Here is a 115,343-nt window from a genome sequence, read left to right on the forward strand (position 1 = left end):
GAACGCGCTCCCAGCGGCGCATAACTACGCCATGAGCTCGCCGGGATCGTTAGGCGTCTTCACCGCGGGCGGCTGCGTGGTGCTGGCGAACGATCCGAGCGCCACGCTCTGCTTCCCGCTGATTGAACGGCATCAGATTAACGTCACCTCGCTGGTTCCTCCGGCTGTGAGCCTCTGGCTACAGGCGATTGCCGACGGCGCAGGAAACGCGCAGCTCAAATCCCTGAAGCTGCTCCAGGTGGGGGGCGCACGCCTCTCCGCCACGCTCGCGGCGCGCATTCCAGCGGAAATCGGCTGCCAGCTTCAGCAGGTGTTCGGCATGGCGGAAGGGCTGGTGAACTACACCGCGCTCGACGACGCGCAGGAACGCATCATCAACACCCAGGGCCGCCCGATGTGCCCGGACGACGAAGTGTGGGTGGCGGACGAATACGGCAACCCGCTGCCGCGCGGGGAGGTCGGGCGTCTGATGACGCGCGGGCCGTATACCTTCCGCGGCTATTTCAACAGCCCGGAACACAACGCCAGCGCCTTTGACGCCGACGGCTTTTACTGCTCTGGCGATCTGATCGCCATCGACGAGCAGGGCTACATCACCGTGCAGGGGCGCGAAAAGGATCAGATCAACCGCGGCGGGGAGAAGATCGCCGCCGAAGAGATTGAAAACCTGCTGCTGCGCCATGAGGCGGTGATCCACGCCGCGCTGGTGAGCATGGAGGACAGCCTGCTGGGCGAAAAAAGCTGCGCGTATCTGGTGGTGAAACAGCCCCTGCGCGCGGTTGAAGTGCGCCGCTTCCTGCGCGAGCAGGGCGTTGCCGAATTCAAGCTGCCGGACCGCGTGGAGAGCGTGGATGCGCTCCCGCTGACGCCGGTCGGCAAAGTCGATAAGAAACAGTTGCGCCTGTGGCTTGCTGAACGCGCCCGGGGCTGAGGAACAGAGAATGGCCATTCCAAAATTAACCGCTTACGCGCTGCCGACCGCCGCAGAGCTGCCGACCAACAAGGTGAACTGGGCGTTTGAGCCTGAACGTGCCGCGCTGTTGATTCATGATATGCAGGAGTATTTCCTGAACTTCTGGGGCGAAAACAGCGCGATGATGCAGCAGGTGGTGGCGAATATCGCCAGACTGCGCGCTTACTGCAAAGCGCACAATATTCCCGTCTACTACACCGCTCAGCCGAAAGAGCAGAGCGACGAAGACCGCGCCCTGCTGAACGACATGTGGGGGCCGGGCCTGACCCGCTCGCCGGAGCAGCAGCGCATTGTCCGCGAACTGACCCCGGACGAAGCGGACACGGTGCTGGTGAAGTGGCGCTACAGCGCGTTTCACCGCTCGCCGCTGGAGCAGATGCTGAAAGAAACCGGCCGCAACCAGCTGCTGATTACCGGCGTTTACGCCCACATCGGCTGTATGACCACTGCCACCGATGCCTTTATGCGCGACATCAAGCCGTTCTTTATCGCCGACGCGCTGGCGGATTTTACCCGCGACGAGCACCTGATGTCGCTGAACTACGTGGCCGGACGCTCGGGCCGCGTGGTGATGACCGACGAGCTGCTGCCGTCCGTTCCGGCGACCAAAGCCGCGCTGCGTGAGCTGATCCTGCCGATGCTGGACGAGTCCGACGAGCCGATGGATGACGAAAACCTGATCGACTACGGTCTGGACTCGGTGCGCATGATGGCGATGGCCGCCCGCTGGCGCAAAGTGCACGGCGATATTGACTTCGTGATGCTGGCCAAAAATCCAACCATCGACGCCTGGTGGGCGCTGCTGTCCCGCGAGGTGAAGTGATGGTGCTGGATTTCACCGGTAAAACCGTCTGGGTGACGGGCGCGGGTAAGGGGATTGGCTACGCGACGGCGCTGGCGTTTGTGGAGGCGGGCGCGCAGGTGACCGGCTTCGATCTGGCGTTTCCGCTGGGTGATTATCCGTTCGCCACTGAAACCCTGGACGTGGCGGATGCCGCGCAGGTGCATGAGGTGTGCGGGCGCGCGCTGGCGTCGCTTGAACGGCTGGACGTGCTGGTCAACGCGGCGGGCATTCTGCGCATGGGGGCGACGGACCAGCTTTCGCAGGAGGACTGGCAGCAGACCTTCGCGGTCAACGTCGGCGGCGCGTTCAACCTGTTCCAGCAGACGATGGGCCAGTTCCGCCGTCAGCAGGGCGGGGCGATAGTCACCGTGGCGTCCGACGCGGCGCACACGCCGCGCATCGGCATGAGCGCCTACGGCGCGTCGAAAGCGGCGCTGAAAAGCCTGGCCCTGACCGTCGGGCTGGAGCTGGCGAGCAGCGGCGTGCGCTGTAACCTGGTGTCGCCGGGCTCAACGGACACCGACATGCAGCGCACCCTGTGGAAAAGCGACGACGCGGAGCAGCAGCGTATTCGCGGCTTCGGCGAGCAGTTCAAGCTCGGCATTCCGCTGGGCAAAATCGCACGTCCGCAGGAGATTGCCAGCACGGTACTGTTCCTTGCTTCCGATGCCGCCAGTCATATTACCCTGCAGGATATCGTGGTGGACGGCGGCTCCACGCTGGGGGCGTAAGATGATCTGGAAACGTCATTTACCGCTCGAGGAGCTGAACGCGACCAGCCTGAATACGCTGGTAGCGCATCTCGGTATCGTCTATACCCGTATCGGCGACGACACGCTGGAAGCTGAGATGCCGGTGGATGCGCGCACCCATCAGCCGTTTGGCCTGCTGCACGGCGGCGCGTCGGCGGCGCTGGCGGAAACCCTGGGGTCGATGGCCGGTTTTCTGATGACACGCGACGGTCAGAACGTGGTGGGGACGGAGCTTAACGCCACGCACCATCGTGCGGTCTCTCACGGCAAAGTGCGCGGGGTATGCCAGCCGCTGCATCTTGGGCGTTCAAGCCAGAGCTGGGAGATTGTGGTATTCGACGAGCAGGGGCGGCGGTGCTGCACCTGTCGGTTGAGTACGATGATGTTGGGCTAAGCCAGGCAGATCAAAGTGATCGGCTTAACACTGTGGTGTAAATCTCTGGTTTGACCACGCATTATTGCGTTTCAAAGTTGTTAAATTTTTCCGGTTGTTCTAGAAACAAAATGTAACATCTCACTGTTTCACAACAACGGACAACAACTATGAACAACTCAGGGAAATACCTTATATGGGCAGGGCTCTCCGTTGTGGGAGCCTTTGCCCTGGGCTATATCGCCCTCAACCGGGGGGAACAGATCAATGCGCTCTGGATCGTCGTCGCCTCCGTCTGCATTTATCTGATCGCGTACCGTTTTTATGGCCGCTATATCGCGAAGAACGTTCTGGCCGTTGACGCTACGCGCATGACGCCTGCCGTCCGCCATAACGACGGGCTGGACTACGTGCCGACCGACAAAAAAGTTCTGTTCGGTCACCATTTTGCGGCGATTGCAGGGGCGGGCCCGCTGGTGGGACCGGTGCTGGCGGCGCAGATGGGCTACCTGCCGGGGATGATCTGGATCCTCGCGGGCGTGGTGCTGGCGGGCGCGGTGCAGGACTTTATGGTGCTGTTCGTCTCGACCCGCCGCGACGGGCGTTCGCTGGGTGAGCTGGTGAAAGAGGAGATGGGGGCAACCGCCGGGGTGATTGCGCTGGTGGCGACCTTTATGATCATGGTGATCATCCTCGCGGTGCTGGCGATGATCGTGGTGAAAGCGCTGACCCACAGCCCGTGGGGGACTTATACCGTTGCCTTTACCATTCCGCTGGCGCTGTTCATGGGGATCTATATCCGCTACCTGCGTCCGGGCCGCATTGGTGAGGTGTCGGTAATTGGCCTGGTATTCCTGGTGTTCGCCATTATCTCCGGCGGCTGGGTGGCGGAAAGCCCGACCTGGGCACCGTTCTTCGACTTTACCGGCGTTCAGCTGACCTGGATGCTGGTGGGCTACGGCTTTGTGGCGGCGGTGCTGCCGGTATGGCTGCTGCTGGCTCCGCGTGACTATATCTCAACGTTCCTGAAAATCGGCACCATCGTCGGGCTGGCGATCGGCATTCTGATTATGCGTCCGACCCTGACCATGCCTGCGTTAACCAAATTCATCGACGGTACCGGCCCGGTCTGGACCGGTAATCTGTTCCCGTTCCTGTTTATCACCATCGCCTGCGGTGCGGTGTCGGGCTTCCACGCGCTGATCGCCTCCGGGACCACGCCGAAGATGCTGGCGAATGAAAATCAGGCCTGCCTGATCGGCTACGGCGGCATGCTGATGGAATCCTTTGTCGCCATCATGGCGCTGGTCTCTGCCTGTATCATTGACCCGGGCGTGTATTTCGCGATGAACAGCCCGATGGCGGTACTGGCACCTGCTGGCACCGTTGACGTGGTGGCGTCAGCCGCGCAGGTGGTGAGCGGCTGGGGCTTTGCGATTACCCCTGATACGTTGACGAGCATCGCCAGTGAAGTTGGCGAGCAGTCGATTATCTCCCGTGCGGGCGGGGCGCCGACGCTGGCGGTCGGCATGGCGTATATTCTTCACGGCGCGCTGGGCGGGCTGATGGACGTGTCGTTCTGGTATCACTTCGCCATCCTGTTTGAAGCGCTGTTTATCCTGACGGCGGTCGATGCGGGAACCCGTGCGGCGCGCTTTATGCTGCAGGACCTGCTGGGGGTGATCTCACCGAACCTAAAGCGTACCGATTCGCTCCCGGCTAACCTGCTGGCGACGGCGCTGTGCGTGCTGGCGTGGGGCTATTTCCTGCACCAGGGCGTGGTCGATCCGCTGGGCGGAATTAACACCCTGTGGCCGCTGTTTGGTATCGCCAACCAGATGCTGGCGGGCATGGCGCTGATGCTCTGCGCGGTGGTGCTGTTCAAGATGAAGCGCCAGCGTTACGCCTGGGTGGCACTGTTGCCAACCGCGTGGCTGCTGATCTGTACCCTGACGGCGGGCTGGCAGAAAGCCTTCAGCCCGGACAACAAGGTGGGCTTCCTGGCGATCGCCAACAAGTTCCAGGCGATGATCGACAGCGGTAAGATCCCGGCGCAGTACACCGAGTCGCAGCTGTCGCAGCTGGTGTTTAACAACCGTCTGGATGCCGGGCTGACCATCTTCTTTATGGTGGTGGTCGTGGTGCTGGCGTTGTATTCTCTCAAGACCGCGCTGGCGGCGTTGAAAAACGATAAGCCAACGGCGAAAGAGACGCCGTACGAGCCGATGCCTGAAAACCTGGAAGAGATTGTGACCCAGGCGAAAGGGGCACATTAACCTGTGTGCCGGGTGGCGGCTTCGCCTTACCCGGCCTGCATTTCTTCTCGGCCCTCTCCCTCCGGGAGAGGGCCGGAAACAAAAGAGAAACTGATTATGTTCGACACCCTTTCCAAAGCAGGTAAGTACCTGGGCCAGGCCGCCAAAATGATGATTGGCGTGCCGGACTACGACAACTACGTCGAGCATATGCGCGTCAATCATCCGGACCAGACGCCCATGACCTACGAAGAATTTTTCCGTGACCGCCAGGATGCCCGCTACGGCGGCAAGGGCGGAGCGAAGTGCTGTTAACCCTCTTTCGGTAAATAGAGGCTGATCTGCTCCTGCTTGCAGCCGTAGATAGCCGCCAGCTTTTCACGGGTGCGCTTTTGCGGACGGGAGTCCAGCGCTTCCAGCTGTGACACGGCGGACTGGGTGATGCCGAGTTTTTCAGCTACCTCCTGCTGGGATAATCCGCGCAGGATACGCCACGCGGCCTGCAGGCTGACGTTCTGCCATGTCATGATGCTGCATACTTCTCCCGGCAATTCCACGTCATCCAGACTATCGTGTTCGACTTCAATATCCTCCAGATCGTCGTCGGTTTCGTCGTCAATTTCTGCCATCTGTAAGAGCATACGAAAATATTCGTGATAGGGAATAACGACGTACTGCGTTTTCCCGTTATCGTCCTTGATTAGCTGTACAGCCATAGTTGGCACTCTCCTCATGCAGGTAAGTCGTTGAAGTTCTGCGCTTGACGGCCAAAACATAACAATGGTCATCGGGATCGTCCCGAAGCGTATAGACGATGCGGTAATCGCCTACGCGAAGCCGGAAATGATTTTCTGTCGTCGATATTTTTTTGATATCGGGCCGGGGAGCCGAGCGGTCATCCAGCTCAGCAAGCTTTACCTCAATGCGACGCTGATACCGCTCGTCAATCTTTGAAAACGCCTTCTTTGCACCATTTGACCAGACAATCTTCATCCGTACCTCCACTGTACGCCCACACAAAGTATAAGGAAATAATAAGGCTATTAGATAAATTCCGAATTTCTAATGAGTTACTGTAGAGCGGAGAAAAAACAGGAGAAAGCGGCAAAACGCGAACCGTCGAGGGCGCTCGGAAACGCCTCTGCCGGGCGACAGAGGCTTGCAGTGAGATTGCGATCAGGCGTTCAAACCGCCGTCCACGTCCAGACCGGTACCGGAGATCTGCCCGGCCGCCGGGCTGGCAAGGAAGGTTACCGCCGCCGCGACGTCTTCCGGCTGACCGTAATGACCCAACGCAATAAGCTGACGCTGAGAGTCAGCCTGTTCCCCGTCTTCCGGGTTCATATCGCTGTTGGTGGGCCCGGGATGTACCAGGTTAACGGTAATGCCGCGCGGCCCTAAATCACGGGCCAGCCCGCGGGTGAGGGAGTTCAGCGCCGATTTGGTCATCGAGTAAACGGCAATGCCCGGCTGCGCCACGCGGTTTGCCAGGCAGCTGCCTATATTGATGATGCGCCCGCCGTCGGACATGTGGACCAGCGCTTCCTGAATGGCGATCACCACGCCGCGGATGTTGACGTTGATAAGGGCGTCAATATCCGCCAGCGTCATGGACTCCAGCGGGCCGCCGCGCGCGATCCCGGCGTTGTTGACCAGAATGTCCAAGCCGCCAAGGGAACGCGCCGCATGGGTAACGGCATCCTGAATCGCCTGCGCGCTGGCGCTGTCGGCCTGCACGGCTTCGCCGTGTCGCCCCAGCGCCTTAATCTCATCGGCGACCGCCTGGGCCTTATCGGCAGATTTTTCATACGTAATAATCACATCCGCACCGGCGCGCGCCAGCGACAGGGCAATCGCACGACCCAACCCGCGGCTGGCACCGGTAACCAGCGCCTTTTTACCTGTTAAATCGATCTGCATGATGACCTCGTTACGAGAGTGGTAAGAATCATCATTAGGTATAGTCGGTCAGGGCAATTAACGGCTGAAGGATTCCACCTTCTCAAACGCGGCGCGCAGAACGTCAGGCGTTAACGTAACAGGTAAATAGTGAATCGACTCCACCGGGCGCAGGGTGTGGGCGATGACCCGATCCAGCTCGTCGCGGTTATTGATGTCGACGTCCAGCTCGCGAAGCGTGGTCGGCAGGTTAAAACGCTGGTACGCCGCGACCAGCTGTGCCAGCACGTCGTCCTGGCCGAGCAGGGCGCTTTGCACCAGAATGCCGTAGGCCACCTTGGTGCCGTGCAGGTATTTTTCCGTCTGCGGCAGCACGGTTAAGCCGTTGTGCACCGCATGCGCCGCCGCCACGCGGGTATAGCGTTCGCCCAGACCACCGACCATCCCGCCGCCGGCGACGATAGCATCCACCACGTCCCGGAACGCCTGCGTCTGTTCGCCGCGCTGCTGGTCGGCCAGCGCCTCTTCGCTGCGCGCCAGCAGCACGTCGCGGATCGCCAGCGCGCCGTTGATGCCCAGCCGCACGGTCAGCGGCAGGTTCTCCGGCTCAGGAGCCAATACCACGGCTTCGTACCACTTCGCCAGCGTATCGCCGATGCCCGCCAGCAGATATTCCGCCGGGGCGTTAAGGACGATCTGCGGCTCCACCAGCACCAGGAAGTTGGCGTCGTCGAAGATCTCAAAATGCAGCGCCTGACCGGCATCGTTGTACCAGACGGAGAGCGGGGTCCACGCCGCACAGGTGGCGGCAATAGTGGGGATGCCCACGAACGGCACCCCTAAGCGGCGCGCCACGGCCTTGACGGTATCCATCACCGCGCCGCCGCCGACGCCAATCACCAGGCTGGCGTCGCTGCCGGATTCATTCACCAGATGGGTGACGTCGCGTTCGCTGCAGTGGCCTTTAAACAGCAGGCGTTTCGCCCCCGGCGCGTTAAAACTCTCGGGCAGGAAAGGGCGCGCGCCTTCGATAGCGCGCTCGCCGTAAATCCACACCGCGCGGGAAAGCTGCTCCGGGGTAAAGAAGTTATCCAGCAGCGCAAGGCTTCCGGGATGAGAGAAGTAGTTCGCCGGGCCAGGCACGACGCGGATATCGGTGTTGCTCATGATGGTGTCCTTTTTGCGGAAGCGCTAACCCGATGTTATGTCTGGACATCCGGATGGCTAATAATATTTCGCTTTAACTTATGCCTTTTCCGTCGTTGTCAGTCAACCGGAGCTGTGAAAAATTCGATAAATCAGAAGAGTAATGAAGGATTTACGCGGATGGTTTCCAGTCGCCTTGAGATGCGCGGTATCAGCCTGGCCTTTTCCGGCTTTCAGGCGCTGTCGCGCGTGAATTTCACCTTAACCGGCGGGTCCGTACACGCGCTGACCGGCGCCAACGGCGCGGGGAAATCGACCCTGATGGCGGTGCTGTGCGGCACGCACGACCACTATGAGGGCGAGATCAGCATTAACAACCAGCCGGTGAGCATCCGTGAACCGCTCGATGCCAAACGGCTGGGGATCCACCTCGTGCAGCAGGAAGTGGACGTAGCGCTGATCCCGGGGTTAAGCATTGCCGAAAACATCATGCTCGACCAGCTGGCGCTGCCGGGGCATCGCTTCAGCTGGCGCGCGATCCGCCAGCAGGCGAGACAGGCGCTGGCGCAGCTCGACGTGACGCTGGACGTTCGCCGTTCCATCGACGGCTGTTCGCTGGCCGAAAAGCAGCAGATTTTGCTGGCACGCGCCTTGTCCCACCACTGCCGTTTTTTGATTCTTGATGAGCCCACCGCGCCGCTGGACGCGCACGAGAGCGAGCGCCTGTTTGCGGTAGTGAGACGTTTAAAGCAGCAGGGCATCGGCGTGGTGTTTATCTCCCACCGCATTCACGAGCTGAAGGCCATCTGCGACACCCTGACGGTGCTGCGCGACGGCAAGCTGATCGAGTCCGGCCCGATGGCCGATCTCAGCGGCGAAGCGATCGTCGAGAAGATGCTCGGACACGTGCTGAGCGATATCTATCCGCCCGCGCGGCCGCCGCACGGCGACGAGACGCTGCTGCGGGTGGAAGGTCTGCACGATGACGCGCTGCTGAAAGATATTTCCCTGCACCTGCGCAAAGGCGAAATCCTCGGGATTGCCGGGCTGGCGGGCGCGGGAAAAACCGAACTCTGCAAGGCGCTTTTTGGCGCCACAAAAAGCCGCGTGGCGCGCGGTGAGCTGAATCTTCAATCCTGGCAGCCGCGCGATCCGGTGGATTCCGTGCTGCGCGGTCTGGCGCTGGTGCCGGAGGAGCGGCGCAAAGAGGGCATTTTTATCGACGAGCCGGTGAGCATGAACCTGGCGGTCACGGCAGATAACAGCTTTTCGCGCTGGAGCCTGTTCGGCCATCGTCAGGCGTGGCGCTGGGCGGAAGAGGTGATTGCCCGCGTCGGCGTGCGTACGCGCGGGCCAGGGCAGGTGCTGCGCCGTCTTTCTGGCGGCAACCAGCAGAAGGTCGCCATCGGCAAATGGCTGCGCAATGACGCCAGCGTGCTGATATTCGACGAGCCGACCAAAGGCGTGGACGTGAAGGCCAAAACCGATCTGTTCCAGCTGATTGACGGCCTGGCGCGTGAGGGCAAAGGGGTGATTTACGCCTCGGGCGAGTTTGCCGAGCTGGTCGGGCTGTGCGACCGCATCTGCGTGCTGTGGGACGGGCGCATCGTGGCGGAAATCGCCGGGGCCGAGGCCCGCGAAGAGACACTACTTTATTATTCAACCGGAGGAACGGCGTCGTGAGCAAGGCCCTTTCAGTGAACGCGGCGGCGTCTGGCCGCCAGCAGATTTTCGATTTTCTCTACAGGTGGGGCATGCTGTTGACCGTCGTCGCGCTGGTGGCCGTCTTTGGCCTGGCGTCGGACAGCTTCCTCGATCCGAACAACATCATCAATATTCTGCGCTCGATTGCCATCGTGACGGTGATTGCCATTGGCGTGTCGATATCGTTGACCATCGGCGGGTTCGATCTGTCGGTCGGATCGACCGCCTCGCTGGCGAACGCGCTGGTGATTTCGCTTTTCGTCTGGCACGGCTTTGGTACCACCGAGTCGATTCTGATCACCCTCGCGCTCTGCACCCTGGTGGGGCTGTTTAACGCTTTTCTGATCGTCATCCTGCGTATTCCGGACATGCTCGCGACGCTTGCCAGCCTGTTCGTCATTCAGGGCGTGGCGATGACCTACAGCTACGGCGGGTCGATTACCGAGAACATGGTGCTGCCGAGCGGCGACATGGCGGAAGGGACCATTCCGGCGGCGTTCAGCCTGCTGGGGCAGGTGCCGACCATCGTGATCGTCATGCTGGTGGTGACCGTTCTGGCGCAGCTGGGCCTCTCGTTGACCACTCACGGGCGCCGGATGTACGCCATCGGCGGCAACCCCGAAGCCGCGCGTCTCTCCGGCATTCGCACCACGCGCTACAAAGTGGCGGCCTACGTGATTGCCTCGCTGCTGGCGGGCCTGGGCGGGATTTTGCTGGCCTCGCGCATCGGTTCGTCGCAGGTGAATGCGGGCGGCGGCTACCTGATGGATGCGGTGGCGGCGGCGTGGATTGGCTTCTCGCTGGCCGGATCCGGCAAGCCGAACGCGCTGGGAACCCTGGTCGGGGCGGTCATTCTCGGCGTGCTGTCGAACGGGCTGGTGATGCTCTCCGTGCCGTATTACGCCATGGACATTATAAAAGGGCTGGTGCTCGCGGTAGCGCTGGCGATTACCTACATACAAAAACGCTGACAACACAACGGGATAAAAAATGAAAAAGATTGCACTCTCTTTGGTGGCATTAGGGTTATTCACTGCTCTGCCTGGCTTCGCGGCTATGCCCGCACCGCTTCCGGCGGCCATTGCGAACCATGACGGCCCGATCCGCATCGCGGTGATCCGTAACCTCGGCTCAGACGACAACACCACGCAGTTTATTGCCGGGGCAATTCAGGAAGGGAAAAAGCTCGGCTTTAAGGTCAGCACCTTTTTAAGCAACGGGGACGACGCCAAATTCCAGGACTTTGTGAACCAGGCGATCAGCCAGAAGTATGACGGGATTATCCTGTCCCAGGGGCGCGATCCTTACTCTACCGCGCTGGTAAAGAAAGCGGTGGATGCCGGCATCAAAGTTTCAGTATTCGATACCGCGGTTAACGGCGAGATCCCGGGCGTGACCGTCACGCAGCAGGACGATGCCTCCCTGACGAACCTCTCCTTCGGCCAGCTGGCGAAAGATTTCAACGGCAAGGCCAATATCGTCAAGCTGTGGGTGGCGGGCTTCCCGCCGATGGAGCGTCGCCAGGCGGCGTATAAAGTGCTGCAAAAGCAGTATCCGGACATCAAAGAGCTGGAGTCTATCGGTGCCGTCTCCTCTGACGTGCAGGGCGATACCGCCAACAAGGTGGGTGCGATCCTGGCGAAATACCCGAAAGGCAAAATCGACGCCATCTGGGGCACGTGGGACGCCTTCAGCCAGGGCGCGTATAAGGCGCTGAAAGAGAACGGCCGCACCGAGATCAAGCTCTACAGCATCGATATCTCCAACCAGGATCTGCAGCTGATGCGCGAGCCGGGCAGTTCGTGGAAGGTGAGCGTGGCGGTGGATCCGAAGCTGATTGGCGCGACCAACGTGCGTCTGGTGGCGAACAAGATTGCCGGGGAAGCGACGCCTGCGACCTACGATTTTAAGGCGGCGGCTATTCCTCAGGCGCTGCTGACCGCCCAGCCGGGCCCGGTGAACGTGGCGTCACTGGGGAAAATCATTCCGGGCTGGGGCCAGACGGAAGATTTTATCGCGCCGTGGTTTGCGACGCTGGAAGCGAAAAATAAATGAGCGTGCTCCCTACGCCTGAATACAGCCGCAATATGCGGCTGATTGGCCATAGCGATCAGGGCGGTCGTCCGGACGGCGTGCAGCTGATGGTCCATCGCGGTTTCGCCTGGATCGGCCATATGGTGTCGCAGGGCTTTTCGATTGTCGACGTGCGCGACCCGAAAAACCCGAAAGCGGCGGGCTACGTGCCCGCGCCGCCCGGCACCTGGAACGTGCACCTGCAGGCGCATGACGACCTGCTGCTGGTAATTAACGCCCGGGATCTGTTTGCCGATGCCCGCTTTGCCGACGAGAAGGTCTATTACACCCGCCAGGTGGGGGAGACCGTCAGCGACGTGCAGGACAAAGGCTGGAGCGCCGGACTTCGCGTGTTTGATATTTCCACGCCCGACAGGCCGCGCGAAATCGGCTTTCTGTCGCTGAGCGGAATCGGAATTCACCGCATCTGGTACGTCGGCGGACGCTGGGCCTACGTTTCAGCGCTGATTGACGGCTTTACCGACTACATCTTCCTGACCATCGATCTGGCCGATCCGCGTAAGCCCGAAGTGGCGGGGCGCTGGTGGCTGCCGGGGATGAACCAGGCCGAAGGGGAGAAGCCGAACTGGCCGGAAGGGAAACGCTACGCGCTGCACCACGCGATTATCGCGGGCGATACCGCCTACGGCAGCTGGCGCGACGGCGGCCTGACGCTGCTGGACGTGAAGGACCGCACCCGGCCGAAGCTGATTAGCCACCGCAACTGGAGCCCGCCGTTTGGCGGCGGGACGCACACCGCGCTGCCGCTGCCGGACCGCGATCTGCTGGTGGTGCTGGACGAAGCGGTGCTGGATAACCAGGAGGACGGCGAAAAGCTGATCTGGCTGTTTGATATCCGCGAGCCGTCGAACCCGGTCAGCATCTCGACCTTCCCGCAGCCGGATGAAACCGACTACGTGGCGAAAGGGGCGCATTTTGGCCCGCATAACCTGCACGAGAACCGGCCGGGGAGCTTTGTCAGCTCGACGCTGATTTTTGCCACGTATCAGAATGCGGGCGTGCGCGCGTATGACATTTCCAATCCGTATCGACCGGTGGAAACGGGCGCGCTGGTGCCCGCCGCACCGGAGAGAATGATGGACACGCGGCCAAATCGTCCGCAGGTGATCCAGTCGTGCGACGTGTTTGTGGATGCGCAGGGGATTATTTACAGCACGGACTATAACGGCGGGCTGTCGGTGATTGAGTATCTGGGGTGAGTGCGGTTTTCTCCCTCTCCCACGGGGAGAGGGAGAAAACCAAATGCACTCAGCTGTACTGACGCACCCGTGCCACCAGATCTTCGGCGCTGTCGATGCGGTCGGCAATGACAATCAGCGCTTTGCCGAGCGTTATCGCGTGGCGCAGGCACTCGTGGCGCATCGCCTCGTCCTGAATGGTGTCGATATCCGCCACGTGGGAAAGCCCGACGCTGCGGCGAATGAGCTCGGTGCCGCAGAAACCGATGGCGTCATGCCAGACCTTTTTCAGGAACGCGGAGGCATAGCCCGGCGCGCCGAGCGCGGCGTCGCGCGTTTTCTCGTTTGCCAGCGCCTGGAAGCGTTCCGCGAAGGTGTTCCACAGCTCCTGGATATCGCTCAGGCGCTGCTCGCGCGCGGCGGCGGCATCGCGAATGCCCAGGTGCCCCGGCAGGCCGCAGAAGTTCAGCAGCAGGTTGCCGATGGCGGTGCCGACGTCAAAGCCAATCGGGCCAAAGTAGCCGAACTCGGCGTCGATGGCCTTCAGGCTGCCGTCGGCCACAAAAATCGAGCCGCTGTGAATATCGCCGTGCAGGAGCGCTTCGGCGTGCGAGAAGAAGCGGTGCTTCAGGGAGGCCACGGCAATTTTAAGCTGAGCGTCGTCGCGAAGGGCCGCGACGTCATTTTCCAGCTCGGCCGGGTAGCTGTTGCGCTCGTGGATCTGGTACGGATCGTTGAAGAACAGATCTTCGGTGATCTCGCACATCTCCGGGTTGATGAATTTCGCCACCTGCGCTTTTTTCGCGTGCGGATGCAGGAAGAAATCGCTGGTGTGGAACAGCGCGTGCGCGAGGTATTCGCCCAGCTGACGGGCCGCCTGCGGGTAGTAGATATTGTTGATCAGCTCGCCGCGCCAGATGCGATGGCTGGAGAGATCTTCCATCACCATCACCGCCAGGTCCGGGTCAAAGTGGTGGATTTTCACGGTGTGCTGCGGGCTGTGCTGGTAGTGCTCGACCAGCGTTTGCGCTTCAAGACGGGCGCGGTCCAGCGTCAGCGGCCAGGACTCGCCGACGCAGCGCACGTAGGGCAGCGCCTGCTTTACGACGATGCGGCTCACGCCCGCACCGTCGAAAATTTTAAATACCAGATTGAGGTTGCCGTCGCCTACTTCCTGCGCCTCTACCAGCGATGAAGGATCGTCAAGTCCGCCAAACTGCCTGGCATACTCCACGGCGTCCTGAGCGGTAAAGGTACGGTATTGCGACATGGCCTGCTCCTCACGAGTTTTCTAATTAAGACATGTAGACGTCTATACATCTGGATTTCATCCTGACACAATGTGCTACAACAACGCAACAGGGAATTAACGACATGCAGACATTACAGACGACCAGCCTGCGGGTGGCGGATAATCAGCTCTTTATTCTCGATCAGCAGGCGCTTCCGCAGGAGAAATGCTGGCTGGATGCCTCGACGGTCGAGGCGCTGGTAGGGCACATCCACGCCCTGCGCGTGCGCGGCGCGCCGCTGATTGGTCTCTCTGCAAGCCTGCTGCTGGCGCTGCTGGCGGAAAACGGCAAAAGCCGCGACGAGCTGGCGGCGGCGCTGGAAACCCTGCGCGCCTCCCGCCCGACGGCGGTGAACCTGATGAACAATCTCGACCGCATGAAGATTGCGCTGTGGCAGGAAGAGTATGTTCCGGCGCTGGTGGCCGAAGCGCTGCGCCTGATTGACGAAGACAAACGGCTTTGCGACGCGATTGCCAAAGCCGGCAGCGCGCTGGTGAAGCCCGGCAGCCGCCTGCTGACCCACTGCAATACCGGCGGGCTGGCAACGGCGGGCGTCGGCACCGCATTGGGCGTGATTGCCCGCGCGCATCAGGAGGGTAACGTCAGCAACGTCTGGGTGGATGAAACCCGTCCGCTGCTGCAGGGCGGCAGATTGACCGCGTGGGAGCTTGGCGAGCTGGGCGTGCCGTATCAGCTGATTACCGATTCCATGGCCGCCAGCCTGATGGCGAAAGGGCTGGTAGACGCCGTGTGGGTGGGTGCAGACCGTATTGCCGCCAACGGCGACGTGGCGAACAAAATAGGCACCTATTCCCTGGCGGTGCTGGCGAAATTCCACGGCATTCCGTTCTACGTGGCCGCGCCGCAAACGACCCTCGATCCGGACTGTCCGAACGGGGACGCGATACCGATTGAGCAGCGCGCCGCCAGCGAGGTGACGGGCGTAGCCGGAAGCTTTGGCGCGGTGCAGTGGGCGCCGGAAAACGCGCAGGTTTATAACCCGGCGTTTGACGTTACGCCTGCCTCACTCATTAGCGGCTGGGTGCTGGACAGCGGTGTGGTCACGCCGGAAGCGGTGGCAAACGGGAAATTCGCCTGAGTCCGGCTATCCTTTAAGGGGTTCCCTTAAGAGGACACTATCGTGACGCTCGATCCTGAAACTGACTTAAAACTGGAGCGCGTGGTGGATGCCCCGCGCGACCTGCTGTGGCTGTGCTGGACCACGCCGGAACACATCAAAAACTTCTTCATTCCTGCTCCCCACAAGGTGACCGAATGCGACCTCGACCTGCGCGTGGGCGGGCGGTTCAACACCGTGTTTGAGGTGGACGGTCAGCGGATGGATAATCGGGGCGTATTTCTTGAAATCGATCCGGGTCAAAAGCTGGTCTTTACCGACGGCTATACCGAAGGCTGGAAACCGGCCGAGAAGCCGTTTATGACGGCGATCCTGCTGCTGGAAGATGTGGGTGAGGGCAAGACCCGCTACACGGCGATTGCGCGTCATCCGACGAAGGAAATCCGCGAGCAGCATGAGCAGATGGGCTTCCACGAAGGGTGGGGGATTGTGCTGGATCAACTGGTGGGGTACGTGAAGGGACTGGCGCGTTGAATCTCGAACGGCCTGAGGCCCTCATCCCGACCCTCTCCCACAGGGAGAGGGAGACAAGATTATGCTAACCGTGGATACGCATCCGCAATGGCATCGCCCGTAAACTGCGCCACCCAGCCTTCCGGGTTATCGAAAATACGGATCGCCGTAAAGTTCGGTTCCGAGCCCATATCAAACCAGTGCGGCGTGCCCGCGGGAACGGAAATCAGGTCGTTTTTCTCGCACAGCACCTGATACACCTCATCGCCAATGTGCAGGCAGAACAGCCCCGCGCCTTCCACGAAGAAGCGCACTTCGTCTTCGCCGTGGGTGTGTTCGTTCAGGAACTTCGCGCGCAGCGCCTCTTTCTGCGGGTTGTCGGCGCGCAGGCTGATCACGTCCCAGCTCTGATAGCCTTTCTCTGCCACCAGCTTGTCGATCGCATGCTGATATACCTCGATCACGGCTTCAGGTGCGGGATCGTGTCCTAAATCGCGATCCGCAGCCCAGCGTTCAAACCGCACGCCTTTAGCGTTGAGCTGCTGGGCGATCTCGGCGGCATCGGTGCTGTGCCACTGGTGTTGACTGGCGTCTTTATCGGAATAAATGGTCAATGCGCTCATGAAGGGATCTGCTCCGGATTAATCTCGTCAAACTGGTGGACCTGATGGTGATGGCTTGCGCCGTCATCATCACCGCGAATCAGCTGCAGGGTGCGAAAACCTGCCTGTTCAGCCGCGTCCAGCTCCTGATGAATATCGGACAGGAACAGGATCTGCGACGGGGCAATGCCCGTTTGTGCCGCAATGTTCTGATAGGACTGCACCTCGCGCTTGGCGCCGATGTGGGTATCAAAATAGCCGCTGAACAGATGAGTAATATCACCTTCGTCGCTGTAGCCAAATAACAGTTTCTGCGCGGCGACGGAGCCAGAGGAATAAACATAGAGATCAATCCCTTGCGCTTTCCACTTTTCCAGCGCAGGCAGTACGTCCGGATAGAGGTGGCCGGTAAAGTCGCCGTTCACGTAGCCGTCATGCCAGATGATCCCCTGCAGGGCTTTGAGCGCCGTGGATTTGCGGTCTTCATCCATAAAGGCAAACAGGGCGTCGATAAGCTCGCTAACGCTGGCGTGCGGGTGACCGATTTCATCACGCAGGTTGTCCAGAATGGATTTGACCGGCTCGGCGTACTGCTGCGCGGTCACGAAGGCCGCCAGCCGCTCACGCGCGTAGGGGAACAAAACGTCATGGACAAAACGGATATCGCTGGTGGTCCCTTCAATATCCGTCACAATCGCGCGAATCATACTCTCTCCAGTTGTCGTAAACGCATTTCGCATTCAAATAAGAATTCTAATCCTTCCAGATGACGGCGGGCCTCGGCCACGTCGCGTCCCCAGCAGGTTAAGCCATGACCGCGCAGAAGAAAACCATAATTAAGCGGGCGTTCCTGTGCGTAATGGGCGATTCGGGAGGCGAGGGCGTCGATATCCTGGTCGTTATCAAAGACCGGGATAGCCACCGTATCCAGATGCGTGGTCTGCCCGGTGAGGGATTTTTGCATCTCAAAACCGCTGATGTTGAGCTCGGCTTCTTTGACCAGACGCGACAGCACCGTGGCGTTGACGGTATGAACGTGCAGGACGGCGTTGGCTTCCGGGAACAGGCGATAAATCAGCGTGTGAAGACCGGTTTCCGCCGACGGCCTGCGGCCAGACGGCGCGCGGTTGGTGGCAATTTCAACCTGCAGAAAGTCCGCCGTTGTCAGGCTGCCTTTGTCTTTGCCGGATTCGCTGAGCCAGCAGAGGCGTTCGTCCTGACGCACCGACATATTGCCGCCGGTGGCGGGCGCCCAGCCTTTGGCGCCAATCCAGCGGCAGGCGTCGACAAGATGTGTGAGTTGCAGGTTGTCTGTCATTTCCTTTTACCCTCGCGGCCAGGAATATTCATATGGTTTAGACGTCTAAGCGTCTTGATTGCCAAAGACTAACATCGTGTTATAGTGGCAGCAACATAAGTATTACAAGCAGGCACAACACAATGAGCAATAACGCATTGATTCCGAAGAGTAAACTTCCCAATCTTGGTACTACCATCTTTACGCAGATGAGCGCTCTGGCGCAGCAGCACAACGCCATTAACCTTTCTCAGGGCTTTCCGGATTTCGACGGCCCGACCTATCTGCAGGAGCGCCTGGCGTACCACGTGGCGCAGGGAGCGAATCAGTATGCGCCGATGACGGGCGTGCAGGCGCTGCGGGAAGCCATTGCGGATAAAACGGCGGAGCTGTACGGCCATAAGCCCGATGCGAACAGCGACATTACGGTGACGGCAGGGGCGACCGAAGCGCTGTATGCGGCCATCACCGCGCTGGTGCGTACGGGCGATGAAGTTATCTGCTTTGATCCGAGCTACGACAGCTATGCGCCTGCGGTTGAACTCTCCGGCGGCGTGGTGAAGCGCGTGGCGCTTCAGCCGCCGCATTTTCGCCCCGACTGGCAGGCGTTTGCTGCGCTGCTGAGCGATAAAACCCGCCTTGTGATCCTGAATACCCCGCACAACCCGTCGGCGACGGTGTGGCAAAAGGCCGATTTCGCCGCGCTGTGGCAGGCGATTGCGGAACGTGAAATATACGTGTTAAGCGATGAAGTCTACGAGCACATCTGCTTTGCTGAAGAGGGACACGCCAGCGTGCTGGCCCACCCGCAGCTTCGCGAGCGCGCCGTCGCCGTCTCGTCATTCGGTAAGACCTACCATATGACCGGCTGGAAAGTGGGCTACTGCGTCGCACCGGCGGCTATCAGCGCCGAGCTGCGCAAGGTGCACCAGTACCTGACCTTTGCCGTGAACACGCCGGCTCAGCTGGCGCTGGCGGATATGCTGCGCGCCGAGCCGGAGCACTATCGCGAGCTGCCGCACTTCTATCGTGAACGTCGGGATCTGTTCGTGACGGCGCTAAGCAAAAGCCGTCTGGAAATTTTGCCCTCAGAAGGGACCTATTTCCTGCTCGCCGACTACAGCGCGGTATCGGATCTGGACGACGTGAGTTTCTGCCAGTGGCTGACGAAAGAGGTGGGCGTGGCCGCCATTCCACTGTCGGTATTCTGCGCCGATCCCTTCCCGCATAAGCTGATTCGTCTTTGCTTTGCGAAGCAGGAATCGACGCTGCTGGCGGCGGCAGAGCGTCTTAACACGCTCTGATTATTTCACCGTCCAGGCTTCTGAGTAACGGCGGTCTGCAAACAGCTCCAGCAGACCGTTGATTTGCTTGAGGCGCAAGACTTCATCGCCGTCCATTCCCAGCTCCTTGCTTATTCTCTCGTCATTCCAGCCAAGCTGCACCAGCTCGCGAACGATCTCCGACATGGCGTTAATCTGGTGTCGACCCCGCGCCCGGTTGTGACGAATAGTGGCAGCCATACGGTCATGTTTATCCTGTCGGTCCTGGCGCAGGAAGGTGACGGGGAGATACCCCTTGAGCTGATGCTTCAACGCCGCCCGATTTTTACCGATTTCATGGCGATGAAAACCATCCACAATTTCGTAGTGTTGCGGTTTACTTTCTGTCACAACGATAGGTTGAGTGAATCCATCGAGCTCCAGCGACTTACTGAGCAGCCGTTTTTCTGGTGGCGCAACGTTATTGGGGTTGTAGTCGTTAGCGGTAATAGCGTCCTGTTTGATCCAGAGGACGCAGTCTATCGGTTGCTCACGAAACGGACTGTGTTGATGGATCGCTTCACGAAAAGCATTTATGGCGTTAATGCGATCCTCTTCGGGAAGTGACTGAAGGTACGTTTCTATCTCGTTGATTAGTCTTTGTCGCATAATATGCCCCACTCCTTGCGTTTCGCCTTCACTCTGTCGCTGTAGCGCTGATAATGTTTGGGTTTGTTTGGGCTGAACGATAGCGCCCTGCACCAGTAGTCGTTATTGAGGAGAACCTTACAAATACGGCGCCATGAGGGAATATCTTTGGCACCGATATCACCGTCCTGGGTATCGGGAATATCCTCCAGGCCTCTCTTCTGATACCAGTGCAGATAAATGGCGATTTTATTGCGGTAATGCTCAGCCGTATGTTGCGGCATGCTGTCGAGGAGCAGCATGGCATATTCCCGCCAGCACAGATGTTCGGGTTTCAGAATTTTTCGATGACCATAAAAATGGTTATCGTGTCCGGCATACATCCCCCCGCTGCGCGCACCGCTCACGCGTTCACACATGGCCGCCCAGCGATCGGGTTCAACAACGTGGTAGAGCCATAATCCCTGGCGCTGCTCCGGGCCAAAAGGTTCACAAATACGCATGTAGCGTAGCGGCACGCCGGCCTGAAACATCAGGTCATAGAGCGGGTTATAGCAACATCCCGATTTGGCGAACCAGGTCCATATATCGGCGGTTTTCCAGTCGTAGAGAGGGTAGATATACCAGGCATGTCCTCCCGGAGCGACGGTGGTCCAGGGCTTATCGTCGGCAAACCGCTGCTTGCGCGCCGACGCGATAGCCAGAAAACGGTTGTAAGACTCATCGGCGCGGATGCCAATCAGAACTGCTGCCGGGCGATTGCGAGAGAACCAGTCGGAGAAACTGCGGACAAAGGTTTCAAACGTCATGCCTGGCTGGTAGAAGGGAAAAAAAGCGGGATCGGTTATCGCATCGTCAGGTGGCTGGCGGACCCATCGGTTGCCGGGTTCCCAGCATTGCCATTCCGGCTGGAATTGCGAAAGTGAATTTTGCGTTGTCAGGGGAAGCGCGATCCACCAGAAATGGTCGATGACATCGCTGTACAGCTCGCGCATATGTTCCACATGGGTAATGGTATGGGAAAACTGCGCTTCCCAGTCGATAAAGAGCACATCTATTTTAATGTTCATCAGTCGCGCCTGTCGGGCAACCAGATGCAGCATGACGGTGGAGTCTTTACCACCTGAAAAAGAGACACAGGTTCTGGGTAAATTTTCGAGAGTCCATTTTATTCGCTCCCGGGCAGCAGTAAGTACATCCTGATTTATAGGGTATTTATAAAGTGACATGCTTATTCTCATCCTGAGGGATAAATACCTGACTGTAGCGTCAATACTAGAGAGCGGATTATAACAGTCAATCATTAATTGGATATGTAACGGATATGTCGCGTAATTTTATAACGGTGGTGAATGTTTTAACGGTGTGGTTCCCATTTTTTGCGAGAACCACAGAAATATCTCACGGTAAGGATATTTCTTCAATAAAGCTCGCGAATGCCGAGCTATTGAGCGCGGAACGATTGTACATCATGTAAATATCAATACTGGGTAATTGAGTATCTGTTTCCACTTTGCGCAGGTTGAGGGCTGGCCCATATTGTTCGAAGGCCGGTGCGGGCACTAATCCTATGAGGTCGGACGAACCGATCGCCGACAGAAGGGATATAAAAGAGTCGCTACGATAGACGATATTTCTTTCGAATAACAGGTTATCGGCCTTTTCCTGATAGCCTTTGAAGCTGTTCTCATCGTTCAGCCAGGCGGTGAAGTTTTCATTCAGAATCTCTTCACGCGTAGGATTTTCGCTGAGACGGGGATGACCCTCCCGACAAACGAGAACGAAAGGAAGCTTATGGTAGAGGCTACAGGCGATAGAGTGACTGTTCGAAGAAGAAAACGAAAATATCAGGTCGGCTCTTCGGTAGGCTAAGAGATCTTCCGCAGAATCAGGAGAAAGAAAAACATCATGCAATTCAATTGAATAGTTATGGTTGTCCATGAGCAGTTTTATAGGGTCAAGCGTTGCTTTCGTACTCATAAAATGCGGGCAATAAATGACAAAGTTCTTCTTCAACCCGCTGCTGTGCATGATATTGATAGTCTGCTCCAGCTGGTTCAGGTTTTGTTCCAGATGATGATGCAAATTGACGCCGACGGTCGTGGGCGTGATCCCTTTACCGGAACGAATAAACAGAGGATCGTTAAGTTGTCCTCTCAGACGTTGCAGTGACTGGCTTACGGCAGAGGGGGTGATATACAGCGTCTCGGCGGCTTTACTGATACTAAGGTGTTGGTAAATGCACTCGAAAATGACTAACAGATTAAGATCGAATTTTTTAAGGTCATAGAGGTTTGCCATGTTTCGTCCTGAGGGTACTGCGTTTGCTGTGGTTATCATATAACTGATAACAATAGTTTGAGGCTAACCATTTATAACTCTTTTGGTTAGCTCTCTTAGTTTTAAATTAAAATCATCTTAATATATCACGGTGGCACATTATTGAAATGGCGCGTCAAAAGCGATTGAGATGATTTTATCTTAGAAAAAGGGTGCGATCATTTTAAATGACAATTGTCATTTATATATTGCGATGGTTTTATAATAAAAATCAATTGATAGCGCTCCGGAATGATGTTCGACACAACCTATCACAGCCATAGGCAGGAATGCCTCTCTTATGGATTGCTCAATCCCTGCGCGGGTGGTGTAATCAAACGGCTGTTACCGCCTTGATATAAAGGGTTGTAGAGCGCAACGCAACGCCAGTTTCGGCTGGCACTGAATGTACCTGCGGGGAATTCAGGTATCAGGGCCGCCCGTTGAGGCGGCCTTTTTACTTTCAGGCTTTCCTGTAAAAGGTTCACCTTGTTGTCTTGTCGACGTTGTAAGGTTTGGCTGATTGATTTGATAAAGCATACGCATTAGCCCCGATGAATAAAGTTGGTTACCTTACATCTCAACGAAAACACGGAGGAAGTACAGATGTCTTTGATTAATACCAAAATTAAACCTTTCAAAAACCAGGCGTTCAAAAACGGTGAGTTCATCGAAGTTACCGAGAAAGATACCGAAGGCCGCTGGAGCGTCTTCTTCTTCTATCCGGCTGACTTTACCTTCGTTTGCCCGACTGAACTGGGTGACGTTGCAGACCATTACGACGAACTGCAGAAGCTGGGCGTAGACGTTTACTCTGTCTCTACCGATACCCACTTCACCCACAAAGCATGGCACAGCAGCTCTGAAACCATCGCGAAAATCAAATACGCGATGATCGGCGACCCGACTGGCGCCCTGACCCGTAACTTCGACAACATGCGTGAAGATGAAGGCCTGGCTGACCGCGCCACCTTCGTTGTTGACCCGCAGGGCATTATCCAGGCTATCGAAGTTACCGCTGAAGGTATCGGCCGTGATGCTTCTGACCTGCTGCGTAAAGTGAAAGCCGCTCAGTACGTGGCTTCTCACCCAGGCGAAGTGTGCCCGGCGAAATGGAAAGAAGGCGAAGCAACGCTGGCTCCATCCTTAGATCTGGTTGGTAAAATCTAAGTTTTGCCCATCCGGCAATCAATGGGCGCACCCGCGCCCATTTCATTCCAGCACCATGATGCAAGTTGCATTCAGGCCGCCCGTATAAGGCAGCTTGCATGATGACGTCTTAAGAGAGGGAAGAACAATGCTCGACACTAACATGAAAACCCAGCTCAAGGCCTACCTTGAGAAACTGACCAAACCCGTTGAGCTGATTGCCACGCTGGACGACAGCGCAAAATCGGCAGAGATCAAGGAACTGCTGGCGGAGATCGCCGAGCTGTCGCCGAAAGTGACCTTCAAAGAAGACAACGCGCTGCCGGTCCGTAAGCCCTCTTTCCTGATTACCAATCCAGGCTCCGATCAGGGACCGCGATTTGCCGGTTCGCCGCTGGGCCACGAATTTACTTCACTGGTGCTGGCGCTGCTGTGGACCGGTGGTCATCCGTCAAAAGAAGCGCAGGCGCTGCTGGAGCAGATCCGCGATATCGACGGCGATTTTGAGTTTGAAACCTATTACTCGCTCTCCTGCCACAACTGCCCGGACGTGGTGCAGGCGCTGAACCTGATGTCGGTCCTGAACCCGCGCATCAAGCACACGGCAATTGACGGCGGTACCTTCCAGAATGAAATCACCGATCGCAACGTGATGGGCGTTCCGGCGGTCTACATGAACGGCAAAGAGTTCGGCCAGGGCCGTATGACGCTGACCGAAATCGTTGCCAAAGTGGATACCGGTGCTGAAAAACGTGCGGCGGAAGCGCTGAACAAACGCGATGCCTACGACGTGCTGATCGTCGGTTCCGGCCCTGCGGGTGCGGCGGCAGCGGTGTACTCCGCGCGTAAAGGTATTCGTACCGGCCTGATGGGCGAACGCTTTGGTGGCCAGGTGCTCGATACCGTGGACATCGAAAACTACATCTCCGTACCGAAGACCGAAGGCCAGAAGCTGGCGGGGGCGCTGAAGGCGCACGTCAGCGACTATGACGTAGACGTGATCGACAGCCAGAGCGCCAGCAAGCTGGTTCCGGCCGCAGTAGAGGGTGGTTTACACCAGATTGAAACCGCGTCCGGCGCGGTGCTGAAAGCGCGCAGCATTATCATTGCCACCGGTGCGAAATGGCGCAACATGAACGTCCCGGGCGAAGATCAGTACCGCACCAAAGGCGTGACCTACTGTCCGCACTGCGACGGCCCGCTGTTTAAAGGTAAACGCGTGGCGGTGATCGGCGGCGGTAACTCCGGCGTGGAAGCGGCTATCGACCTGGCGGGGATTGTTGAGCACGTTACCCTTCTGGAGTTCGCTCCAGAGATGAAGGCCGACCAGGTTCTGCAGGATAAAGTTCGCAGCCTGAAAAACGTCGATATCGTACTGAACGCGCAGACCACGGAAGTGAAGGGCGACGGCAGCAAAGTGACGGGCCTGGAATACCGCGACCGCGTGAGCGGCGACGTGCACAGCGTTCAGCTGTCAGGGATCTTCGTGCAGATTGGTCTGCTGCCAAATACCACCTGGCTGGAAGGGGCGATTGAGCGCAACCGCATGGGCGAAATCATCATCGATGCGAAGTGTGAAACCAGCGTGAAAGGCGTGTTTGCGGCGGGCGACTGCACCACCGTGCCGTACAAACAGATCATTATCGCCACGGGCGAAGGGGCGAAGGCGTCTCTGAGTTCCTTTGACTATCTGATTCGCACCAAAACCGCATAATAGAAGAAAGTAAGGCTACACCTGCAATAGCGAGAGGCCACCGAAAGGTGGCCTCTTTTTTTATCTTACGACCATCACCGGTATGTGGGTGTAGCGGATCACGCTGGAGGCGTTAGAGCCCAGCAGATGCGTGGTAATGGAAGGGTTGCGCGAACCGATGACCACCACGTCTGCTTTCAGTTCGTTCGCCAGTTCGTTTACCGCATCGCGTACGCTGCCGAATCTGACGTGCGTTTTGATGCGAGAAGGGTCGATGCTGAAGTGGCTGACCATGGTTTGCAGGCGCGTTTCCGCTTCATGCTGCAAATGCTCCTCGAAGCGGCGTACATCGGCGGCAAAGCGGTGCAGGCTCAGGCTGGCGGAGCCCGGCAGTACGTGCAAAAGATGGATAACACCGTCCTGCTGCGCCAGGAACTCCGCATGGCGAACGGCCTTGTCGCTCAGCTCCATCTCAAAAACATCAACCGGCATAATGATTCTCTGATACATACCCGTTTCTCCTTGTTTATAAACGCTGTACTCATTCAACCATAAAAAATAAATGGTTTCTGTAAGCGCTCCGTCAGTTTTCTTATCTCACCAGGATAAATCTCAAAAGCCCCGTATTCCGGGGCAGACCTTCAGGGATAGCTACCCTTATACACTTACCTGGAACCTTTCGGAGGTCGCATGAAAGCACTTACGTATCACGGTCCGCACCATGTTCGCGTCGAGAATGTACCCGATCCCATTATCGAACAGCCCGACGATATCATTCTGCGCGTCACGGCCACTGCTATCTGCGGCTCCGATTTGCATCTCTATCGCGGAAAGATCCCGAAGGTGCAGCACGGCGACATTTTTGGCCATGAGTTTATGGGGGAAATCGTCGAGTGCGGCGCAGAGGTGAAGAATTTGCAAAAAGGCGATCGTGTGGTGATCCCCTTTGTCATCGCCTGCGGAGACTGTTTCTTCTGTCGTCTGCAGCAATACGCAGCCTGTGAGAATACCAATGCCGGGCAGGGCGCCGCGCTTAACAAAAAGCAAATTCCCGCGCCGGCCGCGCTGTTTGGCTACAGCCATCTCTACGGCGGCGTGCCGGGGGGACAGGCGGAATATGTCCGCGTGCCAAAAGGCAACGTCGGGCCGTTTAAGGTACCGCAGCTTCTTTCCGATGATAAGGCGCTGTTCCTGTCCGATATTTTGCCCACGGCCTGGCAGGCGGCAAAAAATGCGCAGATTGAAAAAGGCTCAAGCGTTGCGGTTTTCGGCGCCGGGCCGGTGGGGCTACTGACCATTGCCTGCGCGCGGCTGTTAGGGGCTGAGCAGATTTTTGTTATCGATCACCACCCGTACCGTTTGCGATTTGCCGAGGCGCGTTACGGCGCAATTCCCATCAACTTTGATGCTGATAACGACGCGGCGGAAAAAGTCATCGAACAGACCGCTGGCCAGCGCGGCGTTGACGCCGTGATTGATGCGGTAGGGTTCGAAGCGAAAGGTAGCACCACCGAAACGATCCTCAGCAATCTTAAAATTGAAGGCAGTAGCGGCAAAGCGTTGCGGCAGTGCATTGCTGCCGTTCGACGCGGTGGCGTAGTTAGCGTACCCGGCGTGTACGCCGGGTTTATTCATGGCTTCCTGTTTGGCGATGCCTTTGATAAGGGGCTGACGTTCAAAATGGGCCAGACGCACGTCCATGCCTGGCTGGGTGAACTGCTGCCGCTGATCGAAAAAGGGCTGCTTACCCCGGAAGAGATCGTGACCCATTATCTCCCCCTGGCTGATGCGGAACGCGCCTATAAGGTATTCGAAAAACGGGAGGAGGAGTGCCGGAAGGTGATTCTGGTCCCTGGTGCAGAAACACCCGAGGCCGCAGAGCAGAAAGTTAAGGGCCTGGTAAATGCTTTCCCCGGTGGCGTTGCATGAATACTCGCCTAGCTGTGGCGTTCAAGATAAAGCACGGCCATGACGATAATCGCCGCAATAATCAGAAAAATAAGTGTGATAGCCAGTATCTCACTCATGACCGTCCCCACGGCACCAAAACAGATTAAGCGTGGATTAAGGGCTTTTTGCGCGATATAAGAAAATGGGGTGAATTTACGGAAAGAGGATGCGGCTGCATCCTCTGTGCAAAGCGGGGGCGCTTGTTCAGAAGTGGTTAACGCAGGTAATCGCCCGCGGCTTCTGGCTGGTAGAGCAACGCCAGCACTTCAAGATGAGCAGAGGCGCCGCCCGGCAATTCCCAGTGGATGGTATCGCCCGTGCGCAGGCCCAGCAGTGCGGCACCCACAGGCGCAAGAACAGAAAGCTGTGCGCTGCTGTCGGTCATCTGAGCCGGGTAAACCAGTGTGCGGGTCAGCTCTTCACCGGTGGTCAGGTTGCGGAATTTTACCTGGCTGTTCATGGTGACCACGTCATGCGGCATCGTCTCAGGCGTGCACATCTGCGCCCGGTCGAGCTCCTCATTCAGGGCGTCGGCCACGGGAAGTGAGGCAAACTCTGCTTTTTCCAGCAGCCTGTCGATACGTTCTGCGTCGAGCTCATTGATGATAATTGTAGGTCTGGACATTTTTACTCCATGTCGTTAATGCTGCGTGTAACGCAGAAACCAATCCAAAAGAAAACCCTCGCCGTCTGGCAGCGAGGGTTTAACTCTCCCGATGATACTGGCTGAGCGCGCAAGTTTGAAGTGATGAAGGTCACATTCATGGTCCATATGAATTTTCGCTGAAATTTATTCAGTCTTCATTCCGGGCGGAATACGTTACGCTGAGTGTCCTGAACCCGGGCGTTGCCCACCAACGAGAGAGAATTATGTACTTCTACCAACCGTCTCAGGGTCACGGCCTGCCGCACGATCCGCTGAACGCCATTATTGGTCCACGTCCGATCGGCTGGATCTCCTCATGCGATAAGGCCGGTCAGCTGAATCTCGCACCGTACAGCTTCTTTAACTGCTTTAACTATCGCCCGCCGATCATCGGTTTTTCCAGCAACGGCTGGAAGGACAGCGTGCGTAATATTAACGAAACAAAAGAGTTTGTCTGGAACCTCGCAACCCGCGATCTTGCCGAAGCCATGAACCAAACCTCTGCCATGCTTCCTCACGATCGGGATGAATTTAGCTTTGCCGGACTCACGCCGGCGGCGAGTCAGCTGGTTAGCACGCCGCGCGTCGCGGAAAGCCCTGTAAACTTTGAGTGCCGCCTGTCGCAGTGCATTCAACTGACCGGTGCCGACGGCACACCGGTTGATACCTGGCTGGTGCTGGGGGAGGTGGTCGGTATCCATATTGCCGAAACGCTGCTGGAAGAGGGGATTTACCAGACGGCGAAAGCGCAGCCCATCCTGCGTGCGGGTGGGCCGACGGCGTATTATGGCATCAGTGACGAAAACCGGTTTGATATGGTGCGCCCGGGCGCGGCTCAGTAGCCGGCTTTATCAATCACGAACTGTTTTCCGCAGTTACCTGGATGTGGCTGCGGGGCAAATGACGCCGCAGAAAGCGGGTTGTTAATGGTGTCCGCCTTAAGCGAAACCTGCATCTCGGTCAGATACGCCGGATTGCCGTTGCAGGTCAGCTTGATCGCTTTGATGTTTTCTTTGCCCCAGCTTTTGGCAACGGCAATGTCAAAGTCGCTGCGATTGACGGTTTTCCCGTAATTATCGGCGAGGAATTTACCAACCGCGCTGTTTTTAACTTCCTGATTCATCCGCACCATCGTGCCGAAATAGGCATCCGGATCGAAACCAAAGCAGACGCCATGTTTGGCATATTCATAACGTTCCAGGCAGGAATTACCGCCCGCGCCCGGCATCACGTCGTTGAGCTTTGCGGCCGCGGAAAGCGACAGTCCGGTTTCGGCTGCATTGCATTTGCGGCTGGCCTTCACTTCCGGCATGTTCGGGATAGGGCGCGTGGCGCAGCCAAAACGCATCCATCGACGCTCATCCACGCCGCGTGCGGCAATAGATTTCGGCAGGCCAGGCCATAGACCGTGAACGGTCAGAAAATCGGCTTTATTATCGCGCTCTTTTTGCAGGCGACATTCGTCAGGTTCATTGCGGTTGCGCTCGACCATGCTCTGGCAAAACCCGGTTTGCCAGGACAGCGCCAGCACATAGCGATCGAAATCGCCATACTGTGTTGCCTTCAGCGGTTCCGCCTGAGCGGAGAAGATACAGAGAGCAAGCGCCATTGCGCCAGACGGGATGACGATATCCTTCCTGAACATATGATTTCCTGATCGAATGAGCACGATTTATTTCTGGAAGTTATTAAAGCACAAAAAGCGCCCGCAGGCGCTTTTTGGATATCCATAATTTAGCTTAGGCCGCGCCGGGTACCAGCACTTCCGTGGCGATAATCACGATAATCAGACCAACTATAACGGGCACTGAGGTGCGTTTGACGACTTCGAATGGCGAGATTTTCGCCATCCCGGCAACGGCGACGACCACACCCGACACCGGCGAAATGGTACGACCCAGGTTTGACGCCTGCAGCATGGGAATGGAGAGGTAGGCCGGGTTTATACCGGAGGAGTGAGCCAGTTTCGGGATCATCTCAACGAAAGCGTAGAAAGGCGCATTACCGGAACCGGTGGTCATGGCTGCCAGCATGGTGAGCACCACCAGAACCAGCATCAGGATAATACTGGCCGAGCCGAACGAGGTGGCGATAGAAATCAGGCTCTGGATAAAGCCGATCGTGCTCAGACCCTGGGCAAAAACGCCCGCTGCAACCAGCAGGATCACCACGCCAGCGAAGGCATCCGCCATACCGCGATACGCAACTTCCAGACCCGAGAAGACTTTTTGCGTGTTAAAACCGCGTACAAACTCCAGCACGGCGGCCAGCAGCATACAGATGACCAGAATGGTGATGATGTGCAGCTGTGGACCCCATTTGCCGTCAAAAATCAGCACTCCGACGATCGGGGTGAACGGCAGAATGGCGTAGAACGCGGGAGCCGTCGTGGTGATCTCACTCACGTCCATCATTTCATGGCTGATGTTTTCTTTCTTATCGAGATAGCGCTGCCAGAAGAAATGCGCGATCCCCATGCCCACGATGGCAACAATCGAGATTGGTAACGTGGTTTTAAAGGCGAAGTCGATGAGTGACATCTCCGCCGCCTTTGCCGCCAGCACGACGTCGCCGGAGGTCGGGGAGAGAATAATCGCTGCCGGAGACGCGCAAATTGCCGCGGCGGCGCCACGGCTGATACCGACGTTCACCATAACCGGGAACAGCGTCGCCATGAGCAGTACGCCAAGTCCGGTAGCTGACGAAACGGCCAGCGACATGAGGCAGGCGAGGAAATAGGCGGCGACCATCAGCAGATACGGCGAGTTGATGTATTGCAGGGGTTTGGAGGCAAGCTTAACGACCATGTCGTTGGCGCCGATGTGGGTCATGTAGGCTGCAAAACCGCACAGCATCATGATCATCATACCCAGATCACCGCCGCGGCTCATGAGCAATATTTTAATGTATTCAACAATATCTGTAGCAGTGTAACCGGTACTGGTCGCGCTGGCAGGTAACACCTGGTGCCCCATTATTGCGCTGATAATCAGCAGCGTTAAACCGCCGACAAATAATACGCCCGTGGCCGAGTAGCCTTTAATGATGTAGCGTGCGACGCCGACAATGACGACGACTCCAATAAGGAGTTCGAATAACGTAAGCATGATTTCCCCTGTATCTCTGCTGCAATGGAGCACAAAAATCAATAAAAAAAGAAGGATGAAAATGTGCCGAATAAATGTTCTGTTCTTGCTGATTAAAATCAATAAACTGACGACTAAAGAACAGAACAACCGTGTTTTTGCCATGGTCCATACATTTATGTCATGAGGTCCTTGACCCTCAGAAACTGCGCAACATGTCATTAATAATGATAACAAATTGTTAATGCTTTGTGTGGTTTTACAAGTTACTGATTAACAATGCCAAATGGTAAAAGTCACACATCTTGTGGGCTTATTTGAACGTATCGTCGGCTTTCTTTAAGAATATTCCCGGGAAGTGGCCGAATAATTAGGAATAACGCCGATGCCGTTAAGCCTTTATTCAACTATGTTGTGGTAAACTTTGCCTCGAATACTAAGAATGGTAATTGCATTGTGATTGTACGTAATACATTTTTCTCTATTTTGTTGTTTATTTTTGGGCAGTTAACGTTTTCTTCTGTTGCACAGGCAGAAGAAACCGCGACGGATAAAGGCTGGTTTTCAACCTTTACGGATAATGTTTCCCAGACCTGGACGGCACCTGAACATTATGATCTCTATGTCCCGGCAATAACGTGGCATGCGCGTTTTGCTTATGACAAAGAGAAAACCGATAAATACAACGAGCGTCCGTGGGGCGCGGGTTTTGGCCAGTCCCGCTGGGATGAAAAGGGAAACTGGCATGGTATCTATCTGATGGCCTTCAAAGACTCGTTTAATAAATGGGAGCCGATTGGGGGATATGGTTGGGAAAAAACCTGGCGCCCGCTAGCGGACGAGAACTTTCACGTCGGTTTGGGCTATACCGCCGGGGTCACTGCACGTGACAACTGGAAATACATTCCAATCCCGGTGCTGCTGCCTTTGGCCTCTATTGGCTATGGCCCCGCAACGTTCCAGATGACCTACATTCCGGGTACGTACAACAACGGTAACGTTTACTTCGCCTGGATGCGTTTTCAGTTTTAACTGACAAAACGTTACATGCTGGTGATAAAACGCGCAGGTCTTGATTCATAAGCGATAAAAATCTGTCAGTGAAAATTAACGCGACTTTAGTCACTTTTTATCAAAGATCCGCTGGACAAAAGGTCCCACAATTGATGTACTGATATCCGACACAGCATTTGTGTCGTTTTTTAATGTAAAGGTAATTTTGATGTCTAAGATTAAAGGTAACGTTAAGTGGTTTAATGAGTCCAAAGGATTCGGTTTCATTACTCCTGAAGATGGCAGCAAAGACGTGTTCGTACACTTCTCTGCAATCCAGTCTAATGGTTTCAAAACTCTGGCTGAAGGTCAGCGTGTAGAGTTCGAAATCACTAACGGTGCCAAAGGCCCTTCTGCTGCTAACGTAATCGCTCTGTAATTCAGACGCGTCAGCAAGAATTTCAAAACCCGCTCACTGAGCGGGTTTTTTTCGTTTTGAATCAGCCAAGCAGATACGTTTTCAGGAAGCTGGCAACGATCAGCACGCTCAACAACACCATTCCTGCGTTCATCAGACTCTGTTTCATTCTGTCACCCTCGTTCAGTACTGTATCCAGAGTGACAGAGAAAAATTAAGCCAACATTAACGATTCGGTTGTTAATGCGCGCTTGCGGAAGAAAAGAGCCAAAATGCGATCCCCGTCATCGCAAACGAGCCGAACAAATTGATCGCCATATTCATCAGCGCCCACCCGATACGGCCTTCCTGAAACAGAAAAACCGTTTCCGCAGAAAAGGTTGAGAAGGTGGTCAAACCGCCGCAGAATCCGGTGGTAATCAATACCTTCCACATTGGGTCGATGTGCGTCATTCGATTAAACCAGGCCAGCCCCATACCAATGATGAAAGCACCAATCAGGTTTGCGGCAAGCGTCCCCATGGGAATCGCCTGATGCAGGGGATTAAACCGCATACTCAAAAACCATCGCGCAACGCTACCCGTTCCCCCACCAATAAAAACGGCTAAAAGTAGTTGTAACACGCTTAATACCTGCTATTTGATGTGTAAGAGTAGCGAGTTTAACGCCGTTTATGATGAGGGGACAAATATGTATGTAGCGGTAGGGCAGTTTGCCGTCACGCCTGACTGGCATGTGAATGCGAAAACATGCGTCAACCTGATGATGCAGGCCCGACAGAAAGGCGCGTCGCTGTTGGTTCTCCCCGAGGCGCTGCTGGCCAGAGCTGATAACGACCCGGATTTGTCCGTGAAGTCCGCGCAGCCGCTGGATGGCGAATTCTTACAGCAATTGCTCGCCCAAAGCGCAGGCAATACGATGACGACGATCTTAACGATCCATGTTCCCTCAACGCCGGGTCGCGCGGTGAATACGCTGGTGGCGATTCGTGACGGGGCCATCGTCGCACGCTACGCCAAGCTTCATCTCTATGATGCGTTCAGCATCCAGGAGTCGCGACGCGTTGACCCCGGAGACGATATCCCACCGCTGCTGGAGATTGACGGATTCAGGATCGGGCTGATGACCTGCTATGACCTGCGTTTTCCCGAGCTGGCGCTGCATCTGGCGCTGCAGGGGGCGGACGTACTGGTGCTGCCTGCCGCGTGGGTCAGAGGGCCGTTAAAAGAGCACCACTGGGCAACGCTGCTTGCGGCGCGCGCGCTGGATACCACCTGCTATGTCGTTGCCGCAGGAGAATGTGGCACGAAAAACATTGGGCAAAGCAGGGTAGTTGATCCGCTGGGGGTGACGATCGCCGCTGCCGCTGAAGCCCCGGATTTGCTGGTGGCGGAGATAAACTCAGAAAGAATTGCGCTTGCGCGTCAGCAATTACCCGTACTTCGCAATCGTCGGTTTGCGCCACCGCAATTATTGTGATGTTTTTTTCAACAATGCTTGATTCACCTTGTTACAGATTGCTATTGTGTGCACGCGCTAAATGACCGTTAATACATTCAGGTTTTGGCGCTGAATGCAGCCTGTTTTAAGTAAAGAAGGTATCTATGGGTGAGATTAGTATTACCAAACTGCTGGTGGTTGCCGCACTGGTCGTCCTGCTGTTTGGTACCAAGAAGTTACGCACGCTGGGTGGTGACCTGGGGGCTGCCATCAAAGGCTTTAAGAAAGCGATGAACGATGATGATGCAGCGGCGAAGAAAAGCGCCGAGGATGACGTCCCGGCAGACAAGCTTTCTCACAAAGAGTGACGGCAACGCCTGAAGGCTTGCGAAAAAAAACCGGCTCATTAGGCCGGTTTTTTTGTATTACTGTAAATGAATATTACAGCATTATTTAACTTCTTCGCCTTTAGCCTGCATATCGGCATGGTATGAGGAGCGAACGAATGGGCCGCAGGCTGCGTGGGTGAAGCCCATCGCCATCGCTTCGGCTTTCATTTCATCGAACTCGTCCGGACTCACGTAGCGCTGTACCGGTAGGTGGTGACGGCTTGGCTGCAGATACTGGCCCAGGGTCAACATGGTCACACCGTGGCGGCGAAGATCGCGCATCACCTCGATGATTTCATCATTGGTTTCACCCAGACCCACCATCAGACCAGACTTGGTCGGAATATGCGGATGCGCTTCTTTGAAACGCTCCAGCAGCTTCAGGGACCAGTTATAGTCAGCGCCCGGACGCACCTGACGGTAGATACGCGGCACGTTCTCCAGGTTGTGGTTAAACACATCTGGCGGCGTTGCGGTGAGGATATCCAGCGCGCGGTCCATACGGCCACGGAAGTCAGGCACCAGCGTCTCGATTTTGATGTTAGGGCTTTTCTCGCGAATGGCCGTAATGCAGTCGGCGAAGTGCTGAGCACCACCGTCACGCAGGTCGTCACGGTCAACGGATGTGATAACCACATAACGCAGCGCCATGTCGGCGATGGTCTGCGCCAGTTTTTGGGGTTCGTTAGCATCAGGCGCGACTGGACGGCCATGAGCAACATCGCAGAACGGGCAGCGGCGGGTACAGATAGCACCCAGAATCATAAACGTCGCGGTACCGTGATTGAAACATTCAGCAAGGTTCGGGCAAGAGGCTTCTTCACAGACGGAGTGAAGGCCATTCTTGCGCATCGCCGCTTTGATCCCCTGGATACGCGAAGAGTCGGCCGGAAGTTTGATTTTCATCCATTCCGGTTTTCTTAACAGCGCCTCGCGCTCTGTAGCCACGTTTTTAACCGGGATAAGGGCCATTTTATCGGCATCGCGGTATTTAACACCGCGTTCCATCACAATGGGTTTACTCATAGCGTGCGTGTTCCAGTTGCGAATATCGAAGGAAAGCGTTTCAATTCAAGGGAATGTTGTATTTATCAACTATTTTTGAACGAACGACAGGCAGTATATCATTGAAACGGTCGTTAAAGCAGCCTGCCAGATCGCCAATTTGTAAAATAGTTGTTGTTTTGTGCCTTTTGCCCTGCGGGTTGCAGGGACTTGTGCTGGCTAAACCTGTCAGAAGGCCTGACGGATAATGCGGATGACGTTTTCCAGGACCGGATCGCGCAAACTCAGCTTGTTGTAATGCAGTGAAATCTCGATGGATTCCGCATTAAGCTGACTGAGCGGGATGCTTTCCAGCGGCCAGCATTTTTGTAGCAGGCTGTACAGGCGTGATGGCATAACGCACAGCATGTCGCTGCTGCCGATCAGGGAAGCGGTGGTAAACATATTGTAACTGCTGAAGCTGATCTGACGTTCCGGGAAAATTTCATCAATGCGCTGACGAAGTGCATGATTAGATTGCCCTTCGGTCATGAAAGATGAGTGATCGTAGTTGCGCAGGTTTTCGATGGTTAACGGCTCGCTAAGAGCAGGATGCTGCTGGCGGCAAACCAGTACCAGGTTATCCGCATAAAGCACATTTTGCCCCAGCGCTCTGGCACTGAAGCTGCCGCTTTCAATAATCAGGTCCGTCTGGAACTGGGCAAGCTGAATGTCTGGTTCATTGAGAGGCACATTGCGTAGCAAAAGCTGCGGCGCATGCTCTTTCACGGCCTGAAAGATCGCAGGCATGACCAGCACCCCTACAGAAGGGGAACAGCCGATGGTGATGGTTCGCTGCTTATCATAGCTTCCGGTTAAATCAAGTGCGCCCAGAATCGACTCAAGCCCCTGGCTGATGTACTCATGAAGATGGGTAGCGTAAGCCGTCGGCGTTACCCCCTGGCCCTTACGGATAAATAACGGGTCAGGAAATATAGCGCGAAGCTTTTGGATTGACTGACTTATTGCTGATGGCGTGAGATTAAGAATTTTCGCAGCGTTAACGATACCCTTATGGACATATACTGCCTCAAAAATAGTCAGTAAATTGAGATCAATATTACGTAAAGTCCGAAAAATTTGCGGCTTGTCTTCGCCACCGGGTTCATTCAGTCGTTTGGCCGGTAAATTATTATACTCCACGCTTTCACTCCGTATACATTCACAATATGAATGATAGTTGAATTTATTTATTATGCTTGTAGAGATTCGTAAAGTGTTGGTTTTGTTTCACTTGTTTATCAAAAACAAACAGTTGTGTGATAATTGCTCACATTACTTATGCCGTGTTTGCCATGCTTGCTGGAGGCTAAATAATATGTAGCGATAATATTCGGGCGCTTCGAAAATATAGAATCCGCGGATTATTGTAAAGCGCAAAAGCGGTAAATAAACAGCGGCCCGTCAAATTAGCGAGCCCTGTAGTATGATATATTAAGCAGGGATATATTCGTGCGGGGGATTGTTAAGTAGTGCTAACATATGCTTTAAAAGCACGGGACGAATATGTTCTGGCGTAGCGGTTTCAACCCACTGACACATTTGCGTCATTTCCATGCCGGCGTAGCCGCAGGGGTTTATGCGCTGGAAAGGCGCGAGATCCATATTAATATTCAAGGCCAGGCCATGGAATGAGCAGCCTTTACGAATACGCAGCCCCAGAGAACAAATCTTCATTTCCCCAACGTAGACGCCCGGCGCATCGGCGCGCGGATGCGCGTCAATACCATATTCTGCCAGGGTGTTGACGACAGTGTTTTCAAGTAAGGTCACCAGTTCACGCACGCCCAGCTTTCTACGCTTCAGATTGAGCAGGACGTACATCACCTGCTGCCCGGGCCCATGATACGTGACCTGACCGCCGCGATCGCTCTGAATAACCGGGATATCTCCCGTCATTAGCAAATGCTCTGCTTTACCCGCCTGGCCCTGCGTAAATACCGGCAGGTGTTCGACCAGCCAGATTTCATCTGGGGTGCTGTCATCGCGTGAATCGGTGAAGTCATGCATGGCCTGGGAGACAGGCTCATAAGGTTGCAGCCCGAGGTGACGGACCAGAATTTTATCCTGATACAAAACTGCGTCTCCGAAGACGAGGGACAAAAGGTGTGGGGGAGTATATCACAGCGGGGGAGAGGGGTTACCCGGCAAACCGGGTAACCGCAAAGGGACTACAGCACCATACGAACAATTTCGATATTGCCGAGCTCTTCGTACAGCGTTTCCACCTGCTCAATGTGTGTCGCAGTGATGGTAATAGAAACCGAGTGGTAGTTGCCCTTGCTGCTTGGTTTTACTGACGGAGAGTAGTCACCCGGCGCATGGCGCTGTACCACTTCAACCACCTGATCAACCAGCTCAGGTTTCGCCAGACCCATTACTTTGTAGGTAAATGAGGTAGGGAATTCAAGCAGTTCGTTAAGTTTGGTTTTCATGTCAGCTCCGGCGTAACGTCAAAAAATAATAACTCCCACGTCAGGTGGGAGTTATCAGGATACTTAGTATATGGGGATCAAAATCACACTTTCAAGTGTTCAATTTTTAACCAAACCAGTGATGGAACATCAATTTAATGTAATCAATGATTTTGCCGAAGAAATTGCCTTCAGGAATTTCCTGCAGGACAACCAGCGGACGCTGATCGATCGTTTTTCCATCCAGCTGGAAGTTAATCGTGCCCACAACCTGGTTTTTCTGCAGCGGGGCGTGCAGTTCGGTGCTGTTCAGAACGTAGCTGGCTTTCAGATCCTTCATACGACCGCGTGGAATGGTCAGGTAGAGGTCTTTATCAACGCCGAGTGAAGCACGGTCGTTGTCGCCGAACCAGACGGGTTCAGACGCAAACTCTTTGCCTGCTTTCAGTGGGTTCACGGTTTCGAAGAAGCGGAAGCCCCAGGTCAGCAGTTTCTTGCTTTCGGTTTCACGACCTTTAAAGGTACGGCCGCCCATCACGGCAGAGATCAGACGCATCTGACCTTCAGTGGCAGAAGCCACCAGGTTGTAGCCTGCTTTGTCGGTGTGGCCAGTTTTGATGCCGTCAACGTTCAGGCTGTTATCCCACAGCAGGCCGTTACGGTTGGTCTGACGAATACCGTTGAAGGTGAACTCTTTCTCTTTATAAATAGAGTATTCATTAGGGACATCGCGGATCAGCGCCTGACCAATCAGGGCCATATCACGTGCGGAGCTGTACTGACCGTCTGCGTCCAGGCCGTGTACGGTCTGGAAATGGCTGTTTTTCAGACCCAGCGCATTCACGTAGCTGTTCATCAGGCCCACGAATGCGTCCTGGCTACCGGCTGCGAAATCGGCCATTGCCACGCAGGCATCGTTACCAGACTGCAGGTTGATACCGCGAATCAGCTGGGAAACAGGAACCTGCATACCCGGCTTCAGGAACATCAGAGAGGAACCTTTGAATACAGGGTTCCCGGTTGCCCACGCATCGTTACCGATGGTGACCAGATCCGATTCTTTGAATTTACCAGCCTTCATCGCCTGGCCGATAACGTAGCTGGTCATCATTTTGGTCAGGCTGGCCGGGTCACGGCGGGCATCGGCATTCTGTTCTGCCAGCACTTTGCCAGAGTTGTAATCGATCAGGATGTAGGATTCCGCGTCGATTTGCGGAACGCCAGGGATCATGGTCTTGATATTCAGGTCATCGGCGTGAGCTGCAGAGAGCGCAGCCGCGCAAAGGGCCGTGGTCAGCGCCATGCGCTGCACAAAACGAGCAGAAAAAGTGGTCTTCATGGTCAGAACTACGACATCCGTGATGGAATTAAAAAAAGTGCCTTACTATAGCAAATGCTATTCAGGCAGGCATCCGACTTTAAGCATGAGTTTGTGAATGTGTTTTACACAAACTGACAATTCGGATACCGCCGGTTAATTATTTCGCAACAGCGATAAATGACTGAAGTTGAGCTTCATTCTGCAGACGCTGCTGCAGGGACGCGGCCTGCGATTTGCTGGCAAACGGTCCCATCTGAATGCGCCAGACCGCGCCGTTCTGTTCAACGCGTCCCGGTACGCCAAACTGCTGGCTCAGACGCTGTTGATACTGTTTGGCCCGGGCCTGATCGCTCACTGCGCCTACCTGAACCATATAGCTGCCGCTGGCCGCTGTTGGAGCCGCCACCGCCGCACTTTGCATGGCCGCTGGCGCCGTTACGGGAGCCGGCTGGGTCGCTGGTGCCGCAACGGGAGCAGGGGCTGGAGTCGGCTCACTGCCTTCCAGCACGCCTGAGGCTAAGGTCGTCGGTGCGCCAAGAAAACCGCTACTCTTTACCGGCGCGCCGGTAGAATCCTCGCTTTGCAGGGTGTCATTGCTGATCGGGCGTATTTCTCCCCCCGGCTGAGCAGGCTCTGCAGGAGAAGAGACGCTTCCCATCCCGCCGTCAAGATTTGGGCGGTCAGGAAGGGCATAGGTCTGTTTTGCCACCGTCGTACAGGCGGTTCCTGGCCCAGAGAGCGAACCATCCTGCGCGACGATAATCGGGTCAATACGGACCTTGGTGTTGTTTGAGGTGTTCAGGCGATCGGCAGACGCGCGCGACAGGGAAATCACACGGTCATTCCCGTACGGGCCGCGGTCGTTGATACGCACGACGATCATGCGGCCATTCGCCAGGTTGGTGATACGGGCGTAGCTCGGGATCGGCAGCGTCGGATGTGCTGCCGTCAGTTGCATTGGGTCGAACGCTTCCCCGGAAGCCGTCAGGTTACTGCCTGGCTCGGCATCATAAATGGCGGCAAAGCCCGCCTGACTGAAACGGGAAGGATCCTGAACAATTTTATAGCTTTTGCCGTCGCGCTCGTAATCCTGATTGGCACTGGCATTCAGCGGTTCATAAACGGGATCGGCACCGCTGATTTCAACGATCGGGCCATTACACACCGCAGGCTGCGGCGGCGCGACGGTTGCCTGTTGCTGACCATCATCACTTGTGCAGGCCGCAAGTAAACTTGCCGCGATGCAGATCCCCAGCCACTGCTTACGCATTCCGATCCCCTTATTTTTATACGCTTTTTGACAACATTTTTCTGTGGGTATGGATCGACATCACGATACCAAACCCGGCCATCAACACGATCAGTGCCGAGCCTCCGTAACTCACCAGCGGCAGCGGTACGCCTACCACCGGCAGAATACCACTCACCATACCAATATTTACGAAGACATAAACGAATAAAATCAGCATCAACCCGCCGGCCATGACGCGACCAAAGGTGGTTTGCGCGCGCGCTGCAATCCACAATCCCCGCATGATCAGCAGGACGTACAGCGCCAGCAATATTAAGATGCCAACCAGCCCCAGCTCTTCCGCCAGTACGGCAAAGATAAAGTCGGTGTGGCGTTCCGGTAAAAACTCCAGCTGCGACTGCGTGCCGTGCAGCCAGCCTTTACCGCGCAGGCCGCCGGAGCCAATTGCAATCTTGGACTGAATAATATGATAGCCCGCGCCCAGCGGATCGGTTTCCGGATCGAGCAGCATCATGACGCGCTGGCGCTGGTAATCATGCATCAGGAAGAACCAGAGGATAGGAATGAACGCCGCAATCAGCACCACCGCGATACCAATCAGGCGCCAGCTCAGTCCCGACAGGAAAAGGACAAACAGGCCGGAAAGGGCGATAAGAATTGAGGTGCCAAGGTCAGGCTGCGCCGCAACCAGCAGCGTCGGCAGGAAAATAAGCACCAGTGCGATGGCGGTATTTTTCAGAGACGGTGGACAGACGTCGCGGTTGATAAAGCGTGCCACCATCAATGGAACGGCGATTTTGGCAATTTCCGAGGGCTGGAAGCGGACAACGCCCAGATCCAGCCAGCGCTGCGCGCCTTTTGAAATGGCGCCAAACGCATCTACCGCAACCAGCAAAATAATACAGAAGATGTAGAGATAGGGGGCCCAGCCTTCGTATACGCGCGGCGGGATTTGCGCCATCACTACCATAATGATCAGACCCATGGCGATCTGGCCGATTTTGCGCTCCATCATGCCGATGTCCTGGCCGCTGGCGCTCCAGATAACCAGGGCGCTGTAAACCAGCAGAGCCAGCAGGATCAGCAGCATGGCTGGGTCGATGTGGATTTTGTCCCACAGCGATTTTTTATTTGGATTATCCGTCATGATTATTGGTCCTCCGCCGCAGCGGCGGCCGGGTTTTCAGCCGGCAGTTCGGTGTTGTTATCACCCAGCATAATGTGGTCAAGGATCTGGCGCATGATGGTTCCTACTGCTGGTCCGGCACCGCCGTTCTCCAGAATCATCGCCACCGCGACCTGCGGGTTATCATAAGGGGCAAACGCCGTCATCAGCTTATGGTCACGCAGACGTTCAGCAATGCGGTGCGCGTTATAGGTTTCGTTGGCTTTCAGACCAAACACCTGCGCAGTACCCGATTTTGCGGCTACTTTATACGGCGTACCGGCGAAGTACTTATGCGCGGTACCGTTCGGGCGATTTGCCACGCCGTACATACCGTCTTTCGCAATTTCCCAGAAGCCGGAATGAATGTCTCCCACCGGGGCCTCGTGCGGCTGATTCCACGGCACTTTTTTGCCGTCTTCAACCGTGCTCTGCAGCAGATGAGGCACTTTTACCACGCCGTCATTGATGAGGATCATCATGGCTTTGTTCATCTGAATCGGCGTCGCTGTCCAGTAACCCTGGCCGATACCCACCGGAATGGTGTCACCCTGATACCACGGTTTTTTAAAGCGCTTCAGCTTCCATTCACGCGTTGGCATGTTGCCAGAACGTTCTTCTGAAAGGTCAACGCCGGTGTAATGCCCGTAGCCGAATTTGCTCATCCACTCAGACAGGCGGTCGATACCCATGTCATACGCCACCTGATAGAAGAAGGTATCCGCGGATTCCTCCAGCGATTTGGTGACATTCAGATGACCGTGGCCCCATTTTTTCCAGTCACGATAGCGCTTATCTGAACCCGGCAGCTGCCACCAGCCCGGATCAAACAGGCTGGTATTACGGTTGATGACGCCGGCACTCAGCGCAGAGACCGCCACGTACGGTTTAACCGTGGATGCCGGCGGATAAACCCCTTGCGTCGCGCGGTTCACCAGCGGCGTGTTCGGGTCATTCAGCAGACCGGAATAGTCTTTACTGGAAATACCGTCCACGAAGAGGTTCGGGTCATAGCTAGGCATGGAGACCATCGCCAGGATGCCGCCGGTACGAGGATCGGTGACCACAACGGCTGCACGGCTGCCCGCCAGCAGGGTTTCGATGTACTGCTGAAGTTTAAGATCGAGCGTCAGGTAGACGTCATGCCCCGCCTGAGGCGGCACTTCTTTCAGCTGGCGGATCACGCGGCCGCGGTTGTTAACTTCAACCTCTTCATAGCCGGTTTGCCCGTGCAGAACGTCTTCGTAGTAACGTTCGATCCCCAGCTTACCGATATCGTGCGTAGCAGCGTAGTTGGCCAGCTTGCCGTCTTTATCAAGGCGGTCGACGTCTTTGTCGTTAATCTTGGAAACGTAGCCAATCACATGCGTCAGCGCGGAGCCGTAGGGATAGTAGCGACGCTTATATCCCTTCACTTCCACGCCGGGGAAACGGTACTGATTCACCGCAAAGCGGGCCACCTGGACTTCCGTCAGATTGGTTTTAACCGGAATCGAGGTGAAGCGGTGAGAGCGGGCGCGCTCTTTTTTGAAGGCCGCAATATCGTCATCGTTAAGGTCGACAACGCTTTTCAGCGCTTCCAGCGTATCCTGAACATTATCGACTTTTTCCGGCATCATCTCGATTTGATAGATGGTGCGGTTCAACGCCAGCGGAGTGCCGTTACGATCGTAAATAATGCCGCGGCTGGGTGCGATAGGCACCAGCTTAATGCGGTTTTCGTTTGAACGCGTCTGGTAGTCGGTAAAGCGGACAATTTGCAGATTATAGAGGTTGGCGATCAGCACGCCGGTAAGCAGCAAAATCCCGGTAAAGGCGACCAGCGCCCGGCGCACAAACAGCGCGGACTCAGCCGTATAGTCGCGAAAAGAATTCTGTAGTTTCATCCGCTGCTTAATCTACCCTGGTCAGTCATTACTCGCGGTGATAGGGGTGGTTGGTAGTAATGCTCCACGCGCGATACAGGCTTTCTGCCACCAGTACCCGAACGAGCGGGTGGGGAAGCGTCAGCGCGGAGAGAGACCAACTTTGTTCAGCCGCCGCTTTGCAGGCAGGGGATAACCCTTCTGGTCCGCCAATCAACAGACTGACGTCACGACCATCCTGCTTCCAGCGCTCCAGTTCTTGCGCCAGATGCGGCGTATCCCAGGGTTTACCTGGAATATCGAGGGTGACGATGCGGTTTTTGCCTGCGGCAGCCAGCATCAGTTCGCCCTCTTTATCGAGAATACGTTTGATATCAGCGTTCTTGCCGCGCTTACCGGCGGGAATTTCCACCAGCTCGAACGGCATGTCTTTTGGAAAACGACGCAGATATTCAGTAAAACCGGTTTGTACCCAGTCCGGCATTTTGGTGCCGACGGCGACCAGCTGTAACTTCACGCATTAACCCCAGAGTTTTTCCAGCTCATACAGGCGACGGCTCTCGTCCTGCATGACGTGGACAATCACATCGCCGAGGTCGACTACCACCCAGTCAGCCGTCGCTTCACCTTCAACGCCCAGCGGTAACAGCCCTGCTGCACGCGATTCCTGAACCACGTGATCGGCAATTGAAACAACATGACGCGTCGATGTACCGGTGCAGATGATCATGCAGTCGGTAATACTGGATTTACCCTTAACGTCGATAGCGATGATGTCCTGACCTTTCAGGTCATCAATTTTGTCAATAACAAAATCCTGGAGTGCTTTACCCTGCAAGTTTTCCCCCTGGGGTGAATGAGATTGTAAAACTTTGAATTCGTAGCCAGACAGTATACCTGAACTCACGCCTGCGTCGGGACAAATGTCTCCGGCCGGGCTTTTGAAGGCGGGTATCATCCCACCCTCCGCCTGAGATTGCATTGCCATTTTTGTAAAACAATTTCTGTAAAGCAATGATCGGCGGGAAAGTCTGGCAGCGGAGAATAACAGTATGGCTTACCCTGTCAAGGCAGGATAAACAATAAGCCGCTTTTTATGCTCTCCGGCTATTCATCTGCGCTTTTCTGATACAAACCGTGCGCATGGATATAGGCCAGCACCGGGGTCGGCAGCAGATCGTCACACGCTAAACCCTGCTGTAAACGCTCGCGAATGAGGGTCGCAGAGATATCGAACCACGGCGTTTCCGCCAGATAGATCTTTCCGGCAGGCTGGTTGTGAAGATCTTCGACATTATCGGTGAGGTGATCTTCCAGCCACTGCTGGTACTGCTCTTCGCGCATGGTCAGCGGATAGCCAGGACGGCGGCAGACGAGCAGGTGGCTGTTCTGCAGAATGGTTTCATACTGATGCCACGTGGGGAAGTTCAGCAGGGAATCCTGGCCGATGATAAAAGCCAGCGGCTGGTCTGGTCCTTGTTCGGCGCGCCACTCCTGAAGCGTCTGCGAGGTCCAGGAGGGCGTGTCGCGACGCAGCTCACGCTCGTCAAGTCGGAACAGCGGTTTATCTGCGATGGCAAGGGCAAGCATCTCTTTTCGCTGCTCGCTGGTCGCCTCGGGCTGGGGACGATGGGGCGGGACATTGTTGGGCATGATGGTGACGCGCTGAAGCCCGATCAGATTCGCCAGAATTTCAACCGGCTTCAGGTGCCCGTAATGGACCGGGTCGAAGGTGCCGCCATATAAGGCCTGTAAAGAATGCATGCTATCCATCAATAAAAATGTCTGCCAGCGCCTTGTGGCAGAGCAGCAGAGAAAGGCTTTCCAGCTCCGCCCAGACCGACTGGCCATAATCTTGTTTTAACGTGAGCTCAGCGCGCATCAGAAGCTGCACAGCCTGACGAAGCTGTTCAAGACTCAGGCGGTTGACGGCCTCGGTGATCAAAGCCCGGCGATTTTGCCACACGCGGTGTTTATCAAAGAGCGAACGCAGCGGCGTATGGGCAGACTGACGCTTGAGCGTAATCAGCAGCAGCAATTCGCGCTGTAGCGTACGCAGCAGAATAACCGGTTCGCTCCCTTCGAGACGCAGCTGTTGCAGAATATGCAGGGCGCGTTTGCTCTTCGCCGACAGCAGCGCGTCCACCCAGTGGAACGGCGTGAAGTGCGCCGCGTCGTTAACGGCCTGCTCGACGCGCGGTAAGGTCAGCTTGCCATCCGGCCAGAGCAGGGAGAGTCTGTCCAGCGCCTGCGCCAGGGCCAGCAGGTTACCTTCATAGCAGTAGCAGAGCAGTTGGTTCGCCGCATCATCCAGCTGAAGGTTGTTCTGCTTCGCTCTCGCTGCCACCCATTTTGGCAGATGCGCCTGTTCAGGCGTCTGACAGGTGACCTGCACCGCGTGGGCTGCGAGTTGGGTGAACCACGCCGCATTTTCCTGCGCTTTGGTGAGCTTGTTGCCGCGCACTATCAGCAGCAGATCGCTGTGAAGCAGGCTGACCAGCGTGGCCAGCTGTTCATTGATGGCCGCGTTAGGACCGTTCTCCGGCAGCAGGATCTGAATAGTCTGGCGTGACGCAAAAAGGCTCATCGCCTGACAGAGTGAGAAGAGGGCATTCCAGTCGGTGTTGTTATCCAACTGGACGGTGTGGTGTTCATCGAAGCCCTGAGAGGTGGCCTCATGCCGCACGGCATCCAGGCTTTCCTGAAGTAATAACGGATCGTTTCCAAGAAGCAGATACGCCGCGCGCAGCCCTTCTTTGAGCTGCGCGCGGAGTTGTTCAGGATACAGCCTGATCATCATTTACCCAGAGAGTTAGCAGCAGGAAGCGTGCCAGCAACCGGTTTTTCAACAATGTCAGAGCCTTGTCGGGTAGACGCTGCAATACCTGGCAGTTTACGGATCAGCTGTTCCGCCGCCTTGTCGTACATTTCGTTGATGATAATCTGCTGTTCGGCATCTTTTGCCAGCGCCGTCTGCGGGTTATCGAAGAACGAACGGTACACTTTCGCGCTGATCGGGTAGATGTCTTTACCCGGGATCAGGACCGCTGCGTTGACCGTCAGCACCATCTGATATTCAGCTGTACGACCGTCCTGGAAGATAGAGGCCGTATCTCTCGACAGACCTCCTCCGATGATACGCAGAGACGGTACATCCTGGCGCAGCGTTTGTTTCTCAACAAGCTCAACGCCATTCAGACGCAGCTGATTACGAACTGCCCGGCTGAGTGGACCATTCGGATCTGATGAGTCGAAAATCATCGTTTTCATCTCAGCAGGCACCGCCGTGGTATTGCGCAGGTGCCAGCCACAGCCAGCGGTGACAAGCACCGCCAGTGATAAGAGTATTGTTGCCAGTTGTCGCACGTTTCCTCCCGCGCTTAGCCAACGACCAGATTGAGCAGTTTACCCGGTACGTAGATCACTTTACGTACGGCAACGCCCTCAAGATATTTTGCGACCAGAGGTTCCTGGCCCGCGCGCTCGCGAACCTGTTCTTCGGTTGCATCGACCGCCACGGTAATTTTACCGCGGACTTTGCCGTTTACCTGGACCACAACCAGCGTCGTGTTTTCCACCATCGCGGCTTCGTCAGCCTGCGGCCACGGCGCGTTGTCGATATCGCCTTCGCCTTTCAGCTCCTGCCACAGGGTAAAGCTGACGTGCGGAGTGAACGGGTTCAGCATGCGAACAACGGCCAGCAGCGCTTCACGCATGAGGGCACGATCCTGCTCACCGTCCTGCGGGGCTTTCGCCAGCTTGTTCATCAGTTCCATAATAGCCGCAATTGCGGTATTGAAGGTCTGACGACGACCAATATCATCGGTCACTTTTGCAATCGTTTTATGAACATCGCGACGCAGCGCCTGCTGATCTTCAGTCAGTGCGGCGGCGTTCAGCGCCGGGGCATCGCCCAGTGCAGTGTGTTCGTAAACCAGTTTCCAGACGCGTTTCAGGAAGCGGTTTGCTCCTTCCACGCCAGACTCCTGCCATTCCAGGGTCATGTCGGCCGGAGAGGCAAACATCATGAACAGACGCACGGTGTCCGCACCGTAACGCTCAACCATCACCTGCGGGTCGATACCGTTGTTTTTCGACTTGGACATCTTGCTCATGCCGGTATAGACCAGTTCATGACCTTCGGCGTCTTTCGCCTTAACGATACGGCCCTTCTCGTCGCGCTCGACGATCGCGTCAACCGGAGAAACCCAGTTACGCTCGCCGTTGGCACCGACGTAATAGAACGCATCCGCCAGTACCATGCCCTGACACAGCAGCTGTTTTGCTGGTTCGTCAGAGTTCACCATGCCTGCATCGCGCATCAATTTGTGGAAGAAGCGGAAGTAGAGCAGGTGCATGATGGCGTGTTCGATGCCGCCGATGTAGATGTCTACCGGCAGCCAGTAGTTCGCTGCTTTGGAATCCAGCATGCCGTCCTGATACTGCGGGCAGGTGTAGCGGGCATAGTACCAGGATGACTCCATAAAGGTGTCAAAAGTGTCGGTTTCACGCAGCGCAGGCTGACCGTTGACGGTGGTTTTTGCCCACTCAGGATCGGCTTTGATCGGGCTGGTGATACCGTCCATGACCACGTCTTCCGGCAGGATCACCGGGAGCTGATCTTCCGGCGTTGGCATCACGGTGCCATCTTCCAGCGTCACCATTGGAATTGGCGCACCCCAGTAACGCTGACGGGACACGCCCCAGTCGCGCAGACGGAAGTTAACTTTACGCTCGCCCACGCCCAGAGAGGCCAGCTTATCGGCGATGGCGTTGAAGCCCTCTTCGAAGCTCAGACCGCTGAATTCACCGGAGTTAAACAGGGTGCCTTTTTCAGTCAGCGCTTGTTCGGACAGATCGGGTTCTGAACCGTCAGCCGCCAGAATAACAGGCTTGATGGTCAGGCCATATTTCGTTGCAAATTCGTAGTCGCGCTGGTCGTGACCCGGAACAGCCATCACGGCGCCTGTGCCGTACTCCATCAGAACGAAGTTGGCGGCCCAGACAGGGATTGCTTCGCCAGTCAGTGGGTGAATGGCTTTAAAGCCGGTATCAACCCCTTTTTTCTCCATCGTCGCCATGTCGGCTTCGGCCACTTTGGTGTTGCGGCACTCGTCGATGAAGGTCGCCAGCTCCGGGTTGTTCTCTGCCGCTTTCTGCGCCAGCGGGTGACCTGCGGCCACGGCCAGGTAGGTCGCGCCCATGAAGGTGTCCGGACGGGTGGTGTAGACGGTCAGGGTCTGGTCGTAGTTCTCAACGTTGAAGGTAATCTCCACGCCTTCAGAACGGCCGATCCAGTTGCGCTGCATGGTCTTAACGGTATCTGGCCAGTGATCCAGGTTATCCAGATCGTTCAGCAGCTCATCAGCGTAAGCGGTGATTTTGATAAACCACTGTGGGATCTCTTTACGCTCAACTTTGGTGTCACAGCGCCAGCAGCAGCCGTCGATAACCTGTTCGTTCGCGAGAACGGTCTGGTCATTCGGACACCAGTTAACGGCAGAGGTCTTCTTATACACCAAGCCTTTTTTATACAGCTCGGTGAAGAACTTCTGCTCCCAGCGATAGTATTCCGGGGTACAGGTTGCCAGCTCGCGGCTCCAGTCATAGCCAAAGCCCAGCATCTTGAGCTGGTTTTTCATGTACGCGATGTTGTCGTACGTCCACGGTGCCGGCGCGGTATTGTTTTTGACCGCCGCGCCTTCCGCAGGCAGACCAAACGCATCCCAGCCGATAGGCTGCAGAACGTTTTTACCCAGCATGCGCTGGTAGCGTGCAATCACATCGCCGATGGTGTAGTTACGCACATGGCCCATGTGTAGTCGACCAGAAGGATAGGGAAGCATCGACAGGCAGTAATACTTCTCTTTGCTCTCGTCTTCGGTTACTTCAAAGGTGCGCTTCTCGTCCCAGTGTTGCTGGACTTTTGATTCTATCTCTTCCGGGCGGTATTGCTCTTGCATGGCAGCCAGTGGTCCTGTTTTCAATACAGCTACAAATGTAGCCAATGGATGTGGTAATTCAGATCCGCATAGCATAGCCCAAACGCCCGCGTCAAAACAGCCTTTCGCACAAATGCGCTTTGCAGGAATTTACCGGGTCTGTGCTTCACCTGACAAAGCGGCGCTGAAATAAGGTCTATTATTAGAAATAGTTACTTACCCGGGAGGCAAAATGATGAACAAGGTTGCTCAATTTTACCGCGAACTGGTGGCGACACTGACGGAACGGCTGCGTAACGGCGAGCGAGATATCGACGCGCTGGTGGAGCAAGCGCGTGCCCGCGTGACGCAAACGGGTGAGTTAACGCGAACCGAAGTGGAAGAGGTGACGCGCGCCGTGCGTCGCGATCTGGAAGAGTTCGCGCGCAGCTACCAGGAGAGTCAGGAGGAGGTCACGGACAGCGTTTTTATGCGGGTGATTAAAGAGAGCCTGTGGCAAGAGCTGGCCGACATCACGGACAAAACGCAGCTGGAGTGGCGCGAGGTCTTTCAGGATTTGAACCATCACGGTGTGTATCACAGTGGTGAGGTGGTCGGCTTGGGAAATCTGGTGTGCGAGAATTGCCACCACCATATTGCGGTATATACGCCGGATGTCCTGCCGCTGTGTCCGAAATGCGGCCACGATCAGTTCCAGCGTCGTCCGTTTGAGCCCTAAATAAAAGCGCAGGTTTGCTCCCTCTCCCCTTGGGAGAGGGCCGGGGTGAGGGCATCAGGCCGCACTATAGTAAGCAAGTCTCTCCGCCAGTAAATCCACAAACGCCTCCCGGTCGATGTCCACCATCACCGTGGTATTCGGCTTATTCCCCGTCAGCGAGTAGTAATCCACAACAGTCATTCCCTGGGTGTATTTTCCCTGCGTCTCAACACCAACCCATCTGTCCACCGTGGTGAACATCTCCGGCTTCAGTAGCCAGGCAATGGTGCACGGGTCGTGCAGCGGCGCGCCGTGGAAGCCCCACTTCTCGGCTTTGTGATACTCCATAAAGAAGTCGAGCAGTTCGGCCACGGTTGTCGCAACCGGGTTGCCCACCGAGCGGAAGCGCTCAATATCGTCCGCCATAATCTGCGCGCGGTGGGTAACGTCCAGTCCCGCCATTACAATCGGTAAGCCGGACTGGAAGACAATTTCCGCCGCTTCCGGGTCGACAAAGATGTTGAACTCCGCCGCAGGCGTCCAGTTCCCCAGCCCCATGGCCCCGCCCATAATCACAATACGGGCAATTTTATTATGCAGCTCAGGATGACTGTTCAGCAGCAGCGCAACGTTGGTTTGCGGTCCGGTTGCCACCAGCGTTACCGGTTCTGCACTCTCACGTAGAACCTTCGCCATCAGCTCCACGGCGGTACAGTTTTGCGGCGTGAAACCCGGCTCCGGCAGTGCCGGACCATCCAGCCCGCTTTCACCATGAACGTTGTCGGCAATAATTAGCTCGCGCATCAGCGGCTTCACGGCCCCGCCGGCGACAGGAATGTCGGTGCGTTTGAGCAGCGTGAGCATACGCAGCACGTTGCGCAGGGTTTTGTCAGGCGTCTGATTTCCGGCGGATGAGGTGACGGCTTTTACCTCGAGTTCAGGGGAGGCAAGAGCGAGGACGAGCGCGATCGCGTCGTCATGACCCGGATCGCAATCGAGAATAATAGGCTGTGCCATAGCGTTCTCCACAAGTAGCGTTATTTTGTGACAAGGTTAACGCTGCAATGTGACGCCGACGAGAGGAACTGAGTGAAAGCGTGAAGCAGTGCGCAATCCGCAGATTGCGCACCGGGAAGGTTAGTGCAGGATTTTCGCAAGGAAATCTTTCGCACGCTCGGATTTCGGGTTAGCGAAGAACTCTTCTTTCGGTGAGTCTTCGACAATTTTCCCTTCGTCCATAAAGATTACGCGGTTGGCCACTTTACGGGCAAAGCCCATTTCATGGGTCACCACCATCATGGTCATCCCTTCGTGCGCCAGTTCGACCATTACGTCCAGCACTTCATTGATCATCTCTGGATCGAGCGCCGACGTTGGCTCATCAAACAGCATCGCCACCGGATCCATGCACAGCGCGCGGGCGATCGCCACGCGCTGCTGTTGGCCGCCAGAAAGCTGTGCCGGGAACTTATCGGCATGCGCCGAAAGCCCAACGCGTTCCAGGAGTTTCAGGCCTTTCTCGCGCGACGCTTTTTTATCACGCTTAAGCACTTTTACCTGCGCCAGCGTCAGGTTCTCAATAATGGAGAGGTGAGGGAACAGCTCAAAATGCTGGAACACCATGCCAACGTGAGAGCGAAGCTGAGCGAGGTTGGTTTTCTTGTCGTTGACCTTTGTGCCGTTGACGACGATCTCACCCTGCTGCACCGGCTCCAGTCCGTTGACGGTTTTGATCAGCGTCGATTTACCGGAACCTGACGGCCCGCACACTACCACCACGTCGCCTTTTTTCACTTCGGTGGAGCAGTCGGTCAGCACCTGAAAGTGCCCATACCATTTAGAAACATTTTTCAGGGAAATCATTATACCGTCCTTTTCTTCAGCCAGCTGACCAACAGCGACGCGCTTAAACTAATCACAAAATAGACCGCACCCGCAAAGAGCACCATCTCGACCTGCGTACCATCACGTTCACCGATGGTTGACGCGGTACGGAAGAAGTCTGCCAGACTCAGAACGTAGACCAGAGAGGTATCCTGGAACAGCACGATGCCCTGGGTCAGCAGGAGCGGAACCATGGCGCGAAACGCCTGCGGCAGAATAATGAGCTGCATGGACTGCCAGTGCGTCATCCCCAGTGCCAGCGCGGCGCTGGATTGCCCGCGGGAGATACTCTGAATGCCCGCTCGGATAATCTCCGAGTAGTAAGCGGCCTCGAACATTGAGAACGCCACCATGGCGGAGATCAGACGGATATCGGTTTTCGGCGACAGCCCCAGCACGTTCTGCAGGAAGCCGGGCACAATCAGGTAAAACCACAGCAGCACCATCACCAGCGGGATGGAGCGGAACACGTTAACGTAGGCGGTCGCAAACCAGGCGAGCGGCTTAAAGCTCGACAGGCGCATGACGGCCAGCAGGGTGCCCCAGACGATACCGACGATGATGGCAATGACGGTGATTTTTAAGGTAATCACCAGGCCATCAAGCAGGTAAGGCATGGATGGAACGATAGAACTCCAGTCAAATTCGTACATTATTTGCCCCCCAGATTACCCGGCAGGCGGATTTTGCGTTCAACCAGGTTCATCACCAGCATGATGAAAGCGTTAATCAGAACATACGCGAGCGTGATCGCGGTGAAGGATTCCCACGCGTGAGCGGAGTAATCCAGCAGCTTGCCCGCCTGCGCGGCCATGTCGACCAGGCCGATAGTCGAGGCGATGGCCGAGTTTTTCACCAGGTTCATCATCTCGGAGGTCATCGGTGGAACGATAACGCGGTAGGCGTTAGGCAGCAGCACGTAGCGGTAAGTTTGGGGCAGCGTCAGGCCCATCGCCAGACCCGCGTTTTTTTGTCCGCGCGGCAATGACTGAATGGCGGCACGCACCTGCTCGCAAACGCGCGCAGCGGTAAACAGCCCCAGACACATCATGGAGGAGACAAAGAACTGCACGTTCGGATCCAGCTCCGACTTGAACCACATGCCAATATTTTCTGGCAGCAGTTCCGGGATAACCAGATACCAGGTAAAGAATTGCACGATCAGCGGAACGTTACGGAACAGTTCCACATACAGGGTGCCAAGCGTTGAAAGAAAACGGTTAGGGACGGTGCGCAGAATACCGAACAGAGAACCGACAAGAAACGCGATAATCCACGCCGTTATCGATAATGCCACGGTAACCTGAAAGCCGCTCCACAGCCAGCCAAGATAGGTGGTGTTGCCGAAAGGGGCTTGTTGCAGGAATATGCCCCAGTTCCAGTCTATTGACATAATAAACTCCAGAAAAAAAAGGGTAGCAGCGCTACCCTCGAAGATTGGTGAGAAGCTCATTTTTCGCGCTGAGTGGGGAACGACCACTCAACGTATAGTCTGTCCATGCTTCCCGACAATCGAGAGGGCAGGAGAACCCGCCCCTGTAGTTCTAATTAGTTAAGAGCCTTGTCATTTGGAGATTTGAACAGCGCTTTCATGTCGTCAGACAGTTCAAAATTCATGTTCAGGTTTTTTGGCGGAATCGGGTTCTTGAACCACTTGTCGAACCATTTCTCCGCTTCGCCGGAGGTCTGCACCTGAGCGATGGTGTCATCGATCAGCTTTTTGAACTGCGGATCGTCTTTACGCAGCATACAGCCGTAGGCTTCTTTGGACTGCGCGGTACCGACGATATCCCAGTTGTCTGGTTTTTTCGCTTTCGCACGCTCGCCCGCCAGCAGGGCATCATCCATCATAAACGCGACGGCACGACCGCTTTCCAGGGTACGGAAGGAGTCGCCATGGTCTTTCGCGCTGATGATGCGCATATCCATTTTCTTCTCGTCGTTCAGCTTGTGCAGCAGCACTTCAGACGTGGTACCGGAGGTGACAACGACTGCTTTGCCTTTCAGGTCAGCGAAGTCTTTGATCTCACCGCCTTTCTTCGTCAGCAGACGGGTGCCTACGACAAAGATGGTGTCCGAGAAGGCAGCCTGTTTCTGACGCTCGAGGTTGTTGGTGGTGGAGCCACACTCGAAGTCAAAGGTGCCGTTTTGCAGCAGTGGAATACGGTTCTGTGAAGTGATTGGGATCAGCTTCACCTGCAGGTCAGGTTTGTTCAGCTTTTTCTTCACAGCTTCAACGATGGCGTTGGAGTAATCCTGTGAATAGCCCACGACTTTTTGCGTGTTGTCGTAGTAAGAGAACGGGACTGAAGATTCACGGTGGCCGACCACGATCACGCCGTTTTTGGCAATCTTGTCGAGAGTGCTGCCTGCTGCCGGAGCATCTTCAGCGTGAACCACGCCTGCAGACATTCCCATTACCAGCATTGCTGTGGCCAGTTTACGTAATTGCATACCCAACTCCTTTTTTATCAGCGCCAGCGACGCATTGATACCCATTGTGATGTTGTTATATCTCGCGCAGTGCGAGTGCAGTGTTATGCAAGCTTGTTAACATTTAGTCTGGCTTAATGTAAAGATTTTGCTGCGTTATTGTTTATTTTTGCGAAGCGCGCCGCACCAATCAGAGGCAAATATCTCCCGTTGCACCGTTTCGGTGCTACCGATGATCTACGCTGGTGCGACACAGTTGCACGTTAAGCCAAACTGCGTTTACCTGAATAAACAAAGCAATAGGCGTGCCAGAATGGGAGTCTGGAGAAAATTGTCGGGTGGCGGCTACGCCACCCGACAATAGAAGGAAAGGTTACTTCCGACGCTGACGCAGGCTCATCAGCACCGCGCCAAAGCCGAACAGCACGGTCAGTATCCACAGCGGCCAGTTGCCGGTGCGCGCGTATGGCGTCAGCCCCGTGGTTGGTGTGACTTTAGTGGTCAGTACCTCACGGGTAAACTGCGGGATCATCGCCTGAATCTCGCCCTGCGGACCAATCACGGCGGTGATGCCGTTGTTGGTGCTGCGCAGCAGCGGACGCGCCAGCTCCAGGGAGCGCATACGTGCCATCTGGAAGTGCTGCCACGGCCCGATTGACTTACCAAACCAGGCATCGTTGGAAATGGTCAGCAGATAGTCGGTATCCGGACGGAAGTTATCGCGTACCTGTTCGCCGAGAATGATTTCGTAGCAGATGGCTGCCGTCAGGGCAACGCCGTGCGCGTGCAGCTGAGGCTGTACGTACGGGCCGCGGCTGAAAGAGGACATCGGCAGGTCAAAGAACGGGGCCAGCGGGCGCAGAATCGACTCCAGCGGGACAAATTCACCAAACGGTACCAGATGGTTCTTGTTGTACCGGTCAGTGGAGTGGTAGCTGTACTCGCTGTCTTTCCCGAGCGTAATGATGCTGTTGTAGGTGTCGTAGCGGTTGTGCTGATTCAGACGCGCATCGACAATCCCGGTGATCAGCGTGCTGCCGCGCGCCAGCAGCAGGTCGTTCATCATGTTGAGGAACGGCTGCTGATTGAGCTCCAGATCGGGAATGGCAGACTCCGGCCAGATAATCAGCTGTGATTTTCCCATCACCTCTTCGGTGGCGTTGGCGTAGATCTTCAGCGTATTCAGCAGCTCCTTCTCGTCCCACTTCATGGACTGCGGAATATTCCCCTGCACCATGGAAACCTGCATGGCGCGATCGGGCTCGGGTGTGAACCACTGGATATAGCGCAGCGGGAAGGGCAGGGCGAACAGCACCAGCGCCACGGCAAGCGGCTTCCAGCAGCGCGTGACCAGCGCCAGTACCAGCAGGCCGCTCACCACCATCAGAAGGAAGTTAATAGCCTCAACGCCCATGACCGGCGCCAGACCCTTCAGGGGGCCGTCAATCTGGCTGTAGCCGAACTGCAGCCACGGGAAGCCCGTCAGCACCCAGCCGCGCAGGAACTCGGTTATCTGCCAGGCTACCGGCGCGGCAATGGCGACACGCAGCCAGGTGGTTTTTGGCCACAGGCGAGAAAGGATGCCGGCGAACAGACCGGTATAGAGCGAGAGATACGCGGCGAGCAATACCACCAGGAAGACGTTAACCGGGCCTGGCATACCTCCAAACTGGGCGATGCTGACATAGACCCAGTTGATGCCTGAGCCAAACAGCCCCAGCCCCCAGAAGTAGCCGATAGCCGCAGCCTGTACCGGACGACGATTCAGGGTCAGGCCCTGAAGTCCCATCAGGGAGAGAATGGCAGCGGGCCAGATGTCGTAAGGAGAAAAAGCCAGCGTACCGCTGGCTCCAAGTAACAGCGCCAGCAGCAAACGGACGCGCTGGCGTTCAAGCAGTGGGGCAAATGCCATTTACATTAATCTTCCAGTTTTGGCACCGGTGAGTCGTCCGGCGTTCTGACGTGAACCTGTATAATACGTCGGCTGTCGGCCATGGCTACTTTGAACTGGTAACCGTCGATGTCAACGGTCTCACCGCGGGCCGGGAGGTGCCCAAAGGCCTGCATCACCAGCCCGCCAATGGTATCGACCTCTTCATCGCTGAAGTGGGTACCGAAGGCGTCGTTGAAGTCCTCAATCGAGGCCAGCGCCCGAACGGTCCAGGTGTGGCGGCTAAGCTGACGGAAGTCGATATCTTCTTCTTCGTCGTACTCATCTTCGATTTCGCCCACGATCAGCTCAAGAATATCCTCGATCGTGACCAGACCGGAAACGCCACCAAATTCATCAATAACAATCGCCATGTGGTAACGCTGAGAGCGAAACTCTTTCAGCATCCGATCCACACGTTTACTTTCCGGCACAACCACGGCCTGGCGTAACACTTTTTCCATGCTGAAGGCTTCGGCATCGCTGCGCATAAACGGCAGCAGATCTTTGGCCATCAAAATCCCTTCGATGTGATCTTTATCTTCGCTGATGACCGGGAAACGCGAGTGGGCGGATTCGATGATCACATCGAGGCACTCGTCCAGGGTCTGGTTACGTTTCAGGGTGATCATCTGCGAGCGGGGGATCATGATATCGCGAACGCGCTGGTCGGCGATGTCCATGACCCCTTCGAGCATTTCGCGCGTATCTTCGTCGATAAGGTCGTTCTGCCCGGAATCACGAATCAGCTCCAGCAGTTCATCACGGTTTTTGGGTTCGCCGTGGAAAAGCTGGTTCAGAATGAGGGAGAAAAATCCCTTTTTACTGGTTGTCGTGTCGCTACTGTGTGAATTGTCGTCGCTCATGGCGTTTGTTAAGGGTTCTCTTGTTAGTTCAACGTTTACCGCCACGCGATATCCTTTCGTGGCGGCATGTGAGTCAGTCAGATGACGGACTATTCTTTCTCGGCAATGTACGGATCCTCATAGCCCAGAGCAAGCATTATCTCTGTCTCGAGGGACTCCATCTCTTCCGCTTCGTCATCTTCAATGTGATCGTAGCCGAGCAGATGCAGGCTGCCGTGTACCACCATATGCGCCCAGTGGGCCTCAAGCGGCTTTTGCTGCTCTTTGGCTTCCTGCTCGACCACCTGACGGCAGATGATCAGATCGCCCAGCAGCGGCATCTCAATGCCCGGAGGCGCTTCAAACGGGAAAGAGAGCACGTTGGTCGGCTTATCTTTCCCGCGATAGGTCAGGTTAAGCTCATGGCTTTCTGCTTCATCCACCAGGCGAATCGTAACTTCTGATTCTTCCTGAAACTGAGGAATAACGGCATCCAGCCATTTCTGAAACTGTGCCTCATCTGGCATGCCGGAATTGTCTTCACAGGCCAGTTGTAAATCGAGGATCACCTGACTCATTTCTGTTCTTGCTCCTGCGCTTCGCGCTTACGTTCTGCGGCCAGTTCGGCCTTACGCTTCTGATCCGCCTCTTCCCAGGCTTCATAGGCGTTAACGATACGCGCGACCACCGGGTGGCGTACCACGTCTTCACTGTGGAAAAAGTTAAAGCTGATTTCGTCGACCTCGGCCAGCACCTCAATGGCGTGGCGCAGGCCGGATTTGGTGCTGCGCGGCAGGTCGATCTGGGTGACGTCACCGGTAATGACCGCTTTCGAGTTAAAGCCGATACGCGTCAGGAACATCTTCATCTGTTCGATGGTGGTGTTCTGGCTCTCATCAAGAATGATGAACGCGTCGTTCAGCGTACGACCGCGCATGTAGGCGAGCGGGGCAACTTCGATAACGTTACGCTCAATGAGCTTCTCAACTTTCTCAAAGCCGAGCATTTCGAACAGCGCATCGTATAAAGGGCGCAGATAAGGGTCGACCTTCTGGCTCAGATCGCCCGGCAGGAAGCCCAGTTTTTCACCGGCCTCAACGGCAGGACGGGTCAGCAGAATACGGCGGATCTCCTGGCGTTCCAGCGCATCGACCGCAGCGGCAACGGCCAGATAGGTTTTACCCGTACCCGCCGGACCCACCCCGAAGGTGATGTCGTGGTCGAGGATGTTGGCGATGTACTGCGCCTGGTTTGGCGTACGCGGCTTAATGACGCCACGTTTGGTCTTGATATTGATTGCCTTACCGTAGTCCGGCACGCTTTCCGCGCTCTGCTCAAGCACGCGCGCCTCTTTAATGGCGAGGTGAATTTGTTCCGGTTCGATATCCTGAATTTCGCCGCGCATCGGGGAGGTATCGACATACAGGCTACGCAGAATGTCCGCAGCGGCGTTGACGCAGATAGGGCGTCCGGTAAGTTTGAAATGATTATCGCGACGATTGATTTCGATACCCAGACGTCGCTCCAGTTGTTTGATGTTGTCATCAAACGGCCCGCACAGGCTCAGCAGGCGAGCGTTGTCTGCTGGCTCAAGGCTAATTTCACGCGTATCTATATTCAAACTGTTCCTCTTTAATTGGTTAACTGACCCATTGCGATAGAGCGTAATAAAACGGTCATTACCGAAATTATTCACGCCACAGAATAAAGGCGCAAGCGTTGCGGAAGATATTGGGGACGATGAGAGGAAATACAAGGCCTGCCGGAAAGGCAGGCCAGGAGGATTAAGGCTGGTAAATCCCCACGCCAGAATCGTTTTCTTTACGGGTACGAGAGATCACGGATTCCGGAGACTCGGCAATACGCAGGCCCATTTCGTCCTCGGTGCGTACCAGCTTCGCGCGCAGCGAGTTGGTCAGCACTTCGACAATCTCGACGTCCACGAATTTACCGATCATATCCGGGGTGCCTTCAAAGTTCACCACGCGGTTGTTTTCGGTACGACCGGAGAGTTCCATAATGCTCTTGCGGGAGGTGCCTTCCACCAGAATGCGCTGAACGGTGCCGAACATACGGCGGCTCCACGCGTTGGCCTGCTGGTTAATACGCTCCTGCAGAATATACAGACGCTGCTTTTTCTCTTCTTCCGGCACATCGTCAACCATATCGGCCGCCGGTGTTCCAGGACGCGCAGAGAAGATGAAGCTGTAGCTGACGTCAAAATTCACTTCACCGATGAGCTTCATGGTGCGTTCGAAGTCATCAGCGGTTTCGCCAGGGAAGCCGACGATAAAGTCGGAGCTGATCTGGATATCCGGACGCGCTTCACGCAGCTTGCGAATGGTGGACTTGTACTCCAGCACCGTATGCGGGCGGCCCATCAGGTTCAGCACGCGGTCAGAGCCGCACTGAATCGGCAGGTGCAGGAAGCTCACCAGCTCTGGCGTATCGCGATACACGTCAATGATGTCGTCGGTAAACTCCATCGGATGGCTGGTGGTAAAGCGAATGCGGTCGATGCCGTCAATCGCGGCCACCAGACGCAGCAGTTCGGCAAAGCTGCCGGTGGTGCCGTCGTAGTTTTCCCCGCGCCAGGCGTTTACGTTCTGGCCCAGCAGGTTTACTTCGCGAACACCCTGTGCGGCAAGCTGCGCGATTTCAAACAGAATATCGTCTGCCGGACGGCTGACTTCTTCACCGCGGGTGTAAGGCACCACGCAGTAAGTGCAGTATTTGTTGCAGCCTTCCATGATGGAGACGAAGGCAGTCGGGCCATCGGCGCGCGGCTCTGGCAAACGGTCAAACTTTTCGATCTCCGGGAAGCTCACGTCAACGACCGGACTACGGTTGCCGCGAACCTGATTGATCATCTCCGGCAGGCGGTGCAGGGTCTGAGGGCCAAAGACAATATCCACATACGGGGCTCTCTGGCGGATCAGCTTACCTTCCTGCGACGCGACGCAGCCACCCACCCCGATGATCAGGTCCGGATTTTTTCGTTTGAGAAGCTTCCAGCGGCCTAACACGTGAAAGACTTTTTCCTGCGCTTTTTCACGAATCGAACAGGTGTTCAGCAGCAGCACGTCCGCTTCTTTCACATTTTCTGTCAGCTGGTATCCGTGGGTTGAATCCAGCAGATCGGCCATCTTGGATGAATCGTATTCGTTCATCTGACAGCCCCAGGTTTTTATATGGAGTTTTTTAGTCATCGACTTGCTCAGCTCAGGATTGCAAGCCGCGTATTGTAATGCTTTGGTGGGGTTGTGACCAGTATGAAGGTTATGTGTCTCAGGACCGCAAAAATCCGGTAAACTTAAGGGATTCTCCAATAAGGAAAATTGACCATGACACTCCTACACACCGAAGTTGCCGTTGTCGGCGGCGGTATGGTCGGCGGCGCGCTGGCGCTGGGGCTGGCGCAGCAGGGATTTGAGGTAACGGTAATCGAACAGGCTGCTCCGCCGGCCTTCGATCCCGCCAGCAAACCGGACGTGCGCATTTCCGCGATCAGCGCGGCGTCCGTCGATCTGCTGCGCGGGCTGGGCGTCTGGGAGGCGGTGCTGGCGATGCGCGCCCATCCTTACAGCCGTCTTGAAACCTGGGAGTGGGAAAATGCCCACGTCGCGTTTGATGCCGCTGAGCTGAAGCTGCCGCGCCTGGGTTATATGGTGGAAAACAACGTGCTTCAGCAGGCGCTCTGGCAGGCGCTGGAGGCGCATCCGAGGGTGACGCTGCGTGTTCCTGCGTCGATTAAGGCTCTGCATCCTCACGAGAGCGGGTATTTGCTGACGCTCGACAGCGGCGATGAACTGGCCGTGAAGCTCGTCGTCGGAGCGGACGGCGCTAACTCGCAGGTCAGACAGATGGCGGGAATTGGCGTTCATGCCTGGCAGTATGAGCAGTCCTGCATGCTGATTACCGTCGAGTGCGAGAATGCGCCGGGAGAAAGCACGTGGCAGCACTTTACCCCGAATGGCCCGCATGCGTTTTTACCGCTGTTTGATAACTGGGCATCGCTGGTCTGGTACGACAAACCGGCGCGCATTCGCCAGCTGCAGGGGCTTTCAATGGAACAATTGCAGCGGGAAATCCGCCTGCATTTTCCGAGCCGTCTGGGCAACGTTACGCCGGTGGCTGCCGGGGCGTTTCCCCTCACGCGACGTCACGCTTTGCAGTATGTCCGTGCAGGGCTGGCGCTGGTGGGCGATGCGGCACACACCATTCATCCGCTGGCCGGGCAGGGTGTCAACCTGGGGTACCGTGATGTCGATGCGTTACTGGAAGTGCTGAGCAGCGCCCGCGGGCACGCGGAAAACTGGGCCAGCCATCAGGTCCTGAAGCGTTACCAGACGCGGCGCATGGCGGACAATTTCATCATGCAGTCGGGGATGGATCTGTTCTATGCCGGATTCAGCAATGACTTAGCCCCGGTGCGCATTCTGCGCAATATTGGATTAATGGCAGCGGAGCGTGCCGGTGGTCTGAAGCGTCAGGCGCTGAAGTACGCCCTTGGCCTGTAATCTTTTTTCCCTCTCCCTGTGGGAGAGGGGCAGGGTGAGGGCATCAGGCCGCAAAATGTCGAACAACAAAAACAAAAAAGCCCGCAGAGCGGGCTTTTTTGTTACTTAAGTGGCTGGGGTGCAGGGATTCGAACCCCGGAATGCTGGTATCAGAAACCAGAGCCTTACCGCTTGGCGACACCCCAATTGCGTTAAACAAACTGCTTAACGACTTTTTAAATTGGCTGGGGTACGAGGATTCGAACCTCGGAATGCCGGAATCAGAATCCGGTGCCTTACCGCTTGGCGATACCCCAACAATTTGTCTTGATTACCGAAAAATCGACAATCTTAATTTGGTGGCTACGACGGGATTCGAACCTGTGACCCCATCATTATGAGTGATGTGCTCTAACCAACTGAGCTACGTAGCCAGTACTGCAATCTTCGATGGCTGGGGTACCTGGATTCGAACCAGGGAATGCCGGTATCAAAAACCGGTGCCTTACCGCTTGGCGATACCCCAATACCGCGGAGAACCGCAAAATCGAAGAAATATGGCTGGGGTACCTGGATTCGAACCAGGGAATGCCGGTATCAAAAACCGGTGCCTTACCGCTTGGCGATACCCCATCCGTGCAACGCTTACCCGGGAATGGTGCGGGAGGCGAGACTTGAACTCGCACACCTTGCGGCGCCAGAACCTAAATCTGGTGCGTCTACCAATTTCGCCACTCCCGCAAAAAAGATGGTGGCTACGACGGGATTCGAACCTGTGACCCCATCATTATGAGTGATGTGCTCTAACCAACTGAGCTACGTAGCCATCTTTTTTCGCGTTACCTTATCGGCGTTGCGGGGCGCATTATGCGTATAGACCCTTGCAGCGTCAACACCTTTTTCAACGAAAATAGCCGGAATGTGACTGTTTGGTTAGGTTGCGAACAGCGTGGCCGAATATTCGGCAATTATTGGTTATTAATCAGATTTAGACGGTGAAATGTGAGGCAAAAAAATCAGGCCCCTGAGGGGCCTGATTGCGATCTGAGTGATTATTTGTAGGCTGACTGGTGAACGCCTACCGCACGTCCTGACGGATCGTTCATGGATTTGAACGATTCATCCCATTCAATCGCTTTGGCAGAAGAGCAGGCGACTGACGGGCCACCCGGTACGCACTCCGCGGCGCTCGGTACCGGGAACAATTCTTCAAAAATTTCACGGTACAGATAGGCCTCTTTCGAGCCCGGCGTGTTGTACGGGAAGCGGAAGCTCGCGGTTTCCAGCTGTTGGTCAGAAACCTGTTTTGCCGCGACCTCTTTCAGGGTGTCGATCCAGCTATAGCCTACGCCATCAGAGAACTGCTCTTTCTGACGCCATGCCACGCTCGCCGGCAGGTAGGATTCAAAACATTCGCGCAGGATATGTTTTTCCATTTTGCCGTTGCCGCACATCTTGTCCTGCGGGTTGATGCGCATCGCCACGTCGAGGAATTTCTTATCCAGGAACGGCACGCGCGCTTCCACGCCCCATGCGGACATCGCTTTGTTGGCACGCGCACAGTCAAACATATGCAGGGCCTGCAGCTTACGCACGGTCTCTTCGTGCAGCTCTTTGGCGTTCGGCGCTTTGTGGAAGTACAGGTAGCCGCCAAACACTTCGTCAGAACCTTCACCGGAGAGCACCATCTTGATGCCCATCGCTTTGATCTTACGCGACATCAGGTACATCGGGGTTGAGGCACGGATGGTGGTCACGTCATAGGTTTCAATGTGATAGATCACATCGCGGATCGCATCCAGACCTTCCTGCACGGTGAAGTGAATCTCATGGTGCACGGTGCCGAGGTGGTTCGCCACTTCCTGTGCGGCTTTCAGATCCGGTGCCCCTTCCAGGCCAACGGCAAAAGAGTGCAGCTGTGGCCACCAGGCTTCTGAGCGCTCCTGATCTTCCACGCGACGGGCCGCGAATTTCTTGGTGATCGCGGAGATCACTGAGGAGTCCAGACCGCCGGAGAGCAGCACGCCGTACGGCACATCTGACATCAGGTGGCTTTTCACGGAATCTTCAAGGGCCTGACGCAGCTCGGCTTTGTCCGTGACGTTGTTTTTTACCGCATCATAGTCGAACCAGTCACGCTGGTAATAGGAGCGGATCTCGCCGTCTTTGCTCCACAGATAGCTGCCTGCCGGGAACTCTTTAATGGTGCGGCAGACCGGCACCAGGGCTTTCATTTCAGAGGCAACGTAGAAGTTGCCGTGCTCATCGTGGCCCATGTACAGCGGGATAATGCCGATATGGTCGCGGCCAATCAGGTAAGCGTCTTTTTCGCTGTCGTACAGGGCGAAGGCAAACATGCCCTGCAGATCGTCCAGGAACTCGGGCCCTTTCTCCTGATACAGTGCCAGGATCACTTCACAGTCAGAACCGGTCTGGAACGCGTAGCGGTCGCCGTATTCAGCGCGCAGCGCCTGGTGGTTGTAGATCTCACCGTTGACAGCCAGTGCGTGCGTTTTTTTCTCGTTATACAGCGGCTGTGCACCGGCGTTGACGTCAACAATAGACAGACGTTCGTGAGCCAGAATCGCTTTATCGCTGGCGTAAACGCCTGACCAGTCCGGACCGCGGTGGCGCATCAGGCGGGACAGTTCGAGTGCCTTTTTACGCAGTTCGCCCGCGTCAGTTTTAATATCCAGTACGCCAAAAATTGAACACATAACCTTCTCCGTTAACCCTGTTGCTTTGTAATGTTGCTTGCTTATGAAAATGCCGCAAAGGGGCTGGGCGCGCAAGCGTTTTACGGGTGAAAACGGAAATAGTGCAATCGTGATTGCGGAATAGTGAAAAAAGAGTACGTCATGAATTATTTTATTGATGATTATGCAATGAAACGTGCTTTTTATTAGATGGGGTTTTGTTTGTGCAGGCTGTAAATGAAAAACCACGCCCTGAGGCGTGGTTCGGTATCAGATAATGTCGATTTCATCGACGGAGGGGTAAATCCAGCTTGGACGGAACGGCATTGAGTCAATGTCATCAAGCTGAGAGACGCCGGAGAGGACCAGAATCGTCTCCAGACCCGCCTGGAATCCGGCCAGAATATCGGTGCGCAGGTTGTCGCCGACAATAACCGTTTCTTCAGAGTGGGCCTGCATCTTGTTAAGCGCGGCACGAATAATCCACGGGCTCGGTTTACCGACCACAAACGGCTGACGACCAGAGATTTTCTCGATACCGGCGCACAGCGCGCCGCAGGCCGGATAAAAACCACGGCCGTGCGTATCCGGGTTGGTGGCGATAAAGCGTGCGCCGCTGGCGACAAAGTATGCTGCTTTATGCATCATCTCCCAGTTAAAGGAGCGCGTTTCGCCGACAATCACAAAGTCCGGGTTCACGTCAGTGATGGTGAAGCCAGCTTTGTACAGCTCGTGTATCAGCGCACCTTCACCCACCACGTAGGCTTTTTTCCCTTCCTGACGCTTCAGAAAATCCGCCGTGGCCATTGCCGAGGTATAAAACACGCTGTCCGGAACGTCGACGCCCGCCGTGGCAAAGCGGTTAGCCAGGTCCTGACCGGTTTGGGAAGGGTAGTTCGTGAGCAGAACCAGAGGCATTCCTTTGTCGATGATGCGGTGTAGAAACTCCGCAGCACCCGGCACGGCAACGTTGTCGTGCATCAGCACGCCGTCGATATCACAAATTACATTCTTAATGGTCATGGACAGTCCGACATCAAAAAAAGAAGGCGTTACTATAAGGTCCGATCAACTTTCCAGCAAATGCTGCAGCAGAATTCCGTTGAGCATGGCGCGTTTGACCAGCGCGAACGCGCCAATCGCCGAGCGATGATCAAGCTTTGAACGAACCACCGGGAGGTTCTGGCGGAATGCTTTCAGCGCCTGGGTGTTAATACAGCCTTCAATGGCGGGGAGCAGCACCTTTTCCGCCTCCACAATTTCACCGGCGATCACCACTTTTTGCGGATTAAACAGGTTAATGGCGATGGCGATGGTTTTCCCCAGATGGCGTCCTACCTGCTCAATCACTTCACAGGCCAGCGCGTCGCCCTTATTGGCGGCTTTGCAGATGGTGCCTATCTTGCAATCGTCCAGCGTGACGCGGCTTTGATAACCCTGCTCAAGGAGATGGCGAACGCGCTGCTCGATAGCGGTGTTAGCCGCGATGGTTTCAAGGCAGCCGAAGTTGCCGCAGTGGCAGCGCTCCCCGAGAGGCTCGACCTGAATGTGACCGATCTCGCCGACGTTACCGTTTCGACCAATAAAAATACGGCCGTTAGAGATAATACCGGCGCCCGTTCCTCGGTGAACGCGCACCAGAATAGAGTCTTCACAGTCCTGGCTCGCACCAAAGTAGTGCTCTGCCAGCGCCAGAGAGCGAATGTCGTGGCCCACGAAGCAGGTCACCTTAAAACGCTTTTCCAGCGCGTCAACCAGCCCCCAGTTTTCAACCTGAATATGCGGCATATAGCGGATCACGCCGCTTTCCGGGTCGACCAGGCCGGGCAGAATCACGGAGATGGCAATGAGTTCACGGATCTTGCGCTGACAGCTTTCAATAAACTGCGCGATGGTATTCAGCAGCGCATGCTCCAGCGTTTCCTGAGTGCGCTCCGGAAGAGGGTAGTGCTCTTCCGCAATCGCTTTACTGCTCAGATCGTACAGCGTGAGCGTGGTGTCATGACGGCCCAGACGGACGCCAATGGCCTGAAAATTGCGGGTTTCGGTAATAATGGAGATGGCGCGGCGGCCCCCGGTGGAGGCCTGCTGATCGACTTCTTTGATCAGACCGCGCTCAATGAGCTGGCGGGTAATTTTTGTCACGCTGGCGGGAGCAAGCTGGCTCTGTTCGGCTATCTGAATTCGCGAGATGGGTCCGTGCTGGTCAATCAGGCGGTATACCGCCGCACTGTTAAGTTGTTTAACGAGATCGACATTACCGATTTGAGCTTGTCCGCCAGGTGTCATACTTTTACTTACTCAGTGACGACCTCGTTACCATTAACGATGGTCTTAATAATTTTATAATCGTGTGTGAATGCCGTCAGGTTTGCAACCATACCTGGTGCAATTCCGCCGAGCTGTTTATCCACGCCCATTGCGCGCGCCGGATAAAGGGTTGCCATACGCAGGACTTCATCAAGCGCAATCCCGCAATGTTCAACCAGGTTACGCACCCCTTCAATCATGGTTAAAGAGGAACCACTCAGCGTACCGTTTTCATCCACACACAGTCCATTGCGGTAGTATATTGTTTTACCGGCAAAAATGAACTGCTCAATATTTGCACCTGCAGGTGCGGTGGCATCCGTCACCAGACAAAGCTTGTCACCTTTCAGCCGCTTAGCGTTGCGAATGTTGGTATAATCGACGTGTAAGCCGTCAGCAATAATGCCGCAGTAGACGTCTGGCTCATCCAGAATCGCCCCGACCAGACCCGGTTCACGGCCTGTGATATATGGCATGGCGTTGTAAAGGTGCGTTGCGAAGGTAATGCCCGCGCGGAAACCGGCTTTCGCTTCTTTCAGCGTCGCGTTTGAGTGGCCTGCTGAAACGATAATCCCGGCACCAGCCAGTTTGCTGATCACATCCGTACCCGCCATTTCGGGCGCCAGCGTCACTTTGGTGATCACATCGGCGTTTGCACACAGGTAGTCAACCAGCTCCGCATCCGGTTTACGCACATAATTCGGGTTATGCGTTCCTTTCTTGACCATATTTAGCCATGGCCCTTCAAGATGAAGACCCAGCGCCTGGTTAGGATGTTTGGCCAGGTATTCGCGCATCACGCGGATACCCTGCTTCATGAGGTCATCACTGCTGGTGATGAGCGTTGGCAAATAGCTGGTGCAGCCCGATTTCTCGTTGGCTTTCTGCATGATCTCCAGCGTTTCGACCGTCACCGCATCCGCGGTGTCATTGAATTGCACACCGCCGCAGCCGTTGAGCTGTACGTCGATGAAACCGGGGGAGATTACTGCTCCATTGAGTGAGCGCTGTTCAATCTCCGGCGGCAGTTCTGCCAGCGGGCAAACACGTTCAATCAGGCCATCAGCGATAACAATCGCATGGTCATCCAGAATGTCATGGCCGGTATAAATCCGACCGTGGGTTAAAGCGTACATAACGACCCCCGGTTAAAAAAAGCGGCCGCCTCTTGATGAAGAGGCGGTTATTCAATTACAGACCTTTGATGTTCTCGGCTTCTAACTCGTTAAAGTATTTCAGCGTCTTTACCTTCAGCTCCATCGTGGACGGTTCGTCGCAGACGATGACTGATTTCGGATGCAGCTGCAGGCAGCTGATGGTCCACATGTGGTTTACGTTGCCTTCAACGGCAGCCTGGAGCGCTTGCGCTTTCACGCCACCCAGCACCAGAATCATCACTTCTTCGGCATCCAGCAGGGTGCCCACGCCAACGGTCAGGGCGTATTTTGGAACCTGGTTAACATCGCCATCAAAGAAGCGGGAGTTTGCCACGCGCGTGTCATGGGTCAGCGTTTTAATACGGGTGCGGGAAGCCAGAGATGACGCCGGTTCGTTAAACGCGATATGACCATCATTGCCTACACCACCCATGAACAGGTGGATCTTACCGTAAGAACGGATTTTTTCTTCATACTGACGGCATTCTGCGTCAATATCAGGCGCGTTTCCATTCAGCAGGTTAATATTTTCAGATGGAATATCAACGTGATCAAAGAAATTGCGGTGCATAAAGCTATGGTAGCTTTCCGGATGGTCTTTCGGTAAGCCAACGTATTCATCCATATTGAAGGTCACAACATGTTTGAAGCTAACCTGGCCTGCTTTATGCATCTCAACCAGTGCCTTATAGGCTGTCAGCGGCGTGCCGCCTGTCGGAAGTCCAAGAACGAAAGGACGATCGGCGGTCGGTTTAAAGGCGTTAATACGGTTAACGATATGGCGAGCGGCCCATTTACCGACTTGTTCAGCAGTTGCCAGGGGAATCAGTCTCATTGTTCACCTCAAGAGTTAAAGTAGAAGAGTGGGCGGATGGCTATCGGAACCTGATACTTAAGCGTAACCTGGAAACTTTCAGGCCGGATCAATCCGTCTTGATTTTTTGAATGATAAAATAAGTTTTCGCTGTTAGCCAGTATAAGGGAGGGTGAATAACGATATTTGGTGACAAAAATCACAAAAAGTACGCGTTTAATTTGCGATACGAATTAATTTTTCACACACTCACAATGCCAGTGAAGCATCAACTGTATCTATAGTTCGTGACACAATAAAAAACAGAGCTGAGAACATGCCTTAAACGGGGTCTCATAGGGGGAAGAAAGTGAGTATTCTAGGTTATTTACAAAAGGTTGGTCGCGCACTTATGGTGCCGGTCGCCACGCTGCCTGCCGCAGCCATCCTGATGGGTGTCGGCTACTGGATCGACCCCAACGGCTGGGGTAATACCAGCGCGCTGGCGGCGTTCTTTATCAAGTCAGGTTCCGCCATTATCGACAACATGTCCGTGTTGTTCGCGATTGGTGTGGCTTACGGTATGTCTAAAGACAAAGACGGTGCCGCTGCGCTGACCGGTTTTGTCGGTTTCCTCGTGTTAACCACCCTCTGCTCGCCAGCAGCGGTGGCCATGATCCAAAAAATTCCGGCGGACCAGGTTCCGGCGGCATTCGGGAAGATCAGCAACCAGTTTGTCGGTATCCTTGTGGGTATCATCTCCGCCGAACTGTATAACCGCTTCAGCAGCGTAGAGCTGCCAAAAGCGCTCTCCTTCTTTAGCGGTCGCCGCCTGGTTCCTATCCTGACCTCGTTTGTGATGATCGTTGTCGCGTTCATCATGATGTACGTCTGGCCAATGATCTTCGACGGTCTGGTGAACTTCGGTGAGCACATCCAGAAACTGGGCTCCGTCGGTGCAGGCGTGTACGCGTTCTTCAACCGTCTGCTGATCCCGGTCGGTCTGCACCACGCGCTGAACTCCGTATTCTGGTTCGACGTTGCCGGTATTAACGATATCCCTAACTTCCTGGGTGGCGCACAGTCCATCGAAGCAGGTAAAGCGGTTGTCGGTATCACCGGTCGTTACCAGGCGGGCTTCTTCCCGATCATGATGTTTGGTCTGCCGGGTGCTGCGCTGGCTATCTACCACTGCGCACGTCCAGAGAATAAAGCGAAAGTGCTGGGTATCATGATGGCGGGGGCGTTTGCGGCCTTCTTCACCGGTATTACCGAGCCGCTGGAGTTCTCCTTCATGTTCGTGGCGCCGGTTCTGTATGTGATCCACGCCGTGCTGACCGGTATCTCCGTGTTCATCGCTGCCAGCATGCACTGGATTGCCGGTTTCGGCTTCAGCGCCGGTCTGGTGGATATGGTGCTTTCGTCCCGTAACCCGCTGGCGACCCACTGGTGGATGCTGATCCCGCAAGGTCTGGTGTTCTTCGCGATCTACTACGTAGTGTTCCGTTTCACTATCACCAAATTCAACCTGATGACCCCGGGTCGTGAACTGGCCGTGGCCGGTAGCGAAGCGGATGGTCAGGATGTGAACGTGAGCGGTGCTCAGGATCAGGACGTATCAGGTCTGGCGCGTCAGTACATCGCCGCTATCGGCGGTTCTGATAACCTGACCGGTATCGACGCCTGTATCACTCGTCTGCGTCTGAACGTCAAAGACTCTTCCCTGGTGAACGAAGCGCTGGCCAAACGTCTGGGTGCTTCCGGCGTTATCCGCCTGAACAAAACCAGCGTGCAGATTATCGTTGGCTTCGTGGCAGAGAAAATTGCTAACGCCATGAAAACCACTGGTCCGGTAGCCGCAGCAGAAGCTTCTGCCGCACCTGCCGCCGCGCCAGCGGCCGCAAAACCGCAGGCGGTACCGAACGCCAAAACGGTAGCCGCGCTGGTTTCACCGGTAACCGGTGAAGTCGTTGCGATTGAGCAGGTGCCTGACGAAGCCTTCGCCAGCAAAGCGGTTGGTGACGGTGTGGCGGTGAAACCAACGGACAAAACCGTTGTGTCTCCGGCGGCCGGTACCATCGTGAAAATCTTCAACACCAACCACGCGTTCTGCCTCGAAACCGAAAATGGCGCGGAGATCGTTGTCCATATGGGTATCGATACCGTTGCGCTGAACGGTCAGGGCTTTACTCGCCTGGTGGAAGAGGGCGCTGAAGTGGTGGCCGGGCAGCCGATTCTGGAAATGGATCTGGACTTCCTGAACGCCAACGCGCGCTCCATGATAAGCCCGGTCGTTTGCAGCAACATCGACGACTTCAGTGGCCTGGTCATTCAGGCGAAAGGTCAGGTTGTTGCGGGTCAAACACCGCTGTACGAGATTAAAGGCAAGTAATCGCTCCTGAGTAGAGTCATGCCTTAAGCGGCGGGGGATATCCTCCGCCGCTTTTTTTTGCAGCAAAAGCCCCCAATATTTTCTTCAGAGACGTTTTAAGGGTTGTCACTACGTCCGGCTTATAAGATCATATGCCGTTATACGTTGTTTACGCTTTGAGGAATCCACGATGAGTGAGGCAGAAGCCCGCCCGAGTAACTTTATTCGTCAGATCATCGATGAAGATCTGGCCAGTGGTAAGCACACCACAATTCATACCCGTTTCCCGCCGGAGCCGAACGGCTACCTGCATATCGGGCATGCGAAGTCCATCTGCCTGAACTTTGGCATTGCGCAAGACTACCAGGGACAGTGCAACCTGCGTTTCGATGACACCAACCCAGTAAAAGAAGACATCGAATACGTTGAGTCCATCAAGAACGACGTGCAATGGTTGGGCTTCAACTGGTCTGGCGATATCTGCTACTCCTCTGACTATTTTGATCAGCTGTACGCCTACGCGGTTGAACTGATCAATAAAGGTCTGGCGTACGTTGACGAACTGTCTGCTGATGAAATCCGTGAATATCGCGGTACGCTGACCGCGCCGGGCAAAAACAGCCCGTTCCGCGATCGCAGCGTGGAAGAGAACCTGGCGCTGTTTGAAAAAATGCGTGCCGGTGGCTTCGAAGAAGGCAAAGCGTGCCTGCGTGCCAAAATCGACATGGCGTCTCCGTTCATCGTGATGCGCGATCCGGTGCTGTACCGCATTAAGTTTGCGGAACACCACCAGACCGGCAACAAGTGGTGCATCTACCCGATGTACGACTTTACCCACTGCATCAGCGATGCGCTGGAAGGCATTACGCACTCCCTGTGTACGCTGGAGTTCCAGGACAACCGTCGTCTGTACGACTGGGTGCTGGATAACATCACCATTCCTGTGCATCCACGCCAGTACGAGTTCTCTCGTCTGAATCTGGAATACACCGTGATGTCCAAGCGTAAGCTGAACCTGCTGGTGACCGACAAGCACGTTGAAGGCTGGGATGACCCACGTATGCCGACCATCTCCGGTCTGCGCCGCCGTGGTTACACTGCTGCCTCTATTCGTGAGTTCTGCAAACGCATTGGCGTGACCAAGCAGGACAACACCATCGAGATGGCTTCCCTTGAATCCTGCATTCGCGAAGACCTCAACGAAAACGCCCCGCGCGCGATGGCCGTTATCGACCCGGTGAAACTGGTTATCGAAAACTATCCGCAGGGTGAAAGCGAGCTGGTCTCCATGCCTAACCATCCGAACAAACCGGAAATGGGTAGCCGTGACGTGCCGTTCAGCGGTGAGATCTGGATTGACCGCGCTGACTTCCGCGAAGAAGCCAACAAGCAGTACAAGCGTCTGGTGCTGGGAAAAGAAGTGCGTCTGCGTAATGCCTACGTCATCAAAGCCGAGCGCGTAGAGAAAGATGCGGAAGGGAATATCACCACCATCTTCTGTTCCTATGACGCTGAAACGCTGAGCAAAGATCCGGCGGATGGCCGCAAGGTGAAAGGCGTTATTCACTGGGTGAGCGCTTCCCACGCGCTGCCGGTAGAAATTCGTCTGTACGATCGTCTGTTCAGCGTGCCTAACCCAGGTGCAGCGGAAGACTTCCTGGCGACCATCAACCCGGAATCTCTGGTGATCAAGCAGGGTTATGCGGAGCCTTCTCTGAAAGCCGCTGAAGCGGGCAAAGCGTTCCAGTTCGAACGTGAAGGTTACTTCTGCCTGGACAGCCGTTACAGCACGGCGGAAAAACCGGTATTTAACCGTACCGTAGGTCTGCGTGATACCTGGACGAAGATCGGCGAATAATATTGCTGGTCTGGTCAATGAGAGACAAACGCCGCACTATGCGGCGTTTTTTTATTTAGCGATCAGGGTATTAAGGCAGGACCTAAACAGGCGTCATAAAAATATCAGGTCAATGAGGTGCTACTTATTTTTCAAAAAAAAAGTTCGTGTCATTACGGAAATTAAAAAGGTTATAAAAAAAGGAGAATGTTCCACGTCTAGTCACTGAAATACCTGATAATTCCCCGCCATTTCTCGCCTCCCCATAAATGTTACAAAGCACTACCAATTATGTGCACTTCGTCATAATCCTGACTTTTGTCAGCTAAAAAGCATTGATAATTCGCGTCGCGAAAAATAACCTAAGGACGGTAGTTAATTCGAGGGTATTTAAAGCTACCCCTGACCATTTGGTCTTTTTTATTTACGCCGCTTCAGGCGTTTTAATTCGTCAAAGAGGAATAATCTATGCGTACGTTCAGTGGCAAACGTAGTGCGCTGGCGCTGGCTATTGCCGGTGTGACAGCAATGTCGGGCCTGGTGATGACACCAGAGGCGAAAGCGGCGGGCTTCATCGATGATTCTACCCTCACGGGCGGTATTTATTACTGGCAGCGTGAACGTGACCGTAAAGACGTCACTGAAGATAAATACAAAACCAACCTTTCTCACTCCACCTGGAACGCCAACCTGGACTTCCAGTCAGGCTATGCCGCAGATATGTTCGGTCTGGATATTGCTGCGTTCACCGCGATTGAAATGGCGGAAAACGGCGACAGCGCCCACCCGAACGAAATTGCCTTCTCCTCCAGTAATAAAGCCTATAAAGAAGACTGGTCCGGGGATAAGAGCGGCATCAGCCTTTACAAAGCCGCCGCAAAATTTAAATACGGTCCGGTTTGGGCGCGCGGTGGTTATATTCAGCCAACCGGTCAGACTCTGTTAGCACCGCACTGGAGCTTTATGCCGGGTACCTATCAGGGTGCAGAAGCCGGGGCGAACTTTGACTACGGTGATGCGGGTGCGTTGAGCTTCTCCTACATGTGGACCAACGAGTACAAAGCACCGTGGCACATCGAAATGGACAAGTTCTACCAGAACGATAAAAAAACCAAAGTCGATTACCTGCACTCGTTGGGCGCGAAGTACGACTTCAAAAACGATCTGGTGCTGGAAGCGGCATTTGGTCAGGCGCAGGGCTATATCGATCAGTACTTTGCCAAGGCCAGCTATAAATTCGATGTCGCGGGTAGCCCGCTGAGCACCAGCTACCAGTTCTACGGTACGCGCGACAAAGTCAGCAACGGTGGCGTCAACGATATTTATGACGGCACCGCGTGGCTGCAGGCGTTAACCTTCGGCTACAAGGTCGGTCAGGTTGATTTGCGTCTGGAAGGTACATGGGTGAAGGCGGAAGGGCAGCAGGGCTACTTCCTGCAGCGTATGACCCCGACCTACGCCTCATCCAACGGTCGTCTTGATATCTGGTGGGATAACCGCTCAGACTTCAACGCCGACGGCGAGAAAGCGGTCTTCTTTGGCGCAATGTATGACCTGAAAAACTGGAACCTGCCTGGCTGGGCGGTGGGCGCTTCTTACGCTTACGCCTGGGACGCAAAACCTGCCGATATGGCCACGCCGGATGCATACTACGATCCCAACTATCGCCTGAAAGAGTCTGCGTACAGCCTCGATGCTATCTATACCCTGCAGGATGGCCGCGCGAAAGGCACAATGTTCAAACTGCACTTCACTCAGTATGACAACCACTCAGATATCCCGAGCTATGCAGGCGGTTACGGCAACATCTTCCAGGATGAGCGTGACGTGAAATTCATGGTTATCGCCCCATTCACCATCTTCTGATGAACGCCCCGGCGGGCCGAGTCCCGCCGGTATGGAGACTGCATATGATGAAAAAAATCGTAATCGTCGCGTTGCTGGCATCAGGGCTGGTGGCGTGTGCTCAGAGTGAGGCGCCGAAAGAGGACTCCCGTCTGAAGGAGGCCTATAGCGCCTGTATAAATACTGCGGAAGGATCGCCGGAGAAAATTCAAGCCTGTCAGAGCGTGCTGAACGTGCTGAAGAAAGAGAAAGCGCACGAGCAGTTCGCGACGCAGGAGAACGTCCGCGTAATGGATTACCAGGCCTGTATCCAGGCGCGTAAAACCGGTAACGATCAGGAAGTTGCGAAGCGTTGCGACCAGATTTGGAAAGAAATACGAAGCAATAACAGTAACTAATTCGCTGTTATCATGCCCGGTGGCGCTGCGCTTACCGGGCTTTTTTCAGGCAAAAAAAAGCCAACCTTGCGGCTGGCTCAGAGTATGAATCTTATTATTTCGCGTCGTGCGCGTGGTCGTCTTCGCGGCAGTCGCCTTCAGCGCAGTGACCGTAAAGGTACAGGCTGTGGTTCGTCAGGCGGATGCCATGACGCGCCGCGATTTCACGCTGGCGCGCTTCGATGGAATCATCGCTGAATTCAATGACCTTGCCGCAATCGAGGCAGATCAGGTGATCGTGGTGCTGCTGCTGGGTCAGTTCGAAAACGGATTTACCGCCTTCGAAATTATGACGGGTAACAATGCCCGCGTCATCAAACTGGTTCAGCACGCGATAGACGGTAGCCAGCCCAATCTCTTCACCCATGTCGATAAGACGTTTATAAAGGTCTTCCGCACTGACATGGTGATTGTCTGGACCCTGAAGCACTTCAAGGATTTTTAACCGAGGAAGCGTAACTTTCAGGCCAGCCTTCTTTAATGCGGTATTGTTGTCAGTCATGCGGAATCTGTCCTGTTGCTAAACGATTCACTTCTGTGGGAAGTGACAGAAAATGCACCCGGGATAATGCGTCTCATTATAGAACTGCCATGGCTAAATGAAAACTGCAAGTCTCAGGCAAAATATGCTTATAAAAACGTGGTATCACCAACAAACTTGCTCAATGGAAAACCACGTTTTATCAGGGAGACATTGTACAGGTCTGGGCGAAAAAGTTAAAAGATTGTAGCGATTAATTTAATCGGTTTGACCTGGGGCATGGGCGCAACCGCAGTTGCGCCGCGATAAAATCAGGCGTTCAGAATATCATCCAGGTGCAGTTCTTCACGGATCTGCTTCACCCATTTCTCAACGCGCTCTGCTGTGAGCTCTGGCTGACGGTCTTCGTCAATGGCCAGACCTACGAAGTGATCGTCATCAGCCAGGCCTTTGGACGCTTCAAAGTGGTAACCGGCGGTCGGCCAGTGGCCTACGATCACTGCACCGTTCGGCTCAATGATATCGCGGATGGTACCCAGCGCGTCACAGAAGTATTCGGCGTAGTCTTCCTGGTCACCACAACCGAACAGCGCGACCAGCTTACCGTTGAAGTCCACTTCTTCCAGCGTCGGGAAGAAATCATCCCAGTCGCACTGGGCTTCACCGTAGTACCAGGTTGGGATACCCAGCAGCAGAATGTCATAGCCTTCCAGATCTTCTTTGCTGCTCTTGGCGATGTCATGCACATCAGCAACGTCTTTACCGAGCTGTTTTTGAATGTTTTTTGCGATATTTTCGGTATTGCCGGTATCACTGCCAAAGAAAATGCCGATGATTGCCATGAGTAAAATAACCTCTTGAAACTTAATAGTATGGTGGCGCAATTCGGCCACGGATAAGGGCAATAATAGCAGAACTGGCAACCCTGCGGAAACAGCTATCGCGCAGGACTGCACTCTGTGCTACATGAAAAGGGCGTTAAAGGGGATTTTCAGACTTATGCCTGGCTGCGTAACGTCTCAAGCTGGACGAGCAACATCTCTTCAATGAGCTCGCTGCGGCTGATATTACGCGCGTCAGCCAGCTCGTTCAGCGCATCGACGGCGTCGGCGTTAAGCTTCAGTTCGACACGCTTAAGCCCACGATTTTTATCGCGTTTAAGCTGGTTGCGTTTATTGATACGCAGCTGTTCATCGCGCGAGAGCGGATTCGTTTTCGGTCGTCCCGGTCGACGCTCATTCGCGAACAGATCTAGTGTCGTACGGTCCGTTTGTTCTTTGGCCATGATTCTGAGACTTCGGGGGAAATACGCCGCCCTGCTAATGCCTGGGCGATAAGCGCGCCATCATACATCACCGAAAACGGCACGCCAACGACTGGAAGCCCGCAGCCTTCCAGTCGCTTTCTTTTTAATCAATTTGCAGTATCAGCGAGATAGCGGCGAATGGCGCGCAGCACAGCATCCGGTTTTTCCGCATGCACCCAGTGCCCGGCACCGGCAATCACGTGGGCGCGTGCCTGCGGGAATTGGGCCAGCAGCGTGTCGCGGTACGCGTCGGTTACGTAAGGCGAGTTTCCGCCGCGAATAAAAAGGGTAGGGTGTGGCCAGGCGGGGACGGTTTCCCAGCCCACGATGTTATTGTATTGATCCCAGAGCACCGGCACGTTAAAACGCCATTGTCCGTCAACAAACGACTTCAGCAAGAACTGGACGACGCCTTCTTCATCAAGATGCTCACGCATGACGGCGGCTGCCTGTTGGCGCGTCGCGACACCCGCTTCTGTGACCGCATTAATGGCGGCAAAAATCTCGTCGTGACGGCGAACGTCATAATCCACAGGCGCGACGTCAATCACCACCAGACCGTCAATACGCTCCGGGGCCAGTGCCGTCAGGGCCATCACCGCTTTGCCACCCATTGAATGCCCGATGAGGGTCACCTTTTGCAGGTCGTGGGCATCCAGCGTATCCAATAGATCCTGCGCCATTGCCGCGTAGGTCATCTCGTCGAAACGCCCGGAAAGACCGTGATTGCGCATATCGACCTGTAAAATATCGTGGTCGGTAACCAGATCGCGCGCCAGCACGCCCAGGTTATCCAGACTGCCAAAAAGCCCGTGAACCAGTACGATGGGAGAATTATTGTTCGGCGATTGTGCAGTTTGCGCTCGGGTATTCAATTTCATGGCAAAGTTCTTTTTTTACGTATGTCAGGTTAGGGTATCATGTTGACCATTCTGCCGCCCGGCTGCAAGGTTCCAGTTTAATCTGACTTTTGCTGCCAACCTGGTTTGACGCTATCCGCTGTTGGGATTTGACCTTATAATCCCAATGACTTGTATTCAGATAAGATATCGCACTGGATTAAGATGAAAACAATCGAAGTTGATGACGAACTCTATCAGTATATTGCCAGCCAGACGCGGCATATCGGGGAGAGCGCGTCCGACATTTTACGGCGCATGCTTAAAATTTCCGCCGCTTCACAGCCTGCTACCCCAGTCACCAAAGATGTCGTGTCTCAGCCGAGCGTAGTTGCGCAAGCAAAACCTGCCGTGACGCCGGCAAAAGATAAAGTGCGCGCGATGCGCGAGCTGCTGCTCTCCGATGAATACGCGGAGCAGAAAAAGGCGGTTAACCGCTTTATGCTGGTGCTATCTACACTTTACTCACTGGATAACAAAGCGTTTGCTGAAGCGACCGAGTCGCTGCACGGTCGTACTCGCGTCTATTTCGCGGGCGACGAACAGACGCTGCTGCAAAATGGCAACCAAACCAAACCTAAACATGTCCCTGGCACCCCGTACTGGGTGATCACCAATACCAATACGGGCCGCAAGTGCAGCATGATTGAACACATCATGCAGTCCATGCAGTTCCCGGCGGAATTGATTGAAAAGGTTTGCGGTACAATTTAACCCTTGCATCAGAAGGACCCGGTAATGGCAAATCACAGCCGTGCAGGCCAACCTGCACAACAAAGCGATTTGATTAACGTCGCTCAGCTGACCGCGCAGTATTACGTGCTGAAACCGGTCGTGGGCAACGCAGAACACGCAGTGAAGTTTGGTACATCTGGTCACCGCGGCAGCGCGGCGCGCCACAGCTTTAACGAACCGCACATTCTGGCCATTGCTCAGGCCATTGCGGAAGAGCGCGCTAAAAACGGCGTTACCGGTCCGTGCTACGTGGGGAAAGATACCCATGCCCTGTCTGAACCGGCGTTCATCTCTGTTGTGGAAGTGCTGGCGGCAAACGGTGTCGATGTGATTGTTCAGGAGAACAACGGCTTCACCCCAACGCCTGCGATCTCTAACGCCATCCTGGTGCACAACAAAAAAGGTGGCGCGCTGGCTGACGGTATCGTTATCACGCCATCCCACAACCCGCCGGAAGACGGCGGTATCAAATACAACCCGCCTAACGGTGGCCCGGCTGACACCAACGTCACCAAAGTGGTGGAAGATCGTGCGAACGCCTTGCTGGCGGATGGTCTGAAAGGCGTGAAGCGCATTTCTCTGGATGCTGCCATGGCGTCCGGTCACGTGAAAGAGCAGGATCTGGTTCAGCCGTTCGTGGAAGGGCTGGCGGATATCGTCGATATGGCGGCCATCCAGAAAGCCGGCCTGAAGCTGGGCGTGGATCCGCTGGGCGGCTCCGGTATCGAATACTGGAAACGTATCGCCGAGCATTACAAGCTGGATCTGACCATCGTGAACGATCACGTCGATCAGACCTTCCGCTTTATGCACCTCGACAAAGACGGCGCGATCCGTATGGACTGCTCCTCCGAGTGCGCGATGGCGGGCCTGCTGGCGCTGCGTGACAAATTCGATCTGGCGTTTGCTAACGATCCGGATTATGACCGTCACGGTATCGTCACCCCTGCCGGCCTGATGAACCCGAACCACTATCTGGCGGTTGCGATTAACTACCTGTTCCAGCACCGTCCGCAGTGGGGCAAAGAGGTGGCTGTCGGTAAAACGCTGGTTTCCTCCGCGATGATCGACCGCGTGGTCGAGGCTTTGGGCCGCAAGCTGGTGGAAGTGCCGGTGGGCTTCAAATGGTTCGTTGACGGTCTGCACGACGGCAGCTTCGGCTTCGGCGGTGAAGAGAGCGCGGGCGCATCTTTCCTGCGTTTCGACGGCACGCCATGGTCAACCGATAAAGACGGCATCATCATGTGCCTGCTGGCGGCGGAGATCACCGCGGTCACCGGTAAGAACCCGCAGGAACATTACAACGACCTGGCGGCACGCTTTGGTGCACCAAGCTATAACCGTATTCAGGCTAGCGCGACGTCAGCCCAGAAAGCGGCCCTGTCCAGGCTCTCTCCGGAGATGGTCAGCGCAAGTACCCTGGCAGGCGATCCTATCACCGCGCGTCTGACGGCGGCACCGGGCAACGGCGCATCCATTGGTGGTCTGAAAGTGATGACCGACAATGGCTGGTTCGCCGCGCGTCCGTCCGGTACGGAAGATGCGTATAAAATCTATTGCGAAAGCTTCCTCGGCGCTGAGCACCGTCAGCAGATTGAGAAAGAAGCGGTAGAGATTGTCAGCGAAGTGCTGAAAAACGCGTAAGAATGAAAAAAGGGAGCCGAATGGCTCCCTTTTTTTAACTATGCTTATTCTTCAATTCAAATCTCGGCGATACCAGACCGTACAGCGTCCAGCCCATAAAGGTCACCATCGCGCCATACAGCATCGCTTCCTGGCCGGATGAGTAGAGCGCGTAGAAGCTGTAGATTGCCCCAATCAGCGCCACGATATTGGCCGCACGCGCTTTGCGTGGATCCACCTTCGCCACCTTCTGAATGATCACCAGCGCTGCCATCGACAGGATATACGGAATGATGTTCGTCACCACCGCCAGGTTGACCAGCACGTTGAACTGGCTGTTCAGCGACGGGCTAATGGTCATCAGCGACAATCCGCTCTGGAAGATAACAATCGCCAGCATGCCCTGCACCGGCGCATCCGCTTTGGTCACGCGGGAGAAGATTTTTGGGAAGTAACCTTCATCAGCCGAGGATTTAAACACCTGTGCGATGGTGAACTGCCAGCCGAGGAGTGAACCGCAGCAGGACATGACCATCAGACCCATGATTACTTTCCCGACTTCCGGGGTGAACATCTGCGCGAAGGCCAGCCCGAACGGCGCCGTGGAGTTGGCCAGATCCATGTTTGGCACAATCCCGGCAATCACGTTAGTCGAGACGATATAGATCACCGCCGCGCCCAGCGTGCCGCCGAGGACCGCAATCGGCACGTTCTTTTCTGGATTCTCTACCACTTCCGCGTTCGCGCAGGCGGATTCCAGACCCAGGAAGGCCCAGAGCGTCATGGCGATAGAAGAACCGACTGCGGTAAAGAACGGCACGTGGTGCGGGTTCCAGGAATTGGCGTAGAGTGTCGGGCTAAACCAGAACCAGCCGATGATACACAGGCCGACAACCGGGATAATCACGCCCCAGACGGTGATGCTGGAGAGCTGTCCGGTGATACGCGCGCCGCCAAAGTTAGCCACGGTGCAGATCCACAGCACGCCGATGGTCGCCAGCCCAATTTGCACCGGGCTGAGCGTCGCGCCAAACAGCTCCGTACCGTAACCCACGGCGGAGATGGCAATCGCCACGTTAGCGATCAGCAGCGACACGCCGTAGGTATAGTTGGCCATAAAGTTGCCCGACTTGCCAAAAGCGTATTCGGCATAGCCGCCCATGCCGCCTGACTTACGGCTGAACATTCCGCACTTGGCAAACGCCCACGCCAGCGCCATTGAACCGACTGCCGTCACCAGCCAGGAGATGATAGAGATGGTGCCCACCTCTGCCAGTTTGGTAGGCAGCATGATAATCCCGGAGCCCATCATGTTCACCATGGTGAGGATGGTCAGCTGCACCACGCCCATCTTATTGGACTTACTCATAGTTTCTCTCCTTTCAGCAGCGCGGGCTGAGCGGCGGGTTGTCTGATGACGTTACAGCGAACCTGTTTGCGACCCTCGCACTCCTCGACGTACACACCCTGCAGCTCCGGCGCGAAGCCCGGCAGCAGATTGATGCCTTCTTCCAGCGCGGCAAAGTAGCGCAGCACGGAACCGCCCCAGACTTCCCCTGGAACCACGCACAGTACCCCCGGTGGATAAGGAAGGGCGCCTTCGGCGGCGATGCGGCCTTCCGCGTCGCGCAGTGAGACCAGCTCAACCTCACCGCGCAGATAGGCGTAGTTCGCGTCCTGCGGGTTCATCATCACGCGCGGGAAGTGAGACTTGCGGAACATCTCTTTCTGCAGCTGTTTCACGTTGTGGCGGGCGTACAGGTCATGCATCTCCTGGCAGATCTGGCGCAGGGTGTAATCCGCGTAACGTTCCGGATGCTGTTTGTAGAGAGATGGCAGGACGTCTTTCAGCGGAACATCGCTCTCGAGCAGTTTTTCGAAGCGCACCAGCTGCGCCACCAGCTGCTGCAGTTTTCCCATATCTTCCGCAGGCGTGAGCAGGAACAGGATCGAGTTGAGATCGCATTTTTCCGGCACGATGCCGTTTTCACGCAGGAAGTTGGCGAGGATAGTTGCGGGCACGCCGAAGTCGTCATACTCCCCGGTGCGGGCGTTAATACCCGGCGTGGTCAGCAGGAGCTTGCACGGGTCGATAAAATACTGATGCTCAGCGTAACCTTCAAAAGCGTGCCAGTTTTCACCCGGTACAAAGTGGAAGAAGCGCAGATCGGTCGCAATTTCCGCCGTGTCCCAGCTTTCCCACGGACGGCCATCCACCGTCTCCGGCACGAAGGGGCGCAGATACCGGCAGTTCTCCAGAATCAGCTTGCGCGCTTCGATACCGTTCACCACGCAGTCCATCCACATGTTGCGGCCGATCTGGCCTTCATGCATGCGGGCGTTAATGTCCAGCGCGGCGAACAGCGGATAAAACGGGCTGGTGGAGGCGTGCATCATAAAGGCATTGTTCAGCCGCTTATGCGGGACATAGCGCTGTTGCCCTTTGATGTGGCTGTCTTTCTTATGGATTTGCGAGGTCTGCGAGAAGCCGGCCTGCTGTTTATGCACGGACTGGGTGACCAGGATCCCCGGATCGTTTTCGTTCAGCTCCAGCAGCAGCGGAGAGCAGTCGGCCATCATCGGAATAAACTGCTCGTAACCCACCCAGGCGGAGTCAAACAGGATGTAATCACAGAGGTGCCCAATCTTATCCACCACCTGACGGGCGTTATAGATGGTGCCATCGTAGGTGCCCAGCTGGATCACCGCCAGACGGAACGGACGCGCATCGCGTGCACGGCCAGGCGCCACCTCTGCCACCAGCTCGCGCAGATAACTTTCTTCAAAGCAGTGGGCGTCAATTCCGCCAATAAAGCCGTACGGGTTGCGCGCAGTTTCCAGATAGACCGGCGTTGCGCCAGCCTGGAGGAGGGCACCGTGATGGTTAGATTTGTGGTTGTTACGGTCAAACAGCACCAGGTCACCCGGGGTGAGCAGGGCGTTAAGCACCACTTTGTTGGATGACGAGGTGCCATTCAGCACGAAGTAGGTCTTATCGGCATTAAAGACCTTTGCCGCATGCTGCTGGGCGATGCACGGCGCGCCTTCGTGGATCAGCAGATCGCCCATCGCCACGTCGGCGTTACACAGGTCGGAGCGAAAAAGCGTCTCACCAAAGAAATCGACAAACTGATTACCGGCAGGATGACGGCGGAAGAACTGGCCACCCTGATGCCCCGGGCAGTCAAACGCGCTGTTGCCCTGCTTCACATAGTCGACAAGGGCGCGGAAAAACGGCGGGCGCAGCTGGGTTTCATACTTCTGGGCTGCCGCTTCCAGCTGGCGTCCATAAAATTCGTTGCTGGTGTCTGAATACTCAAATACGCCGTGAATGCGCGATAAATAGTCTGCCGGAATGAATTCCTCTTTGTGCGTCGCGACAAAAACAGGAATGCCAAAACCAGTGGCTTCTATTTCGTCCAGGATACCGCTGGTAATATCCGTGACCGCCAGAACAATGGCGGCAACATCAATATAATCAGAGGCGCGGACATCTACCAGTTCACGCTGGGTAGTAAAGCAATCCGGACATGCACGGCTGGCTGCGATTTTTAAACTTTTCATCTTTCTCTCTTTATTTTAGGTAATAAGCGTCCCTCGATTTCTTGCAAGAAAGAAATCGATAATTTTCCGGAAAAAAAGCAAAGGGTGACCGCTGATTAAAATCAGTAAATTGCTTTTTTGATGATTGAAATTCAGTCCGCCCGGTGCGGGTGAGTCTGAATTAAAATGAATGAGCGCACGAGTTCACAGGCAATAGCCTGTAAAATAAGGTTTTTCAGGATAACCTGTAAGCGAGTGCGCCAGAAGTCGAAGGACTACCGGGCATTAAAGAGATGAAAGTCAAAGCAGTTTCGGTGGGCAAACATCATGATATGTGTTGTCCGCCTTATATGGGGCATTAAGCGATTGTTGTTTTCCATGTTTCATTTTCCTTTCAGTAATTGAAAGCATGGTCATTTTATCCAGGAAAAGGCGATTAACCGTGAGGTAGATCACCGTTAACCGATCAAATCAGAAATAAATATTCGTTTTAGATGAATATCGCAGATCAAAATTCTGGTTTGTTGGTGTTACGTTAATAGAATGTGTTAACAATGTTTTAAATGAGCAAAAATAACCCGTAAAAATAATGTATGAATTATTTGCGAAATATTGCCTGAGGTATTTCGATTTTATTTAAAAATAAAATGAATAGTTATTCAAAGCATAAACCGATAACCGATACCGGTTTCAGTTAATAAATGGCGAGGGCGAGCGGGGTCAACTTCGAGTTTCTGACGAAGATGTCCCATATATATGCGTAAATAATGACTATGTTCCACCGCGTTGGGCCCCCACACCTGGCTTAACAGCTGGCGTTGGGTGAGAACCTTGCCGTGGTTGTTGAGCAGAACGGCGAGCAGGCGAAATTCTATTGGCGTCAGATGGATTTCTTCTTCACCGCGCACAATACGCCGCGCGGCCAGGTCAACCCGGATATCACCAAACGCGTAGGTTGGATCGGCAGGCGTGGTGGCGCTGTGGCGACGCAGCGCCACGCGAAGGCGAGCCTGTAGTTCGCCGATACCAAAAGGTTTAATCAGATAGTCATCCGCCCCGGCATCCAGCGCCGCGATTTTATCCGTCTCTTCCGTACGAGCGGAGAGCACGAGGATCGGCATCTGGCTCCACTGGCGGACTTCCCGGATAAAATCGATGCCGTCGCCGTCCGGGAGTCCAAGATCGAGGATCACCAGGTCCGGCTTGCGGGTGGCGGCTTCAATTAAACCCCGTTGAAGCGTACCCGCATCATGAACGCGCAGACCGTCCCCTTCCAGCGCAGCGCGCAGAAAACGGCTAATGGCGATCTCATCTTCAACAATCAGAACGTTGATCACAAATCCTCTGGTAATTCATTAAGTTCTGGCGGGGTTTCAAGAGGAAGTGTAACACAAAACCGCGTGCCGCCTTCGGGACGATTCTCGGCGGAGATGGACCCACCGTGGACGTCAATGATTGCCTGGCAAATCGCCAGCCCCAGCCCCACGCCCGGAATGGCCGACTCCTTATTGCCGCGTGCGAATTTTTCGAAAATAGCCAGCTCCTGCCCGGCGGGAATGCCGGGTCCGGTATCCCAGACGTCAAGGCGAAGCGTGCCGTCGTCCACCGTCGCATCCACGCCAATTTGCGCGCTGGCGCCCGCATATTTGCCGGCATTCTCCAGCAGGTTGATCAGCACCCGTTCAAACAGCGGACCATCGACATGAATTAAGGTCAGGGGCTCGGGCATGTTCAGCGCGATATGTCGCCCACCCAGACCGGGTTCGAGCATCTTCAGGGCGCTGCCCACCACCTCTTCAAGCGTGAGCCACTCTTTTTTGAGGTTAAAACCGCCTGACTGGATACGCGCCATATCGAGCAGGTTATTCACCAGACGCGTGGTATTCAGCACGTGCTGGCGGATCTCGCTGGCCTGAAGCGCGTGTTTAGAGCCTTCCGCCGCCAGGTCCAGCGTCAGGATTTCTGACTGACCAAACAGGACGGTGAGCGGGGTTCGCAGATCGTGAGACAGCGCCGCCAGCAGCGAGTTACGAATGCTTTCACGCTCGCTCGCCAGCCGGGCCTGTTCTTCGCTGGCGGTGAGGGCCAGCCGCTCCAGCGCGCTGGCAACCAGCAGCGTAAAGGTCTCCAGCAGCCGCTGCTGTTCGGGGATCATCAGCTGGCGCAGGTTTGAGGGCTCAACAATCACCAGCCCCTGATTTTTATCGGCGCTGCGCAGGGGCAGAATTTGATAGGGCACGCCGGGCAGGGTGTCGGTCCCTGCACCTGCAGGTAACCCTTTATCAAAGCTCCAGCGCGCGATGGCTTCGTCCCAGGGCGTCATGCCTGTGGCGGACGTCAGCGGGCGCAGCTTGCCGTGTTCGTCCGGGAGCAAAATCAGGTTGCTGGCATGAAACGTCGAGCGAATAAACTGCTCGCTGGTCTGCACGATATCCAGCGGCGTGCGTCCCACCGCCAGCGATTTCGACATCTCATAGAGATGGCGCGTGCGCTGCTCGCGATAGCGGGCAATACGCGCCTGGTAGCGCACGCCCGCCGTCAGATTCCCGATCACCAGCCCGACGGTGAGCATCACGGCAAAGGTGAGGATGTACTGTACATCCGAGACGGCGAGCGTCCCGCGGGGGGCAATAAAGAACAGATCGAAGCTGATGACGTTGATCACCGTCGCCAGGACCGACGGCCAGCGCCCGTAAAAGAGCGCCACCACCACTACGCCAAGAAGATAAATCATTACCAGGTTGGCGGCGTCGAAGGCGATCAGCCACTGGCTGGCAATCACCGTAATCAGGGCGCAGAGCACGAGGGCGACAAGACAGCCGCGCAGCTGAATGCGCCATTTATCGCTGAAGGCACGGCTGTCCGGCGCGCGGCTGGGTAACGGCGTGGGCTTATCATCCAGCGCCACGATCACCAGATCCAGATCCGGCGCGCGGCGGGCCAGCTTGTCGGCAAACGATTCGCGGCTAAACCAGCGGCGATGCTGGCGACGGCCAATCACGATTTTCCCCAGGTTGTGCTCACGGGCATAGCGCAGGATGGCTTTATCTTCCTGAGGATCGGAAAGGGTGGCGGTTTCGGCACCCAGCTCCTGCGCCAGGCGCAGCGAGCTCAGAATAGCGCGACGCTGGTTTTCGGGCAGCGCGTGCAGCTGCGGCGTTTCGACATACACCGCATGCCAGACGCTGCCAAATTTAGCCGCCAGGCGAGCGGCGGTGCGAACAAGCTTTTCATTGCCGCTGCCGTGGCCTACGCACAGCAGGATGGCATCTCGCGTATGCCAGACGCGTTCCTGGCCCTGCAGGTCACGCCAGGCGCGCATCTGATCGTCGACGCGATCGGCAGTACGACGCAGGGCCAGCTCGCGCAGGGCAATCAGGTTGCCTTTTCGGAAGAAGTGTTCGATGGCGCGCTCGGCCTGTCCGGCGATATAGACTTTGCCTTCATGCAGGCGCTGGCGCAAATCGTCGGGGGGCAGGTCGACCAGCACCACTTCATCGGCAGAATCAAAGAAGGGGTCGGGCACCGTCTCGCGCACCTGAATGCCGGTCACGCCGCTCACCACGTCGTTCAGGCTCTCCAGATGCTGAACGTTTACCGTCGTGAATACATCGATGCCGGCTTCGAGCAGCTCTTCAACGTCTTGCCAGCGTTTTGGATGGCGTGAGCCTGGCGCATTGCTGTGCGCCAGCTCGTCCATCAGGATAAGGGCGGGACGGCGGGCGAGGGCGGCATCAAGATCGAATTCGGTAACTAACCGACCGCGATGGCTGATGCGGCGGGGCGGCTGGGTAGCCAGCCCCTTCAGCAGCGATGCGGTCTCTTTGCGTCCGTGGGTTTCGACCACGCCGATCAGAATATCGAGCCCCTGCGCCCGTAGCCGCTGGGCTTCCGTCAGCATGGCGAAGGTTTTCCCGACGCCTGCGCAGGCGCCAAAGAAAATTTTCAGTTTGCCGCGATGGGCTTCAGCCGTCTGTTCAAGCAGCCTGTCCGGATCCGGGCGCATGGGCTCGTCGGTCATTTAGTTTTTCCTTAGCGCGTCCAGCGCCAGATTCAGCTCAACAATATTCACCACGGGCATGCCTATGAAGCTGACCAGCGGCTTTTGCGTGTGCTCTGCAACCAGCTGGCTCACCTGTTCGACGGTCAGCTGACGGGCGGCGGCAACGCGCGGGATCTGCCATGCCACCGCTGCCGGCGTCAGGCTGTAGTCCAGCCCGCTGGCCGAGGCGGTCACCAGCTCCACGGGCACCTCACGGCTGGCCTGCGGATTCGCGGCGCGCAGGGCTGCCACGCGCTCAGCAACGGCTTTGTCCAGCTCGGGGTTGCTGCCCGCCAGGTTACTGCCGCCAGAGGCCATCGGATTATACGGGCTTTCGGCAGTGGCGGAAGGGCGTCCCTGGAAGTAACGGGCATCCGTAAAGTTCTGACCAATCAGGCGCGAACCGCGGTTTTCACCGTTTTGCAGTATCAGCGAGCCGTTAGCCTGATCCTTAAACCACCACTGGCCCAGCGCGGTGGTCACCAGCGGGTAAAGCCCGCCGGTAATGAGAGACAGCAGAATAAACAGAAGTATAGCGGGGCGTAACATCGTCATTTGATTCACCTTTTAAACCAGGCCGAACAGCGTCAACAGCAGGTCGATAACCTTGATACCGATGAAGGGCACCACCAGCCCGCCCAGGCCGTAAATCCACAGGTTGCGGCGCAGCATGGCGGCGGCCGTGAGCGGCTTATAGCTCACGCCTTTCAGCGCCAGCGGGATCAGGAAGACAATAATCAGGGCGTTAAAGATCACTGCGCTCAGAATGGCCGAGGCCGGAGAGTGCAGGTGCATCACGTTCAACGCGTTTAATTGCGGGTAGGTCGCAGCAAACGCGGCCGGAATGATGGCGAAATATTTCGCCACGTCGTTGGCGATACTGAACGTGGTCAGCGACCCGCGCGTCATCAGCATCTGCTTGCCAATGTGCACCACTTCAATCAGCTTGGTCGGGTTAGAGTCGAGGTCGACCATGTTGCCCGCCTCTTTTGCCGCCTGGGTACCGGAGTTCATCGCCACCGCCACGTCGGCCTGCGCCAGGGCAGGGGCATCGTTGGTACCGTCGCCCGTCATCGCCACCAGACGGCCTTCCGCCTGATACTGACGAATCAACGCCAGCTTGGCTTCCGGTGTGGCTTCGGAAAGAAAATCATCCACGCCCGCTTCGGCGGCAATCGCCGCGGCGGTAAGACGGTTATCCCCGGTGATCATCACCGTTTTGATCCCCATTTTACGCAGCTGGGCGAAGCGCTCCTTGATGCCGCCTTTGACGATGTCCTTCAGGGCAATTACCCCGAGCACGTGTGCGCCCTCGGCCACCACCAGCGGCGTTGCCCCCTGACGGGCTACGCTCTCTACCAGGCTGTCCACTTCCGGTGGAAAGTGGCCGTTGTTGGCCTCAATGTGGCGGCGGATAGCGTCAACGGAGCCTTTACGGATCATGCGATCCTGAATGTTAATTCCGCTCATGCGTGTTTGCGCCGTGAAGGGCACGAAAGTGGCGTGCAGGCTCTGAACGTCGCGCTGGCGCAGGTTAAAGCGCTGCTTGGCGAGGATCACGATACTGCGGCCTTCCGGGGTTTCATCGGCAAGCGAAGAGAGCTGTGCGGCATCCGCCAGCGTTTTTTCATCCACGCCCGGGGCGGGTAAGAAATCTGACGCCTGGCGGTTGCCGAGGGTAATTGTCCCGGTTTTATCCAGCAGTAAGACGTCCACGTCACCGGCGGCTTCAACCGCACGCCCGCTGGTGGCGATGACGTTGGCACCGAGCATACGGCTCATGCCGGCTACGCCGATGGCTGACAGCAGGCCACCAATGGTGGTGGGGATCAGGCAGACCAGCAGCGCCACCAGCACCGTGATGGTGACCGCGGTACCGCCGTAGGCGGAAAACGGCCACAGCGTCGCGGTTGCCAGCAGGAAGACGATGGTCAGGGCCACCAGCAGGATGGTCAGGGCAATCTCGTTCGGCGTTTTACGACGCTGCGCGCCTTCCACCATGGCGATCATCCGGTCGAGGAAGGTTTCACCCGGGTTAACGCTGCACTGGATCACCAGCCAGTCGGAGAGAATGCGCGTCCCACCCGTCACGGAGGCGAAATCGCCGCCAGATTCACGGATCACCGGCGCGGACTCCCCGGTAATGGCGCTTTCATCCACCGAGGCTCCCCCTTCGATGACTTCACCGTCGCAAGGGATAATGTCACCGGCCTCCACCAGCACCACATCGCCTTTGCGCAGTTCATCAGCCGGAACGTGGTCCATCTGCGCGCCGTATTTCGGTTCACGTAGCTTGCGCGCGAAGGCGGTTTTTTTCACCCCTTTCAGGCTGTTGGCCTGGGCTTTACTCCGGCCTTCCGCCAGCGCTTCCGCAAAGTTGGCGAACAGCACGGTAAACCACAGCCACAGGCTGATGGCGCCGGTAAACATCGCATTTCCAGGCATATGGCCCGTTCCCATGGCAATCGCCAGGGCGGTGGTCAGGACGCTTCCCGCCCAGACAATAAACATCACCGGGTTGTGCCACTGCACGCGCGGGCTCAGCTTTTTCACCGCATCCATGAGCGCCTGGCGAACTAATGACGGTTCGAACAGGGCCAGTTGTTTACGACTCATGACAATTTCTCCGCAAAATCAGCGTAAAGAGAGGTATTCCGCGACCGGGCCTAACGCGAGGGCGGGGATAAAGGTCAGGGCGCCGACCAGCAACACGGTGCCCGTCAGCAGGCCGATAAACAGCGCGCCGTGGGTCGGTAATGTCCCGGTAGTGGTCGGTTGGATTTTTTTATTCACCAGCGATCCGGCTATCGCCAACACCGGCACAATGATCCCGAAGCGACCCACAAACATGCAGAACGCCAGCAGACAGTTCCAGAACGGAGAGTTGGCGCTTAAGCCCGCAAAGGCGCTGCCGTTGTTGTTAGCGGCAGAGGAGACGGCATACAGCACTTCACTAAAACCGTGAATGCCAGGGTTAAAGATGCCGCTGCGTCCGGCTTCGGTCATCAGCGCCAGCGCGGTGCCGAGCAGCACGAGAGCCGGGGTGACCAGAATCGCCAGCGCGGTTAATTTCATCTCGCGAACATCGATTTTTTTACCGAGGTATTCCGGGGTGCGGCCAATCATCAGACCGGCAATAAACACCGCCAGCAGCACGAACAGCAGCATGCCGTAAAGACCCGAACCCACGCCGCCAAACACCACTTCGCCAATCTGCATCAGCCACATCGGGATCATGCCACCCAGCGCCGTAAAGGAATCGTGCATAGCGTTGACTGCCCCGCACGAGGCCGCGGTGGTGACCACCGCATACAGGCTGCTGGCGAGAATGCCAAAGCGGCTCTCTTTACCTTCCATGTTGATATTGCTGTTAGCCCCAAGCTGCATGAAATGGCTGTTGCCGCTCCATTCAGCCCACATCACCAGCGCCACGCAGACCACAAAGATCAGCGACATGGTCCAGAGCAGGGTGCGGCCCTGACGACGATCGTTAACCACATCACCAAAGGCAAAGCAGAGCGCGGCGGGGATCAGGAAAATCGCCAGCATCTGCACAAAATTGGTCAAGGCTGTAGGGTTTTCAAACGGATGCGACGAGTTGGCGTTGAAGAAGCCACCCCCGTTCGTTCCGAGCATTTTGATGGCTTCCTGTGACGCTACCGGCCCCATCGGCAGGAGCTGTTTTGCGCCTTCCAGTGAGGTATAGGGCGCGTAAGGCATCAGGTTTTGCAGGGTGCCCTGCTGGATAAAGAACAGCGCGATCAGCAGCGCAATCGGCAGCAGGATCCACAGCGTGATGCGGGTCAGATCCACCCACGCGTTACCCAGGGTATTGATTTTCTGACGCGCAAACGCACGGGTCAGCGCGAAGATCACCGCGATACCGCTGGCGGCCGAGAGGAAGTTTTGCACGGTTAACCCGACCATCTGGCTGAAGTAGCTGAGCGTGGTTTCACCGGAATAGGACTGCCAGTTAGTGTTGGTGACAAAGCTCACCGCCGTGTTCAGCGCAAGATGCCAGGACAGGCCCGGTAACTGTTGCGGATTCAGCGGCAAGATGCCCTGCAACATCAGCATGGCAAAAAGCGCAATGAGCCCAACGATATTCAGCAGCAGAATGGCGATCAGATACTGACGCCAGTTCATCTCCCGATCGTCTATTCCCAGTACGCGCCAGATCCCTTTTTCAACGCTTCCCGTGCCGGGCAAAGGGACGTTATTGATCAATCGTGCCAGTCCCGATCCCAGTGGTCTTGCCAGAATGAACAGTACCAATAAGAAGCTGGCAATAAGCAGAAACGCCTGAGCAGCCATCAGAAGGCCTCCGCATTTATCAGGGCATAGACCAGATAACCCAATAACAGGAACACCAGCACGATGCCGGCAATAAGACCTGCACTCACAATCCACCTCCAGGTGACTTTTGTTGTTGTGCTAACGGTAGGATTTCCGGCGCAAAGATTTCGCAAAAATGGGGAGGGCGGGTGTAAAAAAAGTATAAAAATGGCAAAGCCCACAATTTAACTATTGATAAGTAAACTGTTAACTTTTTTGTAACTTAATTACGGCGTGAGTGTAAATTTTTGCTAAACGGACGAAAATAAGTGGTCGGATGAGTAGTAAAATTACAAACAAAGCGATATTATTTTAGCCAGGTCACAGATTTTGAATTTTCCGGATGACGTTTCCGGCCAACTATAGGGGAGAAAAATATGGATCTTTATAAAGAGTATCCGGCTCATATCGTGTTCTTGCGCCGCGCTTTCGCCGTAGTGGCTGGCGTGCTGGCTCTGCCGGTGATGCTGTTCTGGAAAGATCGTGCACGTTTTTATAGCTATCTGCACCGCGTCTGGGCGAAAACCAGCGAGAAGCCGGTGTGGATGGATCAGGCCGAGAAAGCGACCTGCGATTTCTACTGATACTAAGACTACACATAGCAATAAAAAAACCGCCACATTACTGTTGGCGGTTTTTTTGTCCCTCGGGATTCGCGGTCCGTTGGGTGGTTTTCAAGCCCTCGTCAGAGGGTTACAAGAATATCTCGGGTTCTTAAGTAATCAAACTGCAACTCCCTAAATATATTCTTAAAAATCATTTCAGTGGATTACCTTTTACGCGAGGGCCAACTACTATGCAGCGTCCCTTTCCGCCATCTCGCACATGGGCACCGGTCCCGGGGAAGGCGTCACCACAACCGTAAGTCAGGCTCTCGTCAGGGCTTGTGTCCACCGACTTATCACCGGTGGTGAACGGTGGAGCGGTTAGCTGCAGGGACCGCATAATGAAACGCTATTTTTGCATCGCGTTCATTGTCGCCAGCGTACTCGTTGTAAAGAGCGATGAACCTAATGGGTTTGTCGCGTTAACCACGATAGCGCAGGACAAGTAGCGCTAAGGCCGCCTCGGGCGGCCTTTTTTATTTCATCCCGTCTACACTTCATGGCAAAGTAGTTCAATGCATGCTTTTTCCTTTTACGGCATGCCCTTACGGACATAATGGATAATTGCCTGGAGTTTTATGCCCACCCATCTGGTTTGGTTTCGCGCGGACCTGCGCGTACATGACAACATCGCCCTTGCGGCAGCATGCCGCGCCAAAGACGCTAACGTACTGGCACTGTTTATGGCCACGCCCGAGCAGTGGCGGCAGCACGATATGGCCCCCCGGCAGGCGGCCTTGCTCCGGGCGTATCTGAACGATCTGCAGCACTCGCTTGCCGGAAAAGGCATACCGCTGATTTATAAAGAGGTGAATGATTTTGCCGCACAGCTTCAGACGGTGCAGGAGATCTGTAAGCAGCACGAGGTTACGCATCTTTTCTACAACTACCAGTACGAATTCAACGAGCAGCAGCGCGACCGCCAGCTGGAGAAGATGCTGGAAGGGGTGGTCTGCGAAGGGTTTGATGACAGCGTGATGCTGGCACCGGGCAGCGTTATGACCGGCAACCACGAGATGTATAAAGTTTTTACGCCGTTCAAAAATGCCTTTATCAAACGTCTGAAAGAGGCGCTGCCGGAGTGCGTTGCCGCGCCTGCCGTGCGAGGCGAAGCCATAAAAGAGCTGCCTGAGCTGACGTTTGATTACCCTCAGCAGCCGTTTGATGAAGCGCTGTTCCCTGCCGATGAAAAAGCGGCCATCGCTCAACTGCGCCAGTTCTGCAAGCAGGACGCGGGCTATTACGACGCGCGTCGGGATTTTCCCGCCATCGAGGGCACCAGCCGCCTGTCGGCCTGTCTGGCGCTGGGCGCGATCTCACCGCGCCAGTGTTTGCACCGTCTGCTGGCGGAGCAACCGCAGGCGCTGGAGGGTGGCGCAGGGTCCGTCTGGCTGAATGAACTTATCTGGCGCGAGTTTTATCGCCATCTGATGACCTTTCATCCTGGTTTGTGTAAGCATCGGCCCTTTATTGGCTGGACCGATAACGTAAAGTGGCAATCGAATGATAAGCAGCTGAAAGCCTGGAAAAGTGGGCAGACAGGCTATCCGATAGTCGATGCCGCCATGCGTCAGCTTAATGAGACGGGGTGGATGCACAACCGCCTGCGGATGATTACCGCCAGCTTTCTGGTGAAGGATCTGCTTATCGACTGGCGTATCGGAGAGCGCTATTTTATCTCTCAGCTGATCGATGGCGATCTCGCGGCGAATAACGGCGGCTGGCAGTGGGCGGCCTCTACCGGCACCGATGCCGCACCCTATTTCCGGATTTTCAATCCGACCACTCAGGGGCAAAAATTTGATGCGGACGGCGAGTTTATCCGCCGCTGGGTTCCTGAACTTAACGGTATACCTGCTAAAGCGATCCACGAACCGTGGGCATGGGCGGATAAACAGCGTGTAAAGCTGGATTACCCTCGTCCGATTGTCGACCATAAACAGGCGCGTGTCGCCACGCTGGCGGCGTACGAAGCTGCCCGCAAAGCATAAGAGAGTGATGATGAAAAACAGCGAACTGGAAAGCCTGATTAACGAAAAACTGAACAGTACCTCCTTCAGCGATTACGGCCCGAACGGGCTCCAGGTTGAAGGCCGTGAGACGGTGCAAAAAATTATCACCGGCGTGACGGCAAGCCAGGCGCTGCTGGACGAGGCCGTTCGTCAGAACGCCGACGCGGTGATTGTTCATCACGGTTACTTCTGGAAAAACGAATCGCCGATTATTCGCGGGATGAAGCGCAATCGTCTGAAAACGCTGCTGGCTAATGACATCAACCTGTACGGCTACCATCTGCCGCTGGATGCACACCCGGAGCTCGGCAACAACGTCCAGCTGGCGCAGCTACTGGGGATTACCGTGATGGGTGAAATTGAACCGCTGGTGCCGTGGGGCGAGCTGGCGATGCCGGTTCCGGGTCTGGAGCTGGCCTCCTGGATTGAAGCGCGTCTGGGGCGTCGCCCATTGTGGTGCGGTGATACCGGACCGGATCTGGTTAAACGTGTTGCCTGGTGTACCGGTGGCGGACAGGGCTTTATCGACAGCGCTGCCCGCTTCGGCGTCGATGCGTTCATCACCGGCGAAGTCTCAGAGCAGACGGTTCACTCTGCTCGTGAGCAGGGTCTGCACTTTTACGCGGCAGGCCACCATGCCACTGAGCGCGGCGGCATTCGCGCCCTCAGCGAGTGGCTGACGGAAAATACCGATCTGGATGTGACCTTTATTGATATCCCTAACCCGGCCTGATGAGAGGTGTCTGAGTGCAGCGAGCGCGTTGTTATCTTCTGGGAGAAACGGCAGTGGTTCTGGAGCTCGAGCCGCCGGTGACCCTTGCCACGCAAAAGCGTATCTGGCGGCTAACCCAGCGTCTGGCCGAACTACCGGAGGTGGTTGAAGCTATTCCGGGGATGAATAACATCACCGTAGTGCTGCGTAGCCCGCATACCCTGGCGCTGGATGCCATTGAGCGTTTGCAGCGCTGGTGGGAAGAGAGCGAGGCGCTGGAGCCGGAATCGCGTGCCATTGAGATCCCGGTCGTTTATGGCGGTACGGGTGGGCCGGATCTGGGCGTGGTGGCAGACCACTGCGGATTAACCGAAAAGCAGGTAGTTGAGCTGCACAGCTCGGTTGACTACGTGGTCTGGTTCCTGGGGTTTCAGCCCGGATTCCCGTATCTGGGCGGGTTATCTCCCCGGCTGCATACGCCACGCCGTGCCGAGCCGCGCCTGAGCGTGCCGGCGGGGACGGTGGCTATCGGCGGCGAGCAGACCGGCGTTTATCCGCTGACATCGCCTGGCGGCTGGCAGCTTATTGGGCATACCGCGACACCGTTATTTGAACCCGGGCTGGAGACGCCAATACTCCTGCGTCCCGGCGATACCCTTCGCTTTATCCCGCAGAAGGAGGGGGTATGTTAACGCTTATTCGCGCCGGGCTTTACACCTCCGTACAGGATGCCGGCCGCTTTGGTCTGCGCCAGTCGGGCGTGAGCTACTGCGGTGCGCTTGACCGTCCTTCGCTGGAGATTGCCAACCTGCTTGTGGGCAACCCAGGCAGCACGGCGGCGCTAGAAATTACGCTGGGTCAGTGTGTGATTGAGTTTGGTCAGGAAACCTGGTTTGCCTTAACCGGCGCAGGCTGTGATGCGACGCTGGATGGCAAAGCGGTGTGGACCGGCTGGCGGCTACGAGCGAAAGCCGGGCAGCGCCTGACGCTCAAACGTCCGCTGCACGGCGTGCGTAGCTATCTCGCGGTGGCGGGGGGCATCGACGTGCCGGAGGTGCTGGGCTCGTCCAGTACCGATCAGAAGGCCGGGATCGGCGGTCACGAAGGACGTTTGTTGCGCGACGGCGATCGGCTGGGAATCAAACCCTCCGCGCGCCATTTCTCGACCACACAGGGCGTAAAACAGCTGCTGTGGGGAAACCAGATCCGCGCCTTACCGGGGCCGGAATATCATGAGTTTGACGAGGCGTCTAAAGAGTCCTTCTGGCGCGCGCCGTGGAAGATCAGCCCGCAAAGTAACCGCATGGGCTACCGCCTGCAGGGTCAGCCGTTGACCCGCACGACGGACCGGGAACTGCTCTCCCACGGTTTATTGCCGGGGGTTATTCAGGTGCCGGGGAACGGTCAGCCCATCGTGTTAATGAACGATGCGCAAACGACCGGCGGCTATCCGCGCATTGCCTGCATCATTGAAGCGGATCGCTACCATCTGGCGCAAATTCCCCTCGGTCAGCCGATTCACTTCGTGCAGTGTTCGCTGGAGGAGGCGCTGAAGGCCCGGCAGGATCAGCAGCGTTATCTGGAACAGCTGGCGTGGAGGCTTGATGGTAAAGATTGATTTGAACGCCGATCTGGGGGAGGGAAGCCGCGCTGATGCGGAACTGATGACCCTGGTCACCTCGGTCAATATCGCCTGCGGCTTTCACGCGGGCGATGCCCAAACCATGCTGGAGAGCGTGCGTAATGCCATTAAAAACGGCGTCGCGATTGGGGCTCACCCCAGCTTTCCCGATCGGGAAAACTTTGGCCGTACGGCGATGGATCTGCCCCCTGAGACGGTCTACGCTCAGGTGCTCTACCAGATCGGCGCGCTGGATGCGATGGTGCGCGCCCAGAACGATGTGATGCGCCACGTGAAGCCGCACGGCATGCTCTACAACCAGGCAGCGAAAGATGCCGATCTGGCGGACGCCATTGCCCGCGCGGTGCGGGACTGCAACCCGCAGCTGATCCTTGTGGGTCTGGCGGGCAGCGAGCTGATTCGCGCCGGACAACGGCTGGGGCTGACCACGCGTCAGGAAGTGTTTGCCGATCGGGGATATCAGCCGGACGGCAGCCTGGTGCCGCGGACGCAGGCCGGCGCGCTGATTACCGACGAAGGTAAAGCACTGGCGCAGACGCTCGAGATGGTGCGCGCCGGGCGGGTGATTGCCGTGGATGGAACACCGGCACACGTTCAGGCCGATACGGTATGTTTACACGGCGATGGCGAGCATGCGCTCCAGTTCGCGCGCCGCTTGCGGGCAGCGTTCTCTGAAGAGGGCATCCTCGTCAGCGCCGAATAATGACGATAAGGACACAAAATGCCTGAAGGTCCGGAGATCCGCCGTGCGGCGGATAGCCTGGAGGCGGCGATAAAGGGCAAACCTCTGACGGATGTCTGGTTTGCTTTTCCTCAGCTAAAACCGTTTGAATCACAGCTGGTGGGCCAGACTGTGACTCATATTGAAACGCGCGGCAAGGCCCTGCTTACGCACTTTTCCCATAACCTGACGTTATATAGCCATAATCAGCTTTACGGCGTCTGGCGCGTGGTGGAGGCGGGTGAGCAGCCGCAAACCACCCGCGTGCTCCGCGTCAGGCTGCAAACGGCGGATAAAGCGATCCTGCTCTATAGCGCGTCGGATATCGAAATGTTAACGCCGGAGCAACTGCTGATGCATCCGTTCCTGCAGCGAGTCGGGCCAGACGTGCTGGACATGCGCCTGACGGCAAGCGACGTGAAGGCCCGGCTGCTATCCCCCAAATTCCGCAACCGGCAGTTTTCCAGCCTGTTCCTTGACCAGGCCTTTCTGGCCGGGCTTGGCAACTACCTGCGGGTAGAGATCCTCTGGGAAGTCGGGCTGGCGCCGCAGCATAAAGCGTCTCAGCTGAGCGATGAACAGCTGGAGGCGTTATCCCACGCGCTGCTGGATATTCCGCGGCTCTCTTACAACACGCGCGGCGTGGTGGATGAGAATACCCATCACGGGGCACTGTTCCGCTTTAAGGTGTTTCATCGGGCGGGGAAAAAGTGCGAGCGGTGCGGCGGGATTATTGACAGGATTATGCTCTCTTCAAGACCTTTTAACTGGTGCCCACACTGCCAGAAATAAAAGTAAAACGGCAACGAAAGTTGCCGTTTTTAAGGTTTTCACCCTCTCCCTGTGGGGGAGGGTCGGGGTGAGGGGATCAGGCCGCACCCAACTTCTGTTAGCGCTTAATATCAGACTTAAAATCACGCTGCTCGTAGCCGGTATACAGCTGACGAGGACGGGCGATTTTCATGCCTTCGCTGTGCATTTCGTTCCAGTGCGCAATCCAGCCTACGGTACGGGCCATGGCGAAGATCACGGTGAACATGGAAGACGGAATGCCCATCGCTTTCAGAATAATGCCAGAGTAGAAATCGACGTTCGGGTAGAGTTTCTTCTCGATGAAGTACGGGTCGTTCAGCGCGATGTGTTCCAGCTCCATCGCCACTTCCAGCAGGTCATCTTTGGTGCCCAGTTCTTTTAGCACTTCGTGGCAGGTCTCACGCATGACGGTGGCGCGCGGGTCGTAGTTTTTGTAAACACGGTGACCGAAGCCCATCAGGCGGAAGGAGTCATTCTTGTCTTTCGCGCGACGCACGAACTCAGGAATGTGCTCAACGGTGCTGATCTCTTCCAGCATCTTCAGTGCCGCTTCGTTCGCGCCACCGTGCGCCGGTCCCCACAGGGAGGCGATGCCCGCAGCGATACAGGCGAACGGGTTCGCGCCTGAAGAGCCCGCGGTACGGACGGTAGAGGTAGAGGCGTTCTGTTCGTGGTCAGCGTGCAGGATCAGAATACGGTCCATCGCGCGTTCCAGCACCGGGTTCACTTCGTACTCTTCGCACGGCGTGGAGAACATCATGCGCAGGAAGTTACCCGCGTAGGAGAGGTCGTTGCGCGGATACACAAACGGCTGACCGATGGAGTATTTGTAGCACATCGCCGCCATGGTAGGCATTTTGGACAGCAGGCGGAACGCCGCGATATCGCGGTGACGCGGGTTATTCACGTCAAGGGAGTCATGGTAGAACGCCGCCAGCGCACCGGTGATACCGCACATCACCGCCATCGGGTGAGAGTCACGGCGGAACGCATGGAACAGACGGGTAATCTGCTCATGGATCATGGTGTGACGGGTCACGGTGGTTTTGAATTCATCGTACTGTGCCTGCGTCGGTTTTTCGCCGTTCAGCAGGATGTAGCACACTTCCAGATAGTTGGATTCGGTGGCTAACTGATCGATGGGGAAGCCGCGATGGAGCAGGATACCTTCGTCACCGTCAATGTAGGTGATTTTGGATTCGCAAGATGCGGTAGAGGTAAATCCAGGGTCAAAGGTGAATACACCTTTAGAGCCCAGCGTACGGATATCAATAACATCCTGACCGAGCGTGCCTTTTAGCACATCCAGTTCAATAGCAGTGTCACCATTTAGGGTGAGCGTTGCCTTTGTATCAGCCATTTACGGTCTCCTTAGCGCCTTATGCTTAAGACTGCGCTTTACCGGATTTGCTTTCAGCTGTTAATCACCGTTACCAGATTGTTATTTGGCTTTCCGCTCAGCTCACGAGGACAAACCAGGGTACAGAGCTATGGCGCCTTGCAGGTAAACGAATGAAATATCAGTGAAACAACAGCAAATCAGCGTTTTTGCAGTCCGAATTATTCAAACCTGTATATCACTAATAACTGTCCTGATAACTTCGGTCAATACCATCACACTGTTACATAACTATTTGTCAGGTGAAAGAGAGACCTCATAACTTTTGCGCATTATATGCCTTTTCTGATGACGTTTGTAACAATATTGTTTAACATTTGTCAAATCAGATGATTAAAAATTAAAAAGATGTTGTTATCGTGACCCTGATCACTGTTCCAGAGAAAACCCGACAAACTGTATGTAGGTTAATTGTAATGATTTTGTGAACGGCCTATACTGCCGCCAGGTCTCCGGAACACCCTGCAATCCCGAGCCACCCAGCGTTGTAACGTGTCGTTTAAGCATCTGGAAGCAATGTTTTGCATGACGCGCAGTTATAGAAAAGGAACGCTGCTTGACCCGCATCGCATTCCGGAGGAAGGAAACAATAAGAACAGCATGTGGGCGTTATTCATGATAAGAAATGTGAAAAAACAAAGACCTGTCAATCTGGATCTCAAAACGATCCGGTTCCCTGTAACAGCAATAGCGTCCATTCTGCACCGTGTTTCAGGTGTGATTACGTTTGTGGCGGTCGGTATTTTACTGTGGTTACTGGGCACCAGCCTCTCTTCCCCTGAAGGATTCCTCCAGGCCTCTGCCATCATGAACAGCTTCTTCGTGAAATTCATCATGTGGGGCATTCTGACCGCGCTGGCGTACCACGTCGTCGTCGGTGTTCGCCATATGCTGATGGACTTTGGCTACCTGGAAGAGACTTTCGAAGCCGGGAAACGCTCCGCTAACATTTCATTTGTGATTACTGTCGTGCTTTCACTTCTCGCAGGAGTTCTCGTATGGTAAGCAACGCCTCCGCATTAGGACGCAACGGCGTACATGACTTCATTCTGGTCCGTGCTACCGCCATCGTTCTCACTCTTTACATCATCTATATGATCGGGTTCTTCGCGACCAGCGGCACGCTGACGTGGGAAATCTGGAGTGGGTTCTTCGGATCCGCCTTCACCAAAGTGTTCACCCTGCTGGCTCTGTTCTCCATCCTTATTCATGCCTGGATTGGCATGTGGCAGGTGTTGACCGATTACGTTAAACCGCTGGCGATTCGCCTCCCACTGCAGCTGGCCATTGTTGTTGCACTGGTGGTTTACGTTATTTATGGATTCGTTGTGGTGTGGGGTGTGTAATGAAACTGCCAGTCAGAGAATTTGATGCTGTTGTAATTGGTGCCGGTGGCGCAGGTATGCGTGCCGCACTGCAAATTTCCCAGAGCGGCCAGACCTGTGCGCTGCTCTCTAAAGTTTTCCCGACCCGTTCCCACACTGTGTCTGCGCAGGGCGGTATCACCGTTGCGCTGGGTAACTCCCATGAAGATAACTGGGAATGGCACATGTACGACACGGTAAAAGGTTCCGACTACATCGGCGACCAGGATGCCATCGAATATATGTGTAAAACCGGCCCGGAAGCGATTCTGGAGCTGGACCACATGGGTCTGCCGTTCTCCCGTCTGGAAAATGGCACCATCTATCAGCGTCCGTTTGGCGGCCAGTCGAAAAACTTCGGCGGCGAGCAGGCGGCACGCACCGCGGCGGCGGCTGACCGTACCGGTCACGCACTGCTGCACACCCTGTATCAGCAGAACCTGAAAAACCATACCACCATCTTCTCCGAGTGGTACGCGCTGGATCTGGTGAAAAACGCCGATGGCGCAATCGTCGGCTGTACCGCGCTGTGCATCGAAACCGGTGAAGTGGTTTACTTCAAAGCCCGCGCTACCGTGCTGGCTACCGGCGGCGCAGGCCGTATCTATCAGTCCACCACCAACGCCCACATCAACACCGGTGACGGCGTCGGTATGGCTATCCGCGCGGGCGTGCCGGTTCAGGATATGGAGATGTGGCAGTTCCACCCAACCGGTATCGCCGGTGCGGGCGTTCTGGTGACGGAAGGCTGCCGCGGTGAAGGTGGCTACCTGCTGAACAAACACGGCGAACGCTTCATGGAGCGTTATGCCCCGAATGCGAAAGACCTGGCGGGTCGTGACGTGGTGGCGCGTTCCATCATGATCGAGATTCGTGAAGGCCGCGGCTGTGACGGCCCGTGGGGTCCACACGCGAAGCTGAAGCTCGACCATCTGGGTAAAGAGGTTCTGGAATCTCGTCTGCCGGGCATCCTGGAACTGTCCCGCACCTTCGCACACGTCGACCCGGTGAAAGAGCCGATTCCGGTTATCCCAACCTGCCACTACATGATGGGCGGTATTCCGACCAAAGTGACCGGTCAGGCGCTGACCGTGAACGAGCAGGGCGAAGACGTGGTCATTCCTGGCCTGTTCGCGGTAGGCGAAATTGCCTGCGTATCCGTACACGGTGCAAACCGCCTGGGCGGTAACTCCCTGCTGGATCTGGTGGTGTTTGGTCGTGCAGTCGGTCTGCATCTGCAGGAATCTATTGCCGAGCAGGGCGCACTGCGTGACGCGACCGACGACGAAATTGATGCCTCTCTTGAGCGCCTCAACCGCTGGAACGGTAACCGTAACGGCGAAGATCCGGTGGAAATCCGCAAAGCGCTGCAGGAATGCATGCAGCACAACTTCTCGGTATTCCGCGAAGGCGACGCGATGGCCAAAGGTCTTGAGCAGCTGAAAGCGATCCGCGAGCGTCTGAAAAATGCCCGTCTGGACGACACCTCCAGCGAATTCAACACCCAGCGCGTTGAGTGCCTGGAGCTGGATAACCTGATGGAAACCGCGTTCGCGACGGCGATGTCGGCAAACTTCCGTACCGAAAGCCGTGGCGCGCATAGCCGCTTCGACTTCCCGGATCGTGATGACGAAAACTGGCTGTGCCATTCCCTGTATCTGCCAGAGTCGGAATCCATGACGCGTCGTAGCGTCAACATGGAACCGAAACTGCGTCCGGCGTTCCCGCCGAAGATTCGTACTTACTAATGCGGAGAAAGGATAATGAAACTCGAATTCTCAGTTTATCGTTATAACCCGGATGTTGATGACGCTCCGCGTATGCAGGACTACACCCTGGAAGCGGAAGAAGGTCGCGACATGATGCTGCTGGATGCGTTAATCCAGCTGAAAGAAAAAGATCCTACGCTGTCGTTCCGCCGCTCCTGCCGTGAAGGGGTTTGTGGCTCTGACGGTGTGAACATGAACGGCAAAAATGGCCTGGCCTGCATCACGCCAATTTCAGCGTTGCAGCGTCCTGGTCAGAAAATTGTTATCCGTCCTCTGCCAGGCCTGCCGGTCGTGCGTGATTTGGTGGTAGACATGGGGCAATTCTATGCACAATATGAGAAGATTAAGCCTTACTTATTGAATAATGGGCAAAATCCACCCGCTCGCGAGCACTTACAGTCTCCTGAGCAGCGTGAAAAACTCGATGGGTTGTACGAGTGTATTCTCTGCGCATGCTGTTCAACGTCCTGCCCGTCGTTCTGGTGGAACCCGGACAAGTTTATCGGCCCGGCCGGTCTGCTGGCTGCCTATCGCTTCCTGATCGATAGCCGCGACACCGAAACCGACAGCCGTCTGGAAGGACTGAGTGACGCTTTCAGCGTATTCCGCTGCCATAGCATCATGAACTGCGTCAGTGTGTGTCCGAAGGGGCTGAACCCGACGCGCGCCATCGGTCATATTAAGTCGATGCTGCTGCAGCGCAGTGCGTAAGTAGTAAGAGGGGAGCGCTGTTCCCCTCACCCTAACCCTCTCCCAAAGGGAGAGGGAACAGATTGCAGAAACCTTTAAAAACTGCCCTGAAGTTTAGACAGTTTCTAAAGGTTCCTTCGCGGGCCAAATGAAAAGAGCTCGCAGGTGAACCCCGGCACGTACACGTGGTGTGCGTGGTAGTTTCTACGGCGAAAGTAAGCATAAAAATGCTTAAGGGATCACGATGCAGAACGGCGCAATGAAAGCCTGGCTGGACTCTTCTTTCCTTTCTGGTGCGAACCAGAGCTGGATTGAACAGCTCTATGAAGACTTCTTAACCGATCCTGACTCAGTGGACGCTAACTGGCGTTCCATGTTCCAGCAGTTGCCTGGCACAGGGGTCAAACCGGATCAATTCCATTCCAAAACACGTGATTATTTCCGTCGTCTGGCGAAGGATGCCTCACGTTACTCTTCTGCGATTTCCGACCCTGACACCAATGCGAAGCAGGTTAAAGTCCTGCAGCTTATCAACGCTTATCGCTTCCGCGGTCACCAGCATGCGAATCTCGATCCGCTGGGACTGTGGCAGCAAGACCGTGTGGCCGATCTCGATCCGGCGTATCACGATCTGAACGAGGCCGATTTCCAGGAAAGCTTTAACGTAGGTTCCTTTGCCATCGGCAAAGACACGATGAAGCTGGGCGATCTGATTGACGCGCTCAAGCAAACCTACTGCGGCTCCATCGGCGCGGAATACATGCACATTACCTCTACCGAAGAGAAACGCTGGATCCAGCAGCGTATCGAATCCGTAGCGGGCCACGCGACCTTCTCGGCTGACGAGAAAAAACGCTTCCTGAACGAACTGACCGCAGCGGAAGGGCTTGAGCGCTATCTGGGCGCGAAATTCCCGGGCGCAAAACGCTTCTCGCTGGAAGGCGGTGACGCGCTGGTGCCGATGCTGAAAGAGCTGATTCGTCACGCAGGCAAGAGCGGCACCCGTGAAGTGGTACTGGGCATGGCGCACCGTGGTCGTCTGAACGTGCTGGTCAACGTGCTGGGTAAAAAACCGCAGGACCTGTTCGACGAGTTCGCGGGCAAACATAAAGAACACCTCGGCACTGGCGACGTGAAGTACCACATGGGCTTCTCGTCGGATATCGAAACCGAAGGCGGTCTGGTTCACCTGGCGCTGGCGTTTAACCCGTCACACCTGGAAATCGTTAGCCCGGTGGTTATCGGTTCCGTGCGTGCGCGTCTGGATCGTCTGGACGAGCCGAGCAGCAACAAAGTTCTGCCAATTACCATCCACGGCGATGCGGCGGTAACAGGGCAGGGCGTGGTTCAGGAAACCCTGAACATGTCGAAAGCGCGTGGTTATGAAGTGGGCGGTACCGTTCGCATCGTGATCAACAACCAGGTGGGCTTCACCACCTCTAACCCATTGGACGCGCGTTCTACCCCATACTGCACCGACATCGGTAAGATGGTGCAGGCGCCAATCTTCCACGTTAACGCGGATGACCCGGAAGCCGTTGCTTTCGTTACCCGTCTGGCGCTGGACTTCCGTAATACCTTTAAACGCGATGTGTTCATTGACCTCTTCTGCTACCGCCGTCACGGCCACAACGAAGCGGACGAGCCAAGTGCAACCCAGCCGTTGATGTATCAGAAAATCAAAAAACACCCGACCCCGCGCAAAATCTATGCTGACAAGCTGGAGAGCGACAAAGTGACGACGCTGGAAGATGCGACCGAAATGGTCAACCTCTACCGCGACGCGCTGGATGCGGGTGAATGCGTGGTGAAAGAGCTGCGCCCGATGAACATGCACTCCTTTACCTGGTCGCCGTACCTCAACCACGAGTGGGATGAGAGCTACCCGAACAAGGTTGAGATGAAGCGCCTGCAGGAGCTGGCTAAACGCATCAGCACCGTACCGGACGCTATCGAGATGCAGTCTCGCGTGGCGAAAATCTACGCTGACCGTCAGTCCATGGCGGCAGGCGAGAAGCTGTTCGACTGGGGCGGCGCGGAAACGCTGGCTTACGCAACGCTGGTTGACGAAGGCATTCCTGTTCGTCTGTCCGGTGAAGATGCGGGCCGTGGGACCTTCTTCCACCGTCACGCGGTTGTTCACAACCAGTCCAACGGTTCAACCTACACCCCGCTGCAGCACGTGCACAACGGTCAGGGCCAGTTCAAGGTCTGGGACTCCGTGCTGTCTGAAGAAGCGGTTCTGGCCTTCGAATACGGTTACGCCACCGCTGAACCACGTACCCTGACCATCTGGGAAGCGCAGTTCGGTGACTTCGCCAACGGTGCGCAGGTGGTTATCGACCAGTTCATCTCCTCCGGCGAGCAGAAGTGGGGCCGCATGTGTGGCCTGGTAATGCTGCTGCCGCACGGTTATGAAGGTCAGGGTCCGGAGCACTCCTCCGCGCGTCTGGAACGTTATCTGCAGCTCTGCGCCGAGCAGAACATGCAGGTCTGCGTGCCGTCCACCCCAGCTCAGGTCTACCACATGCTGCGTCGTCAGGCGCTGCGCGGTATGCGCCGTCCGCTGGTGGTGATGTCGCCGAAATCCCTGCTGCGTCATCCGCTGGCGGTGTCCAGCCTGGAAGAACTGGCGAACGGTACTTTCCAGCCGGCCATCGGTGAAATTGACGAGCTGGATCCGCAGGGCGTGAAGCGCGTGGTGATGTGTTCTGGTAAGGTTTATTACGACCTGCTGGAACAGCGCCGCAAGAACGATCAGAAAGATGTCGCCATCGTGCGTATCGAACAGCTTTATCCGTTCCCGCATCAGGCGATGCAGGAAGTGCTGAAACAATATGCTCACGTACATGATTTTGTCTGGTGCCAGGAAGAGCCGCTCAACCAGGGCGCATGGTACTGCAGCCAGCATCATTTCCGTGAAGTGATTCCATTTGGGTCAGCCCTGCGTTATGCAGGTCGCCCGGCCTCCGCCTCTCCGGCGGTAGGGTATATGTCCGTTCACCAGAAGCAGCAACAAGATCTGGTCAATGACGCGCTGAACGTCGATTAATTAAAGGATACAAAATGAGTAGCGTAGATATTCTTGTTCCCGACCTGCCTGAATCCGTAGCAGATGCGACCGTCGCTACCTGGCACAAAAAACCAGGCGATGCCGTTAAGCGCGATGAAGTGCTGGTAGAAATCGAAACTGACAAAGTGGTACTGGAAGTACCGGCTTCGGCGGATGGCGTTCTGGACGCGGTGCTGGAAGATGAAGGTACCACCGTCACCTCTCGTCAGATCCTGGGTCGCCTGCGTGAAGGCAACAGCGCGGGCAAAGAGTCCAGCGCGAAATCTGAAGAGAAAGCCTCTACGCCGGCTCAGCGCCAGCAGGCTTCTCTGGAAGAACAGTCTAACGACGCTCTCAGCCCGGCGATCCGTCGCCTGCTGGCTGAACACAGCCTCGACCCGGCTGCCATCAAAGGCACCGGTGTGGGCGGTCGTCTGACCCGCGAAGACATCGACAAACACCTGGCGAAAGCGCCTGCTCAGGCGGAAGCGAAAGCTCCTGCGGCAGCACCAGCAGCACAGCCTGCTCTGGGTGCCCGCAGCGAAAAACGCGTGCCGATGACCCGCCTGCGTAAGCGTGTGGCCGAGCGTCTGCTGGAAGCGAAAAACTCCACAGCGATGCTGACCACCTTCAACGAAGTGAACATGAAGCCAATCATGGACCTGCGTAAGCAGTACGGTGACGCGTTTGAAAAACGTCACGGTATCCGTCTGGGCTTTATGTCCTTCTACGTGAAGGCGGTAGTTGAAGCGCTGAAACGCTACCCGGAAGTGAACGCGTCTATCGATGGCGATGACGTGGTTTACCACAACTATTTCGACGTCAGCATGGCGGTTTCTACTCCACGCGGCCTGGTCACCCCGGTTCTGCGTGATGTGGATACCCTGGGTATGGCTGACATCGAGAAAAACATTAAAGAGCTGGCTGTTAAAGGCCGCGACGGCAAGCTGACCGTAGACGACCTGACCGGCGGTAACTTCACCATTACCAACGGCGGCGTATTCGGCTCGCTGATGTCTACCCCGATCATTAACCCGCCGCAGAGCGCGATCCTGGGTATGCATGCCATTAAAGATCGCCCTATGGCGGTAGACGGTAAAGTTGAGATCCTGCCAATGATGTACCTGGCGCTCTCTTACGATCACCGCCTGATCGACGGCCGCGAGTCCGTGGGCTTCCTGGTCGCGATTAAAGAGCTGCTGGAAGATCCAACCCGTCTGCTGCTGGACGTCTAGTTTTGCAGTCTTGCCCGGCGGCGTATGGCTGCCGGGCCAATAAAAGCACGACCTAACGATTACCTGAAGGATGGATAGAACACATGAACTTACATGAATATCAGGCCAAACAGCTGTTTGCCCGGTATGGCTTACCGGCTCCGGTGGGTTATGCCTGTACTACCCCGCGTGAAGCAGAAGAAGCCGCATCTAAAATCGGTTCCGGCCCTTGGGTAGTTAAGTGTCAGGTTCACGCTGGTGGCCGTGGTAAAGCGGGCGGTGTGAAGGTTGTTAAGAGCAAAGAAGAGATTCGTGCGTTTGCTGAACATTGGCTCGGCAAGCGTCTGGTAACCTACCAGACAGATGCGAACGGCCAGCCGGTTAACCAGATCCTGGTTGAAGCGGCGACCGACATCGCAAAAGAACTGTACCTGGGCGCGGTTGTTGACCGTAGCTCCCGTCGCGTGGTGTTCATGGCGTCTACCGAAGGCGGCGTGGAAATCGAAAAAGTGGCGGAAGAAACCCCTCACCTGATCCACAAAGTGGCTATCGATCCGCTGGCAGGCCCAATGCCTTACCAGGGTCGCGAGCTGGCGTTCAAGCTGGGCCTGGAAGGCAAGCTGGTTCAGCAGTTCACCAAGATCTTCATGGGCCTGGCGAACATTTTCCTGGAGCGCGACCTGGCGCTGATCGAGATCAACCCGCTGGTGATCACCACCCAGGGCGATCTGATCTGCCTCGACGGCAAGCTGGGTGCTGACGGCAACGCGCTGTTCCGCCAGTCCGATCTGCGCGAAATGCGCGACCAGTCTCAGGAAGACCCGCGTGAAGCGCAGGCGGCACAGTGGGAACTGAACTACGTGGCGCTGGACGGAAACATCGGCTGCATGGTTAACGGTGCGGGCCTGGCAATGGGCACCATGGACATCGTTAAGCTGCACGGCGGTGAGCCAGCAAACTTCCTCGACGTAGGCGGTGGCGCAACCAAAGAGCGCGTAACCGAAGCGTTCAAAATCATCCTCTCTGACGATAACGTGAAGGCGGTTCTGGTTAACATCTTCGGCGGCATCGTGCGTTGCGACCTGATTGCCGACGGCATCATCGGTGCGGTAGAAGAAGTGGGTGTTAACGTACCGGTGGTTGTGCGTCTGGAAGGTAACAACGCTGAACTCGGCGCGAAAAAACTGGCTGACAGCGGCCTGAATATTATTGCAGCGAAAAGTCTGACGGATGCAGCTCAGCAGGTTGTTGCCGCAGTGGAGGGGAAATAATGTCAGTTTTAATTAATAAAGATACCAAGGTTATCTGCCAGGGCTTCACCGGTAGCCAGGGGACTTTCCACTCCGAACAGGCGATTGCCTACGGCACGCAGATGGTTGGCGGCGTAACGCCAGGTAAAGGCGGCACCACGCATCTGGGTCTGCCGGTGTTCAACACCGTGCGTGAAGCCGTCGAAGCGACGGGCGCAACCGCGACCGTGATCTACGTTCCGGCACCGTTCTGCAAAGACTCCATTCTGGAAGCGATCGACGCAGGCATCAAACTGATCATCACCATCACCGAAGGCATCCCGACGCTGGATATGCTGACCGTGAAGGTGAAGCTGGATGAAGCTGGCGTGCGTATGATCGGCCCGAACTGCCCAGGCGTTATCACTCCGGGCGAATGCAAAATCGGCATCATGCCGGGCCACATTCACAAGCCGGGTAAAGTGGGCATCGTGTCCCGTTCCGGTACCCTGACCTATGAAGCGGTTAAGCAGACCACCGACTACGGTTTCGGCCAGTCCACCTGTGTGGGCATCGGCGGTGACCCAATCCCAGGCTCTAACTTCATCGACATCCTGAAGCTGTTCCAGGAAGATCCACAGACCGAAGCGATCGTGATGATCGGTGAGATCGGTGGTAGCGCGGAAGAAGAAGCCGCTGCTTACATCAAAGAGCACGTGACCAAGCCAGTTGTCGGCTACATCGCGGGTGTGACCGCGCCGAAAGGCAAGCGTATGGGTCACGCAGGCGCGATCATCGCCGGCGGTAAAGGTACGGCTGATGAGAAATTCGCAGCGCTGGAAGCCGCAGGCGTGAAAACCGTTCGCAGCCTGGCGGATATCGGCGAAGCACTGAAATCCATCATTAAGTAAGTCCTCTCTGCTCCCCGAAAGGGGGGCGTTGAAGTATAAAAATGTCCGTTTCGACATGGTTGGCCGCTGTAAAGCGGCCTTTTTTATTGTCTGCCGGGCGACATGCAATAGTCACTAAATGGTGTTAATTAGAGAGGGGGATAAAAGTAAAATAATTGTTATTTATTTACCTTAAAGAGAGCGGATGGAAAAAAACGAAACACGCACTAAAATTTATGTCCTGAATAAATTAGGTATTCGGGCTTCTGAGTTAATAAAAATCACTTCTGTTTATATTCATCAATCGACCTGATAACCTTAATTGTATTTTATATACATATCTTTAACATGGTTTTTACTATGTTCACCGCATCAAAACACATTTAACACAACGGATTGTTTTTGATTTAAATCAATGTTTAATCCTTGGAAAAACCCATCAAAAGGCGGTAAATTGTCCCCGATCAAAATGGCCGAAAAGTGATAATTTTGCTATAAATTGATCGCCGTCGAAAAACGTAAATGTGATTCAATAAAAACCTGTTTATTGTAAGGGTTTTGCAGCGTATTATATTTGCGGGATCAATTTGAGTTTTTTATTAACGTATTTGTAACCTCACGTCATCGTTTTTATCCTCCTTCAGGGTAATAACGACGACAAGGATGCGAATAATTTGTATTGGGGCATGCGTGTGGATCTCTCTCTGATGGGGTTCACTCTCGGAGTCTTCATGCGATGAGCAAGGAGTCATGATGTTAGATATAGTCGAACTGTCGCGCTTACAGTTTGCCTTGACCGCGATGTACCACTTTCTGTTTGTGCCACTGACGCTCGGTATGGCGTTCCTGCTGGCCATTATGGAAACGGTATACGTTCTCTCCGGCAAACAGATTTATAAAGATATGACCAAGTTCTGGGGCAAGTTGTTTGGTATCAACTTCGCGCTGGGCGTGGCAACCGGTTTGACCATGGAGTTCCAGTTCGGGACTAACTGGTCTTACTATTCCCACTATGTCGGGGATATCTTCGGTGCGCCGCTGGCCATTGAAGGTCTGATGGCATTCTTCCTCGAATCCACCTTTGTAGGTCTGTTCTTCTTCGGTTGGGACCGTCTGGGTAAAGTCCAGCATATGGCGGTGACCTGGCTGGTGGCATTAGGTTCGAACCTCTCCGCGCTGTGGATCCTGGTGGCGAACGGCTGGATGCAGAACCCAATCGCGTCTGATTTCAACTTCGAAACCATGCGTATGGAGATGGTCAGCTTTGCCGAGCTGGTCCTGAACCCGGTGGCACAGGTTAAATTCGTTCACACCGTAGCATCTGGCTATGTGTGCGGCGCAATGTTCGTACTGGGTATCAGCTCCTACTACATGCTGCGCGGTCGTGACTTCGCGTTTGCTAAGCGCTCCTTTGCTATCGCTGCAAGTTTCGGTATGGCTGCAATCCTCTCTGTTATCGTTCTGGGTGATGAATCCGGTTACGAAATGGGTGACGTGCAGAAAACCAAACTGGCCGCTATCGAAGCCGAATGGGAAACCCAGCCGGCACCAGCTGCCTTTACGCTGTTCGGTATCCCCGATCAGGACGCGCAGGAAAACCGCTTCGCTATTCAAATCCCTTACGCGCTGGGTATTATCGCCACCCGTTCTGTTGATAAGCAGGTGACGGGCCTGAAAGAGCTGATGGTTCAGCACGAAGAGCGTATCCGTAACGGTATGAAAGCCTACTCGCTGCTCGAACAGCTGCGTGCCGGTTCTACCGACCAGGCCGTTCGCGACCAGTTCAATAACGTGAAGAAAGATCTGGGTTACGGTCTGCTGTTGAAGCGTTATACCCCGAACGTTTCTGATGCGACAGAAGCGCAGATCCAGATGGCAACCAAAGACTCAATTCCACGCGTTGCGCCACTGTACTTCGCATTCCGTATCATGGTGGGCTGCGGCATCATCATGCTGCTGATCATTGCGGCGTCCTTCTGGTCCGTGATTCGCAACCGCATCGGCGAGAAAAAATGGCTGCTGCGCACCGCGCTGTACGGTATTCCACTGCCGTGGATCGCTATCGAATCCGGCTGGTTTGTTGCGGAGTACGGCCGTCAGCCATGGGCGATTGGTGAGGTACTGCCAACGGCGGTAGCGAACTCGTCCCTGACAGCGGGCGACCTGATCTTCTCCATGCTGCTGATTTGTGGTCTGTACACCCTGTTCCTGGTGGCTGAACTGTTCCTGATGTTCAAGTTCGCGCGCCTTGGCCCAAGCAGCCTGAAAACCGGTCGCTATCACTACGAGCAGTCCACCGCGACTACTCAGCCGGCACGCTAAGACAGGAGTCATCAAATGATTGATTATGAAGTATTGCGTTTTATCTGGTGGCTGCTGGTTGGCGTTCTGCTGATCGGTTTCGCCGTCACGGATGGTTTCGACATGGGGGTGGGGATGCTCACCCGTTTCCTCGGTCGTAATGACACCGAGCGTCGAATCATGATCAACTCCATCGCCCCTCACTGGGACGGTAACCAGGTGTGGCTGATCACCGCTGGCGGCGCGCTGTTCGCTGCCTGGCCGATGGTCTACGCGGCTGCGTTCTCCGGCTTCTACGTGGCGATGATTCTGGTGCTGGCCTCTTTATTCTTCCGTCCGGTCGGTTTCGACTACCGTTCCAAGATTGAAGACACCCGCTGGCGCAACATGTGGGACTGGGGCATCTTTATCGGTAGCTTCGTTCCACCGCTGGTGATCGGCGTGGCGTTCGGTAACCTGCTTCAGGGCGTACCGTTCCACCTGGACGAATATATGCGTCTTTACTACACCGGTAACTTCTTCCAGCTGCTGAATCCGTTTGGTCTGCTGGCCGGCGTGGTGAGCGTGGCGATGATCATCACTCAGGGCGCAACCTATCTGCAGATGCGTACGGTTGGTGAACTGCACCTGCGTTCTCGCGCGACGGCTCAGGTCGCTGCGCTGGTGACGCTGGTCTGCTTCGCACTGGCCGGTGTGTGGGTGGTGTACGGGATTGATGGTTATGTGGTGACCTCTGCAATTAACCACTCGGCACCGTCTAACCCGCTGACCAAAGAAGTGGCGCGTCAGGCTGGCGCATGGCTGGTGAACTTCAACAATACCCCTGCGCTGTGGGCGATCCCGGCTCTGGGCGTATTGCTGCCGCTGCTGACCGTGTTGACGTCTCGTCTGGAGAAAGGCGCACTGGCGTTCGTGTTCTCTTCGCTGACCCTGGCGTGCATCATCCTGACGGCGGGTATTGCGATGTTCCCATTCGTCATGCCATCCAGCACCATGCTGAATGCTAGCCTGACCATGTGGGACGCAACGTCCAGCCAGCTGACGCTGAACCTGATGACGTATGTTGCTTGCGTGTTCGTACCGATTATCCTGCTCTACACCACCTGGTGTTACTGGAAAATGTTCGGTCGTATCACTAAAGAACATATCGAAAGCAACACCCACTCTATGTATTAAGTAAGGAGCTGAATATGTGGTATTTCGCATGGATTTTAGGGACGCTTCTTGCCTGTGCATTTGGTGTCATCACTGCCCTGGCGCTTGAGCACGTCGAAGCGACCAAAGCGGGTGAAGAAAAACACTGATGAATATTATCGCAAAGTTATATGCGGTAATGGATAAGCGCCCGTTACGGGCGCTTTCTTTAGTGATGGCATTACTGCTGGCAGGTTGTATCTTCTGGGACCCTTCGCGCTTTGCAGCGAAAACCAGCGAGCTTGAAATCTGGCACGGCTTCCTCATTATGTGGGCGGTGTGCGCAGGTGTGATCCACGGCGTGGGCTTTCGTCCGAAAGCCGTTCACTGGCAGGGAATTTTTTGCCCGCTGATTGCCGATCTGGTGCTTCTCGCCGGTTTGATTTTCTTCTTCTTCTGAATAAGAAATGTCCGTTAACGTTATGGGCTTACCCGAGCCCATAAAAATTTACTCTCCGTTTACTTTCCCCCATTCCCAACCCTCTTTCCCGCGCGTATAGTAGCGAAGTTTAAAAGCTCTAACTTTTGTTGCATTACCGGGATGTAAAGTGAATACAACGCTGTTTCGATGGCCGGTTCGTGTCTATTACGAAGATACCGATGCCGGTGGTGTGGTTTACCACGCCAGCTACGTTGCTTTTTATGAACGGGCACGCACAGAGATGCTGCGCCATCATCACTTTAGTCAACAGGTGCTGTTGGCTGAGCGAGTTGCCTTCGTGGTACGCAAGATGACGCTTGAGTATTTTGCGCCTGCCAGACTCGACGATATGCTCGAAGTCCAAACTGAAATTACATCAATGCGCGGGACCTCACTGGTTTTCACGCAGCGGATAGTCAACGCAGAGAATACCGTACTGAACTCAGCTGAAGTGCTGATTGTTTGTGTTGATCCAACCATAATGAAGCCTCGTGCGCTTCCTAAGTCTATTGTCGCGGAGTTTAAGCAGTGACTGACATGAATATCCTTGATTTGTTCCTGAAGGCAAGCCTTCTGGTTAAACTTATCATGTTGATTTTGATTGGTTTTTCAATCGCATCCTGGGCCATCATCATCCAGAGAACGCGTATCCTCAATGCCGCTGGCCGTGAAGCTGAAGCGTTTGAAGATAAGTTCTGGTCGGGTATTGAGCTTTCTCGTCTTTATCAGGAAAGCCAGGTGCGCCGTGAAAACCTTACAGGCTCCGAGCAAATTTTTTATAGCGGTTTCAAAGAGTTTGCTCGTCTGCATCGTGCAAACAATCATGCGCCGGAAGCGGTTGTAGAAGGTGCCTCGCGTGCGATGCGTATCTCTATGAACCGTGAGCTGGAAAATCTCGAAACCCATATTCCATTCCTCGGCACTGTCGGTTCCATCAGCCCGTATATCGGCCTGTTTGGTACCGTGTGGGGGATTATGCACGCCTTTATCGCGCTGGGCGCGGTGAAGCAGGCGACGTTGCAGATGGTTGCACCGGGTATCGCTGAAGCACTGATTGCGACCGCTATCGGTCTGTTTGCGGCAATTCCTGCGGTTATGGCTTACAACCGTCTGAACCAGCGCGTGAACAAACTGGAACTGAACTACGACAACTTTATGGAAGAGTTCACTGCGATTCTGCACCGTCAGGCGTTTACCAGCACCGAGAGCAACAAGGGGTAAACCATGGCCAGATCGCGTGGACGAGGTCGTCGCGAGCTCAAGTCCGAAATTAATATCGTTCCACTGCTGGACGTCCTGCTGGTACTGCTGCTGATCTTCATGGCGACAGCGCCAATCATTACCCAGAGCGTGGAAGTGGATCTGCCGGATGCGACAGAATCACAGGCGGTGAGCACCAATGACGATCCTCCGGTTATCATTGAGGTTTCCGGCGTAGGGCAATACAGCGTCGTGGTAGAGAAAGATCGTATGGATCAGCTGCCGCCTGAGCAGGTGATTGCAGAGGCGCAGCGTCGTCTGGAGTCAAATCCGAAAACGGTCTTCTTAATCGGTGGCGCGAAAGACGTACCCTACGATGAAATTATTAAAGCGCTGAACTTGCTACATAGTGCGGGTGTT

General features: G+C 55.6%; 111 protein-coding genes and 7 tRNA genes (2 of these 118 only partly in view). 51 read left to right on the plus strand and 67 right to left on the minus strand.

What is annotated here, in order from left to right; genetic code table 11:
• From entE to F0320_RS05385, 6 genes are all read left to right on the plus strand, one after another.
• On the plus strand, positions 1–931 hold the 3' portion of the coding sequence (entE, locus tag F0320_RS05360; protein WP_126329029.1) for a (2,3-dihydroxybenzoyl)adenylate synthase EntE. It extends 680 nt beyond the left edge of the window; the window shows 931 of its 1,611 coding nt (coding positions 681–1,611); its start codon lies beyond the left edge, outside the window; it ends in the stop codon at positions 929–931.
• A gap of 10 nt (positions 932–941) precedes the next feature.
• Positions 942–1,796, plus strand: a complete 855-nt coding sequence (locus tag F0320_RS05365) for an isochorismatase (protein ID WP_126329028.1) — start codon at positions 942–944, stop codon at positions 1,794–1,796.
• Positions 1,793–2,548, plus strand: a complete 756-nt coding sequence (gene entA, locus F0320_RS05370; protein ID WP_126329160.1) for a 2,3-dihydro-2,3-dihydroxybenzoate dehydrogenase EntA — start codon at positions 1,793–1,795, stop codon at positions 2,546–2,548. The genes F0320_RS05365 and entA overlap by 4 nt, the downstream gene beginning before the upstream one ends.
• Position 2,549: 1 nt before the next feature.
• Positions 2,550–2,963 (plus strand): proofreading thioesterase EntH, encoded by a 414-nt coding sequence (gene entH / locus F0320_RS05375; protein ID WP_126329027.1) that lies wholly within the window; start codon positions 2,550–2,552, stop codon positions 2,961–2,963.
• Between the two features lie 149 nt (positions 2,964–3,112).
• Positions 3,113–5,218, plus strand: a complete 2,106-nt coding sequence (gene cstA, locus F0320_RS05380; protein ID WP_126329026.1) for a pyruvate/proton symporter CstA — start codon at positions 3,113–3,115, stop codon at positions 5,216–5,218.
• Positions 5,219–5,314: 96 nt separating this feature from the next.
• Entirely contained in the window at positions 5,315–5,512 is a 198-nt protein-coding gene (locus tag F0320_RS05385) for a YbdD/YjiX family protein (RefSeq protein WP_006809671.1), read from the plus strand.
• Here the strand turns inward: F0320_RS05385 and F0320_RS05390 are convergent.
• The 4 genes from F0320_RS05390 to F0320_RS05405 all read right to left on the minus strand — a co-directional run bounded on the left by F0320_RS05390 (position 5,509) and on the right by F0320_RS05405 (position 8,263).
• Positions 5,509–5,913 (minus strand): helix-turn-helix domain-containing protein, encoded by a 405-nt coding sequence (locus F0320_RS05390; RefSeq protein ID WP_047650548.1) that lies wholly within the window; start codon positions 5,911–5,913, stop codon positions 5,509–5,511. The genes F0320_RS05385 and F0320_RS05390 overlap by 4 nt on opposite strands.
• Entirely contained in the window at positions 5,885–6,190 is a 306-nt protein-coding gene (locus F0320_RS05395; RefSeq protein ID WP_126329025.1) for a type II toxin-antitoxin system RelE family toxin, read from the minus strand. Before F0320_RS05395 ends, F0320_RS05390 begins: the two co-directional genes overlap by 29 nt.
• Positions 6,191–6,373: 183 nt before the next feature.
• Complete coding sequence (locus tag F0320_RS05400) at positions 6,374–7,117, minus strand: SDR family NAD(P)-dependent oxidoreductase (protein WP_032638782.1); 744 nt, start codon at positions 7,115–7,117, stop codon at positions 6,374–6,376.
• A 57-nt stretch (positions 7,118–7,174) separates the two neighbouring features.
• Complete coding sequence (locus F0320_RS05405) at positions 7,175–8,263, minus strand: oxidoreductase (protein WP_126329024.1); 1,089 nt, start codon at positions 8,261–8,263, stop codon at positions 7,175–7,177.
• A 159-nt stretch (positions 8,264–8,422) separates the two neighbouring features.
• On the opposite strand from F0320_RS05405, the gene F0320_RS05410 reads away from it, so the two are divergent.
• The 4 genes from F0320_RS05410 to F0320_RS05425 are packed head-to-tail and all read left to right on the plus strand — an operon-like array spanning position 8,423 to position 13,239.
• Entirely contained in the window at positions 8,423–9,925 is a 1,503-nt protein-coding gene (locus tag F0320_RS05410) for a sugar ABC transporter ATP-binding protein (RefSeq protein WP_126329023.1), read from the plus strand.
• Positions 9,922–10,917, plus strand: a complete 996-nt coding sequence (locus F0320_RS05415; protein ID WP_023334863.1) for an ABC transporter permease — start codon at positions 9,922–9,924, stop codon at positions 10,915–10,917. The genes F0320_RS05410 and F0320_RS05415 overlap by 4 nt, the downstream gene beginning before the upstream one ends.
• Before the next feature lie 19 nt (positions 10,918–10,936).
• The gene (locus tag F0320_RS05420) at positions 10,937–12,001 is read left to right on the plus strand and encodes a sugar ABC transporter substrate-binding protein (RefSeq protein WP_126329021.1); all 1,065 of its coding nucleotides are present in this window, start codon (positions 10,937–10,939) and stop codon (positions 11,999–12,001) included.
• A complete protein-coding gene (locus F0320_RS05425; RefSeq protein ID WP_047650554.1) occupies positions 11,998–13,239 on the plus strand; it encodes an LVIVD repeat-containing protein in 1,242 nt (413 codons plus the stop codon). The genes F0320_RS05420 and F0320_RS05425 overlap by 4 nt, the downstream gene beginning before the upstream one ends.
• 49 nt (positions 13,240–13,288) lie before the next feature.
• Here the strand turns inward: F0320_RS05425 and mtnK are convergent, their stop codons facing one another.
• Positions 13,289–14,488: an S-methyl-5-thioribose kinase gene (mtnK, locus tag F0320_RS05430; protein ID WP_126329020.1), complete on the minus strand. Its 1,200-nt coding sequence runs from the start codon at positions 14,486–14,488 to the stop codon at positions 13,289–13,291.
• A gap of 104 nt (positions 14,489–14,592) precedes the next feature.
• Here mtnK and mtnA point away from each other — a divergent pair, with 104 nt between their 5' ends.
• A complete protein-coding gene (gene mtnA, locus F0320_RS05435; protein ID WP_126329019.1) occupies positions 14,593–15,609 on the plus strand; it encodes an S-methyl-5-thioribose-1-phosphate isomerase in 1,017 nt (338 codons plus the stop codon).
• A gap of 42 nt (positions 15,610–15,651) precedes the next feature.
• A complete protein-coding gene (locus tag F0320_RS05440) occupies positions 15,652–16,122 on the plus strand; it encodes an SRPBCC family protein (RefSeq protein WP_126329018.1) in 471 nt (156 codons plus the stop codon).
• 59 nt (positions 16,123–16,181) lie between these two features.
• Here F0320_RS05440 and F0320_RS05445 read toward each other — a convergent pair whose 3' ends face one another.
• Genes F0320_RS05445 through F0320_RS05455 form a run of 3 tightly spaced genes read right to left on the minus strand, consistent with a single transcriptional unit; the run spans position 16,182 to position 18,021 of the window.
• Positions 16,182–16,724: a 1,2-dihydroxy-3-keto-5-methylthiopentene dioxygenase gene (locus F0320_RS05445; RefSeq protein ID WP_126329017.1), complete on the minus strand. Its 543-nt coding sequence runs from the start codon at positions 16,722–16,724 to the stop codon at positions 16,182–16,184.
• On the minus strand, positions 16,721–17,410 hold the full coding sequence (gene mtnC / locus F0320_RS05450; protein ID WP_023334872.1) for an acireductone synthase: 690 nt from the start codon (positions 17,408–17,410) through the stop codon (positions 16,721–16,723). Before mtnC ends, F0320_RS05445 begins: the two co-directional genes overlap by 4 nt.
• The gene (locus F0320_RS05455) at positions 17,407–18,021 is read right to left on the minus strand and encodes a methylthioribulose 1-phosphate dehydratase (RefSeq protein WP_033144913.1); all 615 of its coding nucleotides are present in this window, start codon (positions 18,019–18,021) and stop codon (positions 17,407–17,409) included. The genes mtnC and F0320_RS05455 overlap by 4 nt, the downstream gene beginning before the upstream one ends.
• 122 nt (positions 18,022–18,143) lie before the next feature.
• Between F0320_RS05455 and F0320_RS05460 the strand changes: the two genes are divergently transcribed.
• Positions 18,144–19,304: a pyridoxal phosphate-dependent aminotransferase gene (locus F0320_RS05460; RefSeq protein WP_126329016.1), complete on the plus strand. Its 1,161-nt coding sequence runs from the start codon at positions 18,144–18,146 to the stop codon at positions 19,302–19,304.
• On the opposite strand, the gene F0320_RS05465 is transcribed toward F0320_RS05460, so the two are convergent.
• The 3 genes from F0320_RS05465 to citR form a co-directional block, all read right to left on the minus strand.
• The gene (locus tag F0320_RS05465) at positions 19,305–19,931 is read right to left on the minus strand and encodes an IbrB-like domain-containing protein (RefSeq protein WP_047650561.1); all 627 of its coding nucleotides are present in this window, start codon (positions 19,929–19,931) and stop codon (positions 19,305–19,307) included.
• Positions 19,916–21,139 (minus strand): phosphoadenosine phosphosulfate reductase, encoded by a 1,224-nt coding sequence (locus F0320_RS05470; protein WP_126329015.1) that lies wholly within the window; start codon positions 21,137–21,139, stop codon positions 19,916–19,918. The genes F0320_RS05465 and F0320_RS05470 overlap by 16 nt, the downstream gene beginning before the upstream one ends.
• A gap of 172 nt (positions 21,140–21,311) precedes the next feature.
• A complete protein-coding gene (citR, locus tag F0320_RS05475; RefSeq protein ID WP_149323810.1) occupies positions 21,312–22,211 on the minus strand; it encodes a DNA-binding transcriptional repressor CitR in 900 nt (299 codons plus the stop codon).
• Positions 22,212–22,835: 624 nt separating this feature from the next.
• On the opposite strand from citR, the gene ahpC reads away from it, so the two are divergent.
• Positions 22,836–23,399: an alkyl hydroperoxide reductase subunit C gene (ahpC, locus tag F0320_RS05480; RefSeq protein WP_008501015.1), complete on the plus strand. Its 564-nt coding sequence runs from the start codon at positions 22,836–22,838 to the stop codon at positions 23,397–23,399.
• Positions 23,400–23,526: 127 nt separating this feature from the next.
• Complete coding sequence (gene ahpF, locus F0320_RS05485) at positions 23,527–25,092, plus strand: alkyl hydroperoxide reductase subunit F (protein ID WP_047650564.1); 1,566 nt, start codon at positions 23,527–23,529, stop codon at positions 25,090–25,092.
• Positions 25,093–25,152: 60 nt separating this feature from the next.
• Here the strand turns inward: ahpF and uspG are convergent, their stop codons facing one another.
• Positions 25,153–25,581: a universal stress protein UspG gene (uspG, locus tag F0320_RS05490; RefSeq protein ID WP_149323809.1), complete on the minus strand. Its 429-nt coding sequence runs from the start codon at positions 25,579–25,581 to the stop codon at positions 25,153–25,155.
• 180 nt (positions 25,582–25,761) lie between these two features.
• Here uspG and F0320_RS05495 point away from each other — a divergent pair, with 180 nt between their 5' ends.
• Entirely contained in the window at positions 25,762–27,000 is a 1,239-nt protein-coding gene (locus F0320_RS05495; RefSeq protein WP_126329013.1) for a zinc-dependent alcohol dehydrogenase, read from the plus strand.
• 8 nt (positions 27,001–27,008) lie between these two features.
• Here F0320_RS05495 and yldA read toward each other — a convergent pair whose 3' ends face one another.
• Complete coding sequence (gene yldA, locus F0320_RS05500; RefSeq protein ID WP_274518173.1) at positions 27,009–27,098, minus strand: small membrane protein YldA; 90 nt, start codon at positions 27,096–27,098, stop codon at positions 27,009–27,011.
• Positions 27,099–27,235: 137 nt separating this feature from the next.
• Positions 27,236–27,646: a nucleoside diphosphate kinase regulator gene (rnk, locus tag F0320_RS05505; protein ID WP_023310734.1), complete on the minus strand. Its 411-nt coding sequence runs from the start codon at positions 27,644–27,646 to the stop codon at positions 27,236–27,238.
• A 245-nt stretch (positions 27,647–27,891) separates the two neighbouring features.
• On the opposite strand from rnk, the gene F0320_RS05510 reads away from it, so the two are divergent.
• Positions 27,892–28,509, plus strand: coding sequence for a flavin reductase family protein (locus F0320_RS05510; protein WP_126329012.1), 618 nt, complete (start codon positions 27,892–27,894; stop codon positions 28,507–28,509).
• Here F0320_RS05510 and rna read toward each other — a convergent pair.
• Positions 28,503–29,276 carry a ribonuclease I gene (gene rna, locus F0320_RS05515; protein WP_374693099.1) on the minus strand — a complete coding sequence of 258 codons (774 nt, stop codon included), beginning with the start codon at positions 29,274–29,276 and terminating at the stop codon, positions 28,503–28,505. The genes F0320_RS05510 and rna overlap by 7 nt on opposite strands.
• A gap of 130 nt (positions 29,277–29,406) precedes the next feature.
• A complete protein-coding gene (gene dcuC / locus F0320_RS05520) occupies positions 29,407–30,774 on the minus strand; it encodes an anaerobic C4-dicarboxylate transporter DcuC (RefSeq protein WP_023310737.1) in 1,368 nt (455 codons plus the stop codon).
• Positions 30,775–31,209: 435 nt separating this feature from the next.
• Between dcuC and pagP the strand changes: the two genes are divergently transcribed.
• Positions 31,210–31,785 (plus strand): lipid IV(A) palmitoyltransferase PagP, encoded by a 576-nt coding sequence (pagP, locus tag F0320_RS05525; protein WP_126329010.1) that lies wholly within the window; start codon positions 31,210–31,212, stop codon positions 31,783–31,785.
• Positions 31,786–31,975: 190 nt separating this feature from the next.
• Positions 31,976–32,185 (plus strand): transcription antiterminator/RNA stability regulator CspE, encoded by a 210-nt coding sequence (gene cspE, locus F0320_RS05530; protein ID WP_002439184.1) that lies wholly within the window; start codon positions 31,976–31,978, stop codon positions 32,183–32,185.
• Between the two features lie 219 nt (positions 32,186–32,404).
• Here the strand turns inward: cspE and crcB are convergent, their stop codons facing one another.
• Positions 32,405–32,788: a fluoride efflux transporter CrcB gene (crcB, locus tag F0320_RS05535; protein ID WP_126329009.1), complete on the minus strand. Its 384-nt coding sequence runs from the start codon at positions 32,786–32,788 to the stop codon at positions 32,405–32,407.
• Positions 32,789–32,855: 67 nt separating this feature from the next.
• Here crcB and F0320_RS05540 point away from each other — a divergent pair, with 67 nt between their 5' ends.
• Together F0320_RS05540 and tatE are read left to right on the plus strand one after the other, a co-directional pair.
• Positions 32,856–33,644 carry a deaminated glutathione amidase gene (locus F0320_RS05540; RefSeq protein ID WP_126329008.1) on the plus strand — a complete coding sequence of 263 codons (789 nt, stop codon included), beginning with the start codon at positions 32,856–32,858 and terminating at the stop codon, positions 33,642–33,644.
• 125 nt (positions 33,645–33,769) lie between these two features.
• Positions 33,770–33,973: a twin-arginine translocase subunit TatE gene (tatE, locus tag F0320_RS05545; protein ID WP_023310742.1), complete on the plus strand. Its 204-nt coding sequence runs from the start codon at positions 33,770–33,772 to the stop codon at positions 33,971–33,973.
• Positions 33,974–34,054: 81 nt separating this feature from the next.
• On the opposite strand, the gene lipA is transcribed toward tatE, so the two are convergent.
• The 14 genes from lipA to leuS form a co-directional block, all read right to left on the minus strand.
• Entirely contained in the window at positions 34,055–35,020 is a 966-nt protein-coding gene (gene lipA / locus F0320_RS05550; protein WP_028019480.1) for a lipoyl synthase, read from the minus strand.
• Positions 35,021–35,227: 207 nt separating this feature from the next.
• A complete protein-coding gene (locus tag F0320_RS05555; RefSeq protein ID WP_032665064.1) occupies positions 35,228–36,181 on the minus strand; it encodes a YbeF family transcriptional regulator in 954 nt (317 codons plus the stop codon).
• A 291-nt stretch (positions 36,182–36,472) separates the two neighbouring features.
• Entirely contained in the window at positions 36,473–37,114 is a 642-nt protein-coding gene (lipB, locus tag F0320_RS05560) for a lipoyl(octanoyl) transferase LipB (RefSeq protein ID WP_126329007.1), read from the minus strand.
• A gap of 95 nt (positions 37,115–37,209) precedes the next feature.
• Positions 37,210–37,473: a DUF493 family protein YbeD gene (gene ybeD, locus F0320_RS05565; RefSeq protein ID WP_006177135.1), complete on the minus strand. Its 264-nt coding sequence runs from the start codon at positions 37,471–37,473 to the stop codon at positions 37,210–37,212.
• A gap of 106 nt (positions 37,474–37,579) precedes the next feature.
• A complete protein-coding gene (gene dacA, locus F0320_RS05570) occupies positions 37,580–38,791 on the minus strand; it encodes a D-alanyl-D-alanine carboxypeptidase DacA (protein ID WP_032638844.1) in 1,212 nt (403 codons plus the stop codon).
• Between the two features lie 139 nt (positions 38,792–38,930).
• Positions 38,931–40,043: an endolytic peptidoglycan transglycosylase RlpA gene (rlpA, locus tag F0320_RS05575; protein WP_126329006.1), complete on the minus strand. Its 1,113-nt coding sequence runs from the start codon at positions 40,041–40,043 to the stop codon at positions 38,931–38,933.
• Between the two features lie 16 nt (positions 40,044–40,059).
• Positions 40,060–41,172, minus strand: coding sequence for a peptidoglycan glycosyltransferase MrdB (mrdB, locus tag F0320_RS05580; protein ID WP_023310746.1), 1,113 nt, complete (start codon positions 41,170–41,172; stop codon positions 40,060–40,062).
• A gap of 2 nt (positions 41,173–41,174) precedes the next feature.
• Positions 41,175–43,076 carry a peptidoglycan DD-transpeptidase MrdA gene (mrdA, locus tag F0320_RS05585; RefSeq protein ID WP_023310747.1) on the minus strand — a complete coding sequence of 634 codons (1,902 nt, stop codon included), beginning with the start codon at positions 43,074–43,076 and terminating at the stop codon, positions 41,175–41,177.
• Between the two features lie 28 nt (positions 43,077–43,104).
• Positions 43,105–43,572 carry a 23S rRNA (pseudouridine(1915)-N(3))-methyltransferase RlmH gene (gene rlmH, locus F0320_RS05590; protein ID WP_126329005.1) on the minus strand — a complete coding sequence of 156 codons (468 nt, stop codon included), beginning with the start codon at positions 43,570–43,572 and terminating at the stop codon, positions 43,105–43,107.
• A gap of 3 nt (positions 43,573–43,575) precedes the next feature.
• Positions 43,576–43,893, minus strand: a complete 318-nt coding sequence (rsfS, locus tag F0320_RS05595) for a ribosome silencing factor (RefSeq protein ID WP_023334893.1) — start codon at positions 43,891–43,893, stop codon at positions 43,576–43,578.
• Between the two features lie 269 nt (positions 43,894–44,162).
• Positions 44,163–44,828, minus strand: coding sequence for a nicotinate-nucleotide adenylyltransferase (gene nadD, locus F0320_RS05600; protein WP_148103333.1), 666 nt, complete (start codon positions 44,826–44,828; stop codon positions 44,163–44,165).
• The gene (gene holA / locus F0320_RS05605) at positions 44,821–45,852 is read right to left on the minus strand and encodes a DNA polymerase III subunit delta (protein WP_126329159.1); all 1,032 of its coding nucleotides are present in this window, start codon (positions 45,850–45,852) and stop codon (positions 44,821–44,823) included. Before holA ends, nadD begins: the two co-directional genes overlap by 8 nt.
• Positions 45,852–46,421 (minus strand): LPS assembly lipoprotein LptE, encoded by a 570-nt coding sequence (gene lptE, locus F0320_RS05610; RefSeq protein ID WP_126329003.1) that lies wholly within the window; start codon positions 46,419–46,421, stop codon positions 45,852–45,854. The genes holA and lptE overlap by 1 nt, the downstream gene beginning before the upstream one ends.
• A gap of 14 nt (positions 46,422–46,435) precedes the next feature.
• Positions 46,436–49,018, minus strand: coding sequence for a leucine--tRNA ligase (leuS, locus tag F0320_RS05615; protein ID WP_148103332.1), 2,583 nt, complete (start codon positions 49,016–49,018; stop codon positions 46,436–46,438).
• 214 nt (positions 49,019–49,232) lie between these two features.
• On the opposite strand from leuS, the gene F0320_RS05620 reads away from it, so the two are divergent.
• On the plus strand, positions 49,233–49,715 hold the full coding sequence (locus F0320_RS05620; protein ID WP_032661386.1) for a zinc ribbon-containing protein: 483 nt from the start codon (positions 49,233–49,235) through the stop codon (positions 49,713–49,715).
• A 54-nt stretch (positions 49,716–49,769) separates the two neighbouring features.
• Here the strand turns inward: F0320_RS05620 and rihA are convergent, their stop codons facing one another.
• The 10 genes from rihA to miaB all read right to left on the minus strand — a co-directional run bounded on the left by rihA (position 49,770) and on the right by miaB (position 59,995).
• Entirely contained in the window at positions 49,770–50,711 is a 942-nt protein-coding gene (rihA, locus tag F0320_RS05625; RefSeq protein WP_047650579.1) for a pyrimidine-specific ribonucleoside hydrolase RihA, read from the minus strand.
• A 120-nt stretch (positions 50,712–50,831) separates the two neighbouring features.
• Positions 50,832–51,557 (minus strand): amino acid ABC transporter ATP-binding protein, encoded by a 726-nt coding sequence (locus F0320_RS05630; RefSeq protein ID WP_014883001.1) that lies wholly within the window; start codon positions 51,555–51,557, stop codon positions 50,832–50,834.
• Positions 51,557–52,231 (minus strand): glutamate/aspartate ABC transporter permease GltK, encoded by a 675-nt coding sequence (gene gltK, locus F0320_RS05635; protein ID WP_032638859.1) that lies wholly within the window; start codon positions 52,229–52,231, stop codon positions 51,557–51,559. Before gltK ends, F0320_RS05630 begins: the two co-directional genes overlap by 1 nt.
• Positions 52,231–52,971, minus strand: coding sequence for an amino acid ABC transporter permease (locus F0320_RS05640; RefSeq protein ID WP_023310756.1), 741 nt, complete (start codon positions 52,969–52,971; stop codon positions 52,231–52,233). Before F0320_RS05640 ends, gltK begins: the two co-directional genes overlap by 1 nt.
• Positions 52,972–53,126: 155 nt before the next feature.
• The gene (locus F0320_RS05645; protein ID WP_008501049.1) at positions 53,127–54,032 is read right to left on the minus strand and encodes an amino acid ABC transporter substrate-binding protein; all 906 of its coding nucleotides are present in this window, start codon (positions 54,030–54,032) and stop codon (positions 53,127–53,129) included.
• Between the two features lie 352 nt (positions 54,033–54,384).
• Positions 54,385–55,923, minus strand: a complete 1,539-nt coding sequence (gene lnt / locus F0320_RS05650) for an apolipoprotein N-acyltransferase (protein WP_126328999.1) — start codon at positions 55,921–55,923, stop codon at positions 54,385–54,387.
• Between the two features lie 5 nt (positions 55,924–55,928).
• Complete coding sequence (gene corC, locus F0320_RS05655) at positions 55,929–56,807, minus strand: CNNM family magnesium/cobalt transport protein CorC (RefSeq protein WP_021242574.1); 879 nt, start codon at positions 56,805–56,807, stop codon at positions 55,929–55,931.
• Positions 56,808–56,896: 89 nt separating this feature from the next.
• The gene (gene ybeY / locus F0320_RS05660) at positions 56,897–57,364 is read right to left on the minus strand and encodes an rRNA maturation RNase YbeY (RefSeq protein ID WP_008501052.1); all 468 of its coding nucleotides are present in this window, start codon (positions 57,362–57,364) and stop codon (positions 56,897–56,899) included.
• The gene (locus F0320_RS05665; RefSeq protein ID WP_008501053.1) at positions 57,361–58,407 is read right to left on the minus strand and encodes a PhoH family protein; all 1,047 of its coding nucleotides are present in this window, start codon (positions 58,405–58,407) and stop codon (positions 57,361–57,363) included. Before F0320_RS05665 ends, ybeY begins: the two co-directional genes overlap by 4 nt.
• A 163-nt stretch (positions 58,408–58,570) precedes the next feature.
• A complete protein-coding gene (gene miaB, locus F0320_RS05670; protein WP_126328998.1) occupies positions 58,571–59,995 on the minus strand; it encodes a tRNA (N6-isopentenyl adenosine(37)-C2)-methylthiotransferase MiaB in 1,425 nt (474 codons plus the stop codon).
• Positions 59,996–60,130: 135 nt separating this feature from the next.
• On the opposite strand from miaB, the gene ubiF reads away from it, so the two are divergent.
• Positions 60,131–61,306: a 3-demethoxyubiquinol 3-hydroxylase gene (ubiF, locus tag F0320_RS05675; protein ID WP_126328997.1), complete on the plus strand. Its 1,176-nt coding sequence runs from the start codon at positions 60,131–60,133 to the stop codon at positions 61,304–61,306.
• A gap of 110 nt (positions 61,307–61,416) precedes the next feature.
• Here ubiF and F0320_RS05680 read toward each other — a convergent pair.
• The 12 genes from F0320_RS05680 to nagB all read right to left on the minus strand — a co-directional run bounded on the left by F0320_RS05680 (position 61,417) and on the right by nagB (position 68,283).
• Positions 61,417–61,491 (minus strand) — tRNA-Gln (locus F0320_RS05680).
• Positions 61,492–61,527: 36 nt separating this feature from the next.
• Positions 61,528–61,602, minus strand: a tRNA-Gln gene (locus tag F0320_RS05685).
• Between the two features lie 40 nt (positions 61,603–61,642).
• Positions 61,643–61,719 (minus strand) — tRNA-Met (locus tag F0320_RS05690).
• A 17-nt stretch (positions 61,720–61,736) separates the two neighbouring features.
• Positions 61,737–61,811 (minus strand) — tRNA-Gln (locus F0320_RS05695).
• Positions 61,812–61,843: 32 nt separating this feature from the next.
• Positions 61,844–61,918: transfer RNA gene (locus F0320_RS05700), tRNA-Gln, on the minus strand.
• A gap of 23 nt (positions 61,919–61,941) precedes the next feature.
• A tRNA-Leu gene (locus F0320_RS05705) sits at positions 61,942–62,026 on the minus strand.
• Between the two features lie 8 nt (positions 62,027–62,034).
• A tRNA-Met gene (locus F0320_RS05710) sits at positions 62,035–62,111 on the minus strand.
• Positions 62,112–62,337: 226 nt separating this feature from the next.
• Positions 62,338–64,002: an asparagine synthase B gene (gene asnB / locus F0320_RS05715; RefSeq protein WP_126328026.1), complete on the minus strand. Its 1,665-nt coding sequence runs from the start codon at positions 64,000–64,002 to the stop codon at positions 62,338–62,340.
• Positions 64,003–64,251: 249 nt separating this feature from the next.
• Positions 64,252–65,004, minus strand: a complete 753-nt coding sequence (nagD, locus tag F0320_RS05720) for a ribonucleotide monophosphatase NagD (protein WP_023310763.1) — start codon at positions 65,002–65,004, stop codon at positions 64,252–64,254.
• 45 nt (positions 65,005–65,049) lie between these two features.
• Positions 65,050–66,270, minus strand: coding sequence for a DNA-binding transcriptional regulator NagC (gene nagC, locus F0320_RS05725; protein WP_021242995.1), 1,221 nt, complete (start codon positions 66,268–66,270; stop codon positions 65,050–65,052).
• A gap of 8 nt (positions 66,271–66,278) precedes the next feature.
• Positions 66,279–67,427, minus strand: a complete 1,149-nt coding sequence (gene nagA / locus F0320_RS05730) for an N-acetylglucosamine-6-phosphate deacetylase (RefSeq protein ID WP_047650586.1) — start codon at positions 67,425–67,427, stop codon at positions 66,279–66,281.
• A 55-nt stretch (positions 67,428–67,482) separates the two neighbouring features.
• Entirely contained in the window at positions 67,483–68,283 is an 801-nt protein-coding gene (gene nagB / locus F0320_RS05735; protein ID WP_023310765.1) for a glucosamine-6-phosphate deaminase, read from the minus strand.
• A 328-nt stretch (positions 68,284–68,611) separates the two neighbouring features.
• On the opposite strand from nagB, the gene nagE reads away from it, so the two are divergent.
• The 4 genes from nagE (at position 68,612) to chiQ (ending at position 74,692) form a co-directional block, all read left to right on the plus strand.
• Positions 68,612–70,633, plus strand: coding sequence for an N-acetylglucosamine-specific PTS transporter subunit IIBC (gene nagE / locus F0320_RS05740; RefSeq protein WP_126328027.1), 2,022 nt, complete (start codon positions 68,612–68,614; stop codon positions 70,631–70,633).
• Positions 70,634–70,802: 169 nt separating this feature from the next.
• Positions 70,803–72,470: a glutamine--tRNA ligase gene (glnS, locus tag F0320_RS05745; RefSeq protein ID WP_032649541.1), complete on the plus strand. Its 1,668-nt coding sequence runs from the start codon at positions 70,803–70,805 to the stop codon at positions 72,468–72,470.
• Between the two features lie 447 nt (positions 72,471–72,917).
• Positions 72,918–74,315, plus strand: coding sequence for a chitoporin ChiP (gene chiP / locus F0320_RS05750; protein ID WP_047650588.1), 1,398 nt, complete (start codon positions 72,918–72,920; stop codon positions 74,313–74,315).
• Positions 74,316–74,362: 47 nt separating this feature from the next.
• Positions 74,363–74,692, plus strand: a complete 330-nt coding sequence (chiQ, locus tag F0320_RS05755) for a ChiQ/YbfN family lipoprotein (RefSeq protein ID WP_047650672.1) — start codon at positions 74,363–74,365, stop codon at positions 74,690–74,692.
• Positions 74,693–74,786: 94 nt separating this feature from the next.
• Here chiQ and fur read toward each other — a convergent pair whose 3' ends face one another.
• The 4 genes from fur to ybfF all read right to left on the minus strand — a co-directional run bounded on the left by fur (position 74,787) and on the right by ybfF (position 77,399).
• Entirely contained in the window at positions 74,787–75,233 is a 447-nt protein-coding gene (fur, locus tag F0320_RS05760; protein WP_014169146.1) for a ferric iron uptake transcriptional regulator, read from the minus strand.
• 290 nt (positions 75,234–75,523) lie between these two features.
• Entirely contained in the window at positions 75,524–76,054 is a 531-nt protein-coding gene (gene fldA / locus F0320_RS05765; protein ID WP_008501067.1) for a flavodoxin FldA, read from the minus strand.
• A 155-nt stretch (positions 76,055–76,209) separates the two neighbouring features.
• A complete protein-coding gene (gene ybfE / locus F0320_RS05770; protein ID WP_028019455.1) occupies positions 76,210–76,497 on the minus strand; it encodes a LexA regulated protein in 288 nt (95 codons plus the stop codon).
• Between the two features lie 128 nt (positions 76,498–76,625).
• Positions 76,626–77,399 carry an esterase gene (gene ybfF, locus F0320_RS05775; RefSeq protein ID WP_126328028.1) on the minus strand — a complete coding sequence of 258 codons (774 nt, stop codon included), beginning with the start codon at positions 77,397–77,399 and terminating at the stop codon, positions 76,626–76,628.
• A gap of 183 nt (positions 77,400–77,582) precedes the next feature.
• Here ybfF and seqA point away from each other — a divergent pair, with 183 nt between their 5' ends.
• Both seqA and pgm read left to right on the plus strand, forming a co-directional pair.
• Entirely contained in the window at positions 77,583–78,131 is a 549-nt protein-coding gene (gene seqA, locus F0320_RS05780) for a replication initiation negative regulator SeqA (protein ID WP_008501070.1), read from the plus strand.
• 24 nt (positions 78,132–78,155) lie between these two features.
• Positions 78,156–79,796, plus strand: coding sequence for a phosphoglucomutase (alpha-D-glucose-1,6-bisphosphate-dependent) (gene pgm / locus F0320_RS05785; protein WP_126328029.1), 1,641 nt, complete (start codon positions 78,156–78,158; stop codon positions 79,794–79,796).
• A 34-nt stretch (positions 79,797–79,830) separates the two neighbouring features.
• Here the strand turns inward: pgm and potE are convergent, their stop codons facing one another.
• The 9 genes from potE to kdpF all read right to left on the minus strand — a co-directional run bounded on the left by potE (position 79,831) and on the right by kdpF (position 91,763).
• Positions 79,831–81,144 (minus strand): putrescine-ornithine antiporter, encoded by a 1,314-nt coding sequence (gene potE / locus F0320_RS05790; RefSeq protein WP_014831099.1) that lies wholly within the window; start codon positions 81,142–81,144, stop codon positions 79,831–79,833.
• Positions 81,141–83,339, minus strand: coding sequence for an ornithine decarboxylase SpeF (speF, locus tag F0320_RS05795; protein WP_126328030.1), 2,199 nt, complete (start codon positions 83,337–83,339; stop codon positions 81,141–81,143). Before speF ends, potE begins: the two co-directional genes overlap by 4 nt.
• 254 nt (positions 83,340–83,593) lie before the next feature.
• The gene (gene speFL / locus F0320_RS05800; protein WP_003858645.1) at positions 83,594–83,698 is read right to left on the minus strand and encodes a leader peptide SpeFL; all 105 of its coding nucleotides are present in this window, start codon (positions 83,696–83,698) and stop codon (positions 83,594–83,596) included.
• A 279-nt stretch (positions 83,699–83,977) separates the two neighbouring features.
• A complete protein-coding gene (kdpE, locus tag F0320_RS05805; protein WP_047073924.1) occupies positions 83,978–84,655 on the minus strand; it encodes a two-component system response regulator KdpE in 678 nt (225 codons plus the stop codon).
• Positions 84,652–87,339: a two-component system sensor histidine kinase KdpD gene (gene kdpD / locus F0320_RS05810; protein WP_126328031.1), complete on the minus strand. Its 2,688-nt coding sequence runs from the start codon at positions 87,337–87,339 to the stop codon at positions 84,652–84,654. Before kdpD ends, kdpE begins: the two co-directional genes overlap by 4 nt.
• Entirely contained in the window at positions 87,340–87,915 is a 576-nt protein-coding gene (gene kdpC / locus F0320_RS05815; protein ID WP_126328032.1) for a potassium-transporting ATPase subunit KdpC, read from the minus strand.
• A 12-nt stretch (positions 87,916–87,927) separates the two neighbouring features.
• Positions 87,928–89,976: a potassium-transporting ATPase subunit KdpB gene (kdpB, locus tag F0320_RS05820; protein WP_023310779.1), complete on the minus strand. Its 2,049-nt coding sequence runs from the start codon at positions 89,974–89,976 to the stop codon at positions 87,928–87,930.
• A gap of 18 nt (positions 89,977–89,994) precedes the next feature.
• The gene (kdpA, locus tag F0320_RS05825) at positions 89,995–91,674 is read right to left on the minus strand and encodes a potassium-transporting ATPase subunit KdpA (RefSeq protein ID WP_126328033.1); all 1,680 of its coding nucleotides are present in this window, start codon (positions 91,672–91,674) and stop codon (positions 89,995–89,997) included.
• Positions 91,674–91,763 carry a K(+)-transporting ATPase subunit F gene (gene kdpF, locus F0320_RS05830; RefSeq protein WP_014069365.1) on the minus strand — a complete coding sequence of 30 codons (90 nt, stop codon included), beginning with the start codon at positions 91,761–91,763 and terminating at the stop codon, positions 91,674–91,676. The genes kdpA and kdpF overlap by 1 nt, the downstream gene beginning before the upstream one ends.
• 309 nt (positions 91,764–92,072) lie before the next feature.
• On the opposite strand from kdpF, the gene F0320_RS05835 reads away from it, so the two are divergent.
• The 7 genes from F0320_RS05835 (at position 92,073) to nei (ending at position 98,179) form a co-directional block, all read left to right on the plus strand.
• The gene (locus tag F0320_RS05835) at positions 92,073–92,279 is read left to right on the plus strand and encodes a YbfA family protein (RefSeq protein WP_023310781.1); all 207 of its coding nucleotides are present in this window, start codon (positions 92,073–92,075) and stop codon (positions 92,277–92,279) included.
• Between the two features lie 599 nt (positions 92,280–92,878).
• Positions 92,879–94,291: a deoxyribodipyrimidine photo-lyase gene (gene phrB, locus F0320_RS05840; RefSeq protein ID WP_126328034.1), complete on the plus strand. Its 1,413-nt coding sequence runs from the start codon at positions 92,879–92,881 to the stop codon at positions 94,289–94,291.
• Positions 94,292–94,301: 10 nt separating this feature from the next.
• Complete coding sequence (locus F0320_RS05845) at positions 94,302–95,045, plus strand: type 2 GTP cyclohydrolase I (RefSeq protein WP_126328779.1); 744 nt, start codon at positions 94,302–94,304, stop codon at positions 95,043–95,045.
• Positions 95,046–95,059: 14 nt separating this feature from the next.
• Complete coding sequence (gene pxpB, locus F0320_RS05850; RefSeq protein WP_045887708.1) at positions 95,060–95,716, plus strand: 5-oxoprolinase subunit PxpB; 657 nt, start codon at positions 95,060–95,062, stop codon at positions 95,714–95,716.
• Entirely contained in the window at positions 95,710–96,642 is a 933-nt protein-coding gene (gene pxpC, locus F0320_RS05855; protein WP_126328035.1) for a 5-oxoprolinase subunit PxpC, read from the plus strand. Before pxpB ends, pxpC begins: the two co-directional genes overlap by 7 nt.
• The gene (pxpA, locus tag F0320_RS05860) at positions 96,629–97,369 is read left to right on the plus strand and encodes a 5-oxoprolinase subunit PxpA (RefSeq protein WP_126328036.1); all 741 of its coding nucleotides are present in this window, start codon (positions 96,629–96,631) and stop codon (positions 97,367–97,369) included. Before pxpC ends, pxpA begins: the two co-directional genes overlap by 14 nt.
• A gap of 18 nt (positions 97,370–97,387) precedes the next feature.
• Entirely contained in the window at positions 97,388–98,179 is a 792-nt protein-coding gene (nei, locus tag F0320_RS05865; protein WP_126328037.1) for an endonuclease VIII, read from the plus strand.
• A 97-nt stretch (positions 98,180–98,276) separates the two neighbouring features.
• Here the strand turns inward: nei and F0320_RS05870 are convergent, their stop codons facing one another.
• Positions 98,277–99,560: a citrate synthase gene (locus F0320_RS05870; RefSeq protein ID WP_023334930.1), complete on the minus strand. Its 1,284-nt coding sequence runs from the start codon at positions 99,558–99,560 to the stop codon at positions 98,277–98,279.
• A 639-nt stretch (positions 99,561–100,199) separates the two neighbouring features.
• Between F0320_RS05870 and sdhC the strand changes: the two genes are divergently transcribed.
• The 15 genes from sdhC to tolR all read left to right on the plus strand — a co-directional run.
• Positions 100,200–100,604, plus strand: a complete 405-nt coding sequence (gene sdhC / locus F0320_RS05875; protein ID WP_020684965.1) for a succinate dehydrogenase cytochrome b556 subunit — start codon at positions 100,200–100,202, stop codon at positions 100,602–100,604.
• Positions 100,598–100,945 (plus strand): succinate dehydrogenase membrane anchor subunit, encoded by a 348-nt coding sequence (sdhD, locus tag F0320_RS05880; RefSeq protein ID WP_008501088.1) that lies wholly within the window; start codon positions 100,598–100,600, stop codon positions 100,943–100,945. Before sdhC ends, sdhD begins: the two co-directional genes overlap by 7 nt.
• Positions 100,945–102,711: a succinate dehydrogenase flavoprotein subunit gene (sdhA, locus tag F0320_RS05885; RefSeq protein ID WP_023310789.1), complete on the plus strand. Its 1,767-nt coding sequence runs from the start codon at positions 100,945–100,947 to the stop codon at positions 102,709–102,711. Before sdhD ends, sdhA begins: the two co-directional genes overlap by 1 nt.
• Before the next feature lie 15 nt (positions 102,712–102,726).
• Complete coding sequence (gene sdhB / locus F0320_RS05890; RefSeq protein WP_008501090.1) at positions 102,727–103,443, plus strand: succinate dehydrogenase iron-sulfur subunit SdhB; 717 nt, start codon at positions 102,727–102,729, stop codon at positions 103,441–103,443.
• Between the two features lie 223 nt (positions 103,444–103,666).
• Positions 103,667–106,474, plus strand: a complete 2,808-nt coding sequence (gene sucA, locus F0320_RS05895; RefSeq protein WP_126328038.1) for a 2-oxoglutarate dehydrogenase E1 component — start codon at positions 103,667–103,669, stop codon at positions 106,472–106,474.
• 14 nt (positions 106,475–106,488) lie between these two features.
• Entirely contained in the window at positions 106,489–107,709 is a 1,221-nt protein-coding gene (gene odhB / locus F0320_RS05900) for a 2-oxoglutarate dehydrogenase complex dihydrolipoyllysine-residue succinyltransferase (protein WP_008501093.1), read from the plus strand.
• A gap of 83 nt (positions 107,710–107,792) precedes the next feature.
• Complete coding sequence (sucC, locus tag F0320_RS05905; RefSeq protein WP_023310791.1) at positions 107,793–108,959, plus strand: ADP-forming succinate--CoA ligase subunit beta; 1,167 nt, start codon at positions 107,793–107,795, stop codon at positions 108,957–108,959.
• Positions 108,959–109,828: a succinate--CoA ligase subunit alpha gene (gene sucD / locus F0320_RS05910; protein ID WP_008501094.1), complete on the plus strand. Its 870-nt coding sequence runs from the start codon at positions 108,959–108,961 to the stop codon at positions 109,826–109,828. Before sucC ends, sucD begins: the two co-directional genes overlap by 1 nt.
• A 732-nt stretch (positions 109,829–110,560) precedes the next feature.
• On the plus strand, positions 110,561–112,129 hold the full coding sequence (cydA, locus tag F0320_RS05915) for a cytochrome ubiquinol oxidase subunit I (protein ID WP_023310795.1): 1,569 nt from the start codon (positions 110,561–110,563) through the stop codon (positions 112,127–112,129).
• A gap of 15 nt (positions 112,130–112,144) precedes the next feature.
• Positions 112,145–113,284 carry a cytochrome d ubiquinol oxidase subunit II gene (gene cydB / locus F0320_RS05920; protein ID WP_047061368.1) on the plus strand — a complete coding sequence of 380 codons (1,140 nt, stop codon included), beginning with the start codon at positions 112,145–112,147 and terminating at the stop codon, positions 113,282–113,284.
• Between the two features lie 14 nt (positions 113,285–113,298).
• Complete coding sequence (gene cydX / locus F0320_RS05925) at positions 113,299–113,412, plus strand: cytochrome bd-I oxidase subunit CydX (RefSeq protein ID WP_003858598.1); 114 nt, start codon at positions 113,299–113,301, stop codon at positions 113,410–113,412.
• Positions 113,412–113,702 carry a cyd operon protein YbgE gene (ybgE, locus tag F0320_RS05930; RefSeq protein WP_008501100.1) on the plus strand — a complete coding sequence of 97 codons (291 nt, stop codon included), beginning with the start codon at positions 113,412–113,414 and terminating at the stop codon, positions 113,700–113,702. Before cydX ends, ybgE begins: the two co-directional genes overlap by 1 nt.
• Before the next feature lie 148 nt (positions 113,703–113,850).
• Positions 113,851–114,255: a tol-pal system-associated acyl-CoA thioesterase gene (gene ybgC / locus F0320_RS05935; protein ID WP_003858593.1), complete on the plus strand. Its 405-nt coding sequence runs from the start codon at positions 113,851–113,853 to the stop codon at positions 114,253–114,255.
• Positions 114,252–114,944, plus strand: a complete 693-nt coding sequence (gene tolQ / locus F0320_RS05940) for a Tol-Pal system protein TolQ (RefSeq protein WP_126328039.1) — start codon at positions 114,252–114,254, stop codon at positions 114,942–114,944. Before ybgC ends, tolQ begins: the two co-directional genes overlap by 4 nt.
• Positions 114,945–114,947: 3 nt before the next feature.
• Positions 114,948–115,343, plus strand: the 5' portion of a protein-coding gene (gene tolR, locus F0320_RS05945) for a colicin uptake protein TolR (RefSeq protein WP_003858589.1). The gene runs 33 nt beyond the window's last position; only the first 396 of its 429 coding nucleotides appear in the window; the start codon lies at positions 114,948–114,950; its stop codon lies off the right edge, out of view.

Source organism: Enterobacter dykesii (assembly GCF_008364625.2).
GTDB classification, from domain to species: domain Bacteria; phylum Pseudomonadota; class Gammaproteobacteria; order Enterobacterales; family Enterobacteriaceae; genus Enterobacter; species Enterobacter dykesii.

Coding starts and splice junctions, on each gene's coding strand:
- F0320_RS05365 (WP_126329028.1), top strand. CDS start 942: ATGGCCATTCCAAAATTAACCGCTTACGCGCTGCCGACCGCCGCAGAG.
- entH (WP_126329027.1), top strand. CDS start 2,550: ATGATCTGGAAACGTCATTTACCGCTCGAGGAGCTGAACGCGACCAGC.
- cstA (WP_126329026.1), top strand. CDS start 3,113: ATGAACAACTCAGGGAAATACCTTATATGGGCAGGGCTCTCCGTTGTG.
- F0320_RS05385 (WP_006809671.1), top strand. CDS start 5,315: ATGTTCGACACCCTTTCCAAAGCAGGTAAGTACCTGGGCCAGGCCGCC.
- F0320_RS05390 (WP_047650548.1), bottom strand. CDS start 5,913: ATGGCTGTACAGCTAATCAAGGACGATAACGGGAAAACGCAGTACGTC.
- F0320_RS05395 (WP_126329025.1), bottom strand. CDS start 6,190: ATGAAGATTGTCTGGTCAAATGGTGCAAAGAAGGCGTTTTCAAAGATT.
- F0320_RS05400 (WP_032638782.1), bottom strand. CDS start 7,117: ATGCAGATCGATTTAACAGGTAAAAAGGCGCTGGTTACCGGTGCCAGC.
- F0320_RS05405 (WP_126329024.1), bottom strand. CDS start 8,263: ATGAGCAACACCGATATCCGCGTCGTGCCTGGCCCGGCGAACTACTTC.
- F0320_RS05410 (WP_126329023.1), top strand. CDS start 8,423: ATGGTTTCCAGTCGCCTTGAGATGCGCGGTATCAGCCTGGCCTTTTCC.
- F0320_RS05420 (WP_126329021.1), top strand. CDS start 10,937: ATGAAAAAGATTGCACTCTCTTTGGTGGCATTAGGGTTATTCACTGCT.
- F0320_RS05425 (WP_047650554.1), top strand. CDS start 11,998: ATGAGCGTGCTCCCTACGCCTGAATACAGCCGCAATATGCGGCTGATT.
- mtnK (WP_126329020.1), bottom strand. CDS start 14,488: ATGTCGCAATACCGTACCTTTACCGCTCAGGACGCCGTGGAGTATGCC.
- mtnA (WP_126329019.1), top strand. CDS start 14,593: ATGCAGACATTACAGACGACCAGCCTGCGGGTGGCGGATAATCAGCTC.
- F0320_RS05445 (WP_126329017.1), bottom strand. CDS start 16,724: ATGAGCGCATTGACCATTTATTCCGATAAAGACGCCAGTCAACACCAG.
- mtnC (WP_023334872.1), bottom strand. CDS start 17,410: ATGATTCGCGCGATTGTGACGGATATTGAAGGGACCACCAGCGATATC.
- F0320_RS05455 (WP_033144913.1), bottom strand. CDS start 18,021: ATGACAGACAACCTGCAACTCACACATCTTGTCGACGCCTGCCGCTGG.
- F0320_RS05460 (WP_126329016.1), top strand. CDS start 18,144: ATGAGCAATAACGCATTGATTCCGAAGAGTAAACTTCCCAATCTTGGT.
- F0320_RS05465 (WP_047650561.1), bottom strand. CDS start 19,931: ATGCGACAAAGACTAATCAACGAGATAGAAACGTACCTTCAGTCACTT.
- F0320_RS05470 (WP_126329015.1), bottom strand. CDS start 21,139: ATGTCACTTTATAAATACCCTATAAATCAGGATGTACTTACTGCTGCC.
- citR (WP_149323810.1), bottom strand. CDS start 22,211: ATGGCAAACCTCTATGACCTTAAAAAATTCGATCTTAATCTGTTAGTC.
- ahpC (WP_008501015.1), top strand. CDS start 22,836: ATGTCTTTGATTAATACCAAAATTAAACCTTTCAAAAACCAGGCGTTC.
- ahpF (WP_047650564.1), top strand. CDS start 23,527: ATGCTCGACACTAACATGAAAACCCAGCTCAAGGCCTACCTTGAGAAA.
- uspG (WP_149323809.1), bottom strand. CDS start 25,581: ATGTATCAGAGAATCATTATGCCGGTTGATGTTTTTGAGATGGAGCTG.
- F0320_RS05495 (WP_126329013.1), top strand. CDS start 25,762: ATGAAAGCACTTACGTATCACGGTCCGCACCATGTTCGCGTCGAGAAT.
- yldA (WP_274518173.1), bottom strand. CDS start 27,098: ATGAGTGAGATACTGGCTATCACACTTATTTTTCTGATTATTGCGGCG.
- rnk (WP_023310734.1), bottom strand. CDS start 27,646: ATGTCCAGACCTACAATTATCATCAATGAGCTCGACGCAGAACGTATC.
- F0320_RS05510 (WP_126329012.1), top strand. CDS start 27,892: ATGTACTTCTACCAACCGTCTCAGGGTCACGGCCTGCCGCACGATCCG.
- rna (WP_374693099.1), bottom strand. CDS start 29,276: ATGGCGCTTGCTCTCTGTATCTTCTCCGCTCAGGCGGAACCGCTGAAG.
- dcuC (WP_023310737.1), bottom strand. CDS start 30,774: ATGCTTACGTTATTCGAACTCCTTATTGGAGTCGTCGTCATTGTCGGC.
- cspE (WP_002439184.1), top strand. CDS start 31,976: ATGTCTAAGATTAAAGGTAACGTTAAGTGGTTTAATGAGTCCAAAGGA.
- F0320_RS05540 (WP_126329008.1), top strand. CDS start 32,856: ATGTATGTAGCGGTAGGGCAGTTTGCCGTCACGCCTGACTGGCATGTG.
- tatE (WP_023310742.1), top strand. CDS start 33,770: ATGGGTGAGATTAGTATTACCAAACTGCTGGTGGTTGCCGCACTGGTC.
- lipA (WP_028019480.1), bottom strand. CDS start 35,020: ATGAGTAAACCCATTGTGATGGAACGCGGTGTTAAATACCGCGATGCC.
- ybeD (WP_006177135.1), bottom strand. CDS start 37,473: ATGAAAACCAAACTTAACGAACTGCTTGAATTCCCTACCTCATTTACC.
- dacA (WP_032638844.1), bottom strand. CDS start 38,791: ATGAAGACCACTTTTTCTGCTCGTTTTGTGCAGCGCATGGCGCTGACC.
- rlpA (WP_126329006.1), bottom strand. CDS start 40,043: ATGCGTAAGCAGTGGCTGGGGATCTGCATCGCGGCAAGTTTACTTGCG.
- mrdB (WP_023310746.1), bottom strand. CDS start 41,172: ATGACGGATAATCCAAATAAAAAATCGCTGTGGGACAAAATCCACATC.
- mrdA (WP_023310747.1), bottom strand. CDS start 43,076: ATGAAACTACAGAATTCTTTTCGCGACTATACGGCTGAGTCCGCGCTG.
- nadD (WP_148103333.1), bottom strand. CDS start 44,828: ATGGATAGCATGCATTCTTTACAGGCCTTATATGGCGGCACCTTCGAC.
- holA (WP_126329159.1), bottom strand. CDS start 45,852: ATGATCAGGCTGTATCCTGAACAACTCCGCGCGCAGCTCAAAGAAGGG.
- leuS (WP_148103332.1), bottom strand. CDS start 49,018: ATGCAAGAGCAATACCGCCCGGAAGAGATAGAATCAAAAGTCCAGCAA.
- F0320_RS05620 (WP_032661386.1), top strand. CDS start 49,233: ATGAACAAGGTTGCTCAATTTTACCGCGAACTGGTGGCGACACTGACG.
- rihA (WP_047650579.1), bottom strand. CDS start 50,711: ATGGCACAGCCTATTATTCTCGATTGCGATCCGGGTCATGACGACGCG.
- F0320_RS05630 (WP_014883001.1), bottom strand. CDS start 51,557: ATGATTTCCCTGAAAAATGTTTCTAAATGGTATGGGCACTTTCAGGTG.
- gltK (WP_032638859.1), bottom strand. CDS start 52,231: ATGTACGAATTTGACTGGAGTTCTATCGTTCCATCCATGCCTTACCTG.
- F0320_RS05640 (WP_023310756.1), bottom strand. CDS start 52,971: ATGTCAATAGACTGGAACTGGGGCATATTCCTGCAACAAGCCCCTTTC.
- F0320_RS05645 (WP_008501049.1), bottom strand. CDS start 54,032: ATGCAATTACGTAAACTGGCCACAGCAATGCTGGTAATGGGAATGTCT.
- lnt (WP_126328999.1), bottom strand. CDS start 55,923: ATGGCATTTGCCCCACTGCTTGAACGCCAGCGCGTCCGTTTGCTGCTG.
- corC (WP_021242574.1), bottom strand. CDS start 56,807: ATGAGCGACGACAATTCACACAGTAGCGACACGACAACCAGTAAAAAG.
- ybeY (WP_008501052.1), bottom strand. CDS start 57,364: ATGAGTCAGGTGATCCTCGATTTACAACTGGCCTGTGAAGACAATTCC.
- miaB (WP_126328998.1), bottom strand. CDS start 59,995: ATGACTAAAAAACTCCATATAAAAACCTGGGGCTGTCAGATGAACGAA.
- ubiF (WP_126328997.1), top strand. CDS start 60,131: ATGACACTCCTACACACCGAAGTTGCCGTTGTCGGCGGCGGTATGGTC.
- asnB (WP_126328026.1), bottom strand. CDS start 64,002: ATGTGTTCAATTTTTGGCGTACTGGATATTAAAACTGACGCGGGCGAA.
- nagD (WP_023310763.1), bottom strand. CDS start 65,004: ATGACCATTAAGAATGTAATTTGTGATATCGACGGCGTGCTGATGCAC.
- nagC (WP_021242995.1), bottom strand. CDS start 66,270: ATGACACCTGGCGGACAAGCTCAAATCGGTAATGTCGATCTCGTTAAA.
- nagA (WP_047650586.1), bottom strand. CDS start 67,427: ATGTACGCTTTAACCCACGGTCGGATTTATACCGGCCATGACATTCTG.
- nagB (WP_023310765.1), bottom strand. CDS start 68,283: ATGAGACTGATTCCCCTGGCAACTGCTGAACAAGTCGGTAAATGGGCC.
- glnS (WP_032649541.1), top strand. CDS start 70,803: ATGAGTGAGGCAGAAGCCCGCCCGAGTAACTTTATTCGTCAGATCATC.
- chiP (WP_047650588.1), top strand. CDS start 72,918: ATGCGTACGTTCAGTGGCAAACGTAGTGCGCTGGCGCTGGCTATTGCC.
- chiQ (WP_047650672.1), top strand. CDS start 74,363: ATGAAAAAAATCGTAATCGTCGCGTTGCTGGCATCAGGGCTGGTGGCG.
- fur (WP_014169146.1), bottom strand. CDS start 75,233: ATGACTGACAACAATACCGCATTAAAGAAGGCTGGCCTGAAAGTTACG.
- fldA (WP_008501067.1), bottom strand. CDS start 76,054: ATGGCAATCATCGGCATTTTCTTTGGCAGTGATACCGGCAATACCGAA.
- ybfE (WP_028019455.1), bottom strand. CDS start 76,497: ATGGCCAAAGAACAAACGGACCGTACGACACTAGATCTGTTCGCGAAT.
- ybfF (WP_126328028.1), bottom strand. CDS start 77,399: ATGAAATTGAATACCCGAGCGCAAACTGCACAATCGCCGAACAATAAT.
- seqA (WP_008501070.1), top strand. CDS start 77,583: ATGAAAACAATCGAAGTTGATGACGAACTCTATCAGTATATTGCCAGC.
- pgm (WP_126328029.1), top strand. CDS start 78,156: ATGGCAAATCACAGCCGTGCAGGCCAACCTGCACAACAAAGCGATTTG.
- potE (WP_014831099.1), bottom strand. CDS start 81,144: ATGAGTAAGTCCAATAAGATGGGCGTGGTGCAGCTGACCATCCTCACC.
- speF (WP_126328030.1), bottom strand. CDS start 83,339: ATGAAAAGTTTAAAAATCGCAGCCAGCCGTGCATGTCCGGATTGCTTT.
- speFL (WP_003858645.1), bottom strand. CDS start 83,698: ATGGAAAACAACAATCGCTTAATGCCCCATATAAGGCGGACAACACAT.
- kdpD (WP_126328031.1), bottom strand. CDS start 87,339: ATGACCGACGAGCCCATGCGCCCGGATCCGGACAGGCTGCTTGAACAG.
- kdpC (WP_126328032.1), bottom strand. CDS start 87,915: ATGACGATGTTACGCCCCGCTATACTTCTGTTTATTCTGCTGTCTCTC.
- kdpB (WP_023310779.1), bottom strand. CDS start 89,976: ATGAGTCGTAAACAACTGGCCCTGTTCGAACCGTCATTAGTTCGCCAG.
- kdpA (WP_126328033.1), bottom strand. CDS start 91,674: ATGGCTGCTCAGGCGTTTCTGCTTATTGCCAGCTTCTTATTGGTACTG.
- F0320_RS05835 (WP_023310781.1), top strand. CDS start 92,073: ATGGATCTTTATAAAGAGTATCCGGCTCATATCGTGTTCTTGCGCCGC.
- phrB (WP_126328034.1), top strand. CDS start 92,879: ATGCCCACCCATCTGGTTTGGTTTCGCGCGGACCTGCGCGTACATGAC.
- F0320_RS05845 (WP_126328779.1), top strand. CDS start 94,302: ATGAAAAACAGCGAACTGGAAAGCCTGATTAACGAAAAACTGAACAGT.
- pxpC (WP_126328035.1), top strand. CDS start 95,710: ATGTTAACGCTTATTCGCGCCGGGCTTTACACCTCCGTACAGGATGCC.
- pxpA (WP_126328036.1), top strand. CDS start 96,629: ATGGTAAAGATTGATTTGAACGCCGATCTGGGGGAGGGAAGCCGCGCT.
- nei (WP_126328037.1), top strand. CDS start 97,388: ATGCCTGAAGGTCCGGAGATCCGCCGTGCGGCGGATAGCCTGGAGGCG.
- F0320_RS05870 (WP_023334930.1), bottom strand. CDS start 99,560: ATGGCTGATACAAAGGCAACGCTCACCCTAAATGGTGACACTGCTATT.
- sdhC (WP_020684965.1), top strand. CDS start 100,200: ATGTGGGCGTTATTCATGATAAGAAATGTGAAAAAACAAAGACCTGTC.
- sdhD (WP_008501088.1), top strand. CDS start 100,598: ATGGTAAGCAACGCCTCCGCATTAGGACGCAACGGCGTACATGACTTC.
- sdhA (WP_023310789.1), top strand. CDS start 100,945: ATGAAACTGCCAGTCAGAGAATTTGATGCTGTTGTAATTGGTGCCGGT.
- sdhB (WP_008501090.1), top strand. CDS start 102,727: ATGAAACTCGAATTCTCAGTTTATCGTTATAACCCGGATGTTGATGAC.
- sucA (WP_126328038.1), top strand. CDS start 103,667: ATGCAGAACGGCGCAATGAAAGCCTGGCTGGACTCTTCTTTCCTTTCT.
- odhB (WP_008501093.1), top strand. CDS start 106,489: ATGAGTAGCGTAGATATTCTTGTTCCCGACCTGCCTGAATCCGTAGCA.
- sucC (WP_023310791.1), top strand. CDS start 107,793: ATGAACTTACATGAATATCAGGCCAAACAGCTGTTTGCCCGGTATGGC.
- sucD (WP_008501094.1), top strand. CDS start 108,959: ATGTCAGTTTTAATTAATAAAGATACCAAGGTTATCTGCCAGGGCTTC.
- cydA (WP_023310795.1), top strand. CDS start 110,561: ATGTTAGATATAGTCGAACTGTCGCGCTTACAGTTTGCCTTGACCGCG.
- cydB (WP_047061368.1), top strand. CDS start 112,145: ATGATTGATTATGAAGTATTGCGTTTTATCTGGTGGCTGCTGGTTGGC.
- cydX (WP_003858598.1), top strand. CDS start 113,299: ATGTGGTATTTCGCATGGATTTTAGGGACGCTTCTTGCCTGTGCATTT.
- ybgE (WP_008501100.1), top strand. CDS start 113,412: ATGAATATTATCGCAAAGTTATATGCGGTAATGGATAAGCGCCCGTTA.